The organism is Kribbella jejuensis (assembly GCF_006715085.1).
Taxonomy (GTDB): Bacteria; Actinomycetota; Actinomycetes; order Propionibacteriales; family Kribbellaceae; genus Kribbella; species Kribbella jejuensis.
Map to the genome: position 1 here is coordinate 1,012,129 of NZ_VFMM01000002.1, position 114,037 is coordinate 1,126,165.

General features: G+C 68.7%; 107 protein-coding genes (2 of these 107 running past the window's edge). 40 read left to right on the forward strand and 67 right to left on the reverse strand.

The window, feature by feature from the left end:
• Window positions 1–214, reverse strand: the beginning of a protein-coding gene (locus FB475_RS24870; protein WP_141858973.1) for a hypothetical protein. It extends 401 nt beyond the left edge of the window; 214 of the gene's 615 nt are visible here — the first part of the coding sequence; it begins with the start codon at window positions 212–214; the stop codon falls past the left edge of the window.
• A gap of 132 nt (window positions 215–346) precedes the next feature.
• Here FB475_RS24870 and FB475_RS24875 point away from each other — a divergent pair, with 132 nt between their 5' ends.
• A complete protein-coding gene (locus tag FB475_RS24875) occupies window positions 347–2,305 on the forward strand; it encodes a sensor histidine kinase (protein ID WP_141858974.1) in 1,959 nt (652 codons plus the stop codon).
• A complete protein-coding gene (locus tag FB475_RS24880; RefSeq protein ID WP_141858975.1) occupies window positions 2,293–2,925 on the forward strand; it encodes a response regulator transcription factor in 633 nt (210 codons plus the stop codon). The genes FB475_RS24875 and FB475_RS24880 overlap by 13 nt, the downstream gene beginning before the upstream one ends.
• An 81-nt stretch (window positions 2,926–3,006) precedes the next feature.
• Here FB475_RS24880 and FB475_RS24885 read toward each other — a convergent pair whose 3' ends face one another.
• Window positions 3,007–3,441 carry a MarR family winged helix-turn-helix transcriptional regulator gene (locus FB475_RS24885; protein WP_141858976.1) on the reverse strand — a complete coding sequence of 145 codons (435 nt, stop codon included), beginning with the start codon at window positions 3,439–3,441 and terminating at the stop codon, window positions 3,007–3,009.
• Between the two features lie 128 nt (window positions 3,442–3,569).
• Here FB475_RS24885 and FB475_RS24890 point away from each other — a divergent pair, with 128 nt between their 5' ends.
• Both FB475_RS24890 and FB475_RS24895 read left to right on the forward strand, forming a co-directional pair.
• On the forward strand, window positions 3,570–5,462 hold the full coding sequence (locus FB475_RS24890) for an ABC transporter ATP-binding protein (protein ID WP_141858977.1): 1,893 nt from the start codon (window positions 3,570–3,572) through the stop codon (window positions 5,460–5,462).
• Between the two features lie 55 nt (window positions 5,463–5,517).
• On the forward strand, window positions 5,518–7,917 hold the full coding sequence (locus FB475_RS24895) for a glycoside hydrolase family 95 protein (protein WP_141858978.1): 2,400 nt from the start codon (window positions 5,518–5,520) through the stop codon (window positions 7,915–7,917).
• Here FB475_RS24895 and FB475_RS24900 read toward each other — a convergent pair.
• Window positions 7,910–8,671, reverse strand: coding sequence for an SDR family NAD(P)-dependent oxidoreductase (locus FB475_RS24900; protein WP_185759416.1), 762 nt, complete (start codon window positions 8,669–8,671; stop codon window positions 7,910–7,912). The two genes, FB475_RS24895 and FB475_RS24900, sit on opposite strands and share 8 nt — an antisense overlap.
• Before the next feature lie 176 nt (window positions 8,672–8,847).
• On the opposite strand from FB475_RS24900, the gene FB475_RS24905 reads away from it, so the two are divergent.
• Window positions 8,848–9,675, forward strand: coding sequence for a class I SAM-dependent methyltransferase (locus FB475_RS24905; RefSeq protein ID WP_238332397.1), 828 nt, complete (start codon window positions 8,848–8,850; stop codon window positions 9,673–9,675).
• Between the two features lie 71 nt (window positions 9,676–9,746).
• On the opposite strand, the gene FB475_RS24910 is transcribed toward FB475_RS24905, so the two are convergent.
• From FB475_RS24910 to FB475_RS24975, 14 genes are all read right to left on the reverse strand, one after another.
• Window positions 9,747–9,938, reverse strand: a complete 192-nt coding sequence (locus tag FB475_RS24910; RefSeq protein ID WP_238332398.1) for an antitoxin — start codon at window positions 9,936–9,938, stop codon at window positions 9,747–9,749.
• Window positions 9,939–10,033: 95 nt separating this feature from the next.
• The gene (locus FB475_RS24915) at window positions 10,034–10,789 is read right to left on the reverse strand and encodes an isocitrate lyase/PEP mutase family protein (protein WP_141858981.1); all 756 of its coding nucleotides are present in this window, start codon (window positions 10,787–10,789) and stop codon (window positions 10,034–10,036) included.
• Complete coding sequence (locus tag FB475_RS24920) at window positions 10,789–11,739, reverse strand: sigma-70 family RNA polymerase sigma factor (RefSeq protein WP_141858982.1); 951 nt, start codon at window positions 11,737–11,739, stop codon at window positions 10,789–10,791. The genes FB475_RS24915 and FB475_RS24920 overlap by 1 nt, the downstream gene beginning before the upstream one ends.
• The gene (locus FB475_RS24925; protein WP_141858983.1) at window positions 11,736–13,115 is read right to left on the reverse strand and encodes a DHA2 family efflux MFS transporter permease subunit; all 1,380 of its coding nucleotides are present in this window, start codon (window positions 13,113–13,115) and stop codon (window positions 11,736–11,738) included. The genes FB475_RS24920 and FB475_RS24925 overlap by 4 nt, the downstream gene beginning before the upstream one ends.
• 54 nt (window positions 13,116–13,169) lie before the next feature.
• Window positions 13,170–14,450, reverse strand: coding sequence for a DUF6923 family protein (locus tag FB475_RS36905; protein WP_238332399.1), 1,281 nt, complete (start codon window positions 14,448–14,450; stop codon window positions 13,170–13,172).
• A complete protein-coding gene (locus tag FB475_RS24935) occupies window positions 14,443–15,210 on the reverse strand; it encodes a bestrophin-like domain (RefSeq protein WP_141858984.1) in 768 nt (255 codons plus the stop codon). Before FB475_RS24935 ends, FB475_RS36905 begins: the two co-directional genes overlap by 8 nt.
• Before the next feature lie 58 nt (window positions 15,211–15,268).
• Window positions 15,269–16,300 (reverse strand): family 2 encapsulin nanocompartment cargo protein polyprenyl transferase, encoded by a 1,032-nt coding sequence (locus tag FB475_RS24940; RefSeq protein WP_141858985.1) that lies wholly within the window; start codon window positions 16,298–16,300, stop codon window positions 15,269–15,271.
• 12 nt (window positions 16,301–16,312) lie between these two features.
• Window positions 16,313–17,683, reverse strand: coding sequence for a family 2B encapsulin nanocompartment shell protein (locus FB475_RS24945; protein ID WP_141858986.1), 1,371 nt, complete (start codon window positions 17,681–17,683; stop codon window positions 16,313–16,315).
• Window positions 17,680–19,881: a terpene synthase family protein gene (locus FB475_RS24950; protein ID WP_141858987.1), complete on the reverse strand. Its 2,202-nt coding sequence runs from the start codon at window positions 19,879–19,881 to the stop codon at window positions 17,680–17,682. Before FB475_RS24950 ends, FB475_RS24945 begins: the two co-directional genes overlap by 4 nt.
• Before the next feature lie 4 nt (window positions 19,882–19,885).
• Entirely contained in the window at window positions 19,886–21,295 is a 1,410-nt protein-coding gene (locus tag FB475_RS24955) for a family 2B encapsulin nanocompartment shell protein (protein ID WP_141858988.1), read from the reverse strand.
• A gap of 306 nt (window positions 21,296–21,601) precedes the next feature.
• Window positions 21,602–22,324: an anti-sigma factor gene (locus FB475_RS24960; protein ID WP_141858989.1), complete on the reverse strand. Its 723-nt coding sequence runs from the start codon at window positions 22,322–22,324 to the stop codon at window positions 21,602–21,604.
• On the reverse strand, window positions 22,321–22,932 hold the full coding sequence (gene sigK, locus FB475_RS24965) for an ECF RNA polymerase sigma factor SigK (RefSeq protein ID WP_238332400.1): 612 nt from the start codon (window positions 22,930–22,932) through the stop codon (window positions 22,321–22,323). The genes FB475_RS24960 and sigK overlap by 4 nt, the downstream gene beginning before the upstream one ends.
• 1 nt (window position 22,933) lies before the next feature.
• Window positions 22,934–23,602, reverse strand: coding sequence for a fasciclin domain-containing protein (locus FB475_RS24970; protein WP_141858990.1), 669 nt, complete (start codon window positions 23,600–23,602; stop codon window positions 22,934–22,936).
• A 71-nt stretch (window positions 23,603–23,673) separates the two neighbouring features.
• Window positions 23,674–25,311, reverse strand: coding sequence for a molybdopterin-dependent oxidoreductase (locus FB475_RS24975; RefSeq protein WP_141858991.1), 1,638 nt, complete (start codon window positions 25,309–25,311; stop codon window positions 23,674–23,676).
• A 128-nt stretch (window positions 25,312–25,439) separates the two neighbouring features.
• On the opposite strand from FB475_RS24975, the gene aroQ reads away from it, so the two are divergent.
• On the forward strand, window positions 25,440–25,997 hold the full coding sequence (gene aroQ, locus FB475_RS24980) for a gamma subclass chorismate mutase AroQ (RefSeq protein WP_202878488.1): 558 nt from the start codon (window positions 25,440–25,442) through the stop codon (window positions 25,995–25,997).
• Here the strand turns inward: aroQ and FB475_RS24985 are convergent.
• The 3 genes from FB475_RS24985 to FB475_RS24995 form a co-directional block, all read right to left on the reverse strand.
• A complete protein-coding gene (locus FB475_RS24985; RefSeq protein WP_202878489.1) occupies window positions 25,980–27,176 on the reverse strand; it encodes an MFS transporter in 1,197 nt (398 codons plus the stop codon). The genes aroQ and FB475_RS24985 overlap by 18 nt on opposite strands.
• Window positions 27,173–28,381 (reverse strand): MFS transporter, encoded by a 1,209-nt coding sequence (locus FB475_RS24990; protein ID WP_141858992.1) that lies wholly within the window; start codon window positions 28,379–28,381, stop codon window positions 27,173–27,175. Before FB475_RS24990 ends, FB475_RS24985 begins: the two co-directional genes overlap by 4 nt.
• A 93-nt stretch (window positions 28,382–28,474) precedes the next feature.
• Entirely contained in the window at window positions 28,475–29,422 is a 948-nt protein-coding gene (locus FB475_RS24995; RefSeq protein ID WP_141858993.1) for a pyridoxal-phosphate dependent enzyme, read from the reverse strand.
• 56 nt (window positions 29,423–29,478) lie between these two features.
• On the opposite strand from FB475_RS24995, the gene FB475_RS25000 reads away from it, so the two are divergent.
• Window positions 29,479–29,844, forward strand: a complete 366-nt coding sequence (locus FB475_RS25000; protein ID WP_141858994.1) for a hypothetical protein — start codon at window positions 29,479–29,481, stop codon at window positions 29,842–29,844.
• Between the two features lie 355 nt (window positions 29,845–30,199).
• Here the strand turns inward: FB475_RS25000 and FB475_RS25010 are convergent, their stop codons facing one another.
• The 4 genes from FB475_RS25010 to sigJ form a co-directional block, all read right to left on the reverse strand.
• The gene (locus tag FB475_RS25010; protein ID WP_238332401.1) at window positions 30,200–31,990 is read right to left on the reverse strand and encodes a bifunctional metallophosphatase/5'-nucleotidase; all 1,791 of its coding nucleotides are present in this window, start codon (window positions 31,988–31,990) and stop codon (window positions 30,200–30,202) included.
• Window positions 31,991–32,108: 118 nt separating this feature from the next.
• Window positions 32,109–33,254: an ROK family transcriptional regulator gene (locus tag FB475_RS25015; protein WP_141858996.1), complete on the reverse strand. Its 1,146-nt coding sequence runs from the start codon at window positions 33,252–33,254 to the stop codon at window positions 32,109–32,111.
• 22 nt (window positions 33,255–33,276) lie between these two features.
• Window positions 33,277–33,624, reverse strand: a complete 348-nt coding sequence (locus tag FB475_RS25020; protein WP_141858997.1) for a DoxX family protein — start codon at window positions 33,622–33,624, stop codon at window positions 33,277–33,279.
• 40 nt (window positions 33,625–33,664) lie between these two features.
• On the reverse strand, window positions 33,665–34,522 hold the full coding sequence (gene sigJ / locus FB475_RS25025; RefSeq protein WP_141858998.1) for an RNA polymerase sigma factor SigJ: 858 nt from the start codon (window positions 34,520–34,522) through the stop codon (window positions 33,665–33,667).
• Between the two features lie 121 nt (window positions 34,523–34,643).
• Between sigJ and FB475_RS25030 the strand changes: the two genes are divergently transcribed.
• Entirely contained in the window at window positions 34,644–35,426 is a 783-nt protein-coding gene (locus FB475_RS25030; protein ID WP_141858999.1) for a nuclease-related domain-containing protein, read from the forward strand.
• Here FB475_RS25030 and FB475_RS25035 read toward each other — a convergent pair.
• A complete protein-coding gene (locus tag FB475_RS25035; RefSeq protein ID WP_141859000.1) occupies window positions 35,414–36,418 on the reverse strand; it encodes a helix-turn-helix domain-containing protein in 1,005 nt (334 codons plus the stop codon). The two genes, FB475_RS25030 and FB475_RS25035, sit on opposite strands and share 13 nt — an antisense overlap.
• Window positions 36,419–36,480: 62 nt before the next feature.
• On the opposite strand from FB475_RS25035, the gene FB475_RS25040 reads away from it, so the two are divergent.
• Both FB475_RS25040 and FB475_RS36910 read left to right on the forward strand, forming a co-directional pair.
• Complete coding sequence (locus FB475_RS25040) at window positions 36,481–36,906, forward strand: hypothetical protein (protein ID WP_141859001.1); 426 nt, start codon at window positions 36,481–36,483, stop codon at window positions 36,904–36,906.
• On the forward strand, window positions 36,903–37,079 hold the full coding sequence (locus tag FB475_RS36910) for a hypothetical protein (RefSeq protein WP_185759417.1): 177 nt from the start codon (window positions 36,903–36,905) through the stop codon (window positions 37,077–37,079). Before FB475_RS25040 ends, FB475_RS36910 begins: the two co-directional genes overlap by 4 nt.
• 67 nt (window positions 37,080–37,146) lie before the next feature.
• Here the strand turns inward: FB475_RS36910 and FB475_RS25045 are convergent, their stop codons facing one another.
• The 7 genes from FB475_RS25045 to FB475_RS25075 form a co-directional block, all read right to left on the reverse strand.
• Window positions 37,147–37,863: a sulfite exporter TauE/SafE family protein gene (locus tag FB475_RS25045; RefSeq protein WP_202878490.1), complete on the reverse strand. Its 717-nt coding sequence runs from the start codon at window positions 37,861–37,863 to the stop codon at window positions 37,147–37,149.
• Window positions 37,863–39,590, reverse strand: a complete 1,728-nt coding sequence (locus FB475_RS25050; protein WP_141859002.1) for a glycoside hydrolase family 35 protein — start codon at window positions 39,588–39,590, stop codon at window positions 37,863–37,865. The genes FB475_RS25045 and FB475_RS25050 overlap by 1 nt, the downstream gene beginning before the upstream one ends.
• Window positions 39,591–39,626: 36 nt before the next feature.
• Window positions 39,627–40,979 (reverse strand): ABC transporter substrate-binding protein, encoded by a 1,353-nt coding sequence (locus FB475_RS25055; RefSeq protein ID WP_141859003.1) that lies wholly within the window; start codon window positions 40,977–40,979, stop codon window positions 39,627–39,629.
• Between the two features lie 11 nt (window positions 40,980–40,990).
• On the reverse strand, window positions 40,991–41,833 hold the full coding sequence (locus FB475_RS25060) for a carbohydrate ABC transporter permease (protein ID WP_238332402.1): 843 nt from the start codon (window positions 41,831–41,833) through the stop codon (window positions 40,991–40,993).
• Window positions 41,830–42,759, reverse strand: a complete 930-nt coding sequence (locus FB475_RS25065; protein WP_185759419.1) for a carbohydrate ABC transporter permease — start codon at window positions 42,757–42,759, stop codon at window positions 41,830–41,832. Before FB475_RS25065 ends, FB475_RS25060 begins: the two co-directional genes overlap by 4 nt.
• Window positions 42,760–42,876: 117 nt before the next feature.
• A complete protein-coding gene (locus tag FB475_RS25070; RefSeq protein WP_141859004.1) occupies window positions 42,877–43,941 on the reverse strand; it encodes a LacI family DNA-binding transcriptional regulator in 1,065 nt (354 codons plus the stop codon).
• 21 nt (window positions 43,942–43,962) lie between these two features.
• On the reverse strand, window positions 43,963–45,879 hold the full coding sequence (locus FB475_RS25075) for a glycoside hydrolase family 43 protein (RefSeq protein WP_141859005.1): 1,917 nt from the start codon (window positions 45,877–45,879) through the stop codon (window positions 43,963–43,965).
• 233 nt (window positions 45,880–46,112) lie between these two features.
• Here FB475_RS25075 and FB475_RS25080 point away from each other — a divergent pair, with 233 nt between their 5' ends.
• Entirely contained in the window at window positions 46,113–48,875 is a 2,763-nt protein-coding gene (locus tag FB475_RS25080) for a S8 family serine peptidase (protein ID WP_238332466.1), read from the forward strand.
• A 156-nt stretch (window positions 48,876–49,031) separates the two neighbouring features.
• On the forward strand, window positions 49,032–49,727 hold the full coding sequence (locus tag FB475_RS25085) for an SGNH/GDSL hydrolase family protein (RefSeq protein WP_141859007.1): 696 nt from the start codon (window positions 49,032–49,034) through the stop codon (window positions 49,725–49,727).
• On the opposite strand, the gene FB475_RS25090 is transcribed toward FB475_RS25085, so the two are convergent.
• The 4 genes from FB475_RS25090 to FB475_RS25105 all read right to left on the reverse strand — a co-directional run bounded on the left by FB475_RS25090 (window position 49,714) and on the right by FB475_RS25105 (window position 55,251).
• Window positions 49,714–50,349, reverse strand: a complete 636-nt coding sequence (locus FB475_RS25090; RefSeq protein ID WP_141859008.1) for a class E sortase — start codon at window positions 50,347–50,349, stop codon at window positions 49,714–49,716. The two genes, FB475_RS25085 and FB475_RS25090, sit on opposite strands and share 14 nt — an antisense overlap.
• Before the next feature lie 65 nt (window positions 50,350–50,414).
• Window positions 50,415–50,555: an LPXTG cell wall anchor domain-containing protein gene (locus FB475_RS25095; RefSeq protein ID WP_141859009.1), complete on the reverse strand. Its 141-nt coding sequence runs from the start codon at window positions 50,553–50,555 to the stop codon at window positions 50,415–50,417.
• Window positions 50,556–50,558: 3 nt separating this feature from the next.
• Entirely contained in the window at window positions 50,559–51,635 is a 1,077-nt protein-coding gene (locus FB475_RS25100) for a glycosyltransferase family 2 protein (RefSeq protein WP_141859010.1), read from the reverse strand.
• Between the two features lie 184 nt (window positions 51,636–51,819).
• Window positions 51,820–55,251: a discoidin domain-containing protein gene (locus tag FB475_RS25105; RefSeq protein ID WP_141859011.1), complete on the reverse strand. Its 3,432-nt coding sequence runs from the start codon at window positions 55,249–55,251 to the stop codon at window positions 51,820–51,822.
• Between the two features lie 131 nt (window positions 55,252–55,382).
• Here FB475_RS25105 and FB475_RS25110 point away from each other — a divergent pair, with 131 nt between their 5' ends.
• From FB475_RS25110 to FB475_RS25130, 5 genes are all read left to right on the forward strand, one after another.
• Window positions 55,383–56,366 (forward strand): hydroxyacid dehydrogenase, encoded by a 984-nt coding sequence (locus tag FB475_RS25110; RefSeq protein WP_202878491.1) that lies wholly within the window; start codon window positions 55,383–55,385, stop codon window positions 56,364–56,366.
• A gap of 94 nt (window positions 56,367–56,460) precedes the next feature.
• Window positions 56,461–57,378: an ABC transporter permease gene (locus FB475_RS25115; protein WP_141859012.1), complete on the forward strand. Its 918-nt coding sequence runs from the start codon at window positions 56,461–56,463 to the stop codon at window positions 57,376–57,378.
• A 14-nt stretch (window positions 57,379–57,392) separates the two neighbouring features.
• Window positions 57,393–58,301 (forward strand): carbohydrate ABC transporter permease, encoded by a 909-nt coding sequence (locus FB475_RS25120; RefSeq protein ID WP_185759420.1) that lies wholly within the window; start codon window positions 57,393–57,395, stop codon window positions 58,299–58,301.
• Between the two features lie 22 nt (window positions 58,302–58,323).
• Window positions 58,324–59,883, forward strand: coding sequence for an ABC transporter substrate-binding protein (locus FB475_RS25125; RefSeq protein WP_141859014.1), 1,560 nt, complete (start codon window positions 58,324–58,326; stop codon window positions 59,881–59,883).
• Window positions 59,884–59,888: 5 nt separating this feature from the next.
• Window positions 59,889–60,389, forward strand: coding sequence for a LacI family DNA-binding transcriptional regulator (locus tag FB475_RS25130; RefSeq protein WP_141859015.1), 501 nt, complete (start codon window positions 59,889–59,891; stop codon window positions 60,387–60,389).
• On the opposite strand, the gene FB475_RS25135 is transcribed toward FB475_RS25130, so the two are convergent.
• Entirely contained in the window at window positions 60,373–61,437 is a 1,065-nt protein-coding gene (locus tag FB475_RS25135) for a LacI family DNA-binding transcriptional regulator (protein ID WP_141859016.1), read from the reverse strand. The two genes, FB475_RS25130 and FB475_RS25135, sit on opposite strands and share 17 nt — an antisense overlap.
• Window positions 61,427–62,476, reverse strand: coding sequence for a LacI family DNA-binding transcriptional regulator (locus tag FB475_RS25140; protein WP_141859017.1), 1,050 nt, complete (start codon window positions 62,474–62,476; stop codon window positions 61,427–61,429). Before FB475_RS25140 ends, FB475_RS25135 begins: the two co-directional genes overlap by 11 nt.
• Before the next feature lie 69 nt (window positions 62,477–62,545).
• Between FB475_RS25140 and FB475_RS25145 the strand changes: the two genes are divergently transcribed.
• Together FB475_RS25145 and FB475_RS25150 are read left to right on the forward strand one after the other, a co-directional pair.
• Window positions 62,546–63,292, forward strand: a complete 747-nt coding sequence (locus FB475_RS25145; protein WP_185759421.1) for an alpha/beta fold hydrolase — start codon at window positions 62,546–62,548, stop codon at window positions 63,290–63,292.
• 123 nt (window positions 63,293–63,415) lie between these two features.
• Entirely contained in the window at window positions 63,416–66,742 is a 3,327-nt protein-coding gene (locus FB475_RS25150) for a putative Ig domain-containing protein (protein ID WP_141859019.1), read from the forward strand.
• 74 nt (window positions 66,743–66,816) lie between these two features.
• Here the strand turns inward: FB475_RS25150 and FB475_RS25155 are convergent, their stop codons facing one another.
• Together FB475_RS25155 and FB475_RS25160 are read right to left on the reverse strand one after the other, a co-directional pair.
• Complete coding sequence (locus FB475_RS25155; RefSeq protein WP_141859020.1) at window positions 66,817–67,494, reverse strand: response regulator transcription factor; 678 nt, start codon at window positions 67,492–67,494, stop codon at window positions 66,817–66,819.
• Window positions 67,495–67,533: 39 nt separating this feature from the next.
• Window positions 67,534–68,910 carry a sensor histidine kinase gene (locus FB475_RS25160; protein WP_238332467.1) on the reverse strand — a complete coding sequence of 459 codons (1,377 nt, stop codon included), beginning with the start codon at window positions 68,908–68,910 and terminating at the stop codon, window positions 67,534–67,536.
• Between the two features lie 120 nt (window positions 68,911–69,030).
• On the opposite strand from FB475_RS25160, the gene FB475_RS25165 reads away from it, so the two are divergent.
• From FB475_RS25165 to FB475_RS25180, 4 genes are all read left to right on the forward strand, one after another.
• Window positions 69,031–70,389, forward strand: coding sequence for an FAD-binding oxidoreductase (locus FB475_RS25165; RefSeq protein ID WP_185759422.1), 1,359 nt, complete (start codon window positions 69,031–69,033; stop codon window positions 70,387–70,389).
• Entirely contained in the window at window positions 70,386–71,093 is a 708-nt protein-coding gene (locus FB475_RS25170) for an SDR family NAD(P)-dependent oxidoreductase (protein WP_141859023.1), read from the forward strand. Before FB475_RS25165 ends, FB475_RS25170 begins: the two co-directional genes overlap by 4 nt.
• Window positions 71,094–71,179: 86 nt before the next feature.
• Entirely contained in the window at window positions 71,180–72,313 is a 1,134-nt protein-coding gene (locus FB475_RS25175) for a phosphodiester glycosidase family protein (RefSeq protein WP_141859024.1), read from the forward strand.
• Complete coding sequence (locus tag FB475_RS25180) at window positions 72,310–73,209, forward strand: decaprenyl-phosphate phosphoribosyltransferase (protein ID WP_141859025.1); 900 nt, start codon at window positions 72,310–72,312, stop codon at window positions 73,207–73,209. Before FB475_RS25175 ends, FB475_RS25180 begins: the two co-directional genes overlap by 4 nt.
• Here FB475_RS25180 and FB475_RS25185 read toward each other — a convergent pair.
• The 5 genes from FB475_RS25185 to FB475_RS25205 form a co-directional block, all read right to left on the reverse strand.
• A complete protein-coding gene (locus tag FB475_RS25185) occupies window positions 73,206–73,871 on the reverse strand; it encodes a response regulator (RefSeq protein WP_141859026.1) in 666 nt (221 codons plus the stop codon). The two genes, FB475_RS25180 and FB475_RS25185, sit on opposite strands and share 4 nt — an antisense overlap.
• Window positions 73,868–75,154: a sensor histidine kinase gene (locus tag FB475_RS25190; protein WP_202878492.1), complete on the reverse strand. Its 1,287-nt coding sequence runs from the start codon at window positions 75,152–75,154 to the stop codon at window positions 73,868–73,870. Before FB475_RS25190 ends, FB475_RS25185 begins: the two co-directional genes overlap by 4 nt.
• Window positions 75,155–75,222: 68 nt before the next feature.
• Entirely contained in the window at window positions 75,223–76,053 is an 831-nt protein-coding gene (locus FB475_RS25195; RefSeq protein ID WP_141859028.1) for a class-II aminoacyl-tRNA synthetase family protein, read from the reverse strand.
• A complete protein-coding gene (locus tag FB475_RS25200) occupies window positions 76,050–76,964 on the reverse strand; it encodes an ABC transporter ATP-binding protein (RefSeq protein ID WP_141859029.1) in 915 nt (304 codons plus the stop codon). The genes FB475_RS25195 and FB475_RS25200 overlap by 4 nt, the downstream gene beginning before the upstream one ends.
• A 90-nt stretch (window positions 76,965–77,054) precedes the next feature.
• Entirely contained in the window at window positions 77,055–78,074 is a 1,020-nt protein-coding gene (locus FB475_RS25205; protein ID WP_141859030.1) for a LacI family DNA-binding transcriptional regulator, read from the reverse strand.
• Between the two features lie 145 nt (window positions 78,075–78,219).
• Between FB475_RS25205 and FB475_RS25210 the strand changes: the two genes are divergently transcribed.
• The 5 genes from FB475_RS25210 to FB475_RS25230 are packed head-to-tail and all read left to right on the forward strand — an operon-like array spanning window position 78,220 to window position 83,947.
• A complete protein-coding gene (locus tag FB475_RS25210) occupies window positions 78,220–79,140 on the forward strand; it encodes an ABC transporter permease (protein ID WP_238332403.1) in 921 nt (306 codons plus the stop codon).
• The gene (locus tag FB475_RS25215; protein WP_202878493.1) at window positions 79,137–80,045 is read left to right on the forward strand and encodes a carbohydrate ABC transporter permease; all 909 of its coding nucleotides are present in this window, start codon (window positions 79,137–79,139) and stop codon (window positions 80,043–80,045) included. Before FB475_RS25210 ends, FB475_RS25215 begins: the two co-directional genes overlap by 4 nt.
• Window positions 80,046–80,079: 34 nt before the next feature.
• The gene (locus FB475_RS25220) at window positions 80,080–81,705 is read left to right on the forward strand and encodes an extracellular solute-binding protein (RefSeq protein ID WP_141859031.1); all 1,626 of its coding nucleotides are present in this window, start codon (window positions 80,080–80,082) and stop codon (window positions 81,703–81,705) included.
• A gap of 44 nt (window positions 81,706–81,749) precedes the next feature.
• Complete coding sequence (locus FB475_RS25225) at window positions 81,750–82,802, forward strand: Gfo/Idh/MocA family protein (protein ID WP_141859032.1); 1,053 nt, start codon at window positions 81,750–81,752, stop codon at window positions 82,800–82,802.
• Window positions 82,799–83,947, forward strand: a complete 1,149-nt coding sequence (locus tag FB475_RS25230; RefSeq protein ID WP_141859033.1) for a Gfo/Idh/MocA family protein — start codon at window positions 82,799–82,801, stop codon at window positions 83,945–83,947. The genes FB475_RS25225 and FB475_RS25230 overlap by 4 nt, the downstream gene beginning before the upstream one ends.
• Before the next feature lie 9 nt (window positions 83,948–83,956).
• Here the strand turns inward: FB475_RS25230 and FB475_RS25235 are convergent, their stop codons facing one another.
• The gene (locus FB475_RS25235; protein WP_141859034.1) at window positions 83,957–84,376 is read right to left on the reverse strand and encodes a nitroreductase family deazaflavin-dependent oxidoreductase; all 420 of its coding nucleotides are present in this window, start codon (window positions 84,374–84,376) and stop codon (window positions 83,957–83,959) included.
• An 80-nt stretch (window positions 84,377–84,456) separates the two neighbouring features.
• On the opposite strand from FB475_RS25235, the gene FB475_RS25240 reads away from it, so the two are divergent.
• From FB475_RS25240 to FB475_RS25250, 3 genes are all read left to right on the forward strand, one after another.
• On the forward strand, window positions 84,457–84,840 hold the full coding sequence (locus tag FB475_RS25240; protein ID WP_141859035.1) for a PPOX class F420-dependent oxidoreductase: 384 nt from the start codon (window positions 84,457–84,459) through the stop codon (window positions 84,838–84,840).
• Between the two features lie 93 nt (window positions 84,841–84,933).
• On the forward strand, window positions 84,934–86,124 hold the full coding sequence (locus tag FB475_RS25245) for a glycosyltransferase 87 family protein (protein ID WP_141859036.1): 1,191 nt from the start codon (window positions 84,934–84,936) through the stop codon (window positions 86,122–86,124).
• A 70-nt stretch (window positions 86,125–86,194) separates the two neighbouring features.
• Window positions 86,195–87,091, forward strand: a complete 897-nt coding sequence (locus FB475_RS25250) for a glycoside hydrolase family 16 protein (RefSeq protein ID WP_141859037.1) — start codon at window positions 86,195–86,197, stop codon at window positions 87,089–87,091.
• 1 nt (window position 87,092) lies between these two features.
• On the opposite strand, the gene FB475_RS25255 is transcribed toward FB475_RS25250, so the two are convergent.
• Window positions 87,093–88,103, reverse strand: coding sequence for a LacI family DNA-binding transcriptional regulator (locus FB475_RS25255; RefSeq protein WP_141859038.1), 1,011 nt, complete (start codon window positions 88,101–88,103; stop codon window positions 87,093–87,095).
• Window positions 88,100–90,130, reverse strand: a complete 2,031-nt coding sequence (locus tag FB475_RS25260) for a beta-galactosidase (protein ID WP_141859039.1) — start codon at window positions 90,128–90,130, stop codon at window positions 88,100–88,102. Before FB475_RS25260 ends, FB475_RS25255 begins: the two co-directional genes overlap by 4 nt.
• A gap of 153 nt (window positions 90,131–90,283) precedes the next feature.
• Between FB475_RS25260 and FB475_RS25265 the strand changes: the two genes are divergently transcribed.
• The 3 genes from FB475_RS25265 to FB475_RS25275 are packed head-to-tail and all read left to right on the forward strand — an operon-like array spanning window position 90,284 to window position 93,436.
• The gene (locus tag FB475_RS25265; protein ID WP_141859040.1) at window positions 90,284–91,648 is read left to right on the forward strand and encodes an ABC transporter substrate-binding protein; all 1,365 of its coding nucleotides are present in this window, start codon (window positions 90,284–90,286) and stop codon (window positions 91,646–91,648) included.
• Window positions 91,645–92,559 (forward strand): carbohydrate ABC transporter permease, encoded by a 915-nt coding sequence (locus FB475_RS25270; RefSeq protein ID WP_141859041.1) that lies wholly within the window; start codon window positions 91,645–91,647, stop codon window positions 92,557–92,559. The genes FB475_RS25265 and FB475_RS25270 overlap by 4 nt, the downstream gene beginning before the upstream one ends.
• Window positions 92,560–92,569: 10 nt before the next feature.
• Window positions 92,570–93,436, forward strand: coding sequence for a carbohydrate ABC transporter permease (locus tag FB475_RS25275; RefSeq protein ID WP_202878494.1), 867 nt, complete (start codon window positions 92,570–92,572; stop codon window positions 93,434–93,436).
• Here FB475_RS25275 and FB475_RS25280 read toward each other — a convergent pair whose 3' ends face one another.
• Window positions 93,437–94,210 carry an alpha/beta fold hydrolase gene (locus FB475_RS25280; protein WP_141859042.1) on the reverse strand — a complete coding sequence of 258 codons (774 nt, stop codon included), beginning with the start codon at window positions 94,208–94,210 and terminating at the stop codon, window positions 93,437–93,439.
• Between the two features lie 20 nt (window positions 94,211–94,230).
• Window positions 94,231–94,803 (reverse strand): dihydrofolate reductase family protein, encoded by a 573-nt coding sequence (locus tag FB475_RS25285; protein ID WP_141859043.1) that lies wholly within the window; start codon window positions 94,801–94,803, stop codon window positions 94,231–94,233.
• 157 nt (window positions 94,804–94,960) lie between these two features.
• Between FB475_RS25285 and FB475_RS25290 the strand changes: the two genes are divergently transcribed.
• The gene (locus tag FB475_RS25290) at window positions 94,961–95,941 is read left to right on the forward strand and encodes an RNA polymerase subunit sigma-70 (RefSeq protein WP_238332404.1); all 981 of its coding nucleotides are present in this window, start codon (window positions 94,961–94,963) and stop codon (window positions 95,939–95,941) included.
• Between the two features lie 21 nt (window positions 95,942–95,962).
• On the opposite strand, the gene FB475_RS25295 is transcribed toward FB475_RS25290, so the two are convergent.
• From FB475_RS25295 to FB475_RS25305, 3 genes are read right to left on the reverse strand one after another with little or no spacing between them, the layout of a single operon-like run.
• On the reverse strand, window positions 95,963–97,864 hold the full coding sequence (locus FB475_RS25295) for a dihydroxyacetone kinase subunit DhaK (protein ID WP_185759423.1): 1,902 nt from the start codon (window positions 97,862–97,864) through the stop codon (window positions 95,963–95,965).
• Window positions 97,864–98,460, reverse strand: coding sequence for a dihydroxyacetone kinase subunit DhaL (gene dhaL / locus FB475_RS25300; RefSeq protein ID WP_141859045.1), 597 nt, complete (start codon window positions 98,458–98,460; stop codon window positions 97,864–97,866). The genes FB475_RS25295 and dhaL overlap by 1 nt, the downstream gene beginning before the upstream one ends.
• Window positions 98,461–98,474: 14 nt before the next feature.
• Window positions 98,475–99,212, reverse strand: a complete 738-nt coding sequence (locus FB475_RS25305) for an MIP/aquaporin family protein (RefSeq protein ID WP_141859046.1) — start codon at window positions 99,210–99,212, stop codon at window positions 98,475–98,477.
• A 176-nt stretch (window positions 99,213–99,388) separates the two neighbouring features.
• Between FB475_RS25305 and FB475_RS25310 the strand changes: the two genes are divergently transcribed.
• Window positions 99,389–100,150, forward strand: a complete 762-nt coding sequence (locus FB475_RS25310; protein ID WP_141859047.1) for an IclR family transcriptional regulator — start codon at window positions 99,389–99,391, stop codon at window positions 100,148–100,150.
• A gap of 17 nt (window positions 100,151–100,167) precedes the next feature.
• Here FB475_RS25310 and FB475_RS37260 read toward each other — a convergent pair whose 3' ends face one another.
• The 4 genes from FB475_RS37260 to FB475_RS25320 all read right to left on the reverse strand — a co-directional run bounded on the left by FB475_RS37260 (window position 100,168) and on the right by FB475_RS25320 (window position 102,185).
• Entirely contained in the window at window positions 100,168–100,359 is a 192-nt protein-coding gene (locus tag FB475_RS37260; RefSeq protein ID WP_202878495.1) for a hypothetical protein, read from the reverse strand.
• Between the two features lie 6 nt (window positions 100,360–100,365).
• Window positions 100,366–101,298: a Gfo/Idh/MocA family protein gene (locus FB475_RS25315; RefSeq protein ID WP_202878496.1), complete on the reverse strand. Its 933-nt coding sequence runs from the start codon at window positions 101,296–101,298 to the stop codon at window positions 100,366–100,368.
• Between the two features lie 268 nt (window positions 101,299–101,566).
• Window positions 101,567–101,719 (reverse strand): hypothetical protein, encoded by a 153-nt coding sequence (locus tag FB475_RS36915; RefSeq protein WP_185759424.1) that lies wholly within the window; start codon window positions 101,717–101,719, stop codon window positions 101,567–101,569.
• 4 nt (window positions 101,720–101,723) lie between these two features.
• Entirely contained in the window at window positions 101,724–102,185 is a 462-nt protein-coding gene (locus tag FB475_RS25320) for a MarR family winged helix-turn-helix transcriptional regulator (RefSeq protein ID WP_141859048.1), read from the reverse strand.
• Window positions 102,186–102,295: 110 nt separating this feature from the next.
• Between FB475_RS25320 and FB475_RS25325 the strand changes: the two genes are divergently transcribed.
• Entirely contained in the window at window positions 102,296–102,505 is a 210-nt protein-coding gene (locus FB475_RS25325) for a hypothetical protein (protein WP_141859049.1), read from the forward strand.
• A gap of 19 nt (window positions 102,506–102,524) precedes the next feature.
• Window positions 102,525–103,304, forward strand: coding sequence for a hypothetical protein (locus FB475_RS36920; protein WP_185759425.1), 780 nt, complete (start codon window positions 102,525–102,527; stop codon window positions 103,302–103,304).
• 14 nt (window positions 103,305–103,318) lie between these two features.
• On the opposite strand, the gene FB475_RS25345 is transcribed toward FB475_RS36920, so the two are convergent.
• Entirely contained in the window at window positions 103,319–104,101 is a 783-nt protein-coding gene (locus FB475_RS25345) for a sigma-70 family RNA polymerase sigma factor (RefSeq protein WP_141859053.1), read from the reverse strand.
• 166 nt (window positions 104,102–104,267) lie between these two features.
• Between FB475_RS25345 and FB475_RS25350 the strand changes: the two genes are divergently transcribed.
• Together FB475_RS25350 and FB475_RS25355 are read left to right on the forward strand one after the other, a co-directional pair.
• A complete protein-coding gene (locus FB475_RS25350) occupies window positions 104,268–104,519 on the forward strand; it encodes a hypothetical protein (RefSeq protein WP_141859054.1) in 252 nt (83 codons plus the stop codon).
• Complete coding sequence (locus tag FB475_RS25355) at window positions 104,516–105,484, forward strand: UDP-glucuronic acid decarboxylase family protein (protein WP_141859055.1); 969 nt, start codon at window positions 104,516–104,518, stop codon at window positions 105,482–105,484. The genes FB475_RS25350 and FB475_RS25355 overlap by 4 nt, the downstream gene beginning before the upstream one ends.
• Here FB475_RS25355 and FB475_RS25360 read toward each other — a convergent pair.
• The 9 genes in view from FB475_RS25360 to FB475_RS25400 are tightly spaced (each overlapping or abutting the next) and all read right to left on the reverse strand, a layout consistent with a single transcriptional unit that may run on beyond the window.
• Complete coding sequence (locus FB475_RS25360) at window positions 105,417–106,337, reverse strand: glycosyltransferase family 9 protein (RefSeq protein WP_185759426.1); 921 nt, start codon at window positions 106,335–106,337, stop codon at window positions 105,417–105,419. The genes FB475_RS25355 and FB475_RS25360 overlap by 68 nt on opposite strands.
• Window positions 106,334–107,020, reverse strand: a complete 687-nt coding sequence (locus tag FB475_RS25365) for an SDR family oxidoreductase (RefSeq protein ID WP_141859056.1) — start codon at window positions 107,018–107,020, stop codon at window positions 106,334–106,336. The genes FB475_RS25360 and FB475_RS25365 overlap by 4 nt, the downstream gene beginning before the upstream one ends.
• Complete coding sequence (locus FB475_RS25370) at window positions 107,017–108,369, reverse strand: PfkB family carbohydrate kinase (RefSeq protein WP_141859057.1); 1,353 nt, start codon at window positions 108,367–108,369, stop codon at window positions 107,017–107,019. Before FB475_RS25370 ends, FB475_RS25365 begins: the two co-directional genes overlap by 4 nt.
• The gene (locus tag FB475_RS25375; RefSeq protein ID WP_141859058.1) at window positions 108,366–108,971 is read right to left on the reverse strand and encodes a D-sedoheptulose-7-phosphate isomerase; all 606 of its coding nucleotides are present in this window, start codon (window positions 108,969–108,971) and stop codon (window positions 108,366–108,368) included. The genes FB475_RS25370 and FB475_RS25375 overlap by 4 nt, the downstream gene beginning before the upstream one ends.
• Window positions 108,968–110,170: a glycosyltransferase gene (locus FB475_RS25380; RefSeq protein ID WP_141859059.1), complete on the reverse strand. Its 1,203-nt coding sequence runs from the start codon at window positions 110,168–110,170 to the stop codon at window positions 108,968–108,970. Before FB475_RS25380 ends, FB475_RS25375 begins: the two co-directional genes overlap by 4 nt.
• Window positions 110,167–111,114 carry a glycosyltransferase gene (locus tag FB475_RS25385; RefSeq protein WP_141859060.1) on the reverse strand — a complete coding sequence of 316 codons (948 nt, stop codon included), beginning with the start codon at window positions 111,112–111,114 and terminating at the stop codon, window positions 110,167–110,169. The genes FB475_RS25380 and FB475_RS25385 overlap by 4 nt, the downstream gene beginning before the upstream one ends.
• Window positions 111,111–112,103 carry a glycosyltransferase family 9 protein gene (locus FB475_RS25390; RefSeq protein WP_141859061.1) on the reverse strand — a complete coding sequence of 331 codons (993 nt, stop codon included), beginning with the start codon at window positions 112,101–112,103 and terminating at the stop codon, window positions 111,111–111,113. Before FB475_RS25390 ends, FB475_RS25385 begins: the two co-directional genes overlap by 4 nt.
• A complete protein-coding gene (locus FB475_RS25395; RefSeq protein ID WP_141859062.1) occupies window positions 112,100–113,551 on the reverse strand; it encodes an HAD-IIIA family hydrolase in 1,452 nt (483 codons plus the stop codon). The genes FB475_RS25390 and FB475_RS25395 overlap by 4 nt, the downstream gene beginning before the upstream one ends.
• Window positions 113,548–114,037, reverse strand: the end of a protein-coding gene (locus tag FB475_RS25400) for a carbamoyltransferase family protein (RefSeq protein ID WP_141859063.1). The gene runs 1,148 nt beyond the window's last position; 490 of the gene's 1,638 nt are visible here — the last part of the coding sequence; its start codon lies off the right edge, out of view; its stop codon occupies window positions 113,548–113,550. Before FB475_RS25400 ends, FB475_RS25395 begins: the two co-directional genes overlap by 4 nt.

Genomic DNA, 114,037 nt, shown 5'->3' on the forward strand with positions numbered 1-114,037 from the left:
GTGCGCGGAGGAAGGCGAGCAGCCCGCAGAAGACCAGCAGGTGGAGTACGGCGTACCCGATGGAGACCGGGATGAAGGCGTCCGCGCTCCACGGGTAGCTCCAGAGCTTGTCGGAGATCGTGGACGCGGGCTTGACGACGGCCTCGACGCCGATGCCGGTCAGTGTGGTGACGGCTGCGCCGATCAGGCCGATGACGGACAGGTTGCGGTTCATGGTTTCCACCTTTCGAAGACTGTGGTTCGACGGTAGGAACCGGTGGTTGCCGTGCGCATCGGCAGCAGTACGCCGTTCGACGTAGGTGTTAGCACTGTGGCGGCGACGGCCCGGCGCTGCCACGATGGTGGCGTGGGAGGGCGACGGGCGGCGGTGGCTGGGATGTTCGGTACGGCGGTGCTCGCGGAGCTCGCCGCGATCGTCCTGTCGTGGCGGCTCGAGCCGGCGTACGACACGCTGCTGTACGTACTGTTCAACCTGGCCGCGGTCGGCGCGGGTGCGGTGATCGCGTGGCGGCGGCCGGAGAACACGATCGGCTGGCTGTTCCTCGGGTTCGGCCTGCTGAACACGCTGGCGTCCGACCTCGCCCACGGATGGGGTCTCCGCGCGGCCGCGGAGGGGTGGCCGGGCGGCCCCGTCGGCGAGGCGGTGTCGGCGGTCAGTTGGCTGCCGAGCGGGTACGGCTGGATGCTCACGTTCCTGCTCTTCCCGACCGGGCGACTGCCCGGACGACGCTGGCGTGTGGTGCCGTGGATCGGTGCGGCCGGCCTGCTGATCAGCATGACTGCGTGGACGCTGAGCCCGGACCGAGGCCGCGACTTCGTCTCCGGGCGCAATCCGATCGCGGTCGCGAGCCTTCCGACGGGGTTGCTGCTCGGCATCGGGATACCGCTGTTCCTCGGTTCGCTGGTCGCGGCGGTGGCATCGCTCGCCGTCCGGTTCCGGCGGTCCGAGGGCCTGGAACGCCAGCAAATGAAGTGGTTCGTGCTCGCCGCGGCCGTCGCGGGCGTCGCGCTGCCGACCAGCTTCGTTCTCTGGTACGTGAGCCCCGCCGCGTCGGTGATCGCGGCGGTCGCGCTGACCGGTCTGCCACTGGCCGCGAGCGCGGCGATCCTCCGGTACCGCCTGTACGACATCGACTTCTTCATCAGCCGGACCGTCGCGTATGCGGGCCTGACGGTCCTGCTCGTCGCGGCGTACGCGGTCGTGACCGTTGCCCTCGGCACCTTCCTTGGGAGCGGGTCGGCATGGACGGTCGCGGTCGCGACGCTGGTGTGCGCAGTGCTCTTCCGGCCGCTGCGGACGCGGATCCAGGATGTGGTGGACCGCCGGTTCAACCGATCGCGGTACGACGCTCTGCAGCGGATGACCGCGTTCCTCGACGACGTACGTTCCGGTCGGCGGCCGCCGGAGGACGTCCAGGCGGTGCTCGGCGAGATCCTCGGCGACCCCGGGCTGGAACTTCTTGTGTTCCTTCCGGAGAGTCGCAGGTACGTCGACCTCGCCGGCGCGGACCGGGATGACGCCGACACCGATGCGCGCCGGCGGATCGCTGTCGCGCGCGGCGATCAACCGGTCGGTGTTGTGCTGTACGACGGAACGAGCCCGCTCGGGCCGGAGCTGGTACGACGGGTCGTCGAGCAGGGCGGCCTCGCCGTCGAGATCGCCCGGCTGCGCGCCGAGCTCAACGTCCAACTCGTCGAGGTGACGGCGTCCCGGGCCCGCATCGTCGCCGCCACCGAAGCCGAACGCCGCCGCATCGAACGAGATCTCCATGACGGAGCCCAACAGCGCCTGGTCTCGATCGGACTGGCCCTGCGCCACGCTCAACATCAGTTGGGTGATTCCCCGGTACGGGCGACGTTGGAAGGAGCCGTGGCGGAGGCGACCGTCGCGATCGGGGAGTTGCGGGAGTTGGCTCGGGGGCTGCCGCCCAGTCAGCTGGATGCCGGGCTGGGGCCGGCATGTCAGGAGCTGGCGCGGCGGGCTCCGGTGGCGGTGTCGGTGCGGATGCCGGAGCGGCGGTTCGACCGGGGTGTCGAGGCGGCGGCGTACTTCATCTGCTGTGAAGGTCTGACCAACGCGGTCAAGTACGCCGCCGCGAGCCGGGTCGAGCTGATCGCGGACCACGACCGCGAGCACCTCGTCGTCCGGGTCGTCGACGACGGCATCGGCGGCGCCGCACCGCGCGGCGGCACCGGACTCACCGGTCTGGCCGATCGCGTCGCCGCGCTGGGCGGTACGTTCCACGTCGACAGCCGACCCGGTGCCGGTACGACGCTCGTCGCGGAGCTGCCATGCGGATCGTGATCGCCGAGGACCAGGTGCTGCTGCGCGAGGGTCTGCGGATGCTGTTCGTCGACGGCGGGCACGAGGTGGTCGCGGCCCTCGGCGACGCGGACGGCCTGCTCGACGCGGTCACGACGTACCGGCCGGATCTCGTCGTCGCGGACATCCGGATGCCGCCGACGCACACCGACGAGGGCGCGCGGGCGGCGCAGGCGGTGAAGCGCGCGCATCCGGAGCTCGGCGTACTCCTGCTGTCGCAGCACATCGAGACGCAGTACGTCGTGGAACTCGTGGCGCTCGGCGGGTTCGGTTACCTGCTGAAGGACCGCGTCCTCGACGTGGCGGAGTTCCTCGCCGCGGCCGAGCGGGTCGCGCGCGGCGGATCGGCCCTCGATCCGCAGGTGGTGGCAGGTCTGATGGCGCGCCGCGACCCGCTCGAGACGCTGACGGACCGCGAACGCGGCGTCCTGGCGCTGATGGCCGAAGGACTCACCAACAGCGGCATCGCCAAACGCCTCTACCTCAGCGAACGCACGGTCGAGGCCCACGTCCGCCACCTCTTCACCAAACTAGACCTCCCCGAAACCGAAGACGGCCACCGCCGAGTCCTCGCCGTCCTCGCCCACTTGGGGAGTGTCTGACGACCTACGCCGGCCGGTTGTTTCACGCCTGGCGGGTTGTAGCAGGCCAGCGATCACGCAACCCACCAGTGGCGGGGCGGCTCAGTCGTCGGCGAGGCGTTGGAGGAGGGTGGCCAGGGTTTGTCGTTCGTCGGGGGTGAGGCGGGCGAGTTGGCTGAGCATTACGTCGCGGCGTTTTTCGCGCAGAGTGGTGAGGATCTGGCGGCCTTCCGGCGTCAGGTCGACGAGGATGGCCCGGCGGTCGTCCGGGTCGGGTTGGCGGGCTACCAGGCCGGCGGCTTCCAGGTCGTCGACGACCGAGGTGGCCGAGCGCGGGACGATGCCCAGGCGGGCGGCCAGGTCGCTCAGGCGGATCGGCTGGGCGGCGTTGTCGAGGGTGCGCAGTACGCGGAACTGGCCGTGGGTGACGCTCTCCCCGAAACCCTCGCGCGAGGCCCGGCGCTGACGGCGGATGATCCGGTCCAGCAGAGCGGCGATCTGCTCGGCGGCGTCGGGCGAGTCGTCAGGCGCGTGCATGCGCAGAGCCTAGTGGCCCCCGTGCGTGCGGCTCGATCGCGCGCACGGGGGAATAGGCGAGGATGTTGTGAGGTTTGCTCATAGTGAGTTAACCTCAGTATATCTTGGTCCTGGACGAAAGGAACTGCATGTCGCAGATTTCCGGAATTCCGGGCGGGGGAGGCGGCGGTGGGCGGGCGATGCGCTCGCTGCTGAAGGACTCCTCGGTCCGGCATCACAAACTGTCGGCGGGTACGCTCCGCCGGATCCTCGGGTTCGCCCGCCCGTACCGCGGCTATCTGGCCGCCTTTCTCGTGCTGGTCGCGTTCGACGCGGCGACCGGCGCCGTCACGCCGCTGCTGTTCAAGGCGATCATCGACAAGGGCATCGTGCCGGGCCACGCGAAGGTGGTCGTCTGGCTGGCCCTCGTGGTCGCCGCCCTGGCGCTCGCGAACAGCGCGATCACCCTGGCCGAGCGCTGGTTCTCGGCACGGATCGGCGAAGGTCTGGTGTACGACCTACGCACCGCGGTGTTCGACCACGTCCAGCAACTGCCCGTCGCGTTCTTCAGCCGCACGCAGACCGGCGCACTCATCCAGCGGCTGAACGGCGACGTACTCGGCGCACAGCAGGCGTTCACCTCGACGCTGTCCAACGTGGTCAGCAACCTGCTCAGCGTCGCGCTCGTGCTCGGCGCGATGTTCGTGATGTCGTGGCAGATCACGTTGCTCGCCCTGGTCGTCCTGCCGTTGTTCGTGATCCCCGCCCGGTTGCTCGCCGGGAAGTTGCGCGAGGCAACGGCCGAGACGTACAAGCTGAACGCCACGATGGCGCAGACCATGACCGAGCGGTTCAACGTCGCCGGCGCGGTGCTCGCCAAGGTCTTCGGCCGTACCCAGGACTCGTCGCAGGACTTCGCCGGCAAGGCCGCCCGGGTCCGCGACATCGGTGTCACCACGGCGATGTACGCCAGCGTCTTCCGCGTCTCGCTGACCCTGGTCGCGGCGCTCGCGGTCGCGCTCGTGTACGGCGTGGGTGGTGTACTGGCGGTCGCCGGGACGCTCGGGATCGGCACGGTCGTCGCGCTGACGGCGTACCTGAACCGGCTGTACGGGCCGCTGACCGCGTTGTCGAACATCCAGGTCGACGTGATGACCACGCTGGTCAGCTTCGAGCGGGTGCTCGAGGTGCTGGACCTCGAGCCGATGGTTGCCGACCGCAAGGACGCGAAGGTGCTCCCGGCAACGGCGGAGCCGTCGATCGAGTTCGACCACGTGTCCTTCCACTACCCGTCCGCCGAGGAGGTGTCGCTCGCCTCGCTCGAGTCGGTCGCGACGCTGTCGGCCGAGACCGGCGACGAGGTCCTCAGGGACGTCACCTTCACCGTCGAACCGGGCCAGCTGGTCGCCGTCGTCGGGCCGTCCGGTGCCGGCAAGTCCACGCTCTCGTCGCTGGTCTCCCGGATGTACGACGCGACCGGTGGGGCCGTACTGGTCGGCGGTCACGACGTCCGCGAGGTGACGCAGAGTTCGTTGCGCGCGGCGATCGGGGTGGTCACGCAGGACTCGCACATGTACCACGACACGATCCGGCAGAACCTGCTGTTCGCGCGGCCGGACGCGACCGACGCCGAGCTGCACCAGGCCCTCGAGGCCGCGCAGATCGCCACGCTCGTCGACAGTCTGCCGGACGGGCTCGACACGGTGGTCGGGGATCGCGGGTACCGGCTGTCGGGTGGTGAACGTCAGCGGTTGGCGATCGCCCGGCTGCTGCTGAAGTCGCCGTCGATCGTGATCCTCGACGAGGCGACCGCGCATCTGGACTCCGAGTCCGAGGCCGCCGTCCAGACCGCGCTGGCGAACGCCCTGGTCGGCCGCACGTCGCTGGTGATCGCGCACCGATTGTCAACCATCCGGCACGCCGACGTAATCCTGGTCCTCGACGAGGGACGCATCCAGGAACGCGGCACCCACGAGGAGCTGCTGGCGCACGGCGGCCTGTACGCCGACCTGTACGCGACCCAGTTCGCCAAGGCCGCCTGACCATTTGCCGGACCCCCGGTCGCGGAACCAGTGGCGGCCGGGAGAGGATCCGGGTATGAGAGATCGGATGACTGCGGCCGCCACCGAGTCGCCCTACGACGCCCGGGTGACCGAGTTGACGTACGACGCTCCCGCGGCGAACTGGCTCGAAGCGCTCCCGCTCGGCAACGGCCGGATCGGCGCGATGTGGTTCGGCGGTACCGGGCAGGACCGGATCGCGCTGAACGACGAGACGCTCTGGTCGGGCAGTCCCGCGACGACTCGGCGGCTGGCGACGCCACTGGGTGAGGTCGGCGCGGACGCTCTGGCGCGAGTGCGGGCCGCGGTCGCGGCCGGTGACGTGCGGGCGGCGGAGGAGTTGGCGGGCGGGTTCCAGAGCGGGCATTCGCAGGCGTATCTTCCGCTGGGCGACCTGCTGCTGGACTTCGAGGGTGGCGAGGTCACGGGGTACCGGCGACGGCTGGATCTGGACACGGCTGTCGCTCGGGCGGAGTACACCGTTGCCGGGGTCGAGATCTGGCAGGAGGTGTACGTCAGTGCGCCGGCGCAGGTATTGGTCCTACGTCTGGTCGCTTCGCAACCGTTCACGGTGACACTCCGCTTCACGTCGAAGCTCCGTGCGACCACGGAAGCAGTCGGCGACAACGGTCTGGCCTTGCTTGCCACCTGTCCCTCGTCGGTCGCTCCGCCGCACGGCAACGCCGCCGAGCCGATCCAGTACTCCGACGGCGACGACCGCGGAATGAACGCGGCCGCCGTACTGCGCGCTCACACCGACGGAACGATCACACCGTCCGGCGAGTCGCTGACGCTCACGGGCACCGACCTGTACGTCGTCCTCTCGACTGCGACGGGCTACGAAGGACCGCACGCAGCACCAACCCGCACCCACGAGGAGTGCCGCGACGCGGCAGACGCCGCCGTGCGGCAGGCGCTCACCCGCTCCGCGAGCGAGGCGAGCGGGGCGGAGCGCGGTGGTGGTCGGGTGGTTGGTGGGGTCTTGCGGGATGAGCATGTGCGTGACTACCAGCGGTTGTTCCGGCGGTCGGTGTTGCAGTTGCCGTCCGACGTGGAGTCGACGACCGATCGGCGGTTGGTGGAGGCGGGGGACGACCCCGGGCTGGCGGCGTTGATCTACAACTTCGGGCGGTATCTGATGATCGCGAGTTCCCGCCCCGGCGGGCTCCCGACCAACCTGCAAGGGATCTGGAACGAGCATCTGCAGCCGCCGTGGAGCAGCAATTACACGGTCAACATCAACACCGAGATGAACTACTGGCCCGCCGAGACCACCTCGCTCAGCGAGTGCCACGAGCCGCTGCTCACGTACGTCAAGAACCTCGCGCAGGCGGGACGCCGTACCGCGCAGACCCTGTACGGCACCAGCGGCTGGACCGCACACCACAACGCCGACGCCTGGTGCTGGAGCGCCCCGGTGGACGGCAACCCGAAGTGGTCGAACTGGCCGCTGGCCGGGGTCTGGCTGTGCCGGCACCTCTGGGACCACTACGCGTTCACCGGCGACCGCGAGTACCTGAACGACGTCTGGCCGACCCTGCGCGGCGCCGCCGAGTTCGCCAAGGATTGGCTGGTCGAGCTCCCCGACGGCACCCTCGGTACCTCCCCGTCCACCTCACCCGAGAACGAGTTCATCGCGGCTGACGGCCGACCGGCCTCGGTCACCACGTCCTCGACGATGGATCTGTCCTTGATCGCCGACCTCTTCGACCGCTGCATCCAGACCGCCGCGGCGCTCGACCGCGCCGATCCGTTCGTCGACGAACTCCAAGCAGCCCGCAAGCGCATCCCGGACCCGAAGATCGGCGGCCGAGGGCAACTCCAGGAGTGGCTCGACGACCTGCCCGAGGCCGAGCCGCTGCACCGGCACACCTCACACCTGATCGGCCTGCACCCCGGCGACCAGATCACCCCGGACGGTACGCCGGAACTCGCCGCGGCCGCCGCCCGTACGCTCGAACTGCGCGGCAACAAGAGCACCGGCTGGTCGCTGGCGTGGCGGATCTCCCTGTGGGCAAGGCTCCGCGAAGGCGCCGCCGCGTACCGCCTGGTCCGCGAGCTCCTCAAGCCGGCGGGCGACTCCAGCACCGACTACGTGGGCGACGGATCGGGGCTGTACCCGAACCTGTTCTGCGCGCACCCGCCGTTCCAGATCGACGGCAACTTCGGCGCGACGGCCGGTATCGCGGAGATGCTGCTGCAGAGCCACACCGGTGAACTGGAGATCTTCCCGGCGCTGCCGGACGCTTGGCCGGAAGGCTCGATCACCGGCCTCCGCGCCCGCGGGGGTGTGGGCGTCGACCTCACGTGGTCACCCAGTGCAGCAACCGCCGTACTCACTGCCGGCTGCGACACCACCGTCGTACTCAGGCACGGAGACCGCCGCGAGGAGGTGTCGCTCGCCGCCGGGGTCCCGCAGACCTGGACGATCAGGTGAGGTCGCGGAGGTGCAGGACTGTACCGCTGTCGAGGTCGCGATCGAGCAGCGACCAGATCCCGCGGGCTGCCGTCTCGGGTTTGTCCAGCTGTCCGCGGGCCTCGAGTCGGCGGAAGCGGTTCGACACCGGGACCTGATCCGGATCGGCAGCGCGGAGTTCGGCCTGCATGTCGGTGTCGAGCGAGCCGGGTGACACCGAGATCACCCGGCAGCCGGGACTTCGGTGCCGCTGCTCCAGCCCCACCGTCCGGACCCACTGGTCGATCGCCGCCTTGCCCGCGCAGTAACTGGATTCACCTTCGTGCGGGCGGTGCGCGGCACCCGACGAGATCATGATCAGATGCTGTTCACAGGAAAGCCCTGAGACCGCGCTGAGAAAAGCATGTCCGAGAATCTGAGCGGCCGCTGAGTTCAGCAGGACATTTCTCGTGTATTGCACGGTGTCGACCCGGTCCGCCGGGCCGAGCGGTGTCAATGTGCCGGCATTGTGGATGAACACCACCAGTTCCGGGTCCTCGGCTTCGATTCGTTGCCGGAAGTCCTTCTCCACCACCGGCCACGAGTCCGGATCGGCCAGATCCACCGCGACGTGGTGCACGCCCGGCGTCCCACCGCGACGGGAGATGTCGACCAGTTCGGCGCCCTCGAACGGGACCGTCGCCGCGAGTGCGGCACCGAGCCCTGCCGAAGCGCCGGAGATCCAGATCAGAATGCGGCGCAGTGGAATCACCGCGTTCCCCCCGAGCGCAGGCAAAAATCCAGCATCATGCAGTTCCCCCCTGCATTCCCCAACGTGGCTGTGCACGAAGAGCCTACGACGCGAACCCCCTGATTCGAACCCCTGTCGGCGTTTCTGACCACCAGCGACCGTCCGCTCGCCGCCTGCAATTCCGCTCGATCAGCGCCCACCCGTGGTACTAGCCTCGGCGGGTGGATGACTGGGAGTGGGACGAGACGTTGTATGCCGGGAGCGCGGCGCACTACGCGGTCGGGCGGATGGCGTATCCGAAAGCGTTGGGTGCAGCGCTGCAGACCGAGTTGGGGCTGGACGGGCGCGGGCGGTTGCTGGACGTCGGGTGCGGACCCGGTCCGGTGACGCTGTTGCTCGCGCCGTACTTCGCTGAGGTGGTCGGCGTGGACGCGGATGCGGACATGCTCGACGTGGCGGCCGGGCGGGCGGCGGACCTCGGCGTGCACAACGCGACGTGGAAGCAGTTGCGCGCGGAGCAGTTGCCGGGAGGGCTCGGGACATTCGACGTGGTGACGTTCGCGCAGTCGTTCCACTGGATGGATCAGCCGCTGGTGGCACGGGTGGTACGCGGGATGCTCTCCGACGGGGGAGCCTGGGTACATGTCGGCGCGACCACGCATCGTGGCGTCGACGGGAGCGCGGAGTTGCCGCATCCGCGGCCGCCGTGGGGTGCGATCGACGAGCTGGTGACGCGGTACCTCGGTCCGGTTCGGCGCGCCGGGCGCAGCACGCTGCCGAGGGGTACGGCGGGTGGCGAGGAGGACGTCATGCGCGCGGCCGGGTACGCCGGACCGACCCGGATCGTGGTCGGCGGCAACGAAGTGGAGGACCGGACCGTCGACGACGTGGTCGCGGCGGTGTTCTCGTTGTCGAGTTCGACCCCGCAGCTGTTCGGTGCCGAGCTGCCGGCCTTCGAGGCGGAGCTGCGTGAACTGCTGACCAAGGCCGCGGACGACGGCGTGTTCTCCGAGCAGCGGCGGGAGATCGAAGCAGTGATCTGGCGCTGAGGATCAGCTCAGGAAGCTGAGGAAACACACAGCGGCCGCGGATTCACCGCGGCCGCCGGGGTGTTTTCGGCTCAGGACTGGTTGTTGTCGTCTTCCGAGCCGAGCCGGTCGCGGGCGAAGTCCTCGCCCTTCTCGATCTGGTCCTCGTACTTGTCGCCGGTCTTCTCGTTGGCGAAGTCACCGGCCTTGTCGAGGCCCTCGTTGACCTGGTCCGGGTGGTCCTTCGCCAGGTCCTCGGCCTTGTTCTTCATTTCGTCGAACATACCCATCGTGTATCCCCGTTCCTTCGATGGTTGCTTTCCACTACCTAGCCCGTGGTACCCGATCCGGCCGATTCCACACACGACCGGTAGGGCGGTCAGCCGGCAAACGGATTCCGGTCGGCCTGGAGCGCGGGCAGCACGGTCGCGGCGAACACGCCGTACAGGTGCCGCTGGAACATCGGTCCGAAGCTGACCCGCGCCACGCCCCGGCCCGCGTAGTCGGCGACCGTGTGGGCGCCCTGCCCGTAGGCGACGTTCACCGGGCCGTCGAGTTGCGTGGTCAGCGTGCCGATCACATCCAGGTCGCCGACCCCGATCGGGTACACGCAGTCGGCGCCGGCGGCCAGGTATTTCGTACCGCGATCGAGTGCGGTCCGTAACTGTTCCTCCGCCGTACCGGCCTTGCGGATGAACGCGTCGATACGGGCGTTGATCACCAGCGCGTCACCGGCCGCGGCCCGGACCGCGGCGAGGAAGTCGGCCTGTTCGCCGATGTCGACCATCGTCCCGGTCGCCGGGTCGGAGTCCTCGAGGTTGAGGCCGACGGCACCGGTGGCGACGAACCGTTCGACCAGTTCGGCCGGGGCCAGCCGGTACCCGCGCTCGAAGTCGACCGTGACCGGGACGGAGACCGAACGGGCGATCCGCGCCGCGCCGGCGAGTACGTCCTCGACCGGCGCCTGCTCGCCGTCGTCGTACCCGAGAATCGCGGCCGTCGCATTGCTGCTCGTCGCGACGGCGGCGAACCCGGCCTCCTCGATCAGCTTCGCCGACGCCGCGTCCCAGGCGTTCGGGACCACCAGCGGCGTACCGGGAACGTGCAGCTCCCGCAAACTAGTTGCCAAAGACATCAAGATCTCCCATGGATCAGCGGCAGCCCGAAGGCTGGGAACAAAGCAGGTTGGTGGAACGCGAGTACGGCCTCGACCGCATTCTTCGAGAGCGTCAGGACCTTGACCGAGTGCGCGTGGAACAGGCCGTCGGTACCGCGGATGTACATCGCGAAGGCCGGCTGCCCGTTCGCCGAGGTCTCGATCAGGACGCGCCGACCCGGACCCGGCCGGAGCTTCGAGTCGAGCAACCGCAGGACGTCGGTACGCCCGCGGAACCAGGTCGGGATCGGCGGCATCTCCCAGCGCGCGTCCGCGCTGAAAAGCCCTTCCAGGACGACGAGATCCTTGTTCTCCATCGCGGCCTGGAACTGGTCGAGCAGCGCGCGCCGCAACGGTTCGTCCGGCTCGCTCAGCTCTTCCTCCCGCGGCTTCAGCCGGGCGAGCTCGGCCCGCGCGCGTTGCAGTGAACTGTTCACCGCCGCGGTCGTTGTATCGAGCAACGACGCGACCTCGGCGGCCGGCCAGGTGAGCACCTCGCGGAGGATCAGTACGGCGCGTTGCCGCGGCGGGAGGTGCTGCATGGCGGCGACCATCGCCAGCCGCAGGCTGGCCTGGTCGCCGACCACGGTGGCCGGGTCGGCCCCGAGCAGCTGGTCCGGGAACGGTTCCAGCCACGGCACCTCCAGGGCCTGCGCGTGCAGGTCCTCCGGATCGTTGCCCGGGGCACCCAGCGCCGACGGGACCACCCGCCGGCTGCTGTGCTGCAGGAGGTTGAGACACACGTTGGTAGCGATCCGGTACAGCCAGGTCCGAACCGACGAACGGTGCTCGAAGTCCGCGTGGCCACGCCAGGCGCGCAGGTACGTCTCCTGAACGGCGTCCTCCGCGTCGTGCAACGAGCCGAGCATCCGGTAGCAGTGCGCCACCAGCTCACCCCGGTACTCCGCGAACTCCTCCTCGAGGTTCATCGAACTCCTTCCACCACCTTCGCCGGCGCGACCTCGGGGGTCCGGCGGCGGGTGGCGATCGCTGCGCCCGCCAGTGCTCCGAGCAACGACAGTACGCCGCAGCCCGCGAGCGCCCGGGTGAAGCCGTCACCGGTGTAGCCGCCGGCCGCGGTGAACACCGAGCCGAGGACGGCGACCCCGGCCGCGCCGCCGAGTTGGCGGTTCATGCTGTAGATCCCGGACGCGATCCCGACCGCCTCGCGCGGCAGGGACGCCATCGCCGCACTCTGCGCCGCGGGCATCGCGAGCGAGACTCCGCAGCCGGTGACGACCAGCGGCGGGATCAGCTCCCAGTAGTGGTCCGCGCCGCGGCTGACCCAGAGCATGCCGGCCGTCTGCAGCGCCATACCGATCACGACCAGCGGGCGCTCGCCGACGCGATCGACCAGCCTGCCCGCGATCGGCCCGACGATGAACAGCGTCGCGGTCCAGGGCAGGAGTTGCAGCCCGGCCTTGAACGGTGCCGAGCCGAGCTCCGCCTGCATGTACTGCGACAGGAAGAACACCGCGCTGAACAGCGCCGCGGTCAGGAAGAAGCCCGCCGCGTTCGCCGCGGTGAACGTGCGGTTGCGGAAGAACTCCAGCGGCACCATTGCGTGGTCGGTCCGCCGTTCCCACAGCGCGAACGCGGCCAGCATCACGACGCCGATCGCGAACGCGGTCAGTACTTCGGTACTCGACCAGCCGGCCGATTCACCGCGGACCGTACCCCAGACCAGCCCGAGTACCGCGAGGCTGATCAGTACCGCACCGGCGAGGTCGAGCCGTCGGGCCGGGCCGGTGCTCTCCGGGATCTTCGTCAGCACCAGCGCGATCGCGATCACCCCGATCGGCACGTTGATCCAGAAGATCCACTGCCAGGACAGCCCCTCGGTGACCGCGCCGCCGATCAGCGGGCCGCCGAGGACGGCGATCCCGGTCACGCCGCTGAACACGCCGATCGCGCGTCCGCGCACTTCCGGCGGGAACGCCGCTCCGAGCAGGCTCATCGCCAGCGGCATCACGAAGGCCGCGCCGACCCCTTGAACGGCGCGGGCCACGATCAGGAACGGCAAGTTGGTGGCCAGCGCGCAGGCGATCGACGCGGCCGTGAACAAGGTGAGGCCGGCCGCGTACGTCCGGCGGCGGCCCAGACGGTCGCCGAGCGCGGCAGCCGTCATCAGAAGCATCGCAAAACTCAGTCCATAGGCATTGACCGTCCACTCCAGTTGTTCGGCCGTTGCACCGAGGTCACCCCGGATCGTGGTCAGCGCGGCGGCCACCACCAGGACGTCCAGCGCCACCATCACCGATCCGAGCGAGGTCAGCCCGAGAACCCATCGTTGTTGACTCTTCACACCAGTACAGACCGGCGCCGGTGTGCGAACTCATCGGTCCGATGAGGACGAATTTCAGCGGCGGCGGCGCATGCGGCGCTGGGCGGCCATCGCGGCTCCTCCGCTGAGGATGACGAGGAGGGTGGCGAGCGACCAGCGGCGGAGTACCTGGACGGTGTGGTCAGAGGGTTTCGGTGTGGCCGCCGGGCGGGCGATGGCGAAGTCCGTTGCCGGCGCCGGGTGGGTCGGGGTTGGGCTCGGTGATTTCGAGGGTGGTGGGAGGTCACGCTGGGTGGGCCTACTGGACGCCGGCGGTGTGCGTGTGGGCGTGTGGGTGGGGAGGGGCGGCGGGTGCGGCGTTGTGGGTTTCGAGGGCGTGGGAGTCGGACGCGGCGTCGGGGTTGGCTTCGGCGTGGGCGTCCGCGTCGGTGGAGGAGGTGCGGGCGAGGTCGCCGGCGGGGTTGGTGCCGTGGTGGGCGGTGGTGACGTCGGTGGGGGCGGTGGCAGGGTCGGTGGTGGGGCCGGTGGTGGGGCCGGTGGGGGAGGTGGCGCGGCTTGCTGGAGGCAGCCGGCGGCATCGGTGTCGGCCAGGCGCGGGCCCGAGGTCAGCTTGCCGGAGGAGCCGTCGAGCCCGATCCGGTACAGCTCGCTCGCCCGCCCGTGCCCGGTGTGTTCGGCGTACACGCTCGACCCGCTGACGACCACCGAGGAGTACCCGTCCTGCCACGGGATCCCAGGCACGGCCGTCACGACACGGACCGCACCGGTGGCCGGTGAGAGCGTCACCAGTTGCGCCACCCGGCCCCAGGTCGCGACGCCGTACAGCACGCCGGACGAGGGATCGGCCGCGAAGTCGTCCACCTCGAACCCCAGGACCGGGAGATGGACGGCGCGCACCACCCGTCCGTACGTCGAACTCCCCGGGCCGATGTCGATCGTGTAGAGCCGCAGGTGGTCGCGGACGTAGAACTGTGATCCGACGACCGCACCCGCCTCCGCGTCCGCGAGACCACCGACGCCGTGCCGGACCTCGCCGAGAGCCGCGACCGCCGCGCTCCGCGTGATCGTGACCAGGTGCGGCCGGCGCAGCAATCCGCCGCTGACGATCGCGTAGACGAGGTTCTGGGTCCGCGAGTACCCGGCCGCGAGCACCCGGTAGTCCAGGCGGCCCACGTCGGACACGGCGCCGGACGGGAGGTCCACCCGCACCATCCGGGTCAGCGAGAGGTACCCGCCGGCCCGGAAGTCGAAGTACGAGCAGCCGGTCGCGGCCGCCGACGGTGCCACGGGCAGGACGCAGCAGGCAACGGCGGTCACGCTCGCGGCGACTCCGACGGCCCGTCGTACGTCAGCCACTGTCGCTCAGCCGGCTGAGTGCGGACAGGAACGCGTCCGGGCCGACGTCGGCCCCGCCGCTGAACGGGTTCTGCAGCTGGTAGATCGCGAACAGCAACAGCCCGATCGCGCCGGCGAGCATCGAGACGATGAACGCGTACGAGTACAGGCCCGGCCCGCCGAACATGAACATCAGCGCCACCGACATCACGCTGCCGATCAGGATCGCGAACCAGACCACCTCGCTGACGCCGCTGCCGCTCGAGTTCAGCCGGTTCTGCCGGGCCTGGTAGACGTTCCAGAGCTGGTTCGCCGCCTCGACCCGGCGGTCCTCCTGCCGCTCGCTCGTCGTCTTGGCCTGCTCGACGGTCTTCTGCAGCGACGTGAGCAGCGTCCAGCCCTGGTCGCCGACGTCGCGGCCCGCCCGCATCGCCGGCCACTCCCGGCCGGACACCTCGTTCGCGTACGCGCGGGTCAACTGCCGCACCTTGGCCCGGTCCGCCGGTGCCAGCGAATCCCCGGCCCACTGCACCGCGACCAGCGCATTCGCCTCGTCGTACGTCGTCTTGGCCGCCGTGTCCATGCCGTCGAACAGCGAGATCAGCACGAACGCCGCGATCACCACGTTGACACCGCCGACCACCGTGAACACCTGGCCGGCGACCTCGTTGTTCGCCTCCCGCCCGACGCGTTGCCGCCACTTCCGGAGCAGCACCGCGAGCACGGCGGTGACGATCATGATGCTGCCGACCCACAACACCCCACTGACGAACAGGCTCATCCGCCCCTCACCTCGGAGCAGGGCAGGGTAGTGCGCTTTCTCATGTGGTTCCCCCCAACTAGTGATCGCGACGTGTGGCCAGTCGGGCCAGTCCTTCCAGCTCGGTGGCCGCGGGCGCGAGTGCTCCGGCCGCGGTCAGTTCCCCCAAGGCGGCAGTCAGCAGTGCGTCGGCCTGCGCCTGACTGGTTGTCCGGCCACCCGCGGCCTCGACCAGTGCGGCGGTGTCGACCAGGTCGGCGTCGGACAGTTCGTCCTCGCGCCGGTAGAGCGCAGCCAGGCGTCGGCCGGCCGGCGTGCCCGACGACAGCGCTGCTACGACCGGCAACGACTTCTTCCGGCGACGGAGGTCGGAGTACACCGGCTTGCCCGTCACCGACGGCTGCCCCCAGATGCCGAGCAGGTCGTCGGTGTACTGGTACGCGAGGCCGAGGTCTTCGCCGTACAGCCGCAGGTGGTCCACCTGGTCCTGACGGCCGTCACCGAGCAGCGCGCCCAGGGCAGTGCAGCACCCGAGCAAGGCGCCGGTCTTGAGCTGCGCCATGCGCACACATTCCGCCGGTACGACGTCGTCGCGGCTCTCGAACTCGGCATCCGCCAACTGCCCGTCGACGAGCTCCTGGACCGCAGCGCCGAGCATCCGTGCCGCGGCGCCCCGGCTCGGGTGCGCGCTGCCGACCAGTACGTCGAAGGCGAGCCCGAGCAACGCGTCGCCGGCCAGGATCGCCGGACCGAGACCGAACACGGTCCAGGCGGTCGCGCGATGCCGGCGGGCGGTGTCGCAGTCCATCACATCGTCGTGCAGCAAGGAGAAATTGTGCACGAGCTCGACCGCGACCGCTGCCGGAATCGCGGCGCTCGTCGTGCCGCCGACGGCTTGCGAGCTCAGCAGGACCAGCGCGGGACGCAGTGCCTTGCCACTGTCACCATGGGCCGGGCGACCGTCCTCGTCGGCCCAGCCGAAGTGGTAGTCGACGATTCTTCTAGTTGCCGGAGGCAACGTTGCGATCGCCGCCCGGAGCGCCGGCCACACCTGGTCGCGGCTCCACATCAGAACCTCGGCCGCTGAGCGGCCCCTCTGCACCACGGTCATCCCCGTACCCCCTCATCGCCCGAGCTCGACGTTCTCCAGGACGCCGAGCGCGTCCGGGACCAGGACCGCCACCGAGTAGTACGTGCTGACCAGGTACGAGATGATCGCCTTCTCGCTGATCCCCAGGAACCGCACGTTCAGCCCGGGTTCGTATTCGTCCGGCAAGCCGGTCTGGTGCAGGCCGATCACGCCCTCGTCGTCCGCGCCGGTGCGCAGTACGAGGACCGACGTGGTGTTGTTGCTCGTGATGGGAATCTTGTCCGACGGCAGCAGTGGTACGCCGCGCCACGCCTGCACGGTCTTCCCGTCGATCGATGTGGTCTCGGGGTAGACCTTGCGCCGAGTGCATTCGCGGCCGAACGCGGCGATCGCGCGCGGATGCGCCAGCAGCAGTCGTGGTTTGCGCCGCCGGGTGAGCAACTCGTCGAAGTCGTCCGGCGTCGGCGGACCGGTCCGGGTGTAGATCCGCTGCTGGTAGTCGGCGTTGTGCAGCAGGCCGAACTCGCGGTTGTTGATCAGTTCGTGTTCCTGGCGTTCGCGCAGCGCTTCGATGGTCAGCCGCAGTTGCTGCTCGGTCTGGTCCATCGGGTCGTTGTACAGATCGGCGACCCGGGTGCGGACCCGGAGGACGGTCTGGGCGACGCTCAGCTCGTACTCGCGGGGCGCCGGATCGTAGTCGACGTACGTTCCCGGCAGGTCGTCCTCACCGGCATGCCCCGAGGCAACGTCGATCGCTGCCTCACCGGACTTGTTCTGAGCCGGCCGAGGCCGCGACCGCACGTCCTCCAGGTGCGTTCGAAGGCGTTCGGAGCGATCCACCAACTCGGAGAATTCGTTCCTGCTCAGTTTCAGGACGATGCAGCTGGTCGAGGCTCTCGTCGTGTATTCCCACAGATGTTCCGGAGGTTCGGTGAACAGTTCCGTGCCCAGGTAGTCGCCGTCCGCCAGCGTGCCCAGGTCGGTGCCGGCGCCGTACGGTCCGACGCCGGACTTGGTCGCGCGGCCGTGGGCGATCAGGACGACCTCGTCGACGCGGCTGCCGAACTCGGTGATCACCTGGCCCGGTTCGACGTCCTCGCGGCGGAAGCGGCCGGCCAGCGCTTGCAGTACGTCGGGATCGTCGAACCCGTGCAACGGCGGCAGTTCGGTGAGCTCGGCCGGGATCACCTGGACGTCGGACCCGGTGATGGTGAAGCTCAGCCGGCCGTCCCCTACCGCGAAGGTGGTTCGCCGGTTGACGCGGTAGGTCGCGCCGGTCGTCTCCACCCACGGAAGCCGCCGGAGCAGCCAGCGGGGCGTGACGCCCTGCATCTGCGGGACGGACTTCGTCGTGGTGGCGAGCTGCCGGGCGGCGGCGGTACTCAGGCTCAGCTGGTTGCTCATGCGGCACCGGCCTTTCTCGAGATACGGGCAGCGGACGTACCGAGCCCGGTCGGCGTACTCAGCAGTCGCGCGGGCGGGCGGGCCAGGGACGGCTGCCGGTGCGGCAGGTCGGCGGCGCCGTACCGGTGGCAGCCGCGGTGCCAGCCGAGGATGCCGGACATCCAGTTCTGCAGCTCTTCGGCGTATCGGTAGACGATCCGGCGGACGCTGTCGTCCAGGCCGAAGTCGGTGATCAACGCGGGCAGGTCGACGGCGACCACGTGCTCGAACTGGCGCATCCGCGCCGTCATCAGGTCGTTGACGACGGCAACTGCCCGGTCCTTGCCGCAGGACAGGAAATTCTGGACGACGAGTACACCGTTGTGGAAGTCGCCGTCGTACTGGATCTCTTTGTGGTAGGAGAACAGATCGTTCAACAGGCAGGCGTAGTCGGCCGCTGCGTTCTCCAGCGCCTGGATCGGGCGCGATCGATAAACCTCCGGCGGTACCCGCTCACCGTGCCCGATCCGGCACAGGCTCATCGTCAACTCGGACCCGAACGTCCGCCGCCGCATCTCCACGTAGTCCACCGGATCCGGAATCCGATGCTGCGCCAGATTGGCCAACTCCCACAACCAACTGTCGGTCATGCTGTCCACCGCAGCCTTGAACATCCGCCGCTGCTCAACGGTCATCGGCCCCGCGGTCCGCCACCAAACATCAACCAGCGCAACCTCAAGAGCTCCCACCGGCGTTGGTCCTTCGCCCGCTAGGGACATCAGGGCGGAGAGCTTCTGGTTCATCAGCTTCGCCCCGGCCAGGTCATGCCGCTGCCCGAAGACCGCGGGGTAGTAGTCATCCGCGTACGTCCCCCAAGCCAGCCAAGCACTCGCGAGATCCAGTTGCTCTGGTGACGCGTCCGGAAAGATCCCGGCGGCGCACAGCGGCAGGTCGAACGCTTCCAGCATCCGGGCGTCCCAGATGGTCCCGTCGGTGATACCCGTCCGCTCGCCCCACTCGAGGATCGCCGATCGGGAGGCCGAGAGGTGCGGGCTCTGTTTACCTGCGAATGGCATGTAGATGTCGGGGATGTTCGTGGGGCCGACCGGCTGGTGCGGGGTGAAGCTGTGGCTGCGGGTGCGATAGGGGGCGGTGGCGGCAAGCGACGTGAAGGCGCGGAGGGCCGCCGTACCCAACCCGTTCGACCCGACCGCCGCTTTGCCGCCGTTGTTCATGTAGCGGCTGGAGCGGAGGTGCCATTCGTGGCCGCCGGACTGCCAGTCCTGCAAGCCTTTGATGTAGTGCAACACCGCACCGGGATCGGATGCATGCTCAGCAACCACCCGCGGTACTTCGGTCACCGCGGTGTTCTCGAACTGGTGCAGTCGCGACGTGAGGATGTCGTTGACCAGGTCCGCGGCCTGTTGCGTAGGGCAACCGAAGAACGTCTCCATCACGAGTACCGCATTGTTGACCTCACCCTCGACCTCGACCTCGCGCTGGTACGAGAACAGGTCGTTGCGCAGGTGGATCGCGTCCGAGAACGTGTCGCTGAGTACCTGCATCGGCCGGGTCGCGGCGACCTCGTTCGGCACCTCGGCGGTCACGTACTCGACCAGGTTCGCCGACCACGGCGCACCGCCGACCTTACGGCGCATCTCGACGTACTCGATCGGGTTCGCGATCCGGCCGGTGGTGATGTTCGACAGCTCCCACAGCGATTCCGCGAGCAGCGCCTCGGTGGTCTGCCGGAACCGTTGCCGCCAGCCCGCGGACATCGACGGGATCGTCCGGTTCCACAGGTCGACGAGCCCGCGCTCGACCGGGTTCTGCGGTACCACAGAGTGTTCAGGGATCTCGCCCTCGGCCGGCATGAACCGTGGCAGCCGGTCCAGGTACGCCTTCGCCGCCGGGATGTCGCGGGTCTTCTTGTACAGCTCGAGGAAGTGGTCGTCGAAGTAGAACACCCACACATACCAGTCGGTGACCAGATCCAGCTGCGGCCCCGTCGCGTCCGGATGGGTGTACGCGCACAGCAGGGCATAGTCGTGAGAGTCGAAGTCGTGCTCGTCCCAGACGTGATGACCTTCTTGCGGTACGTCGATCATGTCGAACTCGTAGGCCCAGGCCTTGCTGTGTGCGCGGGCACCAGCCAGGTGCGGATTGATCCTGGCCGGGTACGGCACGTAGAAGGCGGGCAGCTCGTACGGCTGCGGCATCGCGTCAGCCCTCGCGGCCGATCTCCACGCCCTCGAGGATTCCCAACGCGTCCGGTACCAGTACGGCGGTCGAGTAGTAGGCGGTGACCAGATAGTTGATGATCGCCTTCTCGCTGATGTTCATGAACCGGACCGACAGCCCCGGCTCGTACTCGTCCGGCAGCCCGGTCTGGTGCAGGCCGATCACGCCCTGGCTGTCCTCGCCGGTGCGCATCAGCATGATCGAACTGGTCCGCGTCTCGCTGATCCCGAGCTTGTTGCACGGGAAGATCGGTACGCCGCGCCAGGCCGGCACCTGATGCCCGCCGACATCGACCGTGTCCGGGTAGATCCCGGCCCGCGTGCACTCCCGGCCGAACGCCGCGATCGACCGCGGATGCGCGAGGAAGAACGCCGGCTCCTTCCACACCAGGCTGAGCAGTTCGTCCATGTCGCCTGGCGTCGGCGGACCGGTGCGGGTGGGGATCCGCATGCTCAGATCCGCGTTGTGCAGCAGGCCGAAGTCCCGGTTGTTGACCATCTCGTGCTCCTGGCGTTCGCGCAGGGCCTCGATGGTCAGTCGCAGCTGCTGTTCGGTCTGGTCCATCGGGTGGTTGTACAGATCGGCGACCCGGCTGTGCACCCGAAGTACGGTCTGCGCGACGCTCAGCTCGTACTCGCGCGGGGTCGTCTCGTAGTCGACGTACGTACCCGGCAGGTCGGCCTCGCCCTGGTGGCCGGCGGCAAGTTCGATGGCCGCCTCGCCGTACTCGTTCTGCTGCGCTTGCGAGCCGCTGCGGAACTCCTCGAGATGAGCGCGCAGGCTGTCGGACTGCGCGACCAGCTCCTCGAACGACTCCTGTGACAACGACAACAGCGTGCAGGGCGTGATCGCCTTGACGGTGTACTCCCAGAAGTCGTCGGACTCCAGGATCGCCTTGTAGGTGAAGTGATCGCCGTCGACGAGCGTCTCCAGTACGGTCTCGTCGCCGTACTTGCCGAGGCCGATCTTGTTCACCTTGCCGTGGGCGATCAGGCAGATCCGGTCGGCCGGCCGGCCGCGTTCGACGATCACGTCGCCGGGCTGGAACTCCTGCTGGACAAAGCGATCCGCGAGCGCCGACAGTACGTCGACGTCGTCGAAACTGCGCAACATGCCGAGCTCGCACAGCTCCTGTGGGATCACCCGGATCTGCGCGCCGGTGGTGGTGAAGGTGACCCGGCCGTCGCCGACCGCGTAGGACAGCCGCCGGTTCACCCGGTACGCCCCGCCCTTGGCCTCCACCCAGGGCAGCAACTTGAGCAGCCACCGCGAGGTGATGCCCTGCATCTGCGGTTCGGACTTGGTGGTCGTGGCGAGATTGCGGGCGGCCCGGGTACCGAGGCTCAACTGCGCTCGGCCGTCGGCGTTCACATCCGGGTTGGTCAGAGTCATGGGCGAACACACCACCGTTTCGGGATCGGATTCAGGCGCGCGTCAGCAACTCGGCGCGCGTGTCGGTGCGCGAGCAGATTCCCCCCGCCGGGCACGACAAGGCCCGGCGCGCTTGGTTCGATGAGTAGTCGGCGGATCGATCGGAAGGAATACGTCGTGCGTGGCGAGCCCCCGTGTCGCCTCGTATCCGCTCCGTAGTGCCTCACCTAGAGTAATCGCCTGACTGCCCACGGCGTCAACCCTTACGCGTGAGCAATTTTCACCGTGGCCCGCCGGATTACGGCCCGGACCGCTTGCGTGGACCGATCAGGTCAGCGGGACGACGGCGGCTGCCGGCAGGGTGGGGGTCCGGGAACCGCCGACGGGTTCGATGGTGAGGCCGAAGGTGGCCATGCCGGTGGTCGAGCCGTTGATCACCCGGGTCAGGTCGCCGGTGGCGAGGCCGATCGAGTGCGCGTTCTGCCGGGGGTCCATCATCCAGAGCTGCCAGGTCCGGCCGGGCGGGAGTTTCGGGAGGTCGCGGAGTACGACGACCGACTTGTTCGCGCGCGACGAGCTGACGACCGTGGCCTGGCCGCCGCCGTTCACCGGTCCGTGGACGGTGTGCGCGTCGGGTTCCGCGAGGACGGCGGCCAGTTGCTGGTTGGCCTGTTCCGCCGCGGTTCGCGCCCTGTACTGGTCGATCGCGATGCCGCCGCTACCGGCGACCACCGCCGCCGCGGCAGCCAGCGCGAAGACAGACCGGCGTTTGATCCGACGCGGTCCGACGGGACTCGCGGGCCGGTCCTGGACGACGGGCGGAAGTTGTCGTACGTGTTCGATCGCCGCCATCACGTCGGCCTTCAACGAGGGTGGCGGTGGGGTCGACACCTGCGTGGCCAGTTTGACCGCGGCGGCGCGCAGTTCGGCGACCTCGGTGGTGCAGAACGCGCACTCGGCCAAGTGTGCCTCGAAGCGCGCGCGTTCGTCGTCCGGCAGCGCGTCGAGCACGTACGGGCCGGTCAGGGTGTGTACGTCGGATTCGGTCATGACGCCTGCCCCTTCGTGGTTCCGAGGCAGTCGCGGAGCCGGATCAGGCCGTCGCGCATTCTCGCCTTGATGGTCGGAAGCTTCGCGCCGAGCTGCTGCGCGACCTCCGGATAGGTGTAGCCGCTGTAGTACGCGAGGTCGATCGACTCCCGTTGCAGCTCGGTCAGCGTGCCGAGGCAGCGCCGTACCTGTTCGGCCTCGAGCCGGATGCTGACGGTGTCGGAGACCTGGTCGAACTCGATCTCCGCGGTCCGCGCCCCCGCCTGTGCGGTGCGATCGGCGGCGGCCTGCTCGGAGCGCACCCGGTCGACCGCGCGGCGGTGCGCGATCGTCAGGATCCACGCGTGTGCCGAGCCGCGGTCGGCGTCGTACCGGGTCGCGGTACGCCAGACGTCGAGCATCACCTCCTGGGTCACCTCTTCGGACTGGGCCGGGTTGCGGAGGATCCGCCGTACCAGCCCGAAGACCCAGGGGGCGACGCGGTCGTACAGGGCGCTGAACGCGGCCGTGTCACCGGTCGCGGTCAGCGTCAGCAGGTCGCCGTCCGAGATCCCGCCGGATCTCTGGTGCGATCCGGCGGGCCAGGGCAGCGAGGTGGGTTCGTTCACGTCAGCTTGCCGGGGGCATGAGTACGGAGTCGATCAGGTACACGGTAGCGTTCGCGGTCTTCACGCCGCCGCAGATCACGTTGGCGCCGTTCACCTTCAGCGCGTCGCCCGAGCCGGTCACGGTCACGTCCTGCTTCTCCACGGTCGGGTGCTTGCCGACCACCGCGGCCGGGTCGAGCTGCCCGGCGACCACGTGGTACGTGAGGATCTTCGTGAGCAACGCGTCGTTGGTCTTCAGTGTGTTGATGGTCGCTGCGGGGATCTTCGCGAACGCGCTGTCGACCGGAGCGAAGACGGTGAACTGGCCACCGTTCAGCGTGGAGACCAGGTCGACCTTCGGGTTCAGCTTACCCGACACGGCAGCCACCAGGGTCTTCAGCAGCGGGTTGCCCGACGCGGCGGAGGCTACCGGTGCGGCCGCCATGCCGTCGATCGAGCCGGCTCCGGACGGGTTGGCGTTCGCGTACGCCGCGCAGCCGGGACCGACCATGTCGCCCGAGGCGTTGCTCATGCTCGGTGTCGGGCTTTCGCCGGTACCGGCACTGGCGCTCGTGCTTGTGGTGGACGGTGAGCCGCTCGACGTGTTGTCGCTACCTCCACAGGCGGATGCGGTCACTGCGAGAGCCAGCGCGGTGACGGCGAGGCCGGCGCGGGTGAGGTACTTGGACATGACGTGCTCGCTTTCCTTGGGTGAGGTGCTTGTTCTGCTGATACTTCGGGGCTACCCGCGGGCCGGATGGGTCACGAGACCATCACGACTGTGTTGTGCAGGCCGCTGGAGCCGTTCGGGCGGGGCGGGGCCTCGCGGTCGGCCTGCAGTTCGCCGTTGCCGTCGGTCGCGCGGACAGTGAGCTTGTGCGTGCCCGGAGTGGCGTTCCAGCGGTACGTCCACTGGCGCCAGGTGTCGGTGGTGTCGGCCGGCGCGAGCGTCGCGGATTGCCACGGGCCGTCGTCGATGCGTACCTCGACCTTGCTGATGCCGCGGTGTTGCGCCCACGCGACCCCGGCCGCGATTGTTGGTCCGGCCCGCAAGTTTGCGAATCCTCTGGGTACGTCGATCCGCGACGACGTCTTGACCGGCGCCTCGACCGACCAGCCACGATCGGTCCAGTACGCGCTGAAGTTCCGGAACCGGGTGACCTCGAAGTCCACGATCCACTTCGTTGCGGAGACGTAGCCGTAGAGCCCCGGTACGACCATCCGCACCGGGAAGCCGTGCTCGAACGGGAGCGGTTCGCCGTTCATCGCGAGCGCGAAGATCGCGTCCCGGCCGTCGGTGAGCGCACTGAGCGGCGTGCCGATCGTCAGCCCGTCCACGCTGGTCGACTTCACCGCGTCGGCGCCTTCCTGGACGCCGGCCTCGCGCAGGATGTCGGCAATCGGTACGCCGATCCACCGGGCGTTCCCGACGTACGGCCCACCGACCTCGTTGCTGACACAGGTCAGCGTGATGTCGCGCTCGATCAACCGCCGCCGCAGCAACTCGTCGAACGACAACCGCAGTTCGTTGCCGACCAACCCGTGGACCCGCAGTTCCCACTGCCGCGGGTCGATCCGCGGTACCTGCAGGAGCGTGTCGACCCGATAGAACTTCTCGTTCTGAGTCATGAACGGACTGATCCCCGGCAGGTCCAAGCCCGCCCGGACCGGCCCTGCGCCATCCTGCACCCGAGGCACCCGAACCCGGGTCCGCAGCTCGTCCCCGGACCCACCGACAACCCGAGATGCTCCGACGGCACCGCCGCCCGCGACAGCCAACGCGGAGACGGTGACGAGGAATCTCCGCCGATCAAACCCAGCAGGCTGCGCCGAGTCGTCCGGCGTGCTCGCCGGACCCGGCTCGGCCGGGCTGCCGGATCGCCTCGTTGGAGCTGATACGCCGCGGGTGACGACGGCCATCGCGGCGACCGCTGCCACGAAGGTGATCGTTGCTGGGAGCAACCGGTTGTAGGTGGTGGTCGCAGCCGAGCGGCTGACGAGCGCGAAGGTCACGCCGATCAGGCCGAGTGTTCCGGCGATCGTGATTGCGGTGCGGCGGTGCCCACGGGTCGCCAGCGCGCCGGCGACGGCGGCGATCACGAGGAGAGTCGTGCAGATGCCGACCCGAAGGAGGGGACGGTCGGCCGTGCCGAGAGTCCGGACGGCCCAGTCTTTCACCGGCCCCGGAGACCAGTCGATGACCTGTACGCCGACCGCGTCGACCGGCCAGGGCCCACCGGTCAGATTCGCAACCAGGTAGCCGAGCGCCAACGCCGTACCAGCGGCCACGATCCCGCCGAGTGCACCGACGAGCGCCACCCGCACCCGGTGCCGGCTCCCACGGCGCCGTCGGCCGATACCGGCGCGGTTGTTGCGCGGTGGTTCATCCGTGGTGTGCATGGGTGTGGTTCGGAGCGGATACGGATGCGGATGGGGTGCACCTTCGGGGGCGTACAGTCGCGTGCCGTTCAGGGGAGTCGTGCAGAGGCGGCGTTGTGTTTCGGAAAGTGATTGCAGGGATGGTGGCCGTGGTCGGTTTGTCGGCCGGTGTGATGCCGGTGGCGGACGCGGCGCCTCAGCAGGTGGTGCAGCTCGGGGGAGTGCCTGGTGACCAGCTGAATGGGCTGACGGAGTTGGTGGTGCAGCGGATTCTGATCGCCGACGACGTCGCGGCATCGAAGTACTTCAGCGGGAAGCCGGTCGACGATCCTGTGCGCGAGCAGCAGATTCTGACGTCGGTACGGGCATCCGCTGTGCAACTCGGCATCGACGCCGACGAGACCGCCGCGTTCTTCCAGGCGCAGATCGATGCGAGCAAGGTCGTCCAGCGCGGACTGCTCGCGTACTGGGCCGCCCACCCGGACCAGGCACCGACGACCGGTCCCGACCTCACCGTGATCCGTCAGAAGCTCGATGCACTCACCACGCAGCTACTCACCGAACTGGTCCGCACCAACAACCTCCGCCACAGCGGCCTGCACTGCGACGTCGCGCTGATCGTCGCCGATGCGACTGCAGCAGCCCGTCACCACGTGGACGCGCTCCACCGTGCCGCGCTCCGCACCGCATCAACGGCGACCTGCTGAGTCAGGTTGACCGTGCCGGGTGACGAGAAGGTGCAGCACCAAGGTGGCCAGCAAGACGACGGCCGCCAGGCCCAGAAGGTCGTTCGGCGCGGCCCCGGCGGTCAGCGCGATGCCGCCGAGGGCGCTGCCGAGGGCGGAGCCCAGGGAGATGGCGCTGCCGTTCAGCGCCATCACGATCGCCGGGGAGTCCGGGGCCAGGGCGGCCAGACGGACCTGTTGCGGTACGGCGGCGCCGCCGTTGCCGATGCCTTGGAGGAAGAACCACAACACTCCGGCGATCCCGGCCGAGGTGAGCATCAGCGCGCCGAAGCCGAGGATCGAGTTGAGCAGCAGCACAACCAGTACGACGGTCAGTACGCGCGGCGCCGGGAATCGGTCCGCCAACCGGCCGGTGATGCCGTTCCCGAGCGCACTCGCCACGCCGTACCCGAACATGATCGCGACGATCATCCACCCGGCCGGAAACGCCGGCCCGAGGATCAGTACGGCGTACGTGAAACACGTGAAGCTGCCGGTGAGGATTCCGGTCGTCACGAGCAGCGCACCGAGCAACCGAGGCCGTCCCAGCGGTCGCAGCTGATCGCGGAGCCGCCCGGCCGGTAGCTGCCGACGGGGGAGCCCGCGCAGGATTCCCACCAGCGCGATCGTCCCCATCGCGGCGACCAGGATCATCGGATAACGCCAGCTCGACTGCCCGATCAGCAGCCCGAGCGGTACGCCGAGAGCGGTCGCCGTCAGCAATCCGCCGAGGACGAACGACAGCGCCTTCCCGCGATGCCGCACCGGCGTCACCGCGATCACATATCCGCTGACGGCCGCGTTGAGCAGACACGCACCGAGCGCCGCCAGCACCCGGCCGGCGAATGCCATCGCGTACGTCGTCGCCAGCCCTACGACGAGGTTGCCGAGGATGAAGACCGCCAACGCGACAGCGATCGTCGTACGGCGTTCCCACCGCGACGTCGCCGTACCGAGCACCGGCCCGGCGAACGCCGCGGTCAGCGCGAACGCCGACATCAACTGCCCCGCGGCCGCCACGCTCACATGCAGATCGGCGGCGATGTGCGGCAGCAGCCCGGTCAGGACGTACCCGTCGATCCCCATCGAGAACGTCGCGACCGCCAGCCACGCCAGCGGTTTGTACGAGAACTCGGTCTCGACGGCGGAGGTGGCGCTCAACTGACGGCGGCTTTTGAAGCACGGGCGACGAGCAGATGCAGCCCGACGGTGGTCGCCAGGATGACGGCCGAGACGCCGAGCAACCCGTTCGGGGCGACGCCGGCGGTCAGTGCGACGCCGCCCAGACCGCTACCGAGCGCGGAGCCGAGTGAGATCGCGCTGCCGTTCAGCGCCATCACGATCGCGGCCGAAGCCGGTGCCATCGAGGCCAGCCGGGCCTGCTGCGGTACGGCGCCGCCGCCGTTGCCGATACCGGCCGAGAAGAACCACACCAGCCCCCAGACCGCCGCGAGCACGGCCGGCGCGAACGTCAGCGCGATCATCCCGAGCAGCGCGTTCAGGAACAGGCCGACGAGTACGACGGTCAGCACCTTCAGCGCGCTGAACTTGTCGACCAGCCGCCCTGTCACCGCGTTGCCGGTCATGCTGGATACGCCGTACCCGAACATGATCGCGATCATCGCCCACTTCACGTGGAAGTGCGGTTCGAGGATCAGCGTCGCGTAGGTGAAGCAGGTGTAGCTGCTGCACAGGATGCCGGTGGTGACGAACAGACCGGCGACGAGCCGCGGCTGACCGAGCGGGCGGAGCCGTTCGACGAGCGTGCCGCCGGGCAGGTGCAGGCGGGGCAGCCGCAGCATGATGCCGACGAGCGCGATCGTGCCGACCACCGCGACCATGATCATCGGGAAGCGCCAGCTGGACTGGCCGATCACCAGCCCGATCGGTACGCCGAGCGCGGTCGCCGTCATCCACCCGCCGAGCACGAACGACAACGCCTTGCCGTGGTGCTCGGCCGGCGTCAGCGCGATCACGTACCCGGTGACGGCCGCGTTCAGCAGGCTGCCGCCGAGCGCCGCGAGCACCCGGCCACTGAGCGCGACCGGGTAGTTCGTCGAGACCGCGACCACCGCGTTGCCGAGCACGAACACGCCCAGTGACAAGACGATCGTCGTACGGCGTTCCCACCGCGACGTCAGCGTGCCGAGGACCGGGCCGGCCAGCGCGGCCGTGAACGCGAACACCGACATCAGCTGGCCGGCGGCCGCCGGGGTGACCGAGAGGTCGCCGGCGATCTGCGGCAGCAGGCCGGCCAGTACGTAACCGTCGATGCCCATCGAGAACGTCGCGACCGCAAGCCAGATGAACGGGCGGTAGGAGAAGGCTTGTCCCTCCGCCGCGGAGGCCGGTCGCGTGTCCGTCATCTGTCAATCTCACCCCGAGCGGCACGCTCCCGGCAAGAGGAATCTGATCAAATCTGCCAGGAATGACGATTTCAGGCGCAGCTCCGATCACACTTACGGAGCGTGTATGCCATAGTCGCCGTGCCGACCTTCGGTGCTGATCAGTACTACGGAGGTCGCCGGAATCGCGGCCAGCCGGGCGCCGGCGAGGGCGGCGGCGCCGCAGGGGCCGGCGGGGATGTTGTGGGTATGCAGCAGTTCCATCGCGGCGCGAGCCTGGTCGTCGGTGACCGCGACGGCGGCGTCGAGGTGGTCGCGGATGACCGGCCAGGCGATCGACGACACCGTGCCGCAGTTGAGACCGGCCATGATCGTCGGCGCCGACGTGTCGACGGATACCGGCCTTCCGGCCTTGAGCGATGCGCCGACGCACGCGGCAGTGGTCGGTTCGACCGCGAGGACCTTCGCGCGGCCGCGGTAGTGCTCGAGCGCGGCCTGCAGCAACGAGCCGACACCCGTTGGCACCACCACCAGATCCGGGACGCCGGGGTACTGATCGTCGATCTCGCTGAAGAGCGTGTCGTAACCGGCGACGATCCACCGCGGCACGTCCTCGTACCCGGGCCATGCGGTGTCCTGGATCAGTACGTCGTCACCGTCGGTACTGTCCGCGGCCAGTTGCACCGCGTCGTCGTACGAACGCCCGGTGTCGATCACGGTCGCGCCCTCGTCGCAGATCGTCTGCAGGGTCGATTCGGCCAGACCTGCCGGCACGTAGATCCGGGCCGTAACGCCCAGTGTCCGCGCGAGGTACGCGAGTGCCCGCCCGTGGTTGCCGTCCGTCGCGGTCACCAGCGTGACGGCATTGACGGTGTCGGCCAGTTCGGCGAACGTCGGCGCCGGCCCGAGCACCTGGTTCACCGCCCAGGACGCGCCGAGGATCTTGAACGCGGGCAGCCCGAACCGGTTCGACTCGTCCTTCACCCAGTAGTTCCCGAATTCGATCAACGGCGTGGGCGCGTAGCCGGGCATGCTGCGATGAAACTCGAGGGAGTCGACCATCCTCCGAGTCTCCACTACCGGCGACTTCTCCAGGTGCTGCGGATACCGTTGCGGGCATGGATGAACCCGTGCCGCGCATCCTCGCGGACCTGCACGCGCTCGCCAACGACTCGACGGTGGAATCCGGCGCTCGGTGGAAGCTCGCCGAGTCCGGCCGGCAGCTCGATGCCAACCTCGTGCACCTCCCCGCCGGACGGCAGATCGGCGAACACCGGGAGCCCGACCTCGACGTCGTCCTCGTGGTCGTCGCAGGCAACGGAATCTTCGGTACGGCGGACGGTCCGCAACAGGTGGCCGCCGGCAACCTCGTCTGGCTCCCGCACGGTTCGACGCGCGATCTGACCGCGGGCGATGCGGGCCTGACGTACTTGACCGTGCACAAACGCCGCCCAGCCCTACAGATCAAACCGGCCGGCAGATGAGCGAAACGCTCCGCCGGCTACCCCCGGCGTACTTCGCACTGGTGATGGCGACCCACGCCGGGCCTTCGGGTTCTTCACGTTCGTTGCCGGAGTCAACGTCCTCGGCCTCCGGCTCGGCCTGGCCGGGATGCACACCGCCACGTCGGTCCTGCTGCTCGTCGCAGGCCCGACGTGGTTCGTCCTCGGGTACGTCGTACCGTGGACCGCTGTTCTCGGCCGATCCAACCTGGCTACTGCGAACGGCACGTGGTTCATATGGGTCGTCGCCAGTCAATCGGTCGCGGCGAGTTGTGGATTGCCTTCGGGGCGTGGCTCGCGGTGTTCGTCGCGATGCTCCGGAACGTCGCGGTCCGGGTCAGCTCGCCGGGCGGGCCCGGTCGAGGGTCGACGGGGACAGCACCGGGTGCGCCCGCAGGTACGCGATGAAGCCCTCGTGGTCGCGGTCGTTCCGGACCGGGTCGGTGAAGCCGGTGAACACCGTCGTACCGTCGCCGCCGATCAGCGTGTACGCGAGCGCGGCGACCCGGTAGTCCCGGTTCAGCTCGAGCGGCTTGCCGTCGATGAGGACCTTCGCCGGGTCGACCCGCTGGCCGACCGGCTTCGTGGTGTCGTAGGTGTAGCTGACGTTCTGCGACACCGCGAACGGCGCGAACTTCACCGTCCCGTTCGGCTGCGGCACCCATTGCGCCTCGAAAGCGGCGTGCAACTGCGTCCCCGGCAGCGTCACAGTCAGGATCGGGTTGCCGTACCCGAACGCTCCCCAGGCCTCGCCGAACAGTACGGTCCCGTCCGCATCGGCCGCATTGGTGCCCTTGGCAAACAACAGGTCGCCGGTCAGCGCGTTCGAACCGGACACCGGCTTGGTCGAGATCAGCGCGAGGTCGGCCCGGCCGTGCTGGTTCGCGTCCCAGTAGGCGAAGTCCGCGGCCAGGTTGCCCATCGTGCTCTCGCCGGCGGCGTTCGCGGTCCGGGTGAAGTCGCCGGTGATCTTGGCGAGTGGGGTGGCGTAGCGCTTCTTGCCCTTCGCGGTCCAGTAGTCCGCGATGTACTGCAGCTCCTCGTCGACCGGTACGTCGCGGGTGTTCGCGTGGTTCGTCGAGGTCGTCAGTTCGCGGATCACCTCGCCGGTGCTCGGGTCCAGCTTGAGGTTGATCTCGTTGATCAGCGAGCCGTGGTTGCCGGCCTCGACGACCGGCCGCGGTACGCCGTTCGGGTCCGGGACCATCATGTTGAACCGGCAGTGCCAGTGCCCGGTGACGATCGCGGCGATGTCCGGGGACGCGTTCGCGGCCAGCTGGAAGATCGGGCCGGACGGGTTCGTACCGGCGTTGTAGTCGTTGCCGGCGACGCCGCCGTCGTGGATGTTGATCACGATCGCGTTCACGCCACGCGCCTTCAGTTGCGCCGCCAGCTTGTTCGCCTGCTCGACGTCGGACAGCGACTTGAGGCCGGGCTGGTACGACGTGGAACCGGTCGGCGTGTCCATCACCGTGAGGTGGATGAACGCGACAGGCAGCTTGCGGCCGCGCCCGGCGTCGACCCATTCGATGTTGTACGGCGGCACGATCGTCCGGCCGGTGTCGGCATGCACGATGTTGGCCGTGTAGAAGCGGAAGTTCGCGCCGCGGAACTTGTGGCCGGTCGAGTCGACGAAGTTGTCGTCGCGGCCGTTCACCGGGTACGGCGCACCGTGCTCCATGTGGTCGACCAGGAAGCTCACCGACTGGTCGAGCTCGTGGTTCCCGACCGTGCTGAACTGCAGGCCGAGCGCGTTCAGCGCCTCGACGGTCGGCTCGTTGGCGTGCGCGTCGACCTCGAACGGCCAGCCGGAGAAGTTGTCGCCGGACGAGAAGAAGATCGAGTTGGTCCGGCCCTCGCGGAGCTGCTTGAGGTGCGTGGCCAGGTAGCCGACGCCGCCGATGGTCACCTGGACGCCCCCGGCGCCGGTGATCACGCTGCCCTGGCTGGGCGTCGTCGGCTGCAGGTAGCCGTGCAGGTCGGTGATGTTCAGCAGTTGTACGTCGACGTACTCGGGTGCGTCGTCGAGGGCGTGCGGGGTGGCGTAGGCGACGTCGCCGACCGCCGTGGCGGTGGCGAGCGCTCCGGTGGCGGTGAGGAACGTCCGGCGGCGGATCCGACTGTTCACAACGAACCTACTTCCTGGCGGGGTGGGTTGCGCGTTCGTGCACATTATTGCCTCTTTCCGACATTATTAAGCCAATGGATCGGTGAGGCGTCAACGGCCTGCTGAACAAAAGCCGAACTCAGATGCTGCGAACGGCCAACGGCGGAAGCGGTCCGCGGGTAGGGGAGAGCAGTCGGTCGTCGAGCGCGTCGAGGGCGAGACTGGCGGCGCCGAGCGCTACGCAGAGCGCGCCAAGCGTGGACGCGCGGACCTCGGGGACGCGGGGGCAGAGTTTCTCCAGCTCCGTTTGGAGTGGTTCGAGCAGTACGTCGGATGCTTGGGAGAAGGCGCCGCCGAGCACGAGGAGTTTCGGGTCGACGATGGCGATCGCGGTGGCAGCGGCGACGGCCATCGCGTGGGCGTACTTGCGTACGGCGGTGCGGGCGGCGCGGTCGCCTTCCCGGGCGGCGGCGAAGGCGCGCTCGGCTTTGTCGACGGTCGGCACGTCGTCCGGCACGACCGCGTGCAAGTGCTGGAGTGCCGCCTCCCATGCGACCCCGCGCAACGCCGACATGTCAGCCGCCGCCCCGAACGCACCCCGCCGCAACTTCCCGTCCAACACCAACGCCAGCCCCGTACGCCGCCCCGCATGAAGAAACACCATGTCCTCCGTAGCGTCGGTTCCTCTGCGTTGTTCGGCGAGGGCTGCTAGTTGGCTGTCGTTGTCGGCTACCACCAGGCGATGGGGGAAGTGGCTGACGAGGTTGGTGCCGGCCCAGTCGGGGATGGCGTTGGCGTGGACGACGGTGCCGGCCGGGTCGACGAGTCCGGTGGTACCGGCGCCCACCGCCCACACCTTCGACGCCGCGAGCCGGGCGTCGGCGGCGCAGGCGGCGATCACCTCGTCGGCCGCCTCGAGGCGCCGTGCCCGCGGTGCCTCGGGGGTCACGGACCGCCGGATGCTCGCCAGCATCCGGCCGTCGAGGTCCGTGAGGACGCCACGGACGGAGTACGCGCCGATGTCGAGCCCCACGACGTACCCGGCCTCGGCCCGGAACCGGTAGCTCCGCGCCGGCCGCCCGCGGCCGCGGATCGCCGGACTCTCCTCGACCAGCCAGCGCCGTTCGACCAGGCTCGCCAGTACCTCTTCGACCGCCGTACGGCCGAGCCCGCTCTGCTCGACGATCTCCGCGACCCGTGCTTCCCCGGCGGCGCGCACCGCAGCCAGAACCACCCGCTCGTTGAGCTGCCGCAACCGCGGTTGATCCCCACCGTCCGACCCCATGATCGGCCAGCATAAACGCCGGTCAGCGGTGGAGCACCGTGGTGACGAGCGCGGCGGTGCAGGTCACGAAGTAGAGGGACCAGGGCGCCAGGTCGAAGGCGTGGGCGCGGACGTGCGCGGCGAGCGCGCCGAGGAAGTAGAGCACGAGCCCCGCGGCGGCGATCAGGCCGAGGGTCGGTACGGCGAACCCCGCGAGCAGACCGACCGCGCCCGCGCCGAGGACGAGGCCGAACGGCACGATCCACTTGTGGTCGACGTGGACCAGGTCGGCCTGCTCCTTCGGGTAGTTGTGTCCGATCAGGTTCGCGACCGCCGCGCTTCCGGTGAGCGCGGCGGCGAGCAACGTGGTGGCCAGGTAGGCGACGTACACGAGTTCTCCGATCCGTAGTTGTGCCTCACGGACGAGAGACCTACGCCGGATGTGACAGTCCGCCGAGTTTTTCCGGGTTGCTGACCACCTGGATCGTTCGGACGGCGCCGTCGACCAGGTGCAGCGTGATCGCGAGTACCGGCCCGTCGGCGGACCGGATCGTGATGCCCGGCGCACCGTTGAGCTCCTCGATCGCGTACTGCGACCCCTCGGGCCGGCGGGTCGATCCGACCAGTACCGACCGCGCCACCGACAGCGGTCCGTAGACGGGTTTGCGTGGGGCACCGGTGCGGCCGCCGCCGTCGCTGATCAACGTGACATCGGGTGCGAGAACCGCCATCAGGCCTTCGACGTCGCCGTTCTCGCAGGCGGCGAGAAAACGTTCGGTGACTTCGCGCTGGGTGGCGCGGTCGGTGTCGTACCGCTGCCGCCGCGCCGCGACCGCCTTCCGCGCTCGGTGCGCGAGCTGGCGTACGTCCGCGACCTGCCGATCGAGGATGCCGGCGATCTCGGCGTAGCTGTAGCCGAAGGCCTCGTGCAGCACGAAGACGGCCCGCTCGGTCGGCGACAACGCCTCGAGGACGAGCAGTACGGCGGTCGACACCGCGTCCGCCCGTACGACGCCCTCGGCTGCGTCCGGGCTGGTGATCATCGGCTCGGGCAACCACGGCCCGACGTACGACTCCCGCCGTACCACCGCACTCCTGAGCCGATCGATCGCGAGCCGCGTCACCACCCGCACGAGGTACCCCTCGGCGTCCTGCACCTCGGCGTCCACCTTGCTCCACCGCAACCACGCGTCCTGCACCACATCCTGCGCATCGGCCACACTCCCCAGCACGCGATACGCAACCCCGTACAACAACCCCCGACACTCCCCGAACCGATCCACCACCATGCGCGTCACCCTAGAACTTGTACCAATCTGTCGCTCGGAGCCCTGAGCTTCCCAACGGTGTTACTCCGTGTCACCATCGGGGTCTGCGGTCGGGGGGACCGCCTTTCCTGTGGGGGGATTGATGGAAGCGGAGGATTCACGAGTCGAGTTGCCGGAGCGCGGACCGGGGCATGCGGTGATTCATACGTTGCTGACGCAGCCGGGGATGGTACGCAGCCGCGGTGCGGTGGCGCGGTTCGTCGGGCTGTCGCCGGTGACGGATGCGGGCAGGAGTTGGTACTCCGGAGCGCTCGGTGAGATCGAGATGGGGCGGAGGTTGCACAAGCTCGGGCCTCGGTGGACGGTGCTGCACGCGGTACCGATCGGGATACAGGGTGCCGACATCGACCACCTGATCGTCGGACAGGCCGGCGTGTTCACCGTCAACACCAAACACCACCCGGGGCAGCGCATCTGGGTCGCCGGACGCGGCTTCCTGGTCGGCGGCCAGCGGCAGCACTACATCCGCAACAGCGAGTACGAGGCGCAGCGGGTCGCCCAAATCCTCACCGCAACCGTCGGTTGGCCGGTACCCGTTCAGTCCGTCATCGCCGTCCTCGGATCAGCATCGCTCAACATCAAGCAGCCGCCGGTCGCCGTACAGGTGCTGGAAGCCGGTGCATTGATCCGCTGGCTGAAGCGGCGGCCACCCGTGCTCACCGGGCGGCAACTGGACGCCGTACTGGGTGCTGTCGGTACGGCGACCACCTGGCGAACGGAACCGGACAGTGACGCCGACCTGAACCGCCGTCCCCAGTTCGACACGCTACGGCGTGAGGTCGGACATGCACAGCGACAACGGTTGCTCTTAGCAACAATCTTCGTGGTGTGCGTACTGCTCGCGGGCTGGATCTACTTCTGGTAGTTCCACCGCAGGCCGACGATGCGACCTTCCGGTAGGTCGGTGCTTGTGAAGGTCTTCTGGTAGCTGCCATCCGGTTCAGGGGTCAGGACGTTCTCAGCGGGGAAGGTGAACCCGTCGGGGAAGTTGCCGAGGGGGAAGGCTGCTATGAACCAGGTGACTTCGGCGGGCGCGACTTCGGGAGCGAACTCGACGGAGAGTTCGACGCGTTCGGTGGCGACGAACTGGCGCTTGCCGTAGATGTCGCCGGGTTGGTCTGACGGATTCTCGAAGGTGACGAGCGAGAAGCTCAGATCGGCGGTTCGGCCGGCGTCGAGTGGTTCCGGCAAGTCGAAGTGGAAGACGTACGAGCTCCGGCCGACCTGGATTACCTTCGAGACGACCGTGTCGTCGTGCGATTCGACGATCACGCGCCGGAGGCCGGAGTCGGGCTCGCATTCGAACGCGTACGAGAAGCGCCGAACGCCGGCGGTCGTGGCGCGGATCCGGCGGCGAAAGTCGACGCGGTGCATCGTTCGGTGTGCGTCGACGTGTACGCGCTCGCCGAGCTGCTCGATCACGTGCGGCCCGGCCAGCGTGGTCTCCTCGTCGGGCAGCCCCGCCCCGTCGACGATCTCCGCAACCTCGACCGAACCGTCGACCAGCATGAGCTCGATCAGCGGCGGTCCCGCGTCGGCGGCGCCAGCCTTCGGCCGCGCGGGGAAGCGGACCGCGATGTCGTCGCGCAGGTCGCGATACCAGCGGCGATCGGCGTCGGGGACCTCCAGTTCGGTCAGCAGGAGGTCGAGTGCGCGGGCGCGCGGCAAGGTCTTGCCGCTGAGGTAGGCGTACAAGCTGGCCTGAGATACGTTGACACGGCGGGCCAGCGACTCCACCTTGATACTGCGCCCGGAGTGTTCGGCGCGCAGCAGCAGCTTCTTCAGCGCATGGCCGAGGCTGCCTCGTGCCCGGGCGACCGGCGGGCCGTCACCAGGCTCGAGCTCCGGCATCGTCACCAGCTCAGGCTAGCGAGTTTTACAGACCTTTCCAGCCTTGCCGCCCGAATGGCGGTCGCTCCGTGATCCTGGCATCAAGCCTCGAGAACTGGGAGAGCACAGTGGGCAACGAACTGGTCAAAATCGACGGTCGCGACGTCCTGGTCCAGGTGCCAAGGCATCTCGCCGGACAGGTCGCCGTCAAGGCGCTGGTACCGGTGATCACGACGACCGTACGGGCGCTCGCCGCCGCAGCGCGCGAGGTGACGACCGTCACCGTCGAGGCGGTCCACCAACAGCGGGCACAACTGGCGCTGATGAACTACGAAGCGCGTGTCATCGCCCGTGACATCGTACCGATCCTTGCGACGTCCAGCGCCCACCAGCGCGGTCGCAACCTCGTCGAGCGGGCAGGCTTCGACGACGACATCTACGCCGACGCACTCCACGACCTGGAGATCGTTCGCCAACGCCGCCGTACCCGCAACGCCGAACGCTGGCAGCCGTGAGCCTGCAAACGTACCGCCGCGCAACGCCCGAGCCGGCGTGGCCCGCCCGGGCGTTGCTCGTCGCCGAAACCACCCGCATCTTCCTGGTCGACATCCTCCCGATCCTCGCCCGCCACTGGACCCGCCAACAACTCCGCAACCTCGATCACTGGCTGAGTGTTCGTGGCTTCTGAGGCCGGGGGAGGACGCTGTGTCGATCTGGGCAGCAATCCTCCCCAGTTTGTATCGGCGGGAGCGGTCTCAGAGGTTGAGGAGGCCCTTGGTGGCGGTTGTCAGGCCGCCGGTTAGGGCTAGGAGGAGGACTAGGCGGCGGGCTGTGTGGTTGGGGATTCGGGGGGCGAGGAGGGCGCCGGTGGTGGCGCCTAGGGCTAGGGCGGCGGAGGTTGTGAGCCACTCGGGCCGGCTTAGTGGGGGGATGCCGCGGGTGACGAGCGAGAAGATGTTGACCAGAGCGCCGTAGAACAAGGCGTTGGGGACGAATTCGCGGATGGTCCAGTTGGCGTTGACGGCGTACAGGGAGACGGGTGGGCCGCCCAGGCCGGCGGCGGTGTTCATGAAGCCGCCGGTGGCGCCCGCGGTGAGGGCGCCGGTCAGGCCTTTCAGGGCAGGCACGCGGAGGCCGATGAGAAGTACGACGGCTGCGACGGTGACCAGTGCGCCCATCACCAGGAGGAGAACCGGCCCGGGAAGGGCGCGCGCGAACCATGCGCCTAGCGGTGCGGTGCACGCGGCGGCGAGGATGAGTGGGATCATCGAGCGCAGTCGTACGTAGCGCCAGCCGCGCAGCAGGCCGAGTACGCAGATGACGCCGGCGGCGCAGTTCGCGAAGGTGATGCCGTCCGTGGGGCCGAGCACGATCACCAGAGCAGGAACCGACACGAGCGCGAAACCCATGCCGGTCAGCCACTGCACGAAGGCGCCGAGCAGTACGACGCCTCCGAGGATCAGCAGCTCCACTACAGATCGGTGTAGCCGAGCCAAGGCTCAGCCGCAAAGGAAGCAGTGGGCGAGAGCGTTTCCAGTTCGAGTACGACGAGTTCGTTGGTGCCGTCAACGAGCAACGGGCCCGGGACGTACAGCGTCTGCTGCGGCCCGCGCCGCCAGTACCGTCCGAGGTTGAAGCCGTTGATCCACGCGTAACCCTTGCCCCAGGCATCGGTTCGGAGGAACAGGTCGGACCGTTCGGCTTCGAAGGTCGCGCGCCACGCAGTCGGACCAGGGACAACTGCCGAGGGGGTCGACTGCCACAGCCGCGGTGGCTGGTCGAGGTCGATTCCGCAGACCGACCAGTCGTGCAGCTCGTCGGCGCCGAGCAGAACGGGACCGATCAGGCCCTTCTCCTCGCCGATCCGCGGACCGTAGTTGACGCGTCCCATGTCCTCGACGACCAGCTCGAGCCGACCGCGGGTGTGCGGCAGCATCAGGGACCGCTCGTGCCGTTCGCGCTCCAGGATCCCGACCGGCGCCCCGTCCAGGAACACCTGGACCCGGTCACGGACCTCGCCGAACGTCAGCAGCGCCGGCCCGCCGTGCCGCAGCTCGGTCCGGAAGATCGCCAGCCGTGCGTCCAGCTCGTCCAGCGCCGGCACCGACCGATGGTCCGACCAACGACCGCTGGAACAGCCGAGCAGCCCGACCGGCTCGCCCAGTGCAACGTTGAACTCAGGCGCAGCAGGCGCCGCCGCAGGTACCGAGGAAGGTACCTGCGCATACCGCGAGATCACGTCCCGGAACGCGAAGTACTTCTCGGTCGGATGACCTGCCTCGTCCAGCGGCGCGTCGTAGTCGTACGACGTGATCGTCGCCCGGTACACGCCCTTGTCATTGGCTCCACTGGTCAGCCCGAAGTTCGTGCCACCGTGGAACATGTAGATGTTGACCGACGCGCCCGCAGCGAGCAGAGCGTCCAGCTCAGCGGCGGCGTCGGCAGCGGACGTCGTGTGATGCCGCCCGCCCCAGTAGTCGAACCACCCGTCCCAGAACTCCATGCACATCAACGGCCCGGTCGGCTGATGCTTGCGCAGCGTCTCCAGCCGCGCCTCGGCCCGCGACCCGAACGACCCGGTCCGCAGTACGCCGTCCAGCCCGCCCGCGCTGAGCATCTCGTCCGTCGGCTGGTCGACCGTGACCAGCGGCACGGTCGTCCCGGCGCCCCGGATCACCTCGGCCAGCGCCTTCAAGTAGGTCTGGTCGTCCCCGAACGCGCCGTACTCGTTCTCGACCTGCACCAGCACGACCGGCCCGCCCTGGTCGATCTGCAGCGGCCGGACGATCTCCAGCACACTCTGAAGGTACGCCGTCACGGCCGCCATGTACTGCGGTTCGAACCGCCGAACGCCGAGACCCTCCGTGCGCAGCAACCACGGCGGCAGCCCGCCGTTGTCCAACTCGGCGCAGATGTACGGGCCGGGCCGGACGATCGCGTACATCCCCGCCTCGGCCACTTCGCGCAGGAAGCGGCCGAGGTCGAGGATCCCGGTGGTGTCGAACTCACCGGGCCGCGGACTGTGCAGGTTCCACGGCACGTAGGTCTCGATGGTGTTGAGCCCCATCTGCCTGGCCTTCTCGATCCGGTCGGCCCAGCAGTCCGGATGCACCCGGAAGTAGTGCAGTGCACCGGAGATGATCTGGAACGGGCGGCCATCCAGCAGGAAGTCGGATGCGCCGATCGTGAAGTCAGGCACGGGATCTCGTTTCTCTAGACCATGAAATGGCGGCGGTCAGCCGTTGACTTGGAAGCCCTGCTGGTTGCCATAGGTGACCAGGGCATCCTGCCAGGATTTCAGGCCGGTGTTCAGGTCGGACTTCGTCTGGTACGACTTGCCGACGGTGTCGCCGTAGATGCTGTTCGCGTAGAGCTCGAACGGCAAGTAGCTCCAGCCCTTCACCACGGTGCCGGCCGCGCCGGTCAGCACCTGGTTGATCTTCTGACCGCCGAAGTACGCGCTGGCCTTGTCCACGAACGCCGGGTCCTTCAGGTCGGCCGTGGTGGCCGGGAACCCGCCGCTGGCGAGGAACGGCTTGACGCCCTCGTCGTGGTTCAGCCATCGGACGAACGCCGCCGCGAGCGCCGGGTTCTTGCTCTGCTTCAGCACGGACTCGGTGCTGCCACCGTTCTCCGCGGTGGCCGGCTGGCCGTCGTACGTCGGCATCGGCGCGACCGCCCACTTCCCGGCGCCGGCCTTGACCGAGGACTCCATCACGCCGGGCATCCAGGCACCGGTCGGCAGCGACGCGATCGTGCCGTCGCCGAGCGCCTTGAACCACTCGTCTGTCCAGCCCGGGATGTTCGACACCAGACCGCCCTGGACCAGCTGGTTCCAGGTCGCGGTCCACTTCTTCGAACCGTCGTCCTGCAGGTTGATCGTGACGTTCTTGCCGTCGGTCTTGAACGGCTGGCCGCCGGCCTGCCAGATCATGCTCGTGGTGAACCCGGCGTCACCGGAGTCGTTGGTGATGTAGGCCTTCGGGTTCGCGGCGTGCAGCTTCTTCGCCGCGGCGACGTACTCGTCCCAGGTCTTCGGTACGGCGATGCCGTACTTCGTGAAGACCTCCTTGTTGTAGAACAATGCCATCGGTCCGGAGTCCTGCGGCAGCCCGTACAGCCCGTTGCCGGCGTGCACCGACGCCCAGGTCGAAGCGGTGTACGCCGACTCGTACTGCGAGAACCCGTACTGGTTCAGGTCGACCAGCGAACCCGGCAGCGCGAACTGCGGCAACGCCTGGTACTCGATCTGCGCGACGTCCGGTCCGCCGGAGCCGGCCTTGATGACGTTCTGCAGCTTGGTGTACTGGTCGTTGCCGGTCCCGGCGTTGACGTAGTTCACCTTCACGTTCGGGTACTGCTTCATGAACGCGGTGACCTGCGCCTGCGCCGACGGGGTCCAGCTCCAGTACGTGATCTCGCCGCCGGCCTTGAGCGCCGCGTCGACCGCGTCCGCCGAACCCGTGGACGAGCTGCTGCTCGCACTGTCGGTCTTGGATCCGCCGCCGCACGCGGCCACGACCGCGAGGGCCGTGAGCGCGGCTCCGGCGACCACCAGCCGCCGGACGCCCCACCGATGTGACTTCATGGTGTTCCCTTTCATTTCACACTCCCGGCGCTCAGGCCCGACTGCCAGAAACGCTGGAGAAGGAGGAAGGCGATCACCAACGGCACGATCGTCAGCAACGATCCGGTGATCACCAGGTTGTAGATGGGGCGGGCGCCCACTCCGGTCGCCTGGTTGCTCCACTGGGTGAGCCCGACCGTGAGTGGGTACAGATTCGGCTTGCTGAGCATGATCAGCGGCAGGAAGTAGTTGTTCCAGGTGGAGACCATGGCGAACAGCAACGTCGTGACGATGCCCGGGGCAAGCAGTCGCAGCGACACCGTGAAGAAGGTCCGGACCTCGCCGGCGCCGTCGATCCGGGCCGCCTCGAGCAGCTCCGGCGGGACAGCGTCGGTCGAGTAGACCCACATCAGGTACAGCCCGAACGGGCTGACCAGCGACGGGATGATGATCGCCCACACGGTGTTCGTCAGCCCGAGGTTGGAGAACATCAGGAACGTCGGTACGGCGAGCGCGGTCCCCGGTACCGCGACCGCGCCGAGCAGGACGGCGAAGACCGCCCGCCGGCCGGCGAACTTGTACTTCGCCAGCCCGTACCCGGCCGCCGTCGCGAGCAGCGTCGCGCCGCCGGCGCCGACCACGACGTACAGCACCGTGTTGCCGAGCCAGCGCAGGAAGATGCCGTCGTTGTAGGTCAGCGTGTCCGTGATGTTGCTGAAGAACGCGAAGCTCTTCCCGAACCACAGGCCCGGCGTCGACAACAGGTCGTCCTGCGTCTTCGTTGCGCTGAGCAACAACCAGGCGAGTGGGACGATCGTGTAGAGCAGGTACAGCACCATCACGCCGGTCAGTACCTTCGAGCGCTTGACTCTCACAGCGCCTCCCGGGATCCGCGGATCTGGACGACGTACGCGATGACCGCGGTGATGATGCCCATCACGATCGCGACCGTGGCGGAGTAGTTGAACTGCTGGCCGGCGAACGAGAGGTTGTAGGCGTACATGTTCGGCGTGTAGTACGTGTTGATCACGTTGGGCGCCAGCGTGCGCAGGATGTTCGGCTCGTTGAAGAGCTGGAAGCTGCCGATGATCGAGAAGATCGTGGCGATCACGATCGCGCCGCGCAGGGCGGGCAGCTTGACCGCGAGGATCGTCCGGAACGTGTTCGCGCCGTCGATCGCGGCCGCTTCGTACAGCTCGCCCGGGACCGTGCGCAGTGCCGAGAAGAAGATCAGCATGTTGTAGCCGACGAACTCCCAGGTGACGATGTTGGCGATCGAGGGCAGCATCCACCCGCTGCTCAGCGGCTTGATCGCGGTGCCGAGCAGATCGTTGAGGTTCGCCGCGAGGCCGAAGTTGTCGCCGTAGATGTAGCCCCACATCAGCACCGCGACGACACCCGGTACGGCGTACGGCAGGAAGATCACGATCCGGAAGAAGCCGGCCGCGTGCAGGCGAGCACTGTCGATCGCGAGCGCCGCCAGCAGTGCCAGGCCGAGCATGATCGGCACCTGGACGACCAGGAAGATCGCCACCCGGCCGAAGGCCTCCCAGAACTTCGGGTCCTGCAGCGCCTCGGTGTAGTTGCTCAGGCCGACGAACGCGCGGCCGCCGAAGAACGCCTGCTCGCGGAACAGGCTGAGGTAGATCGCGTACCCGATCGGCGCCAGGAACGTCACTGCGAAGACGGCCAGGAACGGACCGACGAACAACCACCCCTTGCCGTCCTTGGACGCCCGCTTCCGCCGGGTCCCGGGCAGGCTCACCACCTGGGCAGGCTCTTGGGCCACGGACTGCGCCATGTCCGTCGACCTCCGTTTCTGTTCGTTTCTGTTTACGCAAACATGCTGGCGTGGACGCTAGCGTGTTTACGTGAACATGTCTAGAGGTGCGGAAGCCCGGAGGATGTGATCCAGGGATCAGCGGCGCTTGCGCGGCGCCGCGGTACTCTCCCGCACGATCAGCGGCGCGTTCACCGTGCCGTGCAGGTCGACCAGCGGCGCGCCCTTGCGGAGCTGCCGCAGGATCAGCTCGACCAGTTCGGTGCCGATCTGCTGGAAGGGCTGCCGGACCGTCGTCAACGGCGGCCAGAAGTGCTCGACCAGGTCGATGTCGTCGAAGCCGACGACGCTCACGTCGCGCGGCACCTCGCGGCCGGCTTCGTGCAGCGCGTGGATCAGCCCGCAGGCCATCTCGTCGTTGGCCGCGAAGACCGCGGTCAGGTCCCTGCGCTTCGCGAGCGCCTTGCCGAGCTCGTAGCCGGAGTCCGCGGACCAGTCGCCCCGCAAGATCGCGGGCACTGTGCGGCCGGCTTCCTCCAGGGTTCGCCGCCACGCGGTCGCCCGGATTTCCGCGGGACCCGAGCCGTCCGGCCCGGCGATGTGGTGCACGGTCTTGTGCCCCAGCTCCAGCAGATGCTGGACGGCGGCCCGGCTGCCGCCGATCTGGTCCGCGCCGATCGACGGATGGTGCCCGATGAACCGGGAGTCCGAGACCGCGACCGGCAGCGTCGGCCGGAGCGCGAGCGAGGTCGGGGTCGCGGTCGCGGCGCGAATGATGATCAGGCCGTCGATCGCCTGGTGGTTGAGGTGCTGCACCGCTTCCCTGACGTCACTGACGTCGCTCGACGACGGCGTCTCCACGTCGACCAGGCTGACCGAGTACCCCTCGCGGCGGGAGGCGTCGATCACTGCCTCGATGGTCTTGGACTCGCCGGTCCGGATGATCTTCGGCGCCATCAACCCGATCGAGTGGAAGTTGCCGCGGCGCAGTGCCCGGGCGGCGTGGTTCGGGGAGTACCCGAGTTGCCGCATCGCTTCGAGGACGCGTTCCTTGGTCTCGGGGCGGACCGGGTCCGCGCCGGTCGAGACGCGGGACACGGTCTGCGCCGAGACCCCGGCCAAGCGCGCCACGTCACCGATCGAGGGACCCGACTTCGGATGCCCCTTGACTCCGCGACGCGCCGGCTTGGCCTGGTTCGACATGGGATCAATATAGGAGTGGCGTCAGCTGTCCTTCGAAACCATCAGCCAGCTGACTTGGATGTCGGGGGAGCGGGTCGGGGTGATCGAGACGGTGATCGTGCCGTCGGGGCCGACGGTGATGCCGCCGTACGACGCGGCGACGCCGGTTGCGGTGAACAGGCGTTGCTGGTCGACGACGGCCCCGTTGACAGTCACCTGCGCCGCGCGGTTCGCCCACGGCCAGGGGTCGTAGTAGCCGGCGTGGACCGTGTACGTACCGGGCTCGAGCCCGCCGAAGGTGTAGACGAGCGGCTCGTGGTTCTTCGCGTACCGGAGCGTGGTGTAGAGGTCGCCGGTACCGGCGGGTGCACTGGAACCGGTGTAACCCCAGGTCGTGCCGGTGGTGGGGTCGGTGCCCAGGGGTTGTTCGGGCGTGGAGTTGAGCAGCGGCTGTTGTGCGGCGACGGTGGTCCAGTCGGGCGTGGCCGCGCCGCCGGCGTTCACGGCGTACCGGAGGTTGTGGGGGATGACAACGACCGAGCGGGTGAAGGTCCGTCCGTCGGCCAACGTCCCGCGGAGATTGCCAGGCCCGGGTTGCGCGACGCTCGCCGGGTCCCAGGTGACGGCGACCTGCTGAGCTCCGCTCGCGGTGGTCACGGTGACCGCCGCCGGCAGTGTGCTGGTGTCGTTGAGCCAGACGTGGTCCGGGATCGTGCTCGTGACGGTCCAGCGCGTGTACGGCTTCAGGTCCCGCAACGACCACTCGGTATCCGGTCCGACGGTCAACGATCCGCCCTCACCGAAGCTCATCGGCATCCAGACGTACGGCGAGTTCGCCAGGTCGCTCGGCGTCCACCGGTCGGCCATGAACAGGAACTTGTTCTGCTTGGCATCGACCGTGACCACGTTCGTGCTCTGCGAACTGTACGTCGTCGCCGCACCGGCGCCGGTGATCGGTACGCCGCGGTCGGTGAACTGCCCGAGGATGCTCTGCGAGGTCGCGTACCGCGCCGGGTTCGGATCCCATCCGGTCGCACCCGACGTCACCAGGTAGTACGTCCCCTCGGACTTGAACATGGCGGGCGCCTCGCGCTGGTTGCACACCAGCGTCCGGGTGAAGTCCTTACCCTGGACCGCCTGATCCGGCGGCGCGGACAGGTACGTGTACGACGTGTTCAGCTTGGAGATGTACATCGTCCGGTTCTCCTCGGACGAGTAGATGATGTACGCCGTACCGTCGTCGTCCACGAACAGGTTCATGTCCCGCGCCATCCCGCCGGCCGGGTCGAACGACGAGCCGCTGCCGCACCACGGGACCGAGTCGCTCGGCACGTGGTCCAGCCGGTACGAGTCGATCCAGCGGAACGGGCCCTTCGGCGAGTCCGCGATCGCCACACCGGCCTCGGCGCGGGCGTAGTTCGACGTACTGGTCGGGGACGACGGCCCGTCGGAGTGCACCCACATCACCCACTTGCGGGTCGCCTTGTTGTAGATGACCTTCGGCCGCTCGAGGATGGACGAGGTCGCCCAGCCGTCGGTACGGATGTTGTTGGTCGACAGGTCCCGCCAGACGATCTCCTTCTGCGCGGGCGTGTAGTGCTTGTAGAGCTTCGCGAAGTACTTGTCGTTGTCGAACTGGTCGATCGAGCTCAACGCCCGCAGCGCGAGCCCCTCGTCCTTCCAGTTGTAGAGGTCGTACGACGAGTACAGGTGCACGCCAGGGCTGTTGTAGTACCCGTTGCTGCGGTCCTCGCCGTACCAGTAGTAGATCCGCCGGCCGTCCTCGTCCTTGGCCGTGACGACTTGGCCGCCGTGCGCCTGGATCACCTTCCCGCTCGTGTCCAGCCAGGGCTGCCCTGGATGGAAGCTGTCGCTCGTCGCTTGAGCCGTTGACACCACCAACAAGCTGAGGCCGAGCGCAGCCAGCAGCATGCCGATCATCATCCGAGTCCTGTGCACATCTGCTCCTCACCTACACCGGAATGTTTACGTGAACAGACTCAGCGTGCCGACAGCTGCGCGCCACCTGAACGCGTGTTGCAGGTATTGACATCGCGGCGAGGAGGATTCCGGAGCAGACCTCTGACATACTCCCCGCGTTCGTAACTCCGAGATCTGGGGGCGTTGTGTCGGTTCGTCCTGGTCAGCTGCTGCGGTGGGGGCTCCCGGCGGTGCTGGTCGCCGGTTCAGTGGTGGCGTTGAGCGGGTCGTCGGGCTCGGCGGCCGAGCCTGCGCTGCACCGTGCCGGCTTCGTCCGGCACGGGGAATCCGTGGCCGACGTCGAGCCGAACGCGGTACTGGTGAAGTTCAAGCCGAAGGCCACCGCGTCCGCGCGAAAGGCAGCGGCGTCGAAGTTCGGCGCGGTGGACGAGACCGCGGGTGACGTCGTCAAACTCAAGGGCAGCCTGCCCGCGCGGGACCTGCTGAAGAAGGTCAAGGCCGACCCGGCGGTCGAGCTCGCCTCGCTGAGCTATCGCCGGCACGTGGCCGCCGTACCGAACGATCCGTACTTCGGGTCGCTGCAGCAGGCGTACCTGAACACGGTCCGCGTACCGCAGGCGTGGGACGTCTCGAAGTCCACGGGCAACCAGATCGTCGCGGTCCTCGACAGCGGGATCGACGCCGGCCACCCGGACCTCGCCGGCCACCTCGTCGCCGGGTACAACGCGGTCTCGACGACGCGTCCGAACCCGGTCGACGACAACGGCCACGGCACGATGGTCGCGGGCATCATCGCCGCGGGTACCAACAACGGAGCCGGGCTCGCGGGCGTCGGCTGGAGCTCGAAGGTGATGCCGGTCAAGGTCGCCGGGTCGAACGGGGTCGCCAACGACCTGGACCTGGTCGAGGGCATCGACTGGGCGGTCGCGCACGGCGCCACGGTGCTGAACATCTCGATCGCGAACCCCGGCGACAACGCGGTCCTGCACGACGCGATCACCCGCGCGATCGCCAAGGGCGTGATCGTCGTCGCGGCCGCGGGCAACGACGGCAGCGACGTCGCGCAGTACCCGGCGGCGTACCCCGAAGTGATCGCCGTCGGCGCCACGAACGCGGGCGGCGTCCTGACCGACTTCAGCTCGTACGGCGACTGGGTCGACGTCGCCGCGCCGGGCTGGGACATCGTCAGCACCGGCGCCCGCAACCTCAGCCAGTCGCCGTACTGGCTCTGCAGCGGTACGTCGTGCGCCGCGCCGATCGTGGCGGGCGTCGCCGCCCTCGTGAAGAACAAGTGGCCCACGCTGACACCCGCGCAGGTGCAGGCGCGGATCAAGGCGTACGCACGCGACGCCGGCCCGCGCGGGATCGACCCGTACTACGGGGCCGGGATGCTGGACGCGTACGCCGCCCTCGGTGGCCGCTGGGCCGCGGATTTCCCGATCAACCCGATCGACCTGAACGACACCCCGGAACGCGCCATCCCGCTCTCGAGCTCGATCAGGACGACGATCAGCACCGAGGGCGAGACCGACTGGTACGAGGTGGTCAGCTCGGCCGCGCGGAACCTCAGCGTCACGCTCACCGGGCCGGAGTTCAACGGCGACAAGTACGCGGTGAACTTCGGGCCGCGCATCGACGTGTACGACGGGAACCTCAGGTCGCTGGCATCCGCGGTGACGCCGTACCCGGCTGGCTCTCAGTGGGGTCCGTTGACGGCGGCAACCAACGTCAATGTCACCGCGGGTAGTACGTTTATTGCCGTCCGCAACGCCAACGGGTCCCGGGACACCCGCCAGTACGAGCTCGACATCGCCGACGGCTCCGACGGTGGGTCGAAGCCGGGCGTCGACTACCCGGTGCGCGAGGTATCACCGCCCGATCTCGCGAGCGGTCAGCGACTGGACACGCGACCGGTGGTGACCTTCGCGCGGGACGTCGTCGCGGGCAGCGTGAACGCGTCGACCGTACGGTTCCTGAACGGCAAGACCGGTGCGGCGATCGGGGCCGCGGTCGCGTACGACGCCGAGAACAAGCAGGCCGTGCTGACGCCGTCGGCGCCGCTGCTCGACAACACGCCGTACCGGATCTCGGTCAACGGCGTGCAGGAGGCGAGCGGTGGACTGGAGCCGTTCAGCAGCGTGTTCTCGACGCTGGACGCGCCGCCGCCGAAGCTGACGTTCGACGCCGCCGGGGCGTATCTCGCCGCCCAGCTGTCCTGGAAGGTGCCGGCGATGCCGGACTTCGACCAGATCATCGTCCGGCGGAACTCAGGTAGCCAGGTGCCGTCGCTGACCACCGGGACGCTCGTGTACTCGGGCAGCGGGACCGGGGTGAAGAACACCGGGCTCGCGCAGGGCGTCACGTACACGTACGCCGCCTGGGCGAAGGACCGCGGCGGGAAGACGAGCCCGGTCGCCGTGTCGCAGCTGCTCGGGATGAAGACGACGATCGGCGCGACCGCGGCTCAGCTCAATTACGGCGGGACGATCACGGTGCGCGGGAGCACGCTGCGGATCGACAACAAGGCGATCGCGGGGCTGCCGGTCAACCTGTACGTGCGGCCGAAGAACTCGTCGACGTACAAGCTGCTGGCGGCGCTGAAGACCTCGTCGACCGGGACCGTCAGCTACGCGTACAAGCCGTTGGTGTCGTCGGTGTTCATGATGACGTTCCCCGGCAACACCGACCTGATGGGCACCCGGAGCGTCGACCTGAACGTGGCGGTCGCGCCGACGATCTCGGCCACGCTGTCACCGGCGTCGGTGCGGCTCGGGCAGGCGGCCAAGCTCAGCGGGTACGTCGCTCCGGCGCATTCCGGCAAACCGGTCTACTTGCAGCAGTACGTCAACCGGGCGTGGAAGTCGATCGCGTCGGTGAAGCTGACGACGACGGGGGCGTACGCGTTCGGGGTCAAGCCGGCGGTCCGTGGGCAGCTCGTGTACCGGATGTGGTTCCCGGCCGATGCGGACCATGCGCAGGCGTTCACTGCGAACAAGATCCTGACCGTCAGCTGAGACGGATCCGTCGGTGCGGATTGCAACAAGCTGCAATCCGCACCGGGCTTGTATAACGTTCGAATAGCCGTACTTGCGCGTAGCAGTTGGTATAGCCCACAGTTCCTGACTGTGGGGAACCTGAGTGCTCTGAAACCGAACCGACGGCAGCTGTTGATGGCGGGGGCCGCAGCCGCTGTAGCGGGCGCCGTGACCGCCGAAACCGCCGGCACAGCCAGCGCGGCCGACCCGTACGGCTCCGGCGATCTGGGAGACTGGACGATCCTGAGCCGGTCGATCTCGACCGCCGCGACGATCACCTACGTACGCGATCACGACGGTGTGTGCATGTTCGGTGACAGCATCGCCGTCCAGGACGGCAAGGCACTCGCGAGCAAGCTGCTGAGCCGCGGCATCAGCCTCGCGGTGCACAACTGGTCCGGCCGGCCGACGACGCCGGCTGTCGACGCGCTGGAGAACTGGGCGATCAAGTACGGCCTGCCACGCCGGATCCTGATGGCGACCGGTACGAACGACATCTTCAACCCGCCGGTGTTCGCCGCCCAGATCGACCGCACGATGCGGATCGTCGGCTCGAACCGGAAGGTTGTCTGGGTCAACACCCAGATCTCCCGCACGGCGAAGTCCGCGGCGATCCAGGTCGCCGACCAGCGCAACAGCGCCTGGATCAACTCCCAGATCCACGACGCCGAGAAGAAGTACCCGAACCTGGACATCGTCCGCTGGGCCGAGTACCTGGCCGCGAAGCCGGCCCGCCTGACGCAACTGCTCCGCGAGGGCGTTCACACCACGGTCCCGGCCGGGCAGGACGCCCGTAACGACCTGATGGTGCAGGCTCTTATTTCTGCGTGACCTTCACCAGGTGGCCGAAGGCAACCGAACGGTCCGGTGAGTGGAAGAGGTCCTGGCAGGTCGTCAACGTGATGATCGACCGGGTCGGTGGTTGCTGCTTGCCCGGCACCGGATCCAGGACCCAGGTCTGCGACGCCTTGACGGTCAGATCCCGGGGTGAACCGTCCAGTACGTACGTGTACACCGCGTCCTGGGTCTCCACCAGCACCTGGTCGCCCTTGTTCAACTCGAGCAACTTCCGGAACGGCGACCCATGGGTCACCCGATGTCCCGCCACCGCGAAGTTGCCCGGCTGACCCGGCAGCTGGGTCTGCGGGTAGTGCCCGATCCCGCGAGCCAGCTCGTCGGCATCCACGCCCTCCACCACGGGCTTCACCCAGTCCGCTCCGAACCGGGGAATCCGCAACAGGACGAACGGCTTCCCGGTGCTCGGCTTCGCCGCGCTCGGCTTGACGCCGGCCCGCGCGGGAGCTTTCCACTGACTCCGCAGTGAGTTCTCGCCCTCGGTCATCTGCTGGTTGGACGTGATCCCGGTCCCGAAGTACTGCCACCCGACCCACCCCAGCACCCCGACCCCGACCACCAGCAACACGACCGCAAGCCCCCGAACAGCTCCCCGCATACGCCCCAGTATGCCGTGAGACGACCGGGCGAAGGTCCCCGCGCCCTGCGCCCGGTCGGGTGGCGTCACTGGTCGTCGGTGGTTCGGCGGAAGGTGCCCGCGGCTCGCCAGAGGGCTACGCCGAGCATTACCAGGGCGAAGCCCGCCAGAGGCAGCCAAACGGCTGCTGCGGCCCCCGTGGAGGCCAGTTCGCTGACGCTGTACATGAATTACCACCTCCTTTCTCGTCCGGTTGCTGCGTGAACGTAGGCGGTTGCCTGCACGCCTTGGAGGAACATGTCGTAGACCATCTCCACGATCAGCGTCGCGGCGACGGCCATCGCGAGTTTCCCGCGGCGGCGTACAGTGACCACTCGCTCGGCCATGAACAGGGCCGTGATGCCCAGCCAGAACCCATGCAGTTTCAGGCCGTGGAAGGCGCCGTACCCGAGCGAGAAGAGGTAGGCCGCGGTGATCAGGACGCCGATCGCGCCGAGCGCCTGCCGGCCCCAGTACGAGCGGGTCGTCCGGGTCCAGCCGTAGTCGAAGAGGTTCTCCAGCGCGCCGCGCTTCCATCGGACACGCTGGTTCGCGAGCGAGCGCCACGACTGCATCGTCTCGGTGGTCAGCGTGCACCCCGACGGCGAGCGCAGCACGTACCCGAGCTTCATCAACGCGAACGACAGCTCGTTGTCCTCGGTCAGCACCCGGGTGTCGTACACCTGCGGCGCCCCGGGCAGCCGGCCGTCCGCGCGCGCCCGGATGACTTCGCGGAGTACGCCGACGCGCAGCAAGGTCGCCGTACCGGTCAGCACGAGCACCTTCCCGCGCTGCCGGCGGATGTCGAGCTCGTACCGGGCGTATTCGTTGGCCTGCAGCCATTCCACGAAGCGGCCCCAGCGCGTTCCGGAATCGATCCGGCCGCGAAACACCCCGCCGACTCCGCCGACATTCCCCCGGTACGCCTTCAAACCCGCGGCGATGAATCCCGGATCGAGAAATGAATCCGCGTCCTGGACGAGTACGACGTCCTCGTCGCGCAGGCCCGGCAGCAACAACTCGAGGACCTGGTTCAGGCCGCCGGCCTTCTTGTGCTGGTTGCCGACCGTCTCGTAGACCTCGACCTGATGCGCCCGCGCCACCTCGACGGTGCCGTCGGTGCAGTTGTCGGCGATCACGATGATGTGGTCAGGACGCCTTGTCTGCCGGCGTAACGCGGCCAGTGCGGAGGGTAGCGACGCCTCCTCGTTGTGAGCCGGCAGCAGTGCCACCACCGTGACGGCAGGCGTGGGCGAACCCCCGCTCATACTTCCTCCCCGTGGGCGCGACCCCCAGTTATGTCGCGCCAAGAATCGCCCCGATTATTACCCGAAACCCGCGACAGACAGCAACGCCAACCGAAGAACGAGACAATTCCAGGCGAACTACAGCCCGGCGTAACAATCCAGTCGCCCACCGTCGCCAAAAGCGATTACCAACCGTGCCGAGACGCTATTCAGCCAGTAACTGAACCTCGGCGAGGTTGGTGAAGCCGCCGTGCGTGTCTGCGATTCTGAGAAGGGGGTAGGACGCCCGGCCGGGTAGGGCGTAGACGTACCACTGGTCGCCGGTGGTTATGCCGGTGACGGTGGTCAGCGTGGTCCAGGTAGTGCCGTTGGTGGAGGCCTGAATCAGGTCGCCGTTGGCGCGGCCCGGCAAGTTGCTGCGGGGACGGACCCGGACGGCGTCGAAGGCGAGGGTTGTACCGGGTGGAGGGGTGACCGAGACCCAGCCGTTGCCTGAAGTGGTATCGGTGAAGGTGGTCAGGTCGCCGTCGAACATCCGCCAGCCGTTGGCTTCGGGGGTGCCTACGCCCGGGAAGGCCGGGCTGGAGGCAGTGACCCAGCTCTGCTGGATGGCGAGCGTGTGGACCCGGGCGTTCCAGAGCTCGAGAGACGTGCCGGCGGTGGTGTCGACGATGGTCGTGCCGGGCTCGCCGGCGGCGGTTGTGTAGTCGACGGTGAATTGCAGTACCCGGCCGTACGGAACGTCGTTCGGCAGCACGACGGTCGCCTTCCAGTGGACGCCGTCCGGGCTGGAAACCTCAGCGGCCTGTCCCTCGATCGACGCGGAGACCTGGCGCAGCGGCTCGGTCGCCGCCATCGTCAGCGTCACGGTGTCACCGTTCTGGGCACGCTTCGGGTCGGTGTTCGACGATGCGATCGACACGGTGCTCAACGCCGTACTCGTCTCCGAGCGCTGCCCGTAGATCCGGAACTCGCTGAAGCTTGACAGTCCCGGGTACGCCGGATCCGTCGGGACGCCAGGGTGGTCGACCTGCAATTTCAGGAAGCGGAACGCGAGCCCCTTGACCTCGTCCCGGACCGGGATCCTCTCCAGCGCGAACCCCTGGCCGGACGTGTCGGTCGTCTCCCGCGCGGTGAGCAGCGTCCAGGTCCGCCCGTCGTTCGAGCCGTACACGTTCGCGCCTTGCGTACGGTTCGCGAAGTTGTACCGTGCCTGCAGCCCGAAGGCGTCTGCCGTGACCCGGAAGCCGGCGCCGAGATCGAGCACCGCCGGGGCCCGCAGATCTCCGGAGTAGGTGTTGAAGTCGCCGTCGAGCATGTTGCCCAGGGCAACCTGAGAGAGCGAGGGGGAGGTTGCGCGGCCCCAGTAGTCGAACGATCCGTCGTCGCTCATCGTCGGCGTCAGCTTCTCGAGCTGCGCGACCGCACCCTGCAACGCGACGAGTTTCGCCGCGAACATCGCCGAATCCGCTCCGAGAGCGGCCTCGGCCGCCGCCTTGGCCGACTCGACGGCAGCACGAGTCGATCGGACGTACACCGTACCCGCGTCGAAGCCCGCGAGCGCCGCGTCGACGGCGTCCTGACGCGTGGCGCTGACTGACAGGCGCACCCGCAGTACGGCGTCCGTGGTCGGATTCGATGCGACGACGAACCTGTTGTGATTGCCGACCTGACTCGCGGCCGGTTGCCAAGTCAGCGTGCCGGTTGCCGCGTCCAGCGTCGCCCCGGCCGGCAGTGTCGCCCGATAAGTCAGTGCGCCGGTGGCGGAAAGCGTTGTGGACAAGGGCTCTCCGACTACCCCGAGCAGCCGCACGTCGGAACCCTGGGCGAACCGCGGCGGCGTGAGCTGTGTCTTCGCCTGCAGGTTGATCGCGTCGATGTCGACCGTGACCGCGGGCGACCCGGTCACCGTGTAGTACGCGAGCGACTCCCCACCCGTGCTCCCGCGGAGCTTGCTGGTGTCCATGTCGTACGTGATGTACCGCCACGCGCCGCCGGTGTCAGGCAACGTCAGCGTGTAGTACGGCGCCGACCCCTGCTCCTTACGGATCTGCAACGTCGCCGTGCCGTTCGTCCGGATGCGCACACCGACGGGGCTGTACCCGTCGCGGCTGTCGTACAGCAACGTCCGTACGGCGATCGTCGTACCGCCGGGCAGTGGCCGCATCCGCACGTACCCGTCCTCGACCGACGCACCGCGGGTGATCGGAACGGTCCGCGTCTCCGCCTGGATCAACGCATCCCGCTGCACCGGCGGAGCGGTCCCGGCGACCGAGGCGGGGAATGACAGCCACGAGTCAGGGTTGAAGTCCGGGTTGCTGTTCCAGAAGTTGTACGCCGACGTGCCCCAGTAGAACCGTGCGCCGGCGTCCTGCGTGGTGGCGAGCTCGGTGATACTCGGCGCGATCGTGGCGATCGCCGGGCCGAGCTTCTGCCGGTAGATCGTGTACAGCTCGTTGGTCGGGTCGAAGATCCGCCCGCGATACGCCTGGGAGAGCACGCCGCCGCGCTGGGTGGTGTCGATCCACGGGATCGTCTTGCCCATCATGAACGCGAAGAACTGCTCGGACCCACGCAGCAACCGCTCGCCGCCGAACGAGTACACCGAAACCGCGTCCGGTGCTGTCGAGACAGTGCCGAGGACCGGGTCCAAACGAGTGCCCTGGACATCGATCACGCGCGCGATTTGCGTCAGCATGGTCACGTCGTCCCAGGCGTGTGCCTGATCACGGCCCATCTCCTGCAGTTGTACGAACGTCTTGTGGTACGGGTTGCGCGGGTCGTCCTTCGAGATGACCGGCATCACCTTGCTGAGGGCACCGTTCGTGTCGTCGTCCGGGTTCGTCGAGTTCACCGAGAACCACTCGACCGCCTCACGGTAGCGCGGCAGGTTGTCGGTGAAGATGTATCCCGCGATCGCGCCGATCAGCGAATAGCTGTGCTGACCCATGAAGTTGCGGTTCCGGTACAGGAACGTCTGCGTCAGCGGCACGATCAGGTTGCCGGTGAGGTCGGTGGTGTCGCCGTCGTTCCAGGTCAGGTCGTAGCCGTCGGCGGCCGGCCCGGTCACGGTCGAGTAGCGCAGCAGCTCGGCAGCCGCCAGCATCCGCAGCAACGGCGCGCCGCTGTGGATGTGCGCATCCGGGTAGTAGACGTACGCGTTCGGGTCCATGTGCGCCCAGATCCGGATCAGCTTGAGCGCGTTCTCCCGGTAGACCGGGTCGCCGTTGAGGAAGTACAGGATCGCCTGCGTGTACGCGCGGAACGCGTCGTCGATGAACTTCGACTCGACACCCTGCGAGTTGAACGCGCTGCTGCCCGGGCGGTCCACGACGCTGCCCTGGTTGCGCGAGCTGAAGGTCTTGGACGCGTACGTCGTGGCGGTCATCGCGGCGTAGTACGACACCCACGGCTCGATGCCCGCGCGGACCTGCCGACGTGCCAGCTCGAGCGACGACGCGCTCACCGCGAGGCCGGGGTGGACGAAACCCGCGCTCGACCGCACTGGGGCGATGACCGGCAGGGCGTCGGCAGCGGACGCGGAAGCCGAAGCGGGCGCGGCGGCGACAGGTACGACGCCGGCGACTGCGAGCAGTACGGCCAGTGTGGCCAGTGCGATCGATCTGAGAAAGGCCATCGGAACACTCTCCAAGCGATGTGACGGGCGCGTCGGAGCCTCGCACCGCGACTCGAAGCCCGCCAGCGTCCAGCAGCGCCCGAAAATTTTGCTCCGGTGATAGTTAACGTTTTCTATGCCAGCCTGACCGCATGCCTCCGACACCCGAAAAGCCGCCCGCGCTGGCGGTGATGTCCGCCGAGCACTGGCCGCTGCTGTTCCCGCCCGCCGTCCGGCACCGACTCGACCAGCTCGTCCAGCTGGATCCGGCCGGGCCGATCGACCGGTTCGACCCGGATCGCCTGGCCGAGGTCGAAGTGCTGATCACCGGCTGGGGCTGTCCGATCGTCGACCATCGGATCCTCGGCAAGGCCCCGAAGCTGCGCGCGATCCTGCACGCCGCCGGTAGCGTGAAGGGGCATCTCGGCCGCGAGGTGTGGGAGCGCGGCATCGTGGTCTCGTCCGCGGCGGCAGCGAACGCCGTACCGGTCGCGGAGTTCGCCCTCGGCGCGATCTTGCTGTCCGGCAAAGGTGCCTTCGATCTGCGCGAACGCTACCGGCGGGACCGCTGGTTCGAGCTCGGCCACATCCATCCCGACGTCGGCAACCACGGCCGGACGGTCGGCCTGATCGGCGCCTCCCGGATCGGCCGCCAGGTGCTCGACCTGCTCCGCCAGTTCGGCTTCCGCGTCCAGGTCTACGACCCGTACGCGCACGACCTGCCGTCCGTCGACCTGCGAACACTGCTGAGCACCAGCGACATCGTCAGCGTCCACGCGCCGTTGACCGCGGAAACCCATCACCTGTTGGGCGCCGAAGAGCTCGCGCAACTCCGAACTGGCGCGACCCTCATCAACACGGCACGCGGCCAGGTCATCGATCCCGACGCCCTGATCGCGGAGCTGCGTACGGGCCGGATCAGCGCCGTACTCGACGTCACCGAGCCCGAACCGCTGCCAGTCGACTCGCCGCTTTTCGCGCTACCGAACGCCTTCGTCACCCCGCACATCGCCGGTTCGCACGGCAACGAACTCGCCCGCATGGGCGCCTGCGTCACGGCCGAACTCGACCGTCTGCTCGCAGGCGAGCCGCTGCACCACGGCATCAGCCTGGCAGAACTTGACCGGGCCGCCTGACGCCAAAGAGAACGTTTGCTACGCCTTGACAGTCCATATCACGAGCGCTACGTTCGCCGGAGATGGAAAGCGCTTTCTAAAGGAGCCGAGCGTCATGACCAACCGAACCGTCCGTTCCGGCTTGTGGCTGGCGGTGCTGGCAGTCCCCGCGGTCGTGTTCTTCCTGGTGTTCAGCTACGCGCCGCTGGCCGGTCTGGTGGTGGCGTTCAAGGAGTTCGACATCAGCAAGGGCATCTTCGGCAGCCCGTGGAACGGCCTGGCCAACTTCCGCTACTTCTTCAGCTCCGGCGACGCCCAGCGGATCCTGCTCAACACGATCGTGCTGAACGTGCTGTTCCTGGCCGCGACGCTGGCGGCCGGCGTAACGCTCGCGATCATGCTGAACGAGATCCGCGGCCGGTTCTTCAAGCGGGCGGCGCAGTCGACGATCTTCTTCCCGTACTTCGTGTCGCCGGTGGTGATCGCGATCATGCTCCAGGTCCTGCTGTCCGGCCCGAACGGCTCCGGGGGTGTCGTCAACGACGCGCTCACCGGGTTCGGGCTGCCGACGGTCGACTGGTACACCGAGCCTGGTCCGTGGCCGTGGATCCTGACCTTCGTCAAGGTGTGGCAGTTGGGCGGCTACATGAGCGTCATCTTCCTGGCCGCGATCACCTCGATCCCCGAGGACGTGTACGAGGCGGGCCAGATCGACGGCGCGAGCCGCGCGCAGATGGCGCTCCGGATCACCCTGCCGCTGCTGAAGCCGACCGCCGCGGTGCTGCTCGTGCTCGGCGTCGGCCGGATCTTCTACGGCGACCTCGGCACGATCTACGCGATCGTCGGCGACAACGGCACGCTGTTCCCGACCACCGACGTGATCGACACCTACGTGTTCCGGTCGCTGCGCCAGATCGGTGACTTCGGCACCACCGCCGCGATCGGCCTGTTCCAGTCGGTGGTCGGCTTCGTACTGGTCTCGGCCGCGGTGCTGATCCAGCGCCGCTACTCCAAGGAGACGAGTCTGCTGTGACAACGATGCCCTCTGTGACTTCGAGCCTCGCGAAGGCGGCAACCCGAACCAAGGTGCGAAGGCCCGGCGGTCTCGAGCCGTTCACGCTGATCAGCATCGTCGGCGTCGCACTGTTCATGATCGCCTGTCTGATCCCGTTCTGGGTGATCATCTCCGGCTCGTTCACCGACGAACAGACCCTTGCGGTCAAGGGTTACAGCCTGCTCCCGCAGCCGTTCTCGGTCGCGGCGTACAAGTTGATCTTCACCGGCCCGACCCTGGTCAGCGCGTACGTCGCCAGTGTCTTCATCACCCTCGTCGGTACGGCGCTCGCGCTGAGCTTCACGTCCGGGCTGAGTTGGGTGATCGCGCGCCGGCTGCCGTACGTGAGCCGCCCGCTGGCGATCTTCGCCTACATCCCGATGCTGTTCAGCGGCGGACTCGTCCCGCTCTACCTGCTCGTCACGCAGTACCTGAAACTCCAGAACAGCTACTTCGCTGTGATCCTGCCGTTGCTGGTGGCACCTTTCCTGGTCTTCATCCAGGTGTCGGCGTTCCGCCAGCTGCCGGAGGAGATCCTGGACTCGGCCCGGGTCGACGGAGCGGGGGAGCTGGCGATCTTCTTCCGGATCGGGCTGCCGCTGTCGAAACCGATCCTGGCCGTCGTCGGCCTGTTCTACGCGGTGCACTACTGGAACGAGTGGTTTACCGCGCTGCTGTTCATGTCCGACGTGCACAAGTACCCGCTCCCGCTGTTGCTGCAGAACCTGATCTCGAACGTCTCGTTCAGTCAGATGCTGCCGACAGCCGCCCAACAGACGACGCCGGTCTACCAGCTCCGGCTCGCGCTCACGGTCGTCACCATCGGCCCGATCCTGCTCGCCTACCCGTTCGCGCAGCGCTACTTCGTCAAAGGCATCACGCTGGGCGCCACCAAGGGCTGACCCACAATCATCAGGAGGCATCGTGCCCGCCACATCTCCCGCCGGCCTCAGCAGGCGCGGCTTCTTGGCCGCCGGCGGCGGCCTGTCCCTCGCGGCCGCGTTCGGACTCAGCGCCTGCGGCGGATCGTCGACCGCCGGTTCCGGCAAGTCCGCCGACACCCTCGCGCTGCTGCTGCCCGGTGACGCGCCCAAGGGCTGGGACGCGGTCCTTGCCAAGGTCAACGACAAGCTCAAGAACGACCTCGGCTTCACGATCGCACCGCAGTTCATTGCCTGGTCCAACTACCAGCAGCAGTCGCTGCTCAAGTTCACGGCCGGCGAGAACTTCGACACCGCGCTCCAGGCCCGCTGGCTGAACATGGTCCAGCTGGTCGCGAGCAAGTCGCTGGTACCGGTGGGCGAGCTGATCGCGAAGTACCCGAACCTGAGCAAGAACCTCGACCCACAGCTGCTCGAGCAGAACAAGTGGAAAGGGAAGCTGTACGGGATCCCGCAGGTCAACTCGGCCGCCCGGTTCCACCACTTCTCGCTCCGCCAGGACCTCGCCGACAAGCTCGGCTTCGGCGACATCACGTCGTTCGACCAGCTGGAGAAGTACTGGTACGACGTGAAGCAGAAGCAGAAGATCACGCCGGTCGGCGTCTCCTCGAACATGCCGAAGCTGCTGGTCGCGTTCGCGCCGGTCGGCTGGCTGAACCAGCACGACTGGGAGAATCCGCACGTCAGCGTGCAGAGCTTCAGCGGCGGCTCGTTCCCGTTCTACCTGGCGCAGGACGGGAAGAGCACCGGCTCCGCGCATCCGATCCCGTTCTGGGAGGCGCCTGGCGTCGTCGACGCGCTCCGCAAGGTCCGGCAGTACTACCTCGACGGCATCATCAACAAGGACGCGCTGAACGTGGACTCGAGCACGATCCAGTCCCAGTTCGAGGCCGGCCGCATCGCGACCCGGTGGGCGATGACCGACGGCCTGTCCTCGCAGTCGCTGGCGCCGTTGCGCAAGGCGGTACCGAGCGCGCAGCTCGCGAACGTCGTGCCGCTGCGCGGTGGGAAGGACGCCAAGCCGAACCAGACGTTCCAGGCGGACAACTTCGTCGTACTGAACGTCAAGGGACAGAGCAACGAACGGGCGATGCAGCTGGAGGACTGGGTCTCGATCAAGGAGAACCACGACCTGCTGAGCTACGGCATCGAGGGTACGGACTGGAAGCCGGTCGGGACGGACAAGTTCGAGCAGCTCACCGGCTACGGCTTCCCGGGGTACGCCCTGTGCTGGCGGCAGAAGCTCGAGCTGAAGATCAAGGACATCACGCCGACCGAGAACGCGTGGTTCGAGTGGGCACAGAACTACGCCAACTTCACCCTCGACCCGTACGCGTCGTTCGTACCGGACGTGACCCCGGTGAAGCGGCAGGACAGCCAGGTCGCCGCCGCGATGACGCAGTACGGCAACCCGTTGTGGATCGGCGCGGTCGACGTCGACAAGGGGCTCGACACGCTGAAGAAGGCGGTCGACAAGGCCGGGCTCGCGGACCTGCAGGCGGAGATGGACAAGCAGGCGAACGCGTACCTCAAGGGTCAGTGACACCGATGTCCGCCCCACGAAGGAAGCTGGCGGTGGTCGCGCGCGAGGCCGGGGTGTCGATCTCCACGGTGTCGAAGGTCCTGCGCGCGTACCCCGATGTCGCCCCGGCGACCCGGACGCGGGTCCGTGAGGTACTGCGCAGCGCCGGGTACCCGCTGGACTGTGATCGTCGCGAGAAGTCCGCGCTCGTCGACGTGGTCGTGGCCAGTCGGAGCAGCGGCTGGGCCGGTGAGGTACTCGCCGGTCTCGCCGACGCCGCGCGCGAACCGGGTGTGGCGTTGGTCGTGACGACGGTGAACGGGGGAGAGCCGGTCCCCCGGCTCTGGCTGGAACGGCTGTTCGCCCGCGGTACCCGCGGTGTTGTCGGACTGGATGTGGAGTTCACCGAGACACAGCGGGCGTACCTCGCGGCGTACGAAATCCCGTGCGTCGTGGTGGACAGTGCCGCGACGGTCTCCGAGGTACTGCCGGCTCTGCTCGACCCGTACCTCAGCCGAGCCGGCTGACCGAGTTCCGGACCACGACGTGGGTCGTGAAGAGCCGGTGGTCGCCGGTCCAGCCGGGCTGCTGGTGAGCGGAGTCCAGCGCGATCCTCGCGGCCGTCCGCCCGAGTTCCTCGTACGGAACGTGGACCGTGGTCAGCCGCGGGCGGAGGTCCTGCGCGAGTTCGACATCGTCGTACCCGACGACCGAGAGGTCCGCTGGGATGCTCAGCCCGAACTCGGCGGCGGCGGCGTACACGCCCGCGGCGACGACGTCGGTCGCCGCGAACACCGCGGTGAAGTCCTGCCCGGCGGCGAGCCGGCGCTTGGTCAACTGATAGCCGGACGCCCGGGTGAACGTGCCGTGTTCCACCAGCGCCCTGTCGTCCGGTACGCCGAAATCGTGCAGCGCCCGACGATGCCCGGCCAGACGCTGATCGCTGGTGCTCTGCCGTTCGGCACCGGCGAGGAACAGGATCCGCCGGTGCCCTTGTGACAACAGATGGCTCGTCATCGCGTACGCGCCCTGCTCGTTGTCGTACTCGATGACGGCGGTCGGTACGTCGTCGCCGAGCGACGGCCGCCCGCACAGCACGAGCAGCGAACCTGATGCGTGCAACGACCGGGCCAGCTCGGTCATCCGCGCCCGGTCGTCGGCGGATTCGTTGGTCACGCCACCGATCAGGATGACAGCGCCGGCGCGTTGTTCGCGCATCAACTGCACCAGGGCGAGTTCGCGCGCCGCCTCGCCCTGGCTGGTCCCGATCAGGCTGAGCCAACCGCGGTGGGACGCTTCCTGCTCGACGCCGTGCGCCGCGTCCGCGAACGACTGCCCACGGACGTCGGCGAGGATGAACGCGATCGTTTTCGTCTGCACCCCGGCGAGCGCCCGGGCGTGGGTGTTGGCGGCGTAGTTGAGCTCGCGGATCGACCGCATGACCCGCTGGTTCGCCGAGCGCGAGACCGGATAGTTGCCGGCCAGCACCCGCGAGACGGTCGCGGGCGACACTCCGGCATGGGCCGCGACATCGGCCAGCGTGGGGGAGTTCGTGGTCTTGCGCTTAGCCGGCATGATCCTCCCTGGGCGGAGCGGTCGAATCACGGATCACGACGTGCGTGCCGAGCAGGAGGTGCTGGTCGAGCGCGTACTCGTCCCGATGGAGCGCCAGCCGTACGGCGGCCCGCCCGAGCTCCTCGTGCGGGATGTGGACGGTGGTCAGTGCCGGACTGAGATCCGCGCTGAGCGGGATGTCGTCGTACCCGGCGACCGAGACGTCCTCGGGGACCCGCAGGCCGGCCTCGCGAAGCGCGGCCAGGACCCCACTCGCGACCATGTCGGTGATCCCGATGATCGCGGTCAGCTCGGTACCGCGGGCCAGCAACGCCTTGGTCTGCTGGTATCCGGACTCACGGTCGAAGTTGCCGCCGACAACGAGCTCGGCGTCGACCGTCAGGCCGTGTGCGCGGTGCGCCCGGGTGAACCCGTCGAACCGGGCACTGGTCGTCGTGTGCTCCGGCTCGGCGGCGCCGACGAACGCGATCCGCCGATGACCGAGCGAGATCAGGTAGTTGGTCACGGCGAACGCGCCGCCTTCGTTGTCGTACTCCACCACGGTCGCGGGGGCGTCCGGGCCGATCGGCGGGCGTCCGCACAGCACCAGCCGGGAGCCGACCCGTTCCAGCGAGCGCGCGATCTGGGCCGTCCGTTCGATGTGCTCCGGCGTCCGCAGACCGCCGCCGACGAGCACGACCGCCTCGGCCTGCTGCTCGCGCATCAGCTCGATCAGCTCGAGTTCGCGCTCGGCGTCACCGTGGTGTGTGCAGACCAGGCAGACCCGGCCCTCGGCGGTGGCCTGTTGTTCGACGCCCTGTCCGATGTACGCGAACAGCGGGCCGACCAGGTCGCGGACGATGAACGCGACGGTCCGGGTCGAACCGCCGACCAGTGCCCGAGCCTGGGCATTGATGACGAAGTCGAGCTCCTGGACGGCGCGCAGTACGCGGTTGCGGGTCGATGCGCTGACCGGATAGTTCCCGGCGAGAACCCGCGACACCGTCGTGGCGCTGACCCCCGCGGCGGCGGCGACGTCCTTCACCGTCGGTCTCGGCACACAAGCTCCTGTCGGGTCGAAATTTTCTGCCCTGACGGCATGTAGAAAACGTTAACTATGCTGCCATTCATGACCGCGAATGTCGAAGCCGTCGTCCCGCTCTGGCTGGACGATACCGGCAGCGGCGAGCCGTTGCTGCTCGTCCACGGCTGGGGCGGCGACGCCCACGCGTGGAACGGCCTGAGCTTCGCCGGACGCAGGGTCATCAAGGTCGATCTCCGCGGTCATGGGCGGTCGCCGGTACGGCGGACCGGATACCGGCCGGCCGACTACGCCCGGGACCTGGTTGCGCTGGTCGAACGGCTGGCCGTAGGTCCTGTGGTCGCGGTCGGGCACTCGATGGGCGGGCAGATCGTCTTGGAGCTCGCGCTGGAACGACCCGACCTGGTGAGCGCAGTCGTCGCGATCGATCCGGCGTACGGCGCGGACGAGGCTGAAGTGGCAACCTTCACCGACCGCCTCGCCGGACTGCGAAGGCATGGCGCCGCGGCCGCGGTCCGCCAGCTCGGCCTGCCCGCCGGCGCGACCCGCGACCAGATGCTCGCAACGCCGGGTCATGTGCTGGCCGAGAGCTATGCGGGGATGTACACGGCCCCCGGCGCCTTCGGCGCTCGTCCAGAAGCCGCAACCCGCCTGGCGAACCTGACCCGCCCGCTGTTGTGCTTACGCCCGACTCCGTCGATGGCCGAATGGGACATCAGCCTCTCGCTTCCGTACGGCTCCCGAATCGTCCTGTGGAACGGTTGCGGCCACTTCCTCCACCAAGAACGCCCCCAACAGTTCGTCGCCCTGGTGGAGAGCTGGCTGACCCAATAGTGGAACAAATGCTCGTCTCGACGTTGTAGCGAAAGTTTCCGAGTGGGTGGGGCGGCGGTGAACCGTTGACCGGCTGCGGGTGCTCCTCATTACCTTGGCGGCTCAATCAGAGGAGGAGCGCAGATGCCGGAGTCCGATGTTCCCTCGTTGTCGAGCATGAGCCGTCGTACGTTGCTGATCACGACCGGCGCCGCGGCACTCGCGTCCGCGACCCCAGCAGCCGGCGCGTCCACACCAGCCGGTGCATCCACATCGGTGGGCGGGCCTGTGGTGCCGGCGGCTATCAGGCACCCTGGACTGCTGCACGACGTTGACGACCTGCGGCGGATGCGGGAGTGCGTTGCGAACCGGGTGAGTCCGGTGTACGACGGATACCTGGCGATGGCGGCGAACAGCAGGTCGTCGTACGACTACGTGGTCCGCAACGTCGGTCAGATCACCTCGTGGGGGCGTGGTCCCGCGAACTACATGAACGAGGCGGTCAGCGACTCCGGCGCCGCGTACCAGAACGCGCTGATGTGGTCGGCGACCGGGGACGTGCGGTACGCCGACAAGGCGCGGGACATCCTCGACGCCTGGTCGGCCAGCCTGGGCGCGATCACCGGCGCGGACGGTCAGCTCGGCGTCGGCCTGCAGGTGTTCAAGTTCGCGAACGCCGCCGAGATCCTGCGGCACAGCGAGTACGACGGTTGGGCACCCGACGCTGTCCGGCGTTGTGAGGAGTCGTTCCGCACGGTCTGGTACCCGGCCGTCTCCGGCAACGCACTGTTTGCCAACGGCAACTGGGACCTCGCGGCCCTGCAGGCGATCCTGTCGATCGCCGTGTTCTGCGACGACCGCGTGATGCTCGAGAACGCGATCCGGTACGCCGTGGCCGGCGCGGGCAACGGCCGGATCGAACACATCGTCGTCTCGGCGACCGGGCAGGGTCAGGAGAGCGGTCGCTCACAGTCCTACGCCCAGCTGGCGCTCGGGCTGCTGGCGAACTGTGCGGCGGTGGCGTGGAACCAGGGCGTCGACCTGTTCGGTCATCTGGACAACCGGATCCTCGACGGGTTCGAGTACACGGCGCGCTACAACCTCGGCGACGACACGGTGCCGTTCACCGTCGACCTCGACCGCACGGGGAAGTACATCAAGAAGGTCATCTCGACGATCAACCGCGGTGCGTTCCAGCCGATCTACGAGCTTGCGTACGCGCACTACGTCAGCCGGCGCGGACTCCAAGCGCCCAACGTCGAGCGAGTGCTGTTCAGAGATGGCAAGCGTTCCATCGAGGGAACGAGTGACGACCACCCGGCGTGGGGCACCTTCACCCAGGCGCGGACACCCGTGCCACAGAGTCCCCCCGCGGCTCCGCCCGGTACTCCGAGCGGCTTGACGGCTCACGCCACGGACGTCGGCGTCGTGCTGACGTGGGCGTCATCGGTCGAGCCGCGCAGCGGGGACGCGGCCAGTAGCTACACGATCCTCAGAGCAACTCGCTCGGGAAGCTTCACGGTCGTTGCCGAGGGCATCCGGGCGACGACGTACACCGACCCGACCAGGGAGCCCGCGAGGTACGAGGTGCAAGCCGTGAACGCTGTCGGGGCCAGCGCCGAGTCACTGCCTGTGGCCGTTGCCCCGACTCCGTGGGCGAGCGAGGACGTCGGTCACGTCGTGGTCCCGGGTGCGACGAGCTTCGACGGCGAGACGTTCACGATCGAGGCGGGCGGTTCGGACGTCGGCGGCGCGCAGGACAGCTTCCGGTTCGTGTACCTGCCGATGCGCGGTGACGGTGTCCTCACGGCGCGGGTCGTGCATCCGGTGAGTTCGCAGTACGCGACCGTCGGAGTGATGATGCGGCAGAGTCTGTCGCCGTCGTCGGCGCATGCGTCGATGCTGATCAAGGGGCTCCCGTTGCACACGTGGAGCGGTGTATGGACGGTCCGGAGCGGCGGCCGGACCACTGCGACCGGAAGCACGCCCGTACCACCTGCGCAACAGCAGAGCATCACGATCGACGCCGGCTTCCCGATCTCCGATCTCGGGACGCTTCCGCAGTCCGCGACACCGTTGCCGCCCCCGTACGTCGAGGCAGCGAGCGACGGGTACCGGCTGCGGCGGCCGTACTGGGTCCGGCTGATCCGCAAGAATGACGTCCTGACCGGGCTGATGTCGCCCGACGGCAGCACCTGGACCGAGGTCGGCTCGTCACGGATCCACCTCGGCCGCGACGTGTACGCCGGTCTCGCGGTCTGCTCGGCCCTCGGCGTCGACGAGCCGTACGCCGAGTCGACCACGGCGGCCTTCGACAACGTGACTGTTCAGGGGTGGTCCGGCGAGAAGCCAGGCCCGCCGCTGGGTGAGCTGCGGGCCGGCAGGGACGCAAGCGCGGTCGAGTTGGCGTGGTCCGATCTGGACGTGGCGGCGACGTATACCGTCAAACGGCGGCACGCCGGTGGACCGTACCGGGCGATCGCCACGGGCGTGCAACCACGAGGCTTCGGCGTGGAGACCCGGTACCGGGACGTCACGGCAGTGCCGGGGCAGAGCTACGAGTACGTGGTCGCAAAGACGAACGCCGCTGGAAGCGGGCCGGATTCGATGCCGTTCACCGCGACGATGCCGACACCGGCCGCACCGACGGTCACCAGTGCCGCGACCGCGTTCGCCAACGTGGGAACGGCGTTCCACTTCCGTGTTGCTGCCAGCAACGATCCGGTCAGCTTCGCGGTGGCCGGTCTGCCGGACGGTCTCTCCCTCGACCGGAAGACCGGCGTCATCAGCGGTACGCCACGCCGGACCGGAACGGCCGAGGTCCAGGTCTCGGCCCGCAACGCCGCTGGTGTCGCGACCGCCGCTGTGACCCTCACGGTGGGCACCCGACCGCCGGCTCCGTGGCGGTACACCGACATCGGCGACTACGTGCTGGACGAGCGTCAACTGGGGAGCTTCAGCGCCGTCGCGATCAGGACGCCGGGGATCACCAGCTACGACGGACAGTTCATCGTGCGCGGCGCCGGCTCCGACCTCAACGTGATCGGTCAGGGCATGACGGTTCAGTTCGCCTACCTGCCGGTCCTGGGTGACGCGACGTTCACGGCTCTGATCCGGAGTCACGGCGCGGGCCGGGCCGGCCTGCTGATGACCAAGTCGCTGTCGCCGTTCGACCAGCTGTTCGGTGTGGTCCTCGCCGGTGGCACGCCGCAGTTCGTCCAGCGTCTGCGCGTCGCAACCGGACTCGTGACCAGTACGGGTACCGGTACGCCGAGCTGGCTGCGCATCCGGCGTACCGGGGACTCGTTCGCCGCGGAGGTGTCGGCCGACGGCCAGAACTGGACCGCGCTGGGCGTACCGGGTTCGATCGCGTCGTTCGGATCGGCGCAGTACTACGCGGGCCTGGCGGTCGTCTCGAGCGATCCTTCCGCGCTGAGCACGGCAGTCTTCGACAACGTGTCCCTGGCCTGAACAGAGCCGCGGCCCGGTCCTGAGGGGATGGGACCGGGCCGCGGCCGCGGGGGAGGGCGGGAGGGGAGCCGCCGCTAGCCCCCGTCCGGGTCGAGGCGGTAGCCCATGCCTCGGAGGGTCTGGATGGCGTTGCGTTCGAACGGCGCGTCGAGTTTGAGGCGCAGGTAGCGGATGTAGACCTCGACCACGTTCGGGTCGCCTTCGAAGGCCGGGTCCCACACGCTGTCCAGGATCTCGGCCTTGCTGACGGTCTCTCCGCGGTGCCGCATCAGGAACTCGAGCAGGCCGTACTCGCGGCGGGTCAGCACGATCTCCTGGCCGGCCCGTTCGACCCGGCGCCGGACCGGGTCCAGGTGCAGGTCGCCCGCCGTCATCACCACCGGGCGTTCGGGCGCGCCGCGGCGGATCAGCGCGCGCAGCCGGGCGACCAGGACGATGAAGCTGAACGGCTTGGTCAGGTAGTCGTCGGCACCGAGGTCGAACGCGTCGGTCTGGTCGTAGTCGCCGTCCTTCGCGGTCAGCATCAGCACCGGCGCCCAGACGCCGCGTTCGCGGATCTGCTCGAGCACCTTGTACCCGTTCAGCTTCGGCAACATGATGTCGAGCACGATCACGTCGTACGGGTTCTCGGTGGCGGCCCAGACGGCGTCCTCGCCGTTGTGCACCACCTCGACCACGAACCCGTCCTCGGTCAGCCCGTGCCGAACCGTCTCGGCCAGAGGGACCTCGTCCTCGACTATCAGCACCCGCATGTTCCCAGTGTCGGCCCAATTCGCTGAGAGCAACCTGAGTCAATCCGGCGGAAGCGGCAAAGTGACGGTTGCGACTGTTCCCTGTGAGGCGGCAGGGGTCAATGTGACGGTGCCGTGATGCGCCTTGGCGATCTCTTGGACGATCGACAGGCCGAGGCCGGAGCCGCCGCTGGCGCGGGTGCGGCTGGTGTCCAGGCGGACGAAGCGCTCGAACACCCGCTGCCGGTCTTCCGCCGGGATCCCGTCCCCGTCGTCCTCGACCGTGAGTACCGCGACGCCGTCCCGTTCCGCCGTACCGAGCCGGATCGTGGTGTGCGCGGCGGTCGCGGCGTTCTCGACCAGATTGCGGATCAGCTGACTCAGCCGCAGCCGGTCACCGATCACCCGGACCGGTTGTACGTCGGCCACCACCTTCAGCCGGCCGTCCGCACGCAGCCGGACGATCTCGGTCTCGACCAGGTCGTCGAGGTCGACGTCGGACCGGTGCATCGGCAGCGCCGCGTCGTCGGCCTTCGCGAGCAGCAGCAGGTTCTCGACCAGCCGCCGCATCCGCTCGGCCTCGCCCGTCATCAGCTGATGAAGCCCCTGCCAGGTCTCCCCGCGCGCCGACGGTTCGATGACGTCCAGGCCCGCTGCCACCGTCGCGAGCGGCGACCTGAGCTCGTGGCTGGCGTCAGCCACGAACCGGCGCTGGTTCGCCTGGCCGGCCTGCAACCGGTCCAGCATCTCGTTCATCGTCGACGCCAGCCGGGCGATCTCGTCGTCGGTCTGCGGTACCGGTACCCGCTCGGTCAGGTCGCTCGCCTCGATGCCGCGCACCCGGGTCCGGATCCGCTCGACCGGCCGCAGCGCCTGCCCGGTCAGCATCCAGCTCGCCAGCCCGACCACGATCAGCAGGACCGGGAACCCGAGCATCAGGTACTGCGTGACCGTGGCCACCGTGGCCCGCTGCGTCTCGACGGACGCCGCGACCACCGCCGTGTACGTGGTACCGCGGTATTCGATGCCTCGCGCAACGATCAGGTAGTCGTGATCGTCGTCCAGCAAGGGCATCTCGCCGACCTCGGCGCGCTGCACCGCCCCCGGCGCGGGCCGTAACGAGGTCAGCGGACTCGACTCGGCCCGCGACGAGGACGCCGCGACCACCTGACCGGTGTCGTCCAGTACCTGCACGATCTGGCTCGAGCGGGTCGTCTTCGACAGGTAACCGCTGAGGTTCACGACGCCTTCCGCCCCGACCTGGGCGGCGACGTCCGCCACCCGTCCGTCGGCGGCGTCGGAGGCCGCGCTGATCAGGGCGCGTTGCAGGAGCAGCAGGAGGACCGCGGCTCCGAGCGCCATCGCGGCAGCGACGACCACCACCGCGGCCGCGGTCGATCGGCTGCGGACACTGGCGCGGCGGAACCGCGAGATCACCGACAAGTGGAGCGCTCCCTCTCGGATCGTGATGTCGCCAGTGTTGTGGAAAAACACTGAGCGGCGCCTGAGTGAGCCGACTCAGCACGCTCTAAGGGCACCGTGCCTAGCGTCGAAAAGGTGACACACGAGGAGCCCGGCCGGCAGTCGTTGTCCGGCTGGGGCCGGACGATCCGCCGTAACTGTGAGGTACGGCGGCCGGCCTTCGAGCACGGGCTGGTGGAGCTGGTACGGGCCGAGCCGCGGCTGACGGTGCGCGGGGCCGGCAGAAGCTACGGCGACGCTGCGCTCCCAGGCGACGGCGTCGTACTGGATCTGACGGCGTTCGACAGGATCGTCTCGTTCGACGAGGGCAACGGGGTCGTTGTCGCCGAAGCCGGAGTACTGCTCAAGGACCTGATCGACCAGACGCTGCCGATGGGCTGGAAACTCCCGGTGGTACCGGGAACCGAGCGGATCACGGTCGGCGGTGCGATCGCTTCCGACGTGCACGGGAAGAACCATCCGGGCGCGGGATCGTTCGGCCAGCACGTGCTGTGGATCGCCTTGCTGCGTTCCGACGGTGCGATCGTCCAGCTGTCCGCGGGCCAGGACCCGGACGGGTTCCGGGCCACGATCGGCGGGATGGGACTGACCGGCGTGATCGTGCGCGCGGCGATCCAGCTGCAGCGGGTCGACACCGGCTGGCTGATCCGGAACCGGCGCCGGACGCGGTCGTTCGACGAGACCGTCGACGCGATGCGGACCGCCACGCGCCGGCAGGAGCTGGATCCGCACCGGCACGCGATCGCCTGGCTGGACGCACGCGGGTCGGTGCTCGGGCGTGGCATCGTCGACGAGTACTACGGCGCGTCGACGCTGGATCTTCCGGGCTCGGTCGCGCCGTTCCCGGAGGCCCGTCCGCCGAGCACGCGACATCGCCGATCACTGCCGGGGCGAGGAGTGGTGACCAATTCGACGATCGCGGCCGCGTCGGCGGCGCGCTGGTATCTGAGCAGGTCGTCCAACTCGCAGCTCGTGGCTATGCGGCATGCGCTGTGCCCGCTCGACCGCGCGGATGCGTGGCCGGCCGCGTTCGGGCGTGGCGGCCTCGTGCAGTACCAGTTCGCCGTACCGCCGGACGGCGTCGGGGTGATCCACGAGGTGCTGTCGTACCTGTCGACCCACGGTCCGACGCCTGCCCTGGCGACGTTGAAGAACCTCGGCTCCGGTACCGCGGGCGGGCTGTCCTTCCCGATCCCGGGCTGGACGCTGGCGGTCGATCTCCCGGCACGTCGGCTGGGCACGCTGCGGCCGCTCGACAAGCTGGTCGCAGGCGCCGGCGGCCGGGTCTACCTCGCGAAGGACGCCGTCACGGATCCCGAGTTGATCCCGCTCATGTATCCGCGCCTCCCGACCTGGCGACGCACCCAGCGACGCCTGGACCCTGCCGGGCGCTGGACGTCCGGCCTGGCCGAACGCCTCGGACTGCTTCCATGACCGGGTCCGTACTACTTGTCGGCGGTTCCTCCGAGATCGGCATGGCCGTCCTGATGCAGCTCCTCGGTCCCGCGCCGCACCAGGTGACGCTGGCGGGCCGGTTGAGTGCCGAGCTGTGGCGCAACGCCGAGAAGCTCCGCGATGCGGGCTACCCGGTGTCCACGACGGAGTACGACGCGACGCTCGACACGGCCCTCGACGCCGGCGCGCTCGACAAGTTGCTCGACGACGCCTGCGCCGACCATCCACTGGAGCTGGCGATCGTCGCGGTCGGGTCGATGTCGGCCACGTCCTTCGCGGAAGGGCTGACGGTGAACGGTACGGCGGTGGCGTCGCTGCTACACGCGTTGCTACGACGGAAGCCCGCGCAGATCGTGCTGCTGTCGTCGGCCGCCGCGGTCCGGCCGCGTGCGTCGATCGCGGCGTACTCGCTGGGCAAGCAGCTCGCCGACTCGACCGGACTGTTGCTCGGTCGGCAAACCGGTGTGCGGGTGCTCGTGGTCCGGCCCGGGTTCGTGACGACCCGGATGACGGCGGGGTTGCCGAAACCGCCGTTGGCGAGCACGCCCGAGCAGGTGGGCCGGCGGGTGGCGGCGGCCGTCGAGGCGCAGAAGACCGTCGTGTGGGTGCCGGGCGTGATGGGATTCGCCGTCCGCGTCCTCGGTCTGGTGCCGCGCAAACTACTTCCGGCGGGATGGCGATGAAACAGGACGCACGCAAACGCAGGCCGCGCCGGATCCGGAAACGCTGGATCGCCTTGGCCCTTTGTCTGTTGATGGTGGTTCCGGCTGTGTCGTATGTCCGCGCGCTGCTGTATCCAGGCAACGCGAGCTTCTCCGTCCGGACAGTGGAGTGGTTCCGCGATCACGGCGGCGGCGTGATCATCGACACGATCGAGACCTGGAAGTACTCCCACCAACAACCCCCGGCCACCGGCACCCCACCTGACACCACCACCTCGGACGCCGCCGGCAGCGCCGCCGCCGGCCGCGATGGGGCGGGGAGCGGGCGGGCGGGCAACGGTGCGTCGCAGCGCGGGACGACGCGAAGCGGCACGACGGGGGCCGGTGCGGCCGGCGATCCGGCCTCGGCCGGGCTGCCGGTGGTGGTGCTGCTGCCGGGCGTCCCGCCGCTGCGCGGCGAAGGGACCTGGGCGGTTGCCCGGCGTTCCGCTGCCGGTGTTCCGTTGATCTGGACGACCTGGTTGCGCGCCGACCCCGCGCACCTGCCGGTCTCAGCCGCCGCAGCGCTCCTGCCGCGCGGCACCTACCACCTCCACCTGATGCCCGGCACCCGCGAGCCGATCGTCGGCATGAAGTCCAAGAACGGGTACTCCGTCCCGCAAGCCGACCGCCCCGACCTGGTTGCTACCTTCAACGCCGGCTTCAAGATGAAGGACTCGCACGGCGGCTGGTGGACGCCCGAGTCCGCGGCCGTACCGCTCGTCGACGGCCGCGCCTCCGTCGTGATCCTCCGCGACGGCTCCGCCCGGGTCGGCACCTGGAACCGGACTCTCCGGATGACCAACGACGTGGTCGCGGTCCGGCAGAACCTGGACCCGCTGATCGTCGACGGCCGGATCGCGGACAACCTGACGACCAACGCCAACGGCCGCTGGGGTACGGTCCGCAGCCAGTTCCAGTACACCTGGCGCTCCGGCCTCGGAACCGATGCCCACGGCAACTTGATCTATGTCGCCGGCAACAAACTGACCCTCGCCACTCTGGCCGCGGCCATGCACCAGGCCGGCATCGTCCAGGGGATGGAGCTCGACATCCACGCGGCGATGACCTGCTTCGAGATCGAGAAGCCCGGACCGAACGGCGCGGTCACCGGCAAGCGGCTGCTGAACTCGATGGACTCACCCACCAATCGGTACCTGATCGACGACCAGCGCGACTTCTTCTACGTGACGACAAAATGACCGGCGTCCACGTACCCGTGCAGCAGCGAGAGTCCACCGCACACGCGGTGCTCAGGCTGAGCCGCCCACAACAGTGGCACAAGGCGGTCATGCTGTTCGCGGCACCAGCTGCGGCCGGTGCGCTCAAGTCGCCGATCGTCGTACTGGAGGCCGCGATCGCCGCGGTCGGCTTCATCCTGCTCGCGGTCGCGATCTACGCGTTCAACGACATCCGCGACGCACCCGACGATCGGCGGCATCCACGCAAGCAACTGCGCCCGGTCGCGTCCGGCGCACTCGGTCCGCTGACCGCGGGGGCCTTCGGCGTGACGTCCGGGCTGCTGGGCCTCGCGATCATGAGCAGCCTCGGCTGGCAGACGTTCGCGCTTGCCGCGGCGTACCTGATCGCCCAGGTCCTGTACGTCACCGGTCTCAAGCACATCGCGGTCGTCGACCTGATCGTGGTCGCGCTCGGGTTCGTCCTCCGCGCAGCAGCCGGCGGCACCGCAACCGGTCTGCCCGTGTCCCACTGGTTCCTGCTCGTGTCGTTGTTCGGCGCGATGTTCCTCGTCACCGGCAAACGCAAGGCAGAACACGTCGCGGCCGGCAACGCGGTCAGTCGCCCGGTACTCGCGGCGTACCCGAGCTCCTGGCTGGACCAGGTGATGACGGTATCGCTGCTCGGCACGGCGATGTCGTACGGCATGTGGGCGTTCCAGTACCTCGGCCACGACGTCTACCGCGAGCTGCTCGCGGTCTCGTTCCTCCCGTTCTTCACCGGCCTCCTCCGCTACGCCCTACTCGTGTCCACCGGCCGCGGCGAAGAACCCGAACACGAGCTCTTCCGCGACCGCGTCCTGCTCGTCGCCGGCCTCACCTGGGCCGGCCTGCTCACCATCGGCCTCTACTGCGCCTAGGCCGGGTTCGGGGAGGCGAGGCCGATGTCGTAGGCGAAGATGACCGCCTGGACGCGGTCGCGGGCGCCGATCTTGGCGAGGACGCGGCCGACGTGGGTCTTCACCGTCGACTCGGACAGGTGCAGGCGGGCGGCGATCTCAGGGTTGGTCCAGCCGTGGGCGATCGCGATCAGGATCTCGCGTTCGCGTTCGGTCAGCCCGCGGAGCTTCTCGTCGTCCACCGCGCGGGTCCCGCGCGGAACCTGGAGCGCATAGGTGTCGAGCAGCCGCCGGGTCAGCGTCGGCGCGATGATCGCGTCCCCGGCCGCGACCGCGCGGATGCCGCCGAGCAGCTCCTCGGGCCGCGCGTCCTTCAGCAGGAACCCGCTCGCCCCGGCCCGCAGCGCGGCGTGCGCGTACTCGTCGAGATCGAACGTGGTCAGCACCAGGATCCGCGAGCGATTGCCGCTGGCAACGATCTGCCGGGTGGCCTCGATCCCGTCCATGCCGGGCATCCGGATGTCCATCAGCACCACGTCCGGGTGCAGCTCGGCGGTCCGCCGTACCGCTTCCGAACCGCTGCCCGCCTCACCCGCGACCTGGGTCTCCGGCACCGACTCGAGCAGGATCCGCAGGCCGAGCCGCTGCAGCGGCTGGTCGTCCACGATCAGCACTGTCGTCATGAGGTCCTCTGCGAGATCGGTGTGAGATCGAGTTCGGTCTGTACCCGCCAACCGCCGGTCCGGGCCGGGCCGGCCAGGACGACACCGCCGTACAGCGCGGCCCGTTCGCGCATCCCGATCAGACCCTGCCCGGCCTCGGCGTCGGTGACGGGCGGTACGCCGAGCGGCCCGCTGTCCTCGACCTGGATCCGGAGCTGCTCGTGTACGACCTCGAGCGACACCTGCACGTCGGTCTCCGGACCGGCATGTTTCAACGCGTTCGTGAGCGCCTCCTGCACGATCCGGTACACGGCCAGCTGAAGACCGCGATCGGCCGGGAACTCGCCCGCCGTCCGGTAGCTGACCCGCGGACCGGCGGTCCGGATCCGCGCGCACAACGCGTCGAGGTCCGCGATCCCGGGCTGTGGGCTGAGCTCCGGTACGGCGGGTTCGTCGCGCAGCGCTCCGAGCGTACGGCGGAGGTCGTTGAGCGCGTCCCGCCCGGTCTCGCCGATCAGCTCGAGTGCTTGGACGGTCCGCTCCGGGTTCACCCGGGCCGCGTACGCGCCGCCGTCGGCGAGCCGGATGATCACCGACAGGTTGTGCCCGAGGATGTCGTGCATCTCGCGGGCCACCCGCGCGCGTTCGCCCGCGACCGCCAGCAGCGCGCGCTGATCACGCTCGATCTCCAGCCGGGCGGCGCGATCCCGCAACCCGGCGAGCTGCGAGCGCCGGATGCGGACCACCAGACCGAGCGCGATCGCGGCCGTCATCGCACTGATCAGGAAGAACGCGATCTCGGCCACGGCCGCGACGGCCGAGACCCGCACGACGGCGAGCGTGAAGACAGCGAGCGTGATCGCGCACGCCCACAGCAACCGGCGCAAGGAGCTGTGCAGGGTCAGGCTGTAGAGCGCGATCAGCAGCGCGACGTCCGCGCGGAGGAACACCAGCAACGACCATTGGACGGTGAAGGCCGCCGCGGTCAGCACGAAGGCGGTCATCGGTGCCCGCCGTCTGACGAAGAGCGGGAGCACGAGGCCCGCCTGCAGCGCGATCAGGCCCCACATCGGCAGGCGCGTGAACACGCCGGCCAGCTCACGTGGGTCGGTGCCGCGGAGCAGATCGGGTACGCAGAACAACGCGATCGCGCCGAGCACCACCAGCGTGTCGAGGACCCACGGGCGGGCGCGGTCCGCGCGACGCAGCCGCCGGACGACCTGGCTGAGGCGGACCACCCACGGGTGCCGCCACAGCGGGTCAGGCTCGGCCGGCGGTACGGGCCCGCCCGTCGCCGTCGTCACCACTCCATTGTGACCGTCGGCCGGGGGAGCGTCGATCTCCATCAGGGCGGGCCGTTCTCAGCTCTGCCTCAGGCGTCGCTTCGGGACAGTCGCCAAGCGGCACCGGCCAGCGCGAGCGCGGTCCAGGCCGCGAACACGAGGAACCCGGTGCCCGCCGACAGCATGTGAGGTGCGTGGTGCAGCGAGTACATGGATTCGCCCGCGTTGCTGGGCAGGTACTGCTCGATCGAGTTGCGCCAGGACTTCGGCAGCAGCGAGACGAGCCCCGGGACGAGCATGAGCGCGCCGACCAGCGCGGAGATCGCCCCGGCGACGGACCGCAGCAACGCGCCGAGCGCGACACCGATCACGCCGATCAGCCCGAGGTAAACGGTCGCGCCGAGCAGACTGCGAACCACGCCGCCGGTGCCGATCGTCATCGCGGCGGGTGTGTCGGGCAGGATCCCGGTGCCGATGAAGAACGTCACGAACGTTCCGGCCAACGCGATCACCAGGGCGACCACGCCGTACACCGTTGCCTTCGACCACAGAACCGGTAGTCGCCGCGGAACCGACGCGAGCGTCGAGCGGATCGATCCCGTCGAGTACTCGCCCGCGGTCACCAGTACGCCGAGGACGCCGAGCGCCAACTGCGCCAGCGGTACACCGAACAACGACAAGCTGAGGCCGGTCGCATCGGCGAAGTCCGGGTCCATCTGCCGCCCGGATGTGATCCCGGAGTGGTAGCGAAGAGCCGCGATGGTGCCGAAGGCAATCAAGAACAGCAGCCCGAGCCCGAGCGCGATCCACGTCGACCTGAGAGACCACAGCTTCGTGGACTCGGAGCGCAGTACATGCGAGCCGGTGACTCGGTACGCCGGCTTGGTGGTGGCCGGTTTCTCAACAGCCGTGGCGGTCATGCGGCCAGCTCCTTGCCGTGGTAGACGACGTCGTCGCGGGTGAGGTCCATGAACGCCTGCTCCAGCGAGACCTTCACGGTGGTGAGCTCGTACAGCGCGATACCGTGCTCGGCGGCCGTCGTACCGATCGAACGGGCCGGTAACCCGGTGACCTCCAGCTCCTCGGAGCCCGTACCGACGATCTGCACACCCGGTCCGGCGAGTACGTCGCGCAGTCGCGCCGGGTCCGCGGTGGCCACCCGTACGGCGTCACCGCCTGCCTGGCGGACCAACTCGTCGACGCTCGTGTCCGCGAGCAGCCGGCCGCGGCCGACGATGATCAGCCGGTCGGCGACCAGCGCCATCTCGCTCATCAGGTGCGACGAGACGAAGACCGTGCGGCCCTCGGACGCGAGCTGCGTGAGCAGGTTCCGGATCCACAGCACGCCTTCGGGGTCCAGTCCGTTCACCGGCTCGTCGAGCATCACGGTCGCCGGGTCGCCCAGCAGCGCGCCGGCGATACCGAGCCGCTGGCCCATGCCGAGCGAGAACTGTCCGGCCCGCTTCTTCGCCACCGACTGCAGGCCGGTCAGCTCGATCACCTCGTCGACCCGGCGGCGCGGGATGCCGTGCGTCTGCGCCTGCGCGAGCAGGTGGTTGAACGCCGAGCGGCCCGGATGGACCGACTTCGCCTCGAGCAGCGCGCCGACCTCCTGCAGCGGCGACGGATGCTCCCGGTAGTGCTTGCCGTTCACGGTCACCGACCCGCTGGTGGGTGCGTCCAGGCCGATGATCATCCGCATCGTCGTGGACTTCCCGGCACCGTTCGGTCCGAGGAACCCGGTCACCGCGCCGGGCCGGACGGTGAACTCCAGTCCGTCGACCGCGGTCGTCTCGCCGTACCGCTTCGTCAGCTGTCTCGCTTCGATCATGCAGCCAAACGTAGGGAGACCAGGCGGCCGGAACCGTAGTACCGGGGCCTGATCTTCTCCACCGGTGTCGTACCGCGGTACTACACCGGCTCAGCTCTTGCGGTGGGTCGGAGGCGGAGCTGTCGACTCGCGGAAGATCAGTTGGTTGATCCGCCGGGGCGGCGGCTCGGGAGCCGGTTCGCCGCGGATCTCGGCGACGAGCTGGTGGATGGCGGCGCGGCCCTGGGCCTCGCGGTCGACGGCGACGGTGGACAGCGACGGCGTGGCGAAGCGGCCCATCTGCTCGTCGTCCCAGCCGAACACGCTCAGGTCGCCCGGCACGCTCCAGCCGCGCTCGAGGGCAGCGCGGACGACGCCCATCGCGACCACGTCGTTCGCCGCGACGACGGCGGTGACCGCGGTGTCGGGCGGCAGCGCGCGAATCGCGTCGTACCCGTCCTGGGCCTGCCATTTCCCGTCCACCACACCGGCCGACTCCAGGCCGAGCTGCTCGATGGTCTCGAGGTAGACGCGGCGCCGGTTGCGGGCGGAGGCGAAGTTCTCGAGGTCTCCGGACACGTGCAGGAAGGTGCGATGGCCGAGGCCGGCCAGGTGCTCGATGATCTCCCGGACCTCGCTGGCGTCGGCGAGCTCGGCCAGGCCGTGCAGCTTGTCGTCGTACGTCCCGGTCTCGACGACCGGGACCCGGTCCGACTTCTTGGCCCTCGCGCTGATCGGCGACAGCGCGAGGATGCCCTCGACCTGGCCGGACCGGGCCAGCTCGTCGATCCGGGCCGACCGCGCCGCCTGGCCGCCCTCGACGCTGACGATCTCGACCTGGTACCCGGCCTCGTGCGCGGTCCGGGACGCGGCCGCGAGTAGCCGGCCCGGGAAGTGCTCGCCGGAGGCCAGCACGATCGCGAGCCGGTTGGTGTGCCGGGTACGCATCGACCGGGCGACCAGGTTCGGCCGGTAGTCGAGGGTCTTCACCGCGAACTCGACCTTGACCCTGGTCTTCGGCTTGAGGCTGTCCTTGTCCTGCAGGTAGCGGGACACGGTCGTGTGCGACACACCGGCCAGGCTCGCCACTTCGTGAATGGTGGCCGGCCGTTTCGGCCTCGCGTCTGCCACGCTCCCCCTCCTTGCGCCCGGATGGTCGTCCGGGGTTGCAGCAGCATATCACCGAGCTCTTGACACCCAAAGAATGCTGCGGTTAGCTACCGGCTCAGAAGTGGATCGATCACTTTTTATTCTGACGACCTACCAGGGAGATCCTGTGGCCGTTAAACGCTCGCTGCGGTCGCGTCTGTGGCGCGACTATCCCGTTCTGTTGCTCGCGGTTCCCGGAATGCTGGTGCTGCTCGCGTTTCAGTACTACCCGCTCTGGGGAAATGTCATTGCATTTCAGGATTATCAGCCGTACCTCGGGACAAGTAAGAGTCTGTGGTCCGGATTCCAGAATTTTTCCGTCATCTTCAACGGTGATCCACAATTCCTCAACGCGGTCGAGAACACGCTGATCCTGACCGCGATCCAGACCGTGATCGTGTTCCCGGCGCCGATCGTGGTCGCGCTGGTGCTGCACAGCCTGCTGTCGAACAAGCTGCGGCAGTTCGTCCAGACGATCATCTACCTGCCGCACTTCATGTCGTGGGTGATCGTGGTCGCGATCTTCCAGCAGATGCTCGGCGGCACCGGGATGATCAACAACTGGCTGCGCGGGCACGGGTACAGCCCGATGCACATCATCGGCAACGTCGAGGCGTTCCGGGCGCTGCTCACCTCGCAGGTGCTCTGGAAGGACACCGGCTGGGCGACCATCCTGTTCCTCGCGGTGCTGTCCCAGATCGACCGGGCGCTCTACGAGGCGTCTGCGGTGGACGGCGCGGGCCGCTGGCGGCAAACCTGGCACGTCACGCTGCCGGGACTGAAGCCGATCATCATCCTGCTGCTGATCCTGAAGCTCGGCGACTCGCTCACGGTCGGGTTCGAGCAGATCATCCTGCAGCAACAGGCCGTCGGCATCGACGCCAGCGACGTGCTCGACACCTACGTCTACAACAACGGCATCCTCGGCGGGAACTGGGGGGTGGCGGCAGCGGTCGGCCTGGTGAAGAGCGTCGTCGCGCTGGCCCTGGTGCTGTCCGCCAACAAGATCGCCCACCGCCTCGGTGAGGAAGGCGTGTACCGCGGATGAAGACCAACCCGCCCAGAACCATGGTCGGCGGTATGCCGATGCCCGGTCTGCTCGAGCGCGTCCTCAAGGCCGTGTTCCTGACCGTCATCTGTGCCGTCGTGGTGTTCCCGTTCATCGGTGTGATCTCGACCAGCCTCGCACCGCCCGCGGAAGTGACGAAGGCCGGCGGGTTCGTGCTGTTCCCGACCAAGGGCATCGACCTCACCGCGTACCGCTCGATCCTGTCCGGTGGCACCGTCACCCAGGCGCTGCTGGTCAGCGGCTTCATCACCGCGGTCGGTACGACGATCGCCGTACTGCTGACCTGCACGCTCGGCTGGGCGCTGAGCCGCCGGGGCACCGTCGGCAACCGGGCGCTGCTGCTGATCGTGCTGATCAGCCTGCTGTTCAACCCGGGGATGATCCCGTCCTACCTGGTCGTCCAGCAGTTCGGGCTGCTGAACAGTCTGTGGGCCGTGATCGTTCCGGTCAGTGTCAGCGCGTTCAACGTGATCGTGGTCCGCTCGTTCTTCGTCGGCCTGCCCGCCGAGATCATCGACGCGGCCCGGATCGACGGCGCCTCGGAGTGGAAGCTGTTCCGGCACATCGGCCTGCCGCTGTCCAAGGCGGTGATCGCCGTGATCGGGCTGTTCTACGGCGTCGGCTACTGGAACAGCTTCTTCAACGCGATGCTGTACCTCAACGACAGCAGCAAGTGGCCGCTGCAACTGGTGCTCCGGACGTACGTCGTGAACGGCGTCGAGCTCGGTGGCCAGGACCTGGGACTCGGCAGCGAGGCGGTACCACCGCAGACCTCGATCCAGATGGCGATCCTGATGATCTCGATCGTCCCGGTGCTCTGCGTCTACCCGTTCATCCAGCGCCACTTCGCCAAGGGCGTACTCACCGGCGCCGTCAAGGGCTGACCCTCCCGCAAAGACCTTCCAGAAAGGAACACCCATGTCTGTCTACGATGCGCGGCTCGCCCGCCGGGCCGTGCTGGCCGGTGGTGCGGCGCTCGGCCTCGCCGGTGCCGTTGGTTGCTCCAACGCCGGCCGGGGCGCGTCCGGCGCCGGCAACGACGAGGCGACCAAGACCAGGATCCGGCCGGCCTACGAGCGCTACTCCGGGGTGAAGCCCGACCTGTCCGGCGCCGAGTACAAGATCCCGGACGCGTTCAACAAGTACCCGGCCAACCCGGTCCAGGCGATCTCCGCGGCGCCCGGCGACGGCAAGCCGATCACGGTCACGACGTACACGAACACGCCGATCCCGCCGCGGCTGGAGCAGAACACGTTCTGGCAGGAGTTCAACAAGCGGGTCGGGTCCCCGGTCCAGGTGAACCTGACGCCGTCGGTGGACTACGACCGCAAGTTCGCCACCGCGGTCGCCGGTGACCAGCTGGGCGACGTGTTCCTGGTCGGCAACGTACCGCAGACCCCGCAGATGCTGGCGGCGAAGGCGGTCGACCTGACCCCGCACCTGTCCGGCGACAACATCAAGAAGTACCCGTACCTGGCGAACCTGCCCGAGCTCGCCTGGAACTCCGGCATCTTCGACGGCAAGATCTACGGCGTCCCGATCCCGCGTGGCGCGATCAGCTCGCAGGTGATGTACAGCCGCCGGGACATCCTCGCGGCGCAGGGGCTGAAGCCCGAGGTGAAGAGTGCCGACGAGTTCGTCGAGCTGTGCAAGGCGCTGACCGACAAGAAGCTCAACCGGTTCGCGCTGGCGACCGCGCCGACGCAGTTCGTCCGGAACATGTTCGACATCCCGAACACCTGGAGCAAGGACGGCGACAAGCTCGTCAGCATGTTCGAGCACCCGGGTCACGAGGACGTGTTCGCACTCCTGCAGCAGCTCTGGAAGTCCGGCTACATCCACCCGGACGCGTACTCCGGCCAGAACCTGGACATGAAGACCCGGTTCGCGAACGGCTCCAGCCCGTTGGTACAGGACACCTTCAGCGGCTGGCCGACGTACCTGCAGACGATGACCGATCCGAAGGCGGAGATCGCGATCATCGCGCCGCCCAAGCACGACGGGTCCGGGCAGGGCTCGATCTGGCTCGGCGCCCCCGCGATCGGGGTCAGTGCGATCAGCAAGAAGGCCGAGGCCCGGGTCGAGACACTGCTCGGGTACCTGAACTTCCTGGCGACGCCGTTCGGCACCAAGGAGTACCTGTTCCGCAAGTTCGGTCTGCCCGGGGTGCACCACCGGATCGTCGACGGCAATCCCGTCCTGAACGCGAAGGGCTTCAGCGAGGTCCAGCTGGGCCTGATGTACCAGGCGGACGGGCCGTGGACGATCTTCCTGCCCGAGCACGCGGGCAGCGCCGAGAACGAGTTCAACGCGATGAAGTCGGTGGTCCCGACCGCGCTCGACAACCCGGCCGCCGGGCTCTACTCCGAGACCAGCAACCGCAAGAACAAGCAGCTGAACGACGCGATCAACCAGGTCACCGACGACATCGTGCAGGGCCGCAAGCCGATCTCGGTCTGGGCGCCGGCGGTGAAGAAGTGGAAGAGCGACGGCGGCGACAAGATCGCCGAGGAACTCGCCGCAGCCCTGAAATCATCGCGCTGAAGTCGTCGCGCTGACCCGCGAAACCACGCAACGGAGGGAACATCTTGACCCCCACCCAACCAGTCAGATTCGCCGCGGTCGGGCTCGACCACGCCCACATCTTCGGCCAGGTCGCCGGGTTGATCGGCGCCGGTGCGGAGTTCGTCGCGATGGCCACCGACGATCCGTCGGCATCGGTCGCGGTGAAGATGCGCGAGCGGTTCGCCGGCGTTCCCTTCGCCGACGACCCTGACGAGCTGATCGCCCGGGACGGTATCGACCTGGTCGTCACCGCCGCGGTCCCGGACCGCCGCGGGCCGATCGCGGTCGCGGCGCTCCGGTCGGGCAAGGACGTGATGGCCGACAAGCCCGGCTGCGTCACGCTCGACCAGTTGGAGGAGATCGAGAAGGCGGTCGACCAGAGCGGCCGGTTCTGGTCGGTGACGTTCTCGGAGCGGTTCGAGGTCCCGTGCGTGCTCAAGGCCGGCGAGCTGGTCCGGGAAGGCCGGATCGGTACGGTCGTGCAGACGATGGGCGTCGGGCCGCACCGGATCGGGGACCGGGCCCATCTCGCCGGCGGCGACGGCCGGCCGGACTGGTTCTACGACAAGCAGCGGTACGGCGGCATCATCACCGACATCGCCTCGCACCAGATCGACCAGTTCCTCTGGTTCACCGGTGCGCGCTCGGCGGAGGTGGTGGCGAGTTCGGTGGGCAACTTCGCCAACCAGGACGAGCCGGGGCTGCAGGACTTCGGTGAGGTGCTGCTGCGTAGCGACAACGCGCAGGGGTACGTTCGAGTGGACTGGTACACGCCTGCCGGTCTGCCTACCTGGGGAGACGGCCGGCTCACGGTCCTCGGGACGGAGGGCTACATCGAGATGCGCAAGTACATCGATCTCGCAGGCCGGCCCGGCGGCAACCACCTGTTCCTGGTGAACCAGGAGGGTACGCAGTACATCGACTGCTCTGACGTCGAAACGACCTACTCCGCCGACATCGTCCGGGACGTCCGAGAACGTACGACGACGGCCGCGCCGCAGCAGCACACCTTCGAGACGATGCGGCTCGCTCTGACCGCGCAGCAGAACGCCGTACTGCGGGGAGCGGCCCGATGAAGGTCGCGATCGTTGGCTGTGGCAACATCAGCCGCCGGCACGCGGAGGCGTACGCGCACACCGGCAGGACCGAACTCGTCGGTGCGGCCGATCTCCGGCTCGAGAAGGCGGAAGCGCTCGCCGCGAAGTTCGGCGGGCGGGCGTACGCGAGCGCGACCGAGCTACTGGCGGCGGAGGATCCGGACCTCGTCTCGGTGGCGACGCCACCGGGTAGTCATGCGGGACTCGCGATCGAGATCCTCGGCGCGGGCAAGTCCGTGCTGCTGGAGAAGCCGCCGGTGCTGAGCCTGGCGGAGCTGGATGCGGTGGCGGAGGCGGAGGCGGCGAGTGAGGGCTCGGTGTCGGTGGTCTTCCAGCACCGGCACGGATCCGCCGGACTGCGTGCCGCCGATCTGCTCGGGCGCGGCGCGCTCGGGCGGCCGCTGGTCGCGGTGTGCGAGACGTTGTGGTTCCGGCCGGTCAGCTACTTCGACCCGGAGTGGCGCGGTACCTGGGCCGGCGAGGGCGGTGGGCCGACGCTCGGGCACGGCATCCATCAGATCGACCTGTTGCTCCATCTGCTCGGGCCGTGGCGGACGATCGACGCCACGGCCGTCCGGCTGGACCGGCCGGTGGAGTTCGAGGACGTGTCGCTGGCGTCGGTGGTGTTCGAGAGTGGCGCGGTGGCGAGCGTCATCAACAGCCTGCTCTCGCCGCGGGAGCTGAGCCGGATCCGGATCGACACGTCCGGTGGGACCCTCGAGGTCAACCACGTCTACGGGTACTCCGACAAGGACTGGACGTTCCACTCGGCGCCGGACGCGGCGAAGGCGGCGACGCTCGGGCTCGATCCCGGCGTACCAAAGTCTTCCACTGCGGACGGTTCCGGGCCTACCGACCCGTGGGCGGCGTCGGCGGGGGAGGACGTGCCGAGCAACCACGAGGCGCAGCTCACGCAGCTGGTCGACGACCTGCTGGCCGGTCGTGCGCATGCCACCAGTTTGGCGAGCACGCGCCCGACGATGGAGTTCGTCACCGCGCTGTACGCGTCGGCGATCACCGGCGGCCCGGTCCGCCGCGCAGACCTGACCCCCGAGCACCCGTTCTACCGAGCCCTGAACGGAGGCATTCCCGAGCCGCGACTCGGAAACGCGTTCCTGACCTGAGCTCCAGGATCAGCTGCGGGTGAGGGCGAGGACCGGGATGGTGCGGATGCCGGCGGTCTTCTGCTCGTACTCCGCGAAACCTGGGTACCGCTTGGCCTGCTCGGCGTAGATCCGGTCGCGGTCGGCGCCGGTCACCTCACGGACGCGCACCTCGTAGGTCTCGGTGCCGACCTCGACCGTCGCCGTCCCGGCCGCGAGCAGGTTCGCGTACCACTCGGGGTTGTCCGGCGCGCCACCCTTGCTGGCGAACACGTACATCGTCTTGGGGTCGGTCTCGTCCGCGAGGTACATCATCGGTGCGACGAACTCGCGTCCGCTCTTTCGCCCGAGGTGATGCACGAGCACCAGCGGCGCGCCCTCGAACGGCCCACCGACCTTGCCCTCGTTGGCCCGGAACTCATCGATCGTCTGCTGATTGAAGTCATTCATACCCGCCTCAACACCCGCACCGACCCCGATATGCCCACCGGTTTGCCTTGACCTCAGGGGCAGGGTTCGATACTTCGGGCATGGTTTTCACGCAGGCGGAACTCGAGTATCTGGGCACGCAGCGACTCGGCCGATTGGCGACGGTTTCGGCCGATGGTGTCGTGCAGAACAACCCGGTCGGCTTCTTCGTGGACGCCGGCACGATCGTCATCGGTGGGCACGCGCTGGGGGCGTCGAAGAAGTTCCGGAATGTGCAGCGAGGGAGCACGGTGGCGCTGGTGGTCGACGATCTGGCCTCGGTCGACCCGTGGGTGGTGCGCGGGATCGAGGTTCGCGGTACGGCGGTTGCGTTGAGTGACGTGGAGCCGCCGGTGCCGTACTTCTCGCGGGAGGTCATCCGGATCACGCCGACCCGGATCATCAGCTGGGGGATCGACGGGCCGCGCTCGAGCCGCGTGGTCTGACGGTTGGCGCCGGGTCGTCGGGGCACCGTAGTTGAGCGGATTTCGAAACATAGGAACCGGTTTCTGTTACGCGCCGAATGAAATTATCGACAAGTGTCGATTGCACAGGGCAACAGTTGGTCGAAGGGACTGACAGCGCTGGTCGTGCTGCTGGCAGTCGCACTGCTCGTGCTGACCTGGGGGCACACCGGCGCGGATCTGAAGGTGTACCGGGTCGGCGGCTGGGCGATCCTGACCGATCCGTCCCGGCTCTACGACGTCCACCCGGCCGGGATGTCGATGCCGTTCACCTATCCGATCTTCGCCGCGATCCTGATGGCTCCGGTGGCGGTCCTGCCCTGGCCGCTCGCCTACGCGCTCTCGATCGTGGTGTCGCTGGCCGCGGTGGCGCTGATCTGGAAGGTCTGCCTGCCGGCGTTGACCACGCGTCCGCCGGTCCTCGCGCTCGTCGCGCTGTTCGCGGCGTCGCTGCTGCTCGAACCGGTCCGCGAGACGTTGTCGTACGGACAGATCAACCTCGTGCTCTGCGCAGTGGTTCTCAGCGACGCCCTGGATCTGAAGCATCGCGGCCGCGGGATCGGCATCGGGATCGCGGCCGGGATCAAGCTGACGCCGTTGGTGTTCGTCGCGTTCCTGCTCGTCACCGGGCAGCGCAAGGCGTTCCTGCGGGCGTCAGCGGCGTTCCTCGCGACCGTCGCGGCCGGTTTCGTGATCGCTCCGCGGACGGCGTTCCAGTACTGGACCGTGATCGTCAACGATCACACCAGGATCGGCGGTTTGGCGTACTCAGGGAACCAGTCCTGGAACGGATTCCTGGTGCGGCTGTCCGGCGACCTCGGCGGTGGCGGGGTCCTGTGGATCGGCACCGTCGTGCTGACAGCGGTCGCCGGTCTGTGGCTGTCGCGCGCACTCTGGCTCGCCGGGCGGCGCCTCGCGGCGGTGTCCGTCTGCGGTCTGATCAGCGTGCTTTGCTCACCGGTGTCGTGGAGCCATCACTGGGTCTGGGTGCTACCGCTGGGGATCTCCCTGGCCGCCTGCTTCGACGGCCGCCGACGGCTGGTCGCCGCCGGCCTGTGGTACCTGGCGTTCGTCGTCGCCCCGATCTGGTGGCCGCCGCGCCGTGACAACCGCGAGCTGCACTGGAACCTCTGGCAACAGCTCGCCGGCAACGCCTACCTCTGGCTCGGCCTCGGCGCCGCGGCGTTCCTGTGGACCCAACTTCACCCGAAACGTCTGGCACTCACTCCCCAGCTCGTAAACGAGCCGTCAACCCACCTGCCCTGAGCCGTCCGAACCTAGTATCCGCCCCCGAGTCGCCGGTTCGTCCGGCGCAGTGACAAGGAGAAGATTACTCATGTCTCGCAGCAGGTTCGTGCTGCCGGCGGTTGCCGGTGTGCTCGCGCTGACCGGTTCGTTGCTCGCGGCCCACTCGGCAGTTGCTGATGACAAGGATCCGAAGGCGGCGACGTCCCCGGTGCGGGCGGACGACCCGCCCGCCGGGGTGCAGCCGGTCGGTGGCGGCACGGGCTGGGGCCTCAAGTGGTGGGACGAGTTCAACGGTACGGCGGTGGACTGGGGGACCAAGTGGAACGGGAACTCGAGCGCGTTGCCTGACGCCGGGCGCGGCAACAAGCCCAACCAGCAGCTCGAGTACAACCTGGACAGGAACTGCACCGAGGCCGACGGTGCGGTCACGATGACGGCCAAACGCGAGCGGTACCAGGCGCCGTCCGGTACGACGTACGACTGGACGTCGTGTCTGCTGACGTCGACCGGCAGCAGCGGGTTCACGTTCAAGTACGGCTTCATGGAGTCGCGTGCGAAGCTGACGTACGACGTTGTGAACGCGCAGGGAAGTCCGGTGCCGGACAAGCGCGGCTTCTGGCCCGGGTTCTGGACCTGGCAGGCGTCGGGCGTGGACTCCTGGCAGGAGACCGACGTGTACGAGCAGTACAGCGACAACCCGCGGCACCTCTACCTGACGTCGCACGCGCACGCGGGTGGTGGCTGCCAGGTCGATGTCGGCTTCGATCCCGGCGCCGACTTCCACGTGTACGGCGCGGACATCTCCGCGCAGGACACGAAGTTCTACATCGACGGCCGGCTGGTGTGCTCGGTGGCAGGTGCCCCGTCCGAGAACACGAACCTCATCGAGGACCTGTACGTGTACTCCAAGCCCGGCTTCGATCCGGACCCGGCAACCGCGGCCGCGAAGAAGTCGGTCGACTACGTCCGGGTCTGGCAGCGCTGACTCAGGTGGAGTCCCGGATGACGAGTTCGGTTGGCAGGATGACGGCTGACCGGGTGTCGGTGCCGATGCTGTCGAGGAGCAGCCGGACCATCTCGGTGCTGACCCGGGTGAAGTCCTGACGGATCGTGGTCAGCTGAGGTGTCGAGCTGACCGCGGCCTTCGAGTCGTCGAAGCCGCCGATCGCGATGTCCTCCGGCACCCGCTTGCCGGCGCGTTGCAGCGCGGCGAGCGCGCCGAGCGCCATCAGGTCGCTGCAGACGAAGACGGCGTCGATGTCGGGGACGCGGCGCAGCAATTCCTCCATCGCGGCGGCGCCGGACGCCTGGCTGTAGTCGCCGTGGACGATCAGCTTCTTGTCCGACCGGCCGAGTACGTCGTGGTAGCCGGCGAGCCGGTCGACACCGCCCGGCGTGTCGACCGGCCCGGTGATGATGCCGATCGTGCGATAACCGCGCGACCGCAGGTGGCTCACCATCTGGCGGGCGCCGTCGCGGTCGTCGGCGGCGACGTACGAGATCTCGCGCTCGTGCCCGATCGGGCGGCCGGCGGCGACGATCGGCAGCCCGCGCGAGCGCAGTTCGCCGATCAGCGGACTGCCCGCGTGCTCCGACACCAGCAGTACGCCGTCGACGTGACCCGCGGTGACCCAGCGGCCGACCCGCTTGCGGTCCTCCTGGGTGCCGGCGACGGTGAGCAGCAGCGTGATGTCGCGCTCGGCCAGCGCCTGCGTGCAGCCCTTGAGCAAGATGTTGAAGTTCGGATCCTCGAACAGCCGGTCCTGCGGATCGGACAGGATGAAGGCGACCGAGTCGGAGCGCTGGGTGACCAGGCTGCGCGCGTGCTGGTTCACGACATACCCGGTCTTCCGGATCGCACGTTGCACGGCCGCCGACGCGTCGGGGGAGACGTAGTGGCCTCCGTTGAGCACGCGCGACACCGTGCCGCGGGAGACGCCGGCCACTTCGGCGACGTCTTCCATGGTCGGGCGGCGGGGCGGGCTCGATTCGGTCATGGTGACATTCTGCGTCGCTCGGTCCGCAGCACCCGCACCCCACCCGCCGGTACGACGAGTTCGCCGTCGCAGGCGGCGCCGGTGAGCAACTCGTCACCACTTCCAGGCAGTACGGCGTCGCAGTCGGCGTGGTTGATCGCGACCAGGTAGGTGTAGTCCGCGCCGGCCCGCCGTACCAGTTCCAGGTCGTCCGGCAGACCCTCGCGGTACGGCAGGCCTGCCTCGCGCAGTACGGCGGTCAGGTCCTCGCCGGTGAGACGGGTCGAGATGTACCACACCGTACCGTCGCCGACGTGGTGCCGGGTAACCGCGGGACCACCCGCCGCCGGACCGTCGAGGTAGTGCCGGACCGGCTCAGCGCCGTCGAGTACGACGTGTTCGGCCCAGACGTCACCGGTCGCGCCGTCGTCCAGTACCACCTGCTCGCCTTCGCGGAGCGGGAGAAACTCCTCGACGTGTATGCCGAGCAGGTCCCGCAGCGCGCCGGGGTGGCCGCCCGGATGGATGGTGTCGTGCTCGTCCACGATGCCGGAGAAGTACGAGACGACGATCGTCCCGCCGTGACGGACGTACGTCGTGAGATTCGCCGCGGAGGCCGGTGATGTCAGGTAGAGGCTCGGAACGAGCAGCACCGGGTACTGGGCGAGATCGCCCTCGGGGTGGACGAAGTCGGCGGTGAGGTGCCCGCGCCAGGTCGACTCGTAGAACGCGGCGATCCGGTCGAGGTACGACAGGTCGACCGACGGCCGCCACTCGAGCTCGAGCGCCCACCACGACTGGTAGTCCCAGACCAGACCGACGTCGGCGACGACCTGGGTGCCGCGAAGCTCGCCGAGCTTGGCGAGCTCGGCACCCAACTCACGGACCTCGTGCCAGACGCGCGTTCTGGTGCCGCCGTGCGGGACCATCGCCGAGTGGAACTTCTCGCCGCCGGAGCGGGACGCCCGCCACTGGAAGAACAGCGCGGACTCCGACCCGCGGGCGAGATGACTGATGCTGTTGCGGCGCAGTTCGCCGGGACGCTTGGCGATGTTGCGCGGCTGCCAGTTGACCGCGCTGGTCGAGTGCTCCATCAGCAGCCAGCCGCGGCCGCCGGCGACCGAGCGGGTCAGGTCGGCCGACATCGCGAGTTCGAGCTGGTTGCCCGGACGTTCGCCGTACAGGTAGTGGTCGTTGGCAACGATGTCGACCTCGCGCGCCCAGCGCTGGTAGTCGGCCCACTTGTGGTTGTTGATCATGAAGTTGGTGGTGATCGGCACGCCCGGTGTCAGCCGGCGCAGGAGGTCACGCTCGGCGAGGTAGTTGCCGAGATGTGTGTCGGAGCTGAACCGGAAGAAGTCCAGTTGCTGGGCGGGGTTGACCGCCATCGGCGAGTCGAGCGGCGGCTCGATCTCCGCCCAGTCGCCGTACCGCTGACCCCAGAACGCCGTACCCCACGCGTTGTTCAGGTCGTCGAGATCGATGTAGTGCGCGCGTAGCCAGGTGCGGAACGCGGCGGCGGAGGTCTCGCAGTAGCAGTGCGCGTTCGCGCCGCCGTACTCGTTGTGGACGTGCCACATCGCCAGCGCCGGGTGGTCGGCGTACCGCTCGGCAAGTCGTTCGGTGATGTTCGTGGCGGCCGCTCGGTAAGCGGGAGAGTTCGCGCAGAACGCCTGCCGGCCGCCGACGCCGAGCAACCGCCCGTCGCGGCCGACGATGCGGGCGTCCCGGTGCTGCCGGAAGAACCACGGCGGTGGCGCGGCGGTGGGTGTCGCGAGGTTGACCGCGATCCCGGCGTCGTCGAGCAGTCCGAGGACGCGGTCCAGCCAGCCGAACTCGTAGCGGCCCGGCGACGGTTCCAGCTCGGACCACGCGAAGATGCCGACGCTGACCAGGTTGACACCGGCCTCGCGCATCAACCGCACGTCCTCGGCCCAGACCGTCTCGGGCCACTGCTCGGGGTAGTAGTCGCCGCCGAACGCGATGCCGCTCAGGCGGGGCAGCAGCGGACCGGCCTGGTCGGCCGAAGCCGGGACGAGGATGCTCATCGGCGGAGGACCCAATCTGGGAGCGCGAACAGAATGTTCCGCTCATGATCGCACGAGATTTGATCGGTTATGAACTCTTGACAGCGGATTTGGGACGCCAACAAACTGTGAGCGCTCACAGATACGTGAGCTTCTGGAGACCGGAGGTTGGTCATGAACGGATCGGCGCGGGTCAGCAGGCGGCAGCTGCTGGCAGGTACGTCGGCGCTCGTCGGCGGCGGACTGCTCAGCGCGTGCAACGCCGGTACGTCCGGCACGTCCGGCACCGCCGGTTCGTCGTCCGGAGGCGCCAAGGGGACCGTCACGCTCACGGTGATGTACAACAACAACGAGCTGACCAAGGAACACATCGCCGACTTCGAGTCGAAGAACCCCGGTCTCAAGATCAACTTCCTGCAGACCGACTCGACCCGGCTGAACGCGATGCTCGCCTCGGGCAATCCGCCCGACTTCGTCCGCGGTGCCGCGGTCGGCAGCGCGAACGTCAACGCACGTGGGCTGGCGACCGACCTCACGCCGTACCTGGAGAAGAGTTCGGTGCTGAAGCCGGACGACCTGCTCGGGGTCAACGACAGCTTCCGCTGGGACGGCAGCTCGATCGGCAAGGGTGCGTACTACGGCATCGTCAAGGACTGGAGTCAGGACGCGACGCTCTGGTACAACAGCAAGCTCTTCGACCAGGCGAAGGTCCCGCAGCTGAGCGACACCGAGCCGATCGGGTACGACGAGTTGCTTGCCATCGGCAAGAAGCTGACCGTGAAGCAGGGCGGTAAGACCGCGGTGTACGGCGTCGGCGTGGAATGGGCGTGGAACCTGGTCGCACCGATCGCGACGATGATCCTGCAGCAGGGCGAGAAGCTGTACAACGACGACCTCACCCAGACCGACTTCACGACCGCGGCCGCCCGGCGTGCGGTCCAGTGGTACGTCGACTTCGGCCAGGCGGGCGTCGGCCCGACCTCGCTGAGCCCGCTCCCGGACGGCGCCGATCTGTCCACGTTCATGGCGAAGCGGATGGCGGTCAGCCAGGACGGTTACTGGTACGGCGGCAACTTCGTCAAGGAGACCGCGCTGCAGGGCGCGATCCGGATGGCGCCCGCGCCGGTGATGGGGGACAAGCGGATCAGCCCGACGTACGCCGGTATCGGCGCCTGGATCCCGGCCAAGTCCAAGCACAAGGACGAGGCGTGGAAGCTGATGGAGTACTTCATGGCGGGACCGCCGGCCGAGGAACGGGCCAAGAGCGGCTGGGGACTGCCCGCGCTGAAGTCGCTGCTGCCGAAGCTGCCGCAGGACGTGCCGTACCAGAAGCAGGCGTACCGGACCGCGCAGAACGAGTTGCAGTACACGCAGCCGTTGCCGGATTCGCCGTACGTGACGATCGACGCCTGGAACCTTGCCCTGGACAAGTATCTGCAGCGCGCGATCAAGAAGGAGCTGACCGTCGAGGCCGCGTGCAAGGCGATCAACGACGACATCAACAAGGTGCTCAAGCAGGGCAAAGAGCAGATCGGATGAGCTGGACGCGTTACTCGAACAGATCGTTCTACCTGTTCGTTGCCCCGTGGGTGCTGGGTTTCGTGCTGCTGACGGCGGTGCCGCTCGGGTATGCCTTCGGTGTCAGCCTGACGAACTTCGACGGCAGTTCACCGCGGTGGCGGTGGGTGGGTTTCCGGAACTACGGCGAGTTGTTCCACGATCAGGACGCGTGGGCGTCGCTGCTGCGGACGGTCGCCTACACCGCGATCGCCGTACCGCTCAGCGTCGCTGGTGCGCTCGGGCTGGCGGTGCTGCTCAACCGGCGGTTGAAGGGCGTCGGGCTGTGGCGGACGATGTTCTTCCTGCCGTCGGTGGTTCCGGTGGTCGCGATGGCGATCATGTGGAAGCTCGTGCTGAACCGCGACGCCGGCATCCTCAACGCGTTGCTGCATGTCGTCGGGATCCGGCCGGTCAGCTGGCTGGTCGATCCGATGGCCTTCTACGCGCTGCTCATCCTGACGTTGTGGGGCCTCGGTGGCGGCATGGTCATCATGCTCGCCGCGTTGCAGGGCGTGCCGGCCGAGCTGGAGGAGGCTGCGATCGTCGACGGCGCGAACCGGTGGCGGGTGTTCCGGCACATCACGGTGCCGATCATCTCGCCGGTGATTTTCTTCCAGGTGGTCACCGGGGTGATCGCGACGTTCCAGATCGTCGTCCAACCGTTGCTGCTCGCCGAGACGAACAGCATCGCCGGGGTCGGTCAGGTGCCGCAGAGCACGCATCTGTACATGGTGCAGGTCTATCAGGAGTTCTTCACCAGCAACCGGTTCGGCTACGGCTCGGCGATGTTGTGGGTGTTCTTCCTGGTGATCCTGGCGTTCACGGTGCTGATCCAGCGGTCGAGCCGGCTGTGGGTGCATTACGAGGTCGACACCGACGCGGAAGGTTAGGGGACGCACTGTGCACGTCAACCGACAGGCGACGGCCACAGCACGCCGTACGCCGGTACGACTCAGCGCAGGCGCCGTCTATGTGCTGTTGATGGCGCTGGCCGTGGTCTTCGTCGGGCCGTTCGTGTGGCTGGTACTGGCCGCGCTGAAGACCCGGGACGAGTGGGCCGCGATCCCGGCGCGGATCCTGCCGCACAAGGCGCAGTGGGGGAACTTCGTCTCGGCGCTCACCGACATCAACTTCCCGGCGTACGCGGTCAACTCGTTCTTCCTGTCGACGATGTACGCCGTGCTCGTGACGATCTCGAGCGCGGCGGTGGGCTTCGGGTTCGCACGGTTGCGCGGGCGGGGCAAACGGCCGTTGTTCCTCGTCCTGTTGTCGACCATGATGCTGCCGCAGATCCTGACGCTGCTGCCGACGTACGTGCTGTTCTCCCGGCTCGGGCTGGTGAACACGTACTGGCCGTGGGTTCTCTGGGGTCTGGCGGCGTCGCCGTACCTGATCTTCCTGTTCCGCCAGTTCTTCGCCGCGATACCGCGCGAACTCGAGGACGCGGCAATCATCGACGGCTGTGGGTGGGGGCGGATCTTCGTACGGGTCTTCCTGCCGTTGTCGCGTCCGGTCCTGATCACGTCGTTCCTGCTGTCGTTCACCTGGACCTGGGGTGACTACATCTCCCCGGCGCTGCTGCTGGACGTCGACCACACCACGCTGTCAGTCGCCATCACCGCCTGGTACACCGACCCCCACGGCAACGCGATCCCGACCGTCCAGGCCGCCGGTGCTGCGTTGTACGTACTGCCGGCGTTGCTGATCTTCCTTTTCGCCCAGCGCTACTTCATCCGCAGCGTGGTCGCTTCGGGTGTGAAGGGCTGATCAGCTGACCGTGCTGAGGAAGGTTTTGAGTTCGGTGAGGTATTGCTGACGGTTGTCGCGGCGTACTGAATGGCCGGCGTTGGGGATATGGGCTGCGCGGAAGGTGCCGGCGGCGGCTTGGGCGCATTGGTCGGCGTACTCCTCCGAGATCAGGGAGCCGCGGGCGGTGTCGCCGTGGATGAGGAGTACCGGGCAGGTGATCTTGGCCAAGAGGTCGGTCAGTGGGACGGCGTCCTGGAAGGTCAGGTCGAACAGGTGCGGGTTGACCTGTGCCTTCGACACGGCCCAGGGTTCGAGTTCGTCGTCGGGCCAGGCCGGGTCGGCGGCTCGGCCTTGGGCGATCCGGGCCGGCAGGTCGAGCGCACGCAGGCCGGCGAGCCACTCCGGCTCGGACCACGGCTCGTCGCGTTGCTCTCCGCTGCCGCCGGGCGGAGGGTCTTCCAGGACGACCGCGCGGGCCAACTCCGGCCTCGTGGCGGCCAGGTACGCCGCAGACATGGCGCCCATCGAGTGGCCGACCACGACGACCGGGTGAGGCAGTTCCGACAGTACGAGGGCGGCGTCGTCGCGGTGTCCGTCGTACCGAATCGGCTCCTCCGGAAGCCCCGACTCACCGTGCCCGCGGGCATCGATCGACAGCGCCCGGATCCCGGGCATCGCAGCGATCACCGGATCCCAGCACTGCGCCGAGTCCGAGAACCCGTGCAGGAATACGACGTCAACTGCCGTGCCGTCGGTCCGGTACCAGGCAAGATGAGCTGTTCTACCTCGCATGCTTGTGGACAGTAGCGCAATCAGAATTCGTACGCGTAGTACAGCAGGGTCTCACCGATCGTGCGGGTGTCGACGAGGTGCAGGGGGAGCTTGTCGATGGTTTCGTCGAAGAGGCGTCGGCCGGATCCCAGGACGACCGGGAAGACGACGAGGCGCACTTCGTCGACCAGGTTCTGTTCGATCAGGGTGCCGACGAGCCGGTAGCTGCCGTAGACCAGGATCTCGCCGTCGACGGTCTGCTTCAGTTCGGCAACCTCCTTCGCGTTGATGATCGTGGCGTTGGTCCACCGCGGATCCTCGAGAGTCGACGACACGACGTACTTCGGGAGGCTCTTCACGCGGTCGGCCCACTCGGGGCTGACGCGGACGTCGGCGCTCAGCATCCGGGAAGCGAACCACTCGCTGCTTCGGCCGCCGAACAGCAGCGCCTCGACGTCCCGCAGTTCCGCCGTCTCGCGGGCGACCCACGCTTCGAGGTCCTGGTGAGCCACGAACTGGTGGAACCACCCGCCGTGCTCGAAGCCCTCCTCGCCGTCCGGGTCCTGTACCACTCCGTCGAGCGTGACGTTCGAACTGATGACGATCTTTCCCATGAGTGCTCCTTCGGCTGATTGGTTGCTACCGGGGTAGACGCGACCTTCCGGCGGAATTGGGCGCGGCGGCTCCGCCCAATTCGCGGGGCCGGTGGCGTCCATACAGGGAGGCGAGCCGAACGCGCTCGCTGGAGCCGAAGAGCGAGGACGAATGCCGATGGAGCTGATCACTCGGGCGCGGGCGGGGGACCAGGACGCGTTTCGCGAGCTCGTCCAGGAGCACGCCCACGAGTTGCAGGTGCACTGCTACCGGATCCTCGGATCACTGCAGGACGCGGAGGACGCCGTACAGGAGACGTTGGTGGCCGCTTGGCGTGGCCTCGGCGACTTCGCCGGACGGTCGTCGCTGCGGACGTGGCTGTACAAGATCGCGACCAACCGGTGCCTGAGCATGCTGCGCGCCGACAGTCGGCGGCCTCGCATCGCGCCGCCACTGCCGGCGCTTCCCGAACCGTTCGGCGCCGGCGACCCGCCGTGGTTGGAGCCGTACCCGGATGTGCTGCTTGACCAGCGACCTGGGCCGGATGCTCGCTACGAAACCAGGGAGGCGATTTCGCTGGCGTTCATCACCGCGCTGCAGCTACTGCCGCCGCGTCAGCGGGCCACTTTGGTACTGCGTGATGTTTTGGGTTACCACGCTGCGGAAGCCGCCGAGATGCTCGACACCACGCAGGAATCCGTCCAGAGCGCACTCAAACGCGCTCGTGCTACCGTCGACGATCACCTCGCCGGCGATGGTCGTGTCGGTCAACCTGACACCTCAGCCGAGCGCCGGCTCATCGCGCGCCTGACTGATGCATTCGAACGCGCCGACTTGGACGCGCTCATCGACCTGCTTGCCGCCGACGTACGACTCAGCATGCCGCCGGTAATGCTCGAGTACCGCGGCACCGACTCGGCCCGCCGCGTCCTGGCTGCCGTCACCTTCCGCCCAGGCCTGACCTACCGAGTACTCCCCACCCAAGCCAACGGCCACCCTGCCGTCGCCCTCTACCTCGCAAACCACGCCTACAGCCTCCTGGTAATCACCACCTCCAACCGCCAAATCACCACCATCACCTGCTTCACCCCCAACCTCCTCCCCCACTTCGGCCTACCCCGAACCCTTCTCTCAATCGACGGCCTACCGACGACCTGAGGCCGCCGGTAGGCCGGGGTGTTAGTTGCTGGTGAGGTGGTGGGGGTCGGGGAGTCTGGTGGCTTGGTCGGGTTCGTAGACCTGCGAGAGGGCGGTGAACAGCAGGGCGGTGCCGAGGGCGCCGGGGTCGGGGACGCCGAGGGCGCGGTCGCCTACGTAGCTGGCACGACCGCGGCGCGAGGCCAGCGAGGCGGTGCCGACAGCACCGCGGATGGCAGCCTCAGCAGCGGTGGTGAAGGACTCGGTAGTTGCGGTGGTTAGGGCTTGGATCGCGGGGGTCAGGGCGTCTACGAGGGTGCAGTCGCCGGGTTCGGCGCCGCCTGCTCGGTGGATGGCGGCCAGGCCGGAGCGGGCTGCGGCGGCGACGGCTTGTGGGTCTGGCGTTTGGTCGTCGGGCCAGGGGACTGTTGCTAGTTGTTGGAAGAGGAGGCCGAAGAGGGGGCCGCTGGTGCCGCCTACGTTGTCGAGGAATGCCTGGGCCAGGGCCTGCATGCCGTCGGTGCCGGCGTCGTTCAACGTCTGGGCCTGGCGGATACCACCGGCGAGGTTGTCGCCGAAGTCACCGTCGCCGACGAGTTGGTCGAGCGTGGTCAGGTTGTCCTGCACCTGCGCAACCAGCTTCGCGAACTGATCGAGAACCGCCCGACTCACCGGCGCCCCGCCGTCAGTACGCGCTGACCCGGCGGACGGTTCCGCGGCGGGCGGTTGGGCGACCAGGTCGTCGGCGTCGAGAACGGCGCGGGTGGCGGGCGTCCCGGCGTCGGTGCGTGGTGAGCCGGCGGAGAGTTCGGCGGGGGATTGTGCGACGAGGTCGACGTCGCGAGCCGCGCGGGTGAGCGACGCGCTGGCGTCGGTGCGTGGTGAGCCAGCGGATGCTTCGGCGGTGGGGGATTGGGCGAGCGGCTCGGTGGCGGTGGGGGGCTCGGGGAGGAGGGTTGGGAGGGTTTGGGGGGTGGTTGTGGGGGTGGTCCAGAGGGGGAGCCATTCGGGTTTCATGCGGGTCAGGGTTAGGGAGAAGCCGGCCATGTCGAGGGCGGCGGTGAAGGTGCCTGGTACTACGGCCAGCGGTCGGTCGCCGCGGGAGGTCAGGTCGTCGTGCAGGATGGCGGCGATCGCGTGGAGTTCCAGGCTGGTGGTGGCGCCGAGACCGTTGACGATGGCAAGTATCGGGTCCGGTCCGGCGGGCAGGGCCGCGAGGAGGTCGTCGGTCATCCCGCGGACGAGTTCGCCGACCGGACGGCGATCGACGGTACCGGTACCGCGTTCACCGTGGATCCCGACGCCGTACTCCAGCGTGCCCGCATCCAGCGCGAAGGCGGGCTCCCCGGTGGCCGGGGACGTCTGGGCCCGGGCCGCGATGGCGAGGCTGCGCGAGCGCGCCACGATCTCCGCACCGAGCGTGGCCAGCTCGTCGAGCTTGACACCCCGGTCGGCGGCGGCGCCGAGCAACTTCTCGACGACGACGGTCGCGGCGGTACCGCGGCGACCGGTAGCACTGTCCTCCTTGTCCGTGGCGAGATCGTCGTCGATCAGTACGGTGGCAACAGGTACGCCGTCATGCCGCAGGCGTTCCGCGGCGATCTGGAAGTTGATCACGTCGCCCGTGTAGTTCTTGATGATCAGCAGTACGCCGTTGCTCTTGGCAACCGCCGTACCGGCCTCGTAGATCTGCCGGTTGTGCGGCGACGCGAAGATCTCACCGGGGCAGACCGCGTCGAGTCCGCCCGCTCCGAGCAGACCGGTGTGCAGCGGTTCGTGCCCGGATCCACCGCCCGCCACAAGGGCGACAGTACGGGCGGGATTGCCGGCGGCCGCCCGCACGTACAAGGGATCGCTGTGAACCTCGATCAGACCAGGGTTGGCCAGCGCGAGACCTCGGACCGCTGTCTGCACGGCCTGGGTCGCGGGAAGGAAGTGTGTCATCAGCAACTGCTCCTAAGAGATCGGAAGAGAAGGGTGACCGTGGTGGCGCCAGGGTCTTGGTGGCCGACGCTGCGTTCGCCGAGGTAGCTGGCTCGACCTTTCCGGGCGACGAGCGGGATGGTCGCGGCACAGCCCTCGTCGGCGGCAGCGCTCGCAGCGGCGAGCGCATCCGGCAGGGACAGTCCGTCGGCGGCAGCCTTTTCGACGGCCTCGACTGCGGGCGCCAGTGCGTCGTACATGGTCTTGTCGTTCGCCTCGGCCTTGCCGCGCTGGACCACGCCGTCCAGTCCGGCACGCAGCGCGGTCGCGAAGGGTACGTCGTCCAGCACGTTGCCCATCCGCAGGAAGAACGTGCCGAACAGCGGTCCGGCGGCGCCGCCGACGGTCGAGATCAGCGTCATCCCGGCGTTGGCCAGAAGGGGGCCTGCAGCAACGTTGGGGTCGATGGCGCCTACGACGGCGGCCAGACCGCGGTTCATGTTGGCTCCGTGGTCGGCGTCGCCGATCGCCGAGTCGAGCCGGGTCAGCTCGTCCTCGTGCTCGGCCACCAGCCGGGCGAAGGAGCGCAGCCAGGCATCGAAGAGCGCAGCGTTCATTGGTTCCACCGGGGTCAGGCGGCGACGCGCTCGACGGCACGGTCTGCGCGAGTACGGCTGAGGACGCCGTAGAGCAGACCGGCGAGTGCACCGGCGAGGAGCTCCGCGGCCCAGTACACGGGCAACTGGTTCCAGTGCACGGTGCCGCCGGCCAGTTGCTGGACGAGCATCGGGCCGAACGTGCGGGCCGGGTTGATGGAGGCACCCGTCGCGGGCGCGACCGGGATGATCGCGGCGAACACCACCAGGCCGATCGCCACGCCGGCGAACCCTGCCGCGGCCTTGCGGTGAATCACGCCGAAGACGGTCATCACCAGGATGAACGTCCCGACGAACTCCGCCGTGAAGGCCTGCAGCGCGGGGATCCCGGAGTACGCCGCGACGCCGAGCCCCACGTCACTGGCTTTGTGGCCGAGTACGCCGAGGATCGCCACGGCGCCGACGACCGCGCCGAGCACCTGCGCGCCGAGGTAACCGGGGACGTCGCGCCACGGGAACTTCCTCGTCACGGCGAGGCCGATCGTGACCGCGGGATTGATGTGGTTCCCGCTGATGTGGCCGAAGGCGTACACGGTCGCGACGACCACGGTCGCGAACGCGAACGAGATCATCCCGAGATCGGCCATCGTGAACGGCGCCTTGCCGTTGACGATCAGCGTCGCGGGCACCGCGCCGACGCCGACGAAGACGAGGAACGCGGTACCGACGGCCTCGGTGAGCAGTTTTTGGGTGGTGGATGGTTCGTCCGCCATGGCAGGCTCCTTGCGGCTATGCCGATGATCATTCGATAATGTCGAATGTGTGTCGGGAAGCTATCGCGCAGATGGCGGCCCTGACAAGAGGTTGAGCCGGGTGTTCGGTGTGCGGTGGCGCGCGGCGGGCACAATTGAGCGGCGCGGGCTCGCCGCGCGGGAGTCGAGGAGGCTTGGTGATTCAGTCGGTCGACCGGGCCGTACGCGTGCTCAGCGCCCTGCAGGGCAGCCGCCGGATGACGCTGACCGAGCTCGCCGCGGCGCTCGGGCTGCCCGCCTCGACCGTGCACGGCATCGTCAAGACCCTGGTCGGGCACGGCATGGTCGTGCAGGAGCGGGGCTCCAGCCGCTACATGCTCGGGCCGCGGGTCCTGCTGCTCGGCAACGTGTACCTGGACACTCTCGAGCTCCGCTCGCGGACGGCACCCTGGGCCGCCGAGCTCGCCCGCCGGACCGGGTACGCCGTACGTACCGGCGTACTGCTGCTCGACGAGGTCGTGATCATCCACCACGAGCCGCGGCCGGACGGCAGCCGGCAGATGCCCGAGGTCGGAATCGTGATCCCCGCGCACGCCAGCGCCCTCGGCAAGGCGATCAGCGCGTTCAGCGCCGAGGCACAGAAAGCCATCGGCGAGGCTGGCCCACTGCGCAGCATGACCGGCGAAACCCTCACCGACCTGGCCGCACTCGAATCCCAATGGACCGAGGCCGCCACCACCGGTGTGGCCGTCGAAGCCGAGGAAGCCGTCCTGGGCGAGTGCGCCCTGGCCAGTCCGCTCTTCGACGCCTTCGACGGCGTCGCCGGGGCCATCGGCGTCGTCCTCCCGTCCACCGCCTGGCCCGCGGAGCCCTCGGTCCGCGAAGCGCTACGCGAGACCGCCCGGACCATCTCGCGAGAGCTAGGCGCCCCGAGCTGGCCAGGTCCGCGCGTCGCCTGACGGCGCACGGCTGCTGGTTACGAGGCCCAGGCCTCGCGGGTTGTGGTGACGGGTTCGCCGCGCTCGGCGGATTCCTCGATGGCGAGGCCGATCAGGTGGTCCTGGCAGGCTTCGGCGAGTGGGTACGGCGGTGGGCCGTCGCCGCGGATCCAGTCGCCGGTGCGTTCGAGGAGCGTGGCGACCGCGATGTCGTCGTCGGACAGGCTCACGCCCCGCTACGGATTGCGGAACACCACACGTCCGTCGAGGCTCAGGTGCGTGAGGTCCAGCCCGTCGTAGTTCATGCCGATGCCCGTGGATCCCCGCTCCAGGCGAGAGGCCGATGGTGTCGTCGGGTCGAGCATCCGGACCACGGTGTCGTCGGCGATCTCGCCGTGGGAACCGCGGACCAGCAGGTGATCCGGGCGCAGTGGGTTCCACCACTGGTTGTCGGTGAAGTCATACAGGCCCATACCCGCCGAACCGAAGTCGACGGTCGACAGGATCGTCTTCGCGGTCTTCGGCTCGGGGTCGTGCGTCCAGCCGGCGGGCGTGACCGGGTCGACGAGCGGGCCGTGGAACGTCTGCGAGAGTACGGTCGCGGGCGCGAAGCCGGCGCCGAGGAACTGCCGCATCAGCGAGACGACGTGGTACAGATGCGTGGAACTGACCTGGACCGACGTCGGTTGTCCGATCAGCCCGTCGCGGACGAGCTGGAGCCGCGCGGCGTGCAGCGGCATCAGCGCGTACTGCTCGGCGACCTGCACCAACCCGCTCGCGCCGACGTCGGACCACAGTGACCGCAACCCGTCGAGGTCGGGTGCCGGCGGCGTTTCCGCGAGTACCGGTATGCCGGCCGCCACGAGCTGGCGGGTCAGCTCGGGCGTCACCTCCCACGGCACGCTCAGCACGACGAAGTCCGGCCGGTCCGCGTCCAGCAGCTCGTCCAGGGTGCGGTACGTCGGCAGTCCCCAGTCCTTCTCCAGCTGGGACCCCGCCTCCGCGCGCCGCGTGACCACCCCGGTCACCTGGAACCGCTGGGGCATCAGATACGCCATCCGAAGAAACACCCCGGCTCGCCAGCCGTTCCCCACAATCCCGTACCGGATCGGCCGGACCTCATCGACGGGCGGGCGCGTCGGCACAGCAGCCGAACTGATCGAATCCACGGCAACCTCTTCCAGGCGTCGAACGGGCCCAACCAGTCTCCCCGATCGACCGCCAACTCGTTCAGTTGTCTCACCATTCCGAAGCGACGGTGATTCGGGGTGGGTACCTCTCCTACAGAGGGTTTAGTGGAGGGAGAATGCCATGCAGAGTGCGCTATGGGTCTCTGTTGGTGTCCTGGCCGGGCTGGCCGCCTGGCGGATCTGGATCGGCTACCGGCTCGGTGAACTACGGCACGACAGGCGCCGCACCCGCACCCACTGACCTGGTCTACGTGGGGCGGAGCTGAATGGAGGCTCGGCGTACGTCGAGTTGCGTCGTGGCAGCTGTGGCCAGATCAGGGACCGGGCCGGAGCGGCCCGTGAGGGTGGGGATCGCGGCGTCGAGGCTGCCGCCGTGGCGGGCCCGGACGACCGTCGTCATGGGACTATCGGCGGGCCGTTGTGGTGGCTGCTTCGGCGAAGGACAGCAGGCCCTGGATCAGCGCCTCGGAGCTGTCGGGTGACATCGCGTCCAGTACGTCGCCGATCTTCCGCTGCCGGCCGCGGTGCAAGCTGCCGAGGACCCTGCGGCCTTTGGCCGACACGGCGAGCTCGACCTGGCGGCGGTCTGTCTCGGGGATGCGGCGCAGGATCAGTCCGTCGTCGACCAGCCGGGCCACGAGCCGGCTCGCGGACGGTTTCGACAGATCGAGCTGGTCGGCGACGTCGCCCAGGTTGACCGGGCCGTGCTGTTCGATCGCGAGCAGTACGCGCAGTTGCAGTACCGACAACTGCCGTGATGCCGAGAGCGCTTTCAGCGTCAGCTCGAACAGCGCCAGCGACGCCTGCTCGACGACTTCGGCGTCACTGACCGTATCGATCACCCGGGAGGAGTTTGCTTGTGCCACGACCCCATGCTAGTTGTTGAATGACAACAGTTTAACAAGCTGAACCGTCTTGGCGTGTCGTTTCGCGCCGACCCGGGTACCTGAACGACGCGACGAGAAGGGACCCCATCATGGCAACCGCAAGGCACCTCGCGGGCAGTATCGACGCCCGCCCGTGGTCGATCGTCGAGCTCGCGTGGTTGCGGCGGCTGGCCGCGTCGGGGCTTCCACCGGTGATGATCGCCCTCAAGCTGCAACGACCCGTGCACACGGTCCGCGAGGCCGCGGCCCGCGAAGGCATCACCCTACAGCCGTCGGCTGCGAAACCACCCGAGCACTGAGCCCACCGAGGGACGCGCGATGAACGGTTACCCGGCGGTGTGGCGGGCAGCGACCCGTACGCTGACCGCCATCGGTTGTGTCGCCGCGCTGTTCTTCGTCCCGCTGTCCGTCGACGCGATCCTGTTCGCGATGGTCGGCACGGTCACCGGTTGTATGCGGTTCACGGTGGCACGCGCCGACGACCAGACCGCATCGGCCGCGTTCTGGGCCGCCGTACGGCTGGCATTCACCGTCGCAGCAGCTGTCCTGGCGATCTGCGGATTCGCCGCGGCCGCAGGTGCCGCGACGCTGGCTTTGATAGCACTCGTCGTCGTGACCTCACCGCCTGTCGCTGCGCGGCTTGGCCTCCGGCCGACCCCGACTCCCGACCGCCTCCGGGCGACTCCGACAACGGACCGCCGCCGCCCGACCTCGACCCCGGACAGCCGGCGTGCCCCGGACCGCCGGCGTGCCCCGGACCGCCGGCGTGCCCCGGACCGCCGACGTGCCCCGGCCCGCCGGCGTGGCCCGGCCGCCGAACCACCGGCCCGGCTCCCCGCCGCGGATCCGGAACCGGCCGTCCCCGTGACTGCGATGGACGACCTCGAGCTGTGCCGCCGCTGGCGCCGCAGCTACCTCGCGTTGCAACGCGCCGTCACGATCGACGAGCGGCTGCGGATCGTCTCCCGGCGCCAGAGCTACCTCGACGAACTCGAACGCCGGGCCCCCGACGACCTGGCCCGCTGGCTCAACACCGGAGCCCGAGCCGCCGGAGACCCGACCAAGTTCATCTGCCGCGACCAGCACCACCCGCAGTAACCTCGCCGACCGCCTCAGGGCGCGAGGGCGACGCGGAGTTGGGTGAGGATGTCGCGGAGTCGACGCGAGACCTGCATCTGGCTGACGCCGATCTCGGCGCCGATCTCTGCCTGCGTGTAGTGGTCGACGAAGCGCCGGTGCAGGATGAGCTGGTCGCGGGCCGGCAGTTCCTTGACCACGGGCCGCAGCGTGTTCACCTGGTCGACGAGCGCGAACGTGTTGCCCGGGTCGGCGAGCGTGCGTTCGAGGCTGACGGTGTGGCCGTCGGAGGGATGCGGTGCGTCCAGTGAGACAGGCTGGAAGCAGCCTCGGGCTTGCTCGGCCTCGATGACCTCGGCCACCTCCACGCCGAGCGTCGCGGCGACCTCGCCGTGGCTGGGCCAGCGCCCCAGTTCGGTGGCGAGCGTGGTTTGTGCGACGTTCACCCGCGTCTGGATCTCCTGGAGCCGGCGGGGGAGTTTGATCGCCCACGCGTGGTCCCGGAAGTGGTGCCGGATCCCGCCGCGGATCGTGGGTACGGCGTACGACCGGAAGTCGGAGCCGGGACTCGGACGGTAGTTGCGGACTGCCCTGATGAGGTGCTCGCAGGCGATCTGCTCGAGGTCTTCGTCGTCGATGCCGCGGCCACGGAAGCGACGGGCGAGGGTGCGCGCGAGCGGCATTCCGGCGGCTACCGCCTGGTCGAGCAGTTCTTGGCGGCGTCGGCCACGGGCGGAGTGGGCGGATCGGAGGAGGCCTTCCAGTACGACGGCTTCGTCAGCGCGCGACCGGGAGTGTGCGACTGGGCCACATGACATTGTGGTTTCCTGACAGGATCGGCCCCGGCAAGCTACGGCACACCCTTGTACCACCACCGGGACATTGTCCGAGTACCCAGCCGTACACAACCGAACCTGGCCTCACAGCCGTTGCTCAGAACGCCGAACCGCGTTTCCACCTGCTGCCGGCGGGAACCGCGCCGTCATGCCGAACCGGGTGGTGTGGACAGCCGAGGCGACGCGGGAGTTGTCGGTCGCGATACACAGTCATGGTCCCGCCGAGGTGGCGCAGCTGATTTCGGCGTTGGAGCACAAGTGCCTGCGGCCGGGACACGGGCGACCGGACCAGGACGCGCAGCTGGTCATGTGCGTCGAGCAACTGAGTGCGGTCTACCACCTGATCGGCGCCGGTACGGCGATCGAGGTTCTCGAGGTGCGGCGGAAGGGACAGGTATGAAGCAGCAGCACGTCGTGGTGACGGGTGGCGCGGGTTTTGTCGGCAGTCATCTGTGTGAGCGGTTGATCGCGGACGGCCATCGGGTCACCTGCCTGGACAATTTCCTGACCAGCACCCCCGACAACCTCGCCGGATTCGCCGCGCATCCGGATTTCTCCTTCGTCCGCTGCGATCTGACCGAGTTCCTGCACGTCCCGGGACCGGTGGACCTGGTCCTGCACTTCGCCAGCCCGGCGTCGCCGATCGACTACCTGAAGCTGCCGATCCAGACCCTCAAGGTCGGCGCGATCGGCACCTGGCACGCGCTCGGGCTGGCCAAGGAGAAGGGCGCCCGGTTCCTGCTCGCCAGTACCTCGGAGGTGTACGGCGACCCGCAGGTGCACCCGCAGCCCGAGGAGTACTGGGGGCACGTCAACCCGCTCGGTCCGCGCGGCGTGTACGACGAGGCCAAGCGGTACGCCGAGGCGCTCACGACGGCGTACCGGACCAGCGAAGGCCTCGACACCGCGATCGTGCGGATCTTCAACACCTACGGCCCGAGGATGCGGCCGGCCGACGGGCGGGCGATTCCGACGTTCGTCCGGCAGGCCCTCGCCGGTGAGCCGCTGACCGTGGCCGGGGACGGCAGCCAGACCCGATCCGTGTGCTTCGTGTCCGACACCGTGGAAGGCGTCCTCCGGTTGGCGTTCAGCGAGCTGCCGGGGCCGGTGAACATCGGGAATCCGGACGAACGGACCGTGCTCGCGATCGCCCAGGACGTCCTCGCGCTGACCGGCTCGGTATCCGGGATCGAGTTCGTCGAGCGACCGCAGGACGATCCGAAGGTACGGCGTCCGGACACCACCAAGGCGCGCGAGCTGCTCGGCTGGGAACCGCGGGTGGGCTGGCGCGACGGGCTCAAGCAGACCGTTGACTGGTTCCGGACAGCTGTGCCCACGCAGTCTGCAGCACTTCACGGACGCTGATTCCGAGCAGCGAAGGATCCGGTTCGCTGCCGTGCGGATCGCCCAGCGGGCCGCGGTGATAGAGCACCGCATGCAGATGATGGTCGATCGCGGGCCCCCACAGCTCCGGCGGTACCGGGCCGAACAGGGTCACCGACGGCGTCCGGGTCGCAGTCGCCAGATGTGCGACTCCTGTGTCCCCGCTGAGTACCAGGCGCGCCGATCCGACCAGTTCTGCGAGTACGTCGAGCGGTAGGCCACCACTCGAGTCCCGGGCTCCCGACGCCCGGGCGATCTGCGCACACAGCTCGCGTTCCGACCCGGTGAGCAGAACGTCTTCGCCATCCGCGAGCAGGGCACGGGCGACCGCCGTCCACCGCTCCGGCGGCCACCGTCGCGCCTCGGACGCCGCGCTCGGATGTAGTACGACGCCGGACCGATGTGGCGCGCCCGATGTCAGCCGCAGATCGTCAGCGGTGCAGTTCCCGCCGATGTCGCACACGAGCCGGCACCACCGATCGACCTCGTGTTCGTACGTCTGCCAGTACGACTTGCTGCGATACCCGGCCTCGACGCAGTCGAAGGCGATCAACTCGTCCGGACGGCCGTCCAGCAGCAGCCGATGACTCTGCGGTCCTCGCCCGTGCAGGTTGACGGCCACATGACGTCCGATCCGCGGCAGCGCCTCGAGCCCGCCGGCAGGTACGACGTCGTCCACTACGCCGAGCCCCGACAGCCAGCGGCCCAACGGCCCGCTGGTTGCCAAGAGCAACGGCTGGTCCGGCCACAGCCGCCGGAGCCCCCGCAGCGCGGGGACTCCGGTCAGCGCGTCGCCGAGGCCGAGCGCTCGCAGGGCCAGGACGGGAACGGTCACGGCCAGGACGGCTCGACCGACGGGCAGATGACCAGCTCGCGGATCTCGACGTTCGTGGGCTGGCTCAGCGCGAAGACGATCGTGTCCGCGACCACCTCGGGATCGTTCAGCATCGCGTCGGCGCCGGGTTTGTACTGGTCCGGGCGGCCGTCGAAGAAGCTGGTCCGCATCCCGCCGGGAACGATCATCGTGACGCCGATCCGGCCGGCGGTCTCGACCGCGAGGGCGCGGGTGAACCCGACCACGCCGAACTTCGAGGCGCAGTACGCCGTCGCGTCGCTCAACGCGCGCAGCCCGAGCGTGGACGCGATCGTCACCAGCCGGCCGTGCGTCGGCTCGAGCCGCGGTACCGCCGCCCGCGCGACAGCCGCCGTACCGATCAGGTCGACGGTCACGACCCGGACCCAGTCGTCGAGCGGAACCTCTTCGAGTTTTCCGCACGAGTCGATGCCCGCGGCCGTCACGACACCGGTCAGTGGACCGATCAGGTCTTCGGCCCGGGCGACCGCGGGTTCGGCGGCGTGCGGGTCCGCGAGATCCACCTCGACCCACGGAACGCTGTCGTCCGCCGGTCGCTGCCGGTCGAGCGCGACCGCGGTCCCGCCGTTCTTCTGTACGGCGCGAACCACCGCCGCGCCGAGGCCACTGGAGCCGCCGGTGACGGCCACTCTTTGCAGGCTCATCCGATCTTCCTTCCGTCGAGGATCGCGCTGGTCGACCGGCCGTCCAGGTACGGTACGACGACCACGCGGCCGCCCCAGCTCTTCACAATCTGTGCCTCGGGCAACTGTTCGCCCGCGTAGTCGCCGCCCTTGACCCAGACGTCCGGCCGCAACTGGTCCAGGAGCTCGCACGGATCGTTGCCCCCGAAGACGGCGACCGCGTCGACCTCGCGGAGTGACCGCAGCACCCGGCAGCGGTCCGCGATCGGGTTCACCGGACGATCGGCGCCCTTCAGACGCTGGACGCTGGCGTCGGAGTTCACCAGGACGACCAGGGCGTCGCCGAGCCGGCGAGCAGCCTGCAGGCAGGCGATGTGGCCGGCGTGCAGGACGTCGAAGCATCCGCCGGTCGCGACCACCGTCCCACCGGTGGCATGCACCCGCCGGATCAGCTCGCCCGCGTCGAGCTCGCGAACCGCGGTCGCGTCCGGCGCAGCGGTCGCGTTCACACCACCGGCGCGCAGCCAGGCCGCCGTGTCGTCGACGGCGTCCTGGATCGCGGTCCGGACAACGGCTCCGGCTCCGAGCCGAGCCGCGACAGTTGCCGCGAACCGGTCGCCGGCGCCGCACGCGTCGCCGTGATGCTCGAACGGGCTCGGCGTGAACGAGACCGGTCCGCTGGAAGCGGTGAAGACGCCGTTCGGCCCGTCGGTGATCGCGACCGCCCACGCCTGCCACAGGTCCCGGAGTTGTCCGGCGAGTTCGTCGAGCGGCGCCCGCGGGTCCGGGCCGAACGCCCGGGCTTCCGAGGTGTTGGGCGTGACCAGGGTGAGACCCGGTACCGGCGTACCGCCGCGTGGGTGCGGGTCCCAGACCATCGCTCGTTGGCTGGCCCACCGGTGCAGGACCGAACGGATGCCCGGATGCGTGGTGAGACCGCCGGCGTAGTCCGAGACGAGGACCGCGTCGGCATCCTCCAGCTCTGCTTCGAGCAGCGTGAGGTCAGGGTCGTCGGAGATCTCGGCAGCCGCTTCGATGTCCATCCGCAACACGGACTGGCCATTGCTGCGGATTCGTGTCTTGCACCGAGTCCCGGGCGCGGTGGCGATCTGGGTCACTGTGAGCCGGTCGGTCAGCAGTGCGGACAGCCGCTTGGCCGGCTCGTCGTCGGCGAGTGCGGTCACCAACCGGACCTCGACGTCCGGACGGTTCGCGAGCTGGATCGCCGCAAGACCGGCGCCGCCGGCACGCTCCGCCACGGTACCGACCTCGACGACCGGAACAGGTGCGTCGGGGGCGACCCGGTGGACATCGCCCTCGATGTCCCGGTCGAGCAGTACGTCGCCGATCACCACAACGCGAACGATCATCGGGGCACCTCCTGGATTCGTGCCGGGCCGTCGGCCCAGTGCCGCTCGGTGGCGGCGCACAGGGCATGGATCGCGACCAGTTGGACCTCCTGGACCGCGGTCGGCGCCGGGGTGTCGATCGCCAGTACGTCGTCGGCGGTGTCGCCGAGCGGATTGGGCCGCGGGCCGGTCATCGCCCACACGTCGATGTCGTACTCCCGCGCCGTCGCGGCGGCCCCGAGCAGGTTCGCGCTCCGGCCGCTGGTGGACAGCAGCAGGAGCACGTCGCCGGTCCGGCCGTGCGCCTGGACCTGACGCGCGAACACGTCCTGCTGACCGAAGTCGTTGCCGATCGCGGTCAGGCTCGAGGTCTCGGCGTGCAGGGCGATCGCGGGTAACGCCCGGCGGTCCATCTCGAACCGGCCGACCAGCTCGGCGGTCAGGTGCTGGGCCTCGGCCGCGCTGCCACCGTTGCCGGCGACGAGCAAACGTCGTCCTGCCGCGAAACCGGCCGACAATTGGCTCGCCCAACGTTCCAGCCGATCCTGCTGCTCCGCCAGGCTCCGCAGGCCGGTGTCCAGGTGCTCGAGATGGGTGTCGAGGACCCCGAATCCGACGCTCATCGGGACCTCTCACTGGTGACCGGCGCGACGATCCGCCGGTACACGTTCTCGGTGGCTTCGGCGACCTTGGGCCAGGTGTAGTTCTCGGCGATCCGGGCCCGCCCGGCCCGGCCGAGGGCTTCCCGGCGGCCCGGGTCCGCGAGCAACTCGCGCAGTACTTCCGCGAGCCGGTGCGGATCGCGGGGTGGTACGTGAATTCCGGTCCTGCCGTCCACGACAGTGTCGAGCAGTCCACCGACAGCGGCGCCGACGACCGGTTTGCCGCAGGCCATCGCCTCCAGCGGCACAATACCGAACGGCTCGTACCAGGGTGTGCAGGCAACGACATCGGCGGACCCGAGCAGCGCGGGCACCTGGTCGCGGGGGATCGGTCCGATCAGCGACACCCGATCGGACAGTCCGTTGCGCTCGGCAACGGCCCGCAACCGGCGGACCTCGGGATCGTCGTCGAAGCCGGTGGCCGGGCCGCCGGCCACGACGAGTTCGGCGTCCGGCAGCTCGGCGAGCGCCTCGATCACCGTGTCGACACCCTTCCGCTCGACCAGCCGGCCGAGCGAGACGACGCGACCGCCGCTGTGCCGCCACCATCGGCCGTCCGGCGCGGTCGGCGGAAAGTCGTCGACTCCACACGGGACCACGTGCAGCGTCTCGGCGCGGCAGCCGAGGTCGAGCAGCTCGCGGACCTCTTCGGTCGCGGTGGCGATCACCGCGTCCGACTCGAGCGCGATCCGGCGTTCCAAGGCGACCCGCTCGGCCGGGCTGGTGTCCCTGGCGCCCTGGTGACGACGCTTGACCACACCGAGGGCGTGGAACGTCTGCGCCGAGGCGAACGGGACGTGCTGACGAGCCACGATGGCGGCGACCCCCGACATCCAGAAATGCGAATGCACCACCTCGGGTGCGCCGGTGATCCAGCGCCGGGCGAGCCAGTCGCCGAAGTCCGGCATGTACGGCAGCAGCTCGTCCTTCGGGATCGGCTGCGGCGGACCGGCCGGGACGTGGATCACCTCGACGCCGGGCGAGAGCGTGACCTGTTCCGCGCTCTCGGTGCCGTCCCGGCGGGTGTAGACCTCGACCGTGTGGCCGCGGTCGGCCAGGGCACGGGAGAGTGCCGCGAGGTGGACGTTCTGGCCGCCGGCGTCGGCGCCGCCGATCACGGCGAGCGGGCTCGCGTGTTCGGAGATCATCGCGATCCTCATCGGCATACCTCCTTCAGGACGTGGTCCCAGTCGTCGAGAAAGCGTCCGAGCCCGAAGCGGCGCAGGGCGTGTTCGCGGGCCGCCAGGCCGTACTGCCGGGCCTCGTCGTGATCGATCCGCCAGCGCAGCGCAGTGCGGGTGAGGACGGTGGGATCCGACGAGACGACCCCGGCTGCGGGCGGTACGGACTCGGGTGCCGCGGTCGTCGCGTTCACCAGAACGGGACAGCCCAGCGTCATCGCTTCGACGAGTGACAGCCCGAGACTCGTCCAGCGGTAGGGATGCAGGTAAGCGAAGTGCTCGGCCATCCGGTCGTGCAGTTCGCTCTGGGACAGGTCCGCCGTCGTCGCGAAGTCGTCGGGCAGTTCGTCGGAGCCCATGCCGTACACGCTGACCGGTACGTGGTGGGCAATGGTCTGCGCGAGGTCCATCCCGGCGACGCGCCACCGGCGTACCGGCTCGTTGACCGCGGCCGCGAGCGAATCGATGCGGCCGGTGTAGCGGTAGCCGTAGTCCGGTACGCCGTGCTCGATCATCAGCGCCGGAGCGCGGCCGTTGTCCCACATCATCCGGTTGAACTCGGTGACGTGCACGATCGGGACGTCGTTGCGTGCGGCCAGCGGATGCTGCCAGTCGTTGATGTCGCCGCGGGGAGTGTTGTGTTCGACGTACACGGCGGGTACGCCGTACCGCCCGGTCGACCGGCCGCTCCACTGCTGGAAGAGCGCGAGCTCGTGCGGTCGCTGCAGGACGACGACGTCGATCTCCGTCTCCGGCAACTCTGCCGGGCTCACCTCACGGACCGAGGAGGGCCACGGATAGGTCTCGGCGCGGCCACGCCCGTCCGGCCCGCGGTCCGGCAGCACCGGGACGAGATAGTCGTGGTTGCCCTGGACGAACGACGTCATCCATGCGGCATGGACATGCCAGGCCAGGATTCTCACGCGACCTCCTCGACGAGTTTGTGGACCGCGGCGACGGCCTCTTCGATCGGTACGGCGTCCAGGCACGGATGGCCGGGAACGGGGCATTGCCTGGCGCGGCTGTCCCGGCACGCCGCCTGTTGGTCACCGAGCACGACGCACGGCACCTTCCACGGCGCCCAGCGGTCGAGCGGTACGACAGGTGCGAACAGCGACACGACCGGAGTGGCGACCGCGGCCGCCAGATGGGCGGGACCGGTATTGCCGACCACGACACAGTCCGCGCCGTCCAGGATCGCCGCGAGTTCGGGATACCGGGTCTTCCCGCCGAGATCCACACCGTTGCTGCCAGCAACGAACCTGGTCAGCTCGCGTTCGGTAGCGGTGCCGGTCACCCAGACCTGGTGGCCCTCGGCGGTCAATGCGGCTACCAAGGCCCGGAACCACCGCGGACTCGCCGTTCGGGCGGGAACGGACGCGCCCGGATGGACGACGACGTACTTGGCGTCCGGGGCCGGGAGCAAGCGTTTGACCCGCAGCGCTCCGTCGTCGCCGGCCGGCAGGTCGTAGCCCGCGGCGCGGACCAGGTCGAGTCCGCGGTCGACCTCGTGGCTGGGCGGGGGATGGTTGCGCAGGTCGAGCAATGAGCCGGGGTAGTCCTCACAGTTCGCCGCGATGTAGCGCAGCCCGGCCAGCCGCAGGACGAATGCCATCGGCAACGGACCCTGATGGAACGAGGTGAGCACGAAGCCGGCGCCGAGGTGTTCGAGTGCCAGCGCGTCGATCAGCGTGTTCACCGACCGGCGGTCGACCTTCGGCGGGTCGAAGCCGGTCCACGGGCACGGCCACACGAGTACGTCGTGAACGCCCGGTAGCTGCCGGGCCGCCTGTTCGCCGGTCGGGGAGACGAGCAGGACGACGCGATCGGTGGTTGCCAGCGCGCGTACTGCCGGGCCTGCCAGCAGCACATCGCCGTCGTTGTCCATCCGGGCGACCAGCACCGTCTTCATCGCGCTCCCAGCACCCAGTCGACGGCGGCCGCGAGATCCAGTGCGCGCGCCGGTGCGGACACGATCTCCTCGGCGCGGGTCTGCGCGTTCGGGACCAGGATCGCCCGGGCGCCGGCCGACCGTGCCGCGCTGACGTCCGCACCGATGTCGCCGATGACGACGATCTGGTGTGGCGGAACCCCCAGCTGACGTGCGGCCTGCCGGATCAGCCCGCCGCGTGGCTTGCGGCACTGACACTGGTCCTCGGGAGCATGTGGGCAGACCTGCCAGGTATCGAGCCGTCCGAGCAGCTCGTCGACTCTGGTGTTCACATCCGTCATCTGGCCGACGGTGAGCAGACCGCGTCCGACGCCGGACTGGTTGGTCACCACACCGATCCGGAGGCCGGCTCGGCGGAGCCGTTCGACGGCGTGTGCGGCGCCGTCGACCAGTCGGACACGCGCGGGATCGCCGTTGTAGGGAACGTCGTGGACGAGCGTGCCGTCGCGGTCGAACAGCACCGCCCGCACCGGACCCGGCCAGGCCTCGCTGTTGGGGTGGCGCCACCACCCGGCGATCCGGTTGCCCACCGCAACGAACGGGATGACCGCCGAGGTGACCAGCATCCGGGCGATCTCCGGAGCCGTTCGCGGGCCGGGCAGGATCCGGCGCGTCGCGAACTCGGCGTACTGGGCAGCCCACAGCACGGCGGCGATCCGGCGGTGCTTGGTCAGCAGGCCCGCCGCTGCCGCGACCGTCGACAGATGCAGGGGGAGCCGTCCCGGTCCGCACTCGGTCAGCGTCCGCCAGTTCGGTCCGTAGATCGCCCGCAGCAGCGAGTCGTCCGCGTTGCCCTTCTGGACGCGCACACTCGTCCAGAACCCGGCCGGACGGACCGGATGAACGATGCGGCGCTCTCCACGGACGAGCTGCCAGCCCGCGTCCCGGACGCGCCTGGCCAAGTCGGCGTCCTCACGGTAGGCCCGCGGGAAACGTTCGTCGAAACCGTGCACCTGCTCGAGTGCGGTGGTGCGGTAGGCCATGTCCGCGGTCGCCCAACGTGCCGTCCGGAGTCCCGCCGTACTTCGTTCCCAGTCGGTGGGCCGCCGTCCAGCAGGTTCGGGTACGTCGATCCGCGCCTGGACACCGCCGATCCGCGGCGCGGCGGACTCGAGATGACGCAGCAGCAGGGCGGACCAGTCGCTGGGTAGCCGTACGTCGTCGTCGAGGAAGACGACCCAATCGGTATCGGCTCGCCGCCAGCCGAGATTCCGGGCGGCCGCCGGGCCGCGGCCTCGGGCCGGGACGACCAGGGCGCCGGGGAAGTTCGCCACCGGCGGTGCTTCGGCGGGCCGGTCGTTGACGACGATGACCCGGGCGGGCTGGTTCGGCTGGGCGGCGAGGTCGGCGAGCAGGTCCGCAAGGCTGGGCCTGCCGATCGTGGGTACGACGACCGACCACGCCGTCATCGAAACGCTCCCGCGCGGCGGACCACGTGCGGTCCCAGAACGAGGAGATCGGCGGGAGTGGAGCCGAACAGTTCGAGCGCGTCGGACGGGCTGTCGACCATCGGCCGGCCGGACGTGTTCAGGCTGGTGTTGACCAGCACCGGCAGCCCGGTCCGCCGGTCGAACTCGTCCAGCAGCGATGCCAGCAACGGCTCGTTCGATCGGTCAACGGTTTGGATACGTGCGGTTCCGTCGACGTGAACGACCGCCGGGATGCGGTCCCGCCAGGCAGCGGCGACGTCGTGGACGAACAGCATGTACGGGCTCGGCAGCGGACCGTCGAAGATCTCGGCGGCTCGCTCGGTCAGCACCAGCGGAGCGACCGGCCGGAACTGTTCGCGGCCCTTGATGTCATTCAGCCGTTCGAGATTGCGGCGGTCGCCCGGATGCGCGAGCAGCGATCGATGGCCGAGCGCGCGCGGGCCGTACTCGGACCTGCCCTGGTAC

What these genes read in the sequence shown, in the direction of transcription:
- FB475_RS24880 (WP_141858975.1), top strand. Translation starts at nt 2,293, where the DNA reads ATGCGGATCGTGATCGCCGAGGACCAGGTGCTGCTGCGCGAGGGTCTG.
- FB475_RS24885 (WP_141858976.1), bottom strand. Translation starts at nt 3,441, where the DNA reads ATGCACGCGCCTGACGACTCGCCCGACGCCGCCGAGCAGATCGCCGCT.
- FB475_RS24890 (WP_141858977.1), top strand. Translation starts at nt 3,570, where the DNA reads ATGTCGCAGATTTCCGGAATTCCGGGCGGGGGAGGCGGCGGTGGGCGG.
- FB475_RS24895 (WP_141858978.1), top strand. Translation starts at nt 5,518, where the DNA reads ATGAGAGATCGGATGACTGCGGCCGCCACCGAGTCGCCCTACGACGCC.
- FB475_RS24910 (WP_238332398.1), bottom strand. Translation starts at nt 9,938, where the DNA reads ATGTTCGACGAAATGAAGAACAAGGCCGAGGACCTGGCGAAGGACCAC.
- FB475_RS24915 (WP_141858981.1), bottom strand. Translation starts at nt 10,789, where the DNA reads ATGTCTTTGGCAACTAGTTTGCGGGAGCTGCACGTTCCCGGTACGCCG.
- FB475_RS24920 (WP_141858982.1), bottom strand. Translation starts at nt 11,739, where the DNA reads ATGAACCTCGAGGAGGAGTTCGCGGAGTACCGGGGTGAGCTGGTGGCG.
- FB475_RS24935 (WP_141858984.1), bottom strand. Translation starts at nt 15,210, where the DNA reads ATGAGCCTGTTCGTCAGTGGGGTGTTGTGGGTCGGCAGCATCATGATC.
- FB475_RS24940 (WP_141858985.1), bottom strand. Translation starts at nt 16,300, where the DNA reads ATGACCGTGGTGCAGAGGGGCCGCTCAGCGGCCGAGGTTCTGATGTGG.
- FB475_RS24945 (WP_141858986.1), bottom strand. Translation starts at nt 17,683, where the DNA reads ATGAGCAACCAGCTGAGCCTGAGTACCGCCGCCGCCCGGCAGCTCGCC.
- FB475_RS24950 (WP_141858987.1), bottom strand. Translation starts at nt 19,881, where the DNA reads ATGCCGCAGCCGTACGAGCTGCCCGCCTTCTACGTGCCGTACCCGGCC.
- FB475_RS24955 (WP_141858988.1), bottom strand. Translation starts at nt 21,295, where the DNA reads ATGACTCTGACCAACCCGGATGTGAACGCCGACGGCCGAGCGCAGTTG.
- FB475_RS24960 (WP_141858989.1), bottom strand. Translation starts at nt 22,324, where the DNA reads ATGACCGAATCCGACGTACACACCCTGACCGGCCCGTACGTGCTCGAC.
- FB475_RS24970 (WP_141858990.1), bottom strand. Translation starts at nt 23,602, where the DNA reads ATGTCCAAGTACCTCACCCGCGCCGGCCTCGCCGTCACCGCGCTGGCT.
- FB475_RS24975 (WP_141858991.1), bottom strand. Translation starts at nt 25,311, where the DNA reads ATGCACACCACGGATGAACCACCGCGCAACAACCGCGCCGGTATCGGC.
- FB475_RS24990 (WP_141858992.1), bottom strand. Translation starts at nt 28,381, where the DNA reads ATGACGGACACGCGACCGGCCTCCGCGGCGGAGGGACAAGCCTTCTCC.
- FB475_RS24995 (WP_141858993.1), bottom strand. Translation starts at nt 29,422, where the DNA reads ATGGTCGACTCCCTCGAGTTTCATCGCAGCATGCCCGGCTACGCGCCC.
- FB475_RS25000 (WP_141858994.1), top strand. Translation starts at nt 29,479, where the DNA reads ATGGATGAACCCGTGCCGCGCATCCTCGCGGACCTGCACGCGCTCGCC.
- FB475_RS25015 (WP_141858996.1), bottom strand. Translation starts at nt 33,254, where the DNA reads ATGGGGTCGGACGGTGGGGATCAACCGCGGTTGCGGCAGCTCAACGAG.
- sigJ (WP_141858998.1), bottom strand. Translation starts at nt 34,522, where the DNA reads ATGGTGGTGGATCGGTTCGGGGAGTGTCGGGGGTTGTTGTACGGGGTT.
- FB475_RS25030 (WP_141858999.1), top strand. Translation starts at nt 34,644, where the DNA reads ATGGAAGCGGAGGATTCACGAGTCGAGTTGCCGGAGCGCGGACCGGGG.
- FB475_RS25055 (WP_141859003.1), bottom strand. Translation starts at nt 40,979, where the DNA reads ATGAAGTCACATCGGTGGGGCGTCCGGCGGCTGGTGGTCGCCGGAGCC.
- FB475_RS25065 (WP_185759419.1), bottom strand. Translation starts at nt 42,759, where the DNA reads ATGGCGCAGTCCGTGGCCCAAGAGCCTGCCCAGGTGGTGAGCCTGCCC.
- FB475_RS25070 (WP_141859004.1), bottom strand. Translation starts at nt 43,941, where the DNA reads ATGTCGAACCAGGCCAAGCCGGCGCGTCGCGGAGTCAAGGGGCATCCG.
- FB475_RS25085 (WP_141859007.1), top strand. Translation starts at nt 49,032, where the DNA reads ATGGCGGGGGCCGCAGCCGCTGTAGCGGGCGCCGTGACCGCCGAAACC.
- FB475_RS25090 (WP_141859008.1), bottom strand. Translation starts at nt 50,349, where the DNA reads ATGCGGGGAGCTGTTCGGGGGCTTGCGGTCGTGTTGCTGGTGGTCGGG.
- FB475_RS25095 (WP_141859009.1), bottom strand. Translation starts at nt 50,555, where the DNA reads ATGTACAGCGTCAGCGAACTGGCCTCCACGGGGGCCGCAGCAGCCGTT.
- FB475_RS25100 (WP_141859010.1), bottom strand. Translation starts at nt 51,635, where the DNA reads ATGAGCGGGGGTTCGCCCACGCCTGCCGTCACGGTGGTGGCACTGCTG.
- FB475_RS25105 (WP_141859011.1), bottom strand. Translation starts at nt 55,251, where the DNA reads ATGGCCTTTCTCAGATCGATCGCACTGGCCACACTGGCCGTACTGCTC.
- FB475_RS25110 (WP_202878491.1), top strand. Translation starts at nt 55,383, where the DNA reads ATGCCTCCGACACCCGAAAAGCCGCCCGCGCTGGCGGTGATGTCCGCC.
- FB475_RS25115 (WP_141859012.1), top strand. Translation starts at nt 56,461, where the DNA reads ATGACCAACCGAACCGTCCGTTCCGGCTTGTGGCTGGCGGTGCTGGCA.
- FB475_RS25130 (WP_141859015.1), top strand. Translation starts at nt 59,889, where the DNA reads ATGTCCGCCCCACGAAGGAAGCTGGCGGTGGTCGCGCGCGAGGCCGGG.
- FB475_RS25135 (WP_141859016.1), bottom strand. Translation starts at nt 61,437, where the DNA reads ATGCCGGCTAAGCGCAAGACCACGAACTCCCCCACGCTGGCCGATGTC.
- FB475_RS25145 (WP_185759421.1), top strand. Translation starts at nt 62,546, where the DNA reads ATGACCGCGAATGTCGAAGCCGTCGTCCCGCTCTGGCTGGACGATACC.
- FB475_RS25150 (WP_141859019.1), top strand. Translation starts at nt 63,416, where the DNA reads ATGCCGGAGTCCGATGTTCCCTCGTTGTCGAGCATGAGCCGTCGTACG.
- FB475_RS25155 (WP_141859020.1), bottom strand. Translation starts at nt 67,494, where the DNA reads ATGCGGGTGCTGATAGTCGAGGACGAGGTCCCTCTGGCCGAGACGGTT.
- FB475_RS25170 (WP_141859023.1), top strand. Translation starts at nt 70,386, where the DNA reads ATGACCGGGTCCGTACTACTTGTCGGCGGTTCCTCCGAGATCGGCATG.
- FB475_RS25180 (WP_141859025.1), top strand. Translation starts at nt 72,310, where the DNA reads ATGACCGGCGTCCACGTACCCGTGCAGCAGCGAGAGTCCACCGCACAC.
- FB475_RS25185 (WP_141859026.1), bottom strand. Translation starts at nt 73,871, where the DNA reads ATGACGACAGTGCTGATCGTGGACGACCAGCCGCTGCAGCGGCTCGGC.
- FB475_RS25195 (WP_141859028.1), bottom strand. Translation starts at nt 76,053, where the DNA reads ATGACCGCCACGGCTGTTGAGAAACCGGCCACCACCAAGCCGGCGTAC.
- FB475_RS25200 (WP_141859029.1), bottom strand. Translation starts at nt 76,964, where the DNA reads ATGATCGAAGCGAGACAGCTGACGAAGCGGTACGGCGAGACGACCGCG.
- FB475_RS25215 (WP_202878493.1), top strand. Translation starts at nt 79,137, where the DNA reads ATGAAGACCAACCCGCCCAGAACCATGGTCGGCGGTATGCCGATGCCC.
- FB475_RS25220 (WP_141859031.1), top strand. Translation starts at nt 80,080, where the DNA reads ATGTCTGTCTACGATGCGCGGCTCGCCCGCCGGGCCGTGCTGGCCGGT.
- FB475_RS25230 (WP_141859033.1), top strand. Translation starts at nt 82,799, where the DNA reads ATGAAGGTCGCGATCGTTGGCTGTGGCAACATCAGCCGCCGGCACGCG.
- FB475_RS25235 (WP_141859034.1), bottom strand. Translation starts at nt 84,376, where the DNA reads ATGAATGACTTCAATCAGCAGACGATCGATGAGTTCCGGGCCAACGAG.
- FB475_RS25240 (WP_141859035.1), top strand. Translation starts at nt 84,457, where the DNA reads ATGGTTTTCACGCAGGCGGAACTCGAGTATCTGGGCACGCAGCGACTC.
- FB475_RS25250 (WP_141859037.1), top strand. Translation starts at nt 86,195, where the DNA reads ATGTCTCGCAGCAGGTTCGTGCTGCCGGCGGTTGCCGGTGTGCTCGCG.
- FB475_RS25255 (WP_141859038.1), bottom strand. Translation starts at nt 88,103, where the DNA reads ATGACCGAATCGAGCCCGCCCCGCCGCCCGACCATGGAAGACGTCGCC.
- FB475_RS25260 (WP_141859039.1), bottom strand. Translation starts at nt 90,130, where the DNA reads ATGAGCATCCTCGTCCCGGCTTCGGCCGACCAGGCCGGTCCGCTGCTG.
- FB475_RS25265 (WP_141859040.1), top strand. Translation starts at nt 90,284, where the DNA reads ATGAACGGATCGGCGCGGGTCAGCAGGCGGCAGCTGCTGGCAGGTACG.
- FB475_RS25270 (WP_141859041.1), top strand. Translation starts at nt 91,645, where the DNA reads ATGAGCTGGACGCGTTACTCGAACAGATCGTTCTACCTGTTCGTTGCC.
- FB475_RS25280 (WP_141859042.1), bottom strand. Translation starts at nt 94,210, where the DNA reads ATGCGAGGTAGAACAGCTCATCTTGCCTGGTACCGGACCGACGGCACG.
- FB475_RS25285 (WP_141859043.1), bottom strand. Translation starts at nt 94,803, where the DNA reads ATGGGAAAGATCGTCATCAGTTCGAACGTCACGCTCGACGGAGTGGTA.
- FB475_RS25290 (WP_238332404.1), top strand. Translation starts at nt 94,961, where the DNA reads ATGGAGCTGATCACTCGGGCGCGGGCGGGGGACCAGGACGCGTTTCGC.
- FB475_RS25295 (WP_185759423.1), bottom strand. Translation starts at nt 97,864, where the DNA reads ATGACACACTTCCTTCCCGCGACCCAGGCCGTGCAGACAGCGGTCCGA.
- dhaL (WP_141859045.1), bottom strand. Translation starts at nt 98,460, where the DNA reads ATGAACGCTGCGCTCTTCGATGCCTGGCTGCGCTCCTTCGCCCGGCTG.
- FB475_RS25305 (WP_141859046.1), bottom strand. Translation starts at nt 99,212, where the DNA reads ATGGCGGACGAACCATCCACCACCCAAAAACTGCTCACCGAGGCCGTC.
- FB475_RS36915 (WP_185759424.1), bottom strand. Translation starts at nt 101,719, where the DNA reads ATGACGACGGTCGTCCGGGCCCGCCACGGCGGCAGCCTCGACGCCGCG.
- FB475_RS25325 (WP_141859049.1), top strand. Translation starts at nt 102,296, where the DNA reads ATGGCAACCGCAAGGCACCTCGCGGGCAGTATCGACGCCCGCCCGTGG.
- FB475_RS36920 (WP_185759425.1), top strand. Translation starts at nt 102,525, where the DNA reads ATGAACGGTTACCCGGCGGTGTGGCGGGCAGCGACCCGTACGCTGACC.
- FB475_RS25345 (WP_141859053.1), bottom strand. Translation starts at nt 104,101, where the DNA reads ATGTCATGTGGCCCAGTCGCACACTCCCGGTCGCGCGCTGACGAAGCC.
- FB475_RS25350 (WP_141859054.1), top strand. Translation starts at nt 104,268, where the DNA reads ATGCCGAACCGGGTGGTGTGGACAGCCGAGGCGACGCGGGAGTTGTCG.
- FB475_RS25355 (WP_141859055.1), top strand. Translation starts at nt 104,516, where the DNA reads ATGAAGCAGCAGCACGTCGTGGTGACGGGTGGCGCGGGTTTTGTCGGC.
- FB475_RS25365 (WP_141859056.1), bottom strand. Translation starts at nt 107,020, where the DNA reads ATGAGCCTGCAAAGAGTGGCCGTCACCGGCGGCTCCAGTGGCCTCGGC.
- FB475_RS25370 (WP_141859057.1), bottom strand. Translation starts at nt 108,369, where the DNA reads ATGATCGTTCGCGTTGTGGTGATCGGCGACGTACTGCTCGACCGGGAC.
- FB475_RS25375 (WP_141859058.1), bottom strand. Translation starts at nt 108,971, where the DNA reads ATGAGCGTCGGATTCGGGGTCCTCGACACCCATCTCGAGCACCTGGAC.
- FB475_RS25380 (WP_141859059.1), bottom strand. Translation starts at nt 110,170, where the DNA reads ATGAGGATCGCGATGATCTCCGAACACGCGAGCCCGCTCGCCGTGATC.
- FB475_RS25390 (WP_141859061.1), bottom strand. Translation starts at nt 112,103, where the DNA reads ATGAAGACGGTGCTGGTCGCCCGGATGGACAACGACGGCGATGTGCTG.
- FB475_RS25395 (WP_141859062.1), bottom strand. Translation starts at nt 113,551, where the DNA reads ATGACGGCGTGGTCGGTCGTCGTACCCACGATCGGCAGGCCCAGCCTT.